Raw genomic sequence first — 100,560 nt, 5'->3', positions numbered from 1 at the left:
CCGCCACCCCCTCCGCCGCCCCCGGCGGCGCCCGCTCCACCCGCGCCGCAGCTGCCGCCGATGGTGATGTACCTGCACCTGCCGTTTGTCACGGTCCCGATCCCGATCAACCCGCCACCGCCGCCTCCACCCCCGCAACCAGGGCCGTAGCAACCCGCGGCCGAAGCCTGCACACTGGTGTCATCAGTGTGAGCTGCCAGGAGGGCCGCGATGGACGACAACGGTCTGTTCGGGTTCGATCCGGAAGATTTCGATCGGGTGATTCGCGATGCGGGCGAGGGTCTGCGCGACGTGTTCGAGCGGATCAGCCGGTTTATCACGGTGCCGGGTGAGCGGGCGGGTTGGACCGCGTTTTTCGATGACCTGGCGCGACGCTCGCGCAGCGAGCCGGAAACTGCGGGCGAAGCCGGTGACGGCGTGTGGACGATTTACACGGTGAGCGAGGACGGCCGCGCCCGCGTCGAAGAGGTGTACGCCACCGAACTCGACGCGCTGCGTGCGAACAAGAACAATACGGACCCGACCCGCAAAGTCCGGTTCCTGCCTTACGGCATCGCCGTCAGCGTCCTCGACGATGACGATTCGGAAGAGGCGCCGGAATAACCTGGCGCTGACTTCGCCAGCTACCGGAAACCCGGGACAGGCTGAGTTGACGGCGCAACAATGTCGCCTATGGCCATGACTGCTAAATCCATCGGGCGCTTCGTTATTGCTGTGCTGATTACCGCGTCGGCGCTGCTGATCGCACCCATTCCGCTCGCCTTAGCCCAGCCGTGTCCTGACGTCGAGGTGGTGTTCGCGCGCGGCACGGGCGAGCCGCCCGGCGTTGGCGGGGTAGGGCAGGAGTTCGTCGACACTCTGCGCTCGCAGGTGGGCAACAGATCGCTCGACGTATATCCCGTCAACTACGCCGCCAGCAGTGACTTCGGCGCAGGCATAGATTTCGCCAGAACGTTCGTCGACGGGATCAGGGACGCGGGTGCTCACATCGAGTCGACGGCGGCGAACTGCCCCAACACCAGGATCGTGCTCGGCGGATACTCCCAAGGCGCGGCGCTGGCAGGCTTCGTCACCTCGGCTCAAATTCCGAAGGAAGTACCTGCCGAGTACATCTCGTACATCCCCAAGCCGATGCCGGCGGAAGTGGCCAACCACGTCGCGGCGGTGACCCTGTTCGGCCGACCGTCGAACCAGTTCCTCACCGAGAACGGGGCGCCGCCGATCACGATCGGCCCGCTGTATGCGCCCAAGACCCTCGACTTGTGCGCTCCCGACGACACCATCTGCAATGGTGCCCCCGCCGGCCCGCCCAGCTTTGCGCACGCTTCGTACTTGGCGAACGGCATGGTCGGCCAAGCCGCGGACTTCACGGTGAGCCACTTGTAGCCGTAGCCGTCGAGGAGCGATTGGCGTTGTCCTGTTCACGCCTTCGCCTGGCGGCTGCGACCACGCCGAGAGTTAAAGCTAGGACGATCGCTGCCAGAACGAATACACCCGCCAGTGGGTGCCACCCTTGCGCGCCTAACCAGTAGACGGGGGCTCCTACCAGGCCCGCGTTATCCTTGCCCGTGCCGATCAGCCATTCGCGTACACAGGGCACGGCCAGGGAAACCACCGCGCAGACGAGTATCAATGACAGTGCCGCCAGCAAGAGCGCAAGCAGCAGCCAACCGAAGTGTTTCCAGCTGAACCACTGCCGGAGCTTGGCGAGGTAGTCCCGAATTGGTTTCCAGGCTCTCCGGATTTGGGTCCGGTACTGCCGGATTCCGCCGTCGAAGAGATAAGCGCCAATCCCCGCAACCAACCAGCTCCCGACCAACACTGGTTTGTCTTGCATGTGCTGCACAACGCATCGAACGAAGCCTGCAACGCCTACGCCGAATAGCACAACGCCCACGCCAAGTAGCGCAACGCCGGAAAGGTTTGACGACGAGCGGCCCGTGCGCCTCCTTCGGCTTGGCTTGGCGGCTGCTACCAGGGTGAGGGCCAGGGCGATCGCTCCTATGACGATCAACGGATGCCACCACTGGGTGCCCAGCCAATAAACGTGCGCGCCTACCAGGCCGGGATCTTTCTCGCTGCCGAAGAGCCAGTCACGTACGACGTGGACCGTCAGGGCGAGCACCGCGCCGACAAGCGTTGTGGACAAGAGTGCGAAAAGCAGCCTTGTCGAGACCTGCCAGGTTCCCAGGACGACGAGATAGGCACCGATTCCTGCCACGGCCAGACCAGTGACTCCGAGCACCGCCACGGATTGAATTGCGAAGGCAATGCCCAGGACGAGGAGGAAGGCGCCGAAGATGATTGATGATCTACGGAGGCCTTTGTTCAAGGACACCACGCGATAGCCACCGAGCGCCACTGTCCGCAATGTAATCACGGGCGGTTTGAGCACGCCCGGCAGCTGTCGGACGGAGCTGGCAGCGGCGGATGCCGTCGCAGCGGCTTTCGTGATGGTATGCGCCATCAGCGGCGAGCCCTTATCGGTGGCCAACGTCTCGCCCGCGACCGGATTCTCGTTCAAGAGGGCGTATTTCGCCTCTTTGGGCTCTTCCTTGGGTACGTTCCGAACCTTCTCGGCCCACGTTCGAGACTTCGTCGGACTCCAGTCCGCCTTTTTCCCGGGCTGCGGGTCGAGCACAGCTGCAGCCAGTCCGTCCAGTTCCTCGTCGAGGACGAGTTGCTGCCATACCTGCGCCAGCCATAGCGCCGTCTTCGGAATGCTGGCCGGTGTAGGAATGCCTGGCGTATCGAGGAATTTGAGCTCCGTGAACAAGTCGTCCGGAAATGCCGGCGCCCCAAGTCCTCTGAGCTTCTCGAGGAACCACGCTGCTCGACGTCCGGGTTCTATGCCATCGCGCTCGGCAATCCATTGAACACGTCGCGGGTCCAATAGTACGTGGACGAGCCATCCTGCACCGTCAAGTCGGCCCCACATCCAGTCATTGGCTCGCCATGACCGTTTGTAGAACGCGCCGAAATGGTGGAACTGCATTCCGGTGAGCTTCTGCTGGGCCGACTGAAAATTTGGCGCCAGCAGGCTGCGCGTATCTGCGCTGACTTGAACCAGTTCCAGGGACTGTTCGATGTCGGCCGTGGCCGGAAGCATCGCCCGCTGCGTGACGGCCAGATCGAACAATTTCAGCGCCACGGTCTCCGCGGTCGGCGCGGTCATCGGCTCGTCCACGCGCTCCAGATAGGTCAAGTACTTATTCAACTGAGTGGCTGGATCGTCGTCCCGCCCAGGCTCGGGATCTGTGTCGGTGGACTCAGAGGCGGGTGAACGCCTGCGGGCAAGTTGCCTCAAAGTCTGGTCATCGCCCACCCGGATCTCGCCGAGCTTAAGCAAGGCCCGGCCAAGGTTGGTCCAAGCATTGCGTCGCACTTTTGACCGCTCGAGATATTCCAACGCGAGCAGCGCGGCGGCCTCCGCTAGTGGCAGCTGCCGCAATACCGGTGACAACTCTCGAACCATGTCGCCGAGATCCAGTGGTGGGGGCGGTTTGTCGGCCTGACGGTTCGAGTCCGGTGGCGGATTGTCAGCCTGACCGTTCGACGCTGCGGGGGGTTTGCAGGCCTCGTGGATGTCATCGGCGAGTCGTCCCACTGCTGCCATGACGTTGTCAGACTCGGCGAGCTGGTATGCCGCCTGGAGGACGGTGAGTGCAGACGCTTTCGCGAGGTCGAGCGCCGGTTGGCGATACAAATCGAGTGTCTCTGAATCTTCGGGAAGCGCCCGACTCGGCCACACTTGCAGTAGTCGATCTTTGATCGTTTGGCGGCATACCTGCTCGGCGTCGCCCCCGATGCGCAGCGAGGGCTCCCAGTCCTTCGGAATCCTTTCGGTTTTCGGGCCCGACGTCAGTGGCCAGGTGCTGATCTGCCGAAGCAAAGCACTGGTGAGGGCCTGGGCCTGCTTGGTTGCCTCACGTGTCGTGTAGTCCGTCAACAATGGCCGGCTCAAAAGCCTACGAGACCCGAGTCGTCCGGCTACTTCGGTGAGGCGCAATCGCATGTCCGTTCGCGCTGCCATGCGGTCCTGATGGGTGCGGATCGCTCGCAGGTCTGCCGCGATCGACTGCGTCGTGACCGCGGACAGGTCTTTGAGGAGTCCATCGACAAGTCCGAGCGGTTCGTTGATGTCATCTGCCGGAGGCTCTTCGGCCAAGTCGGGTGCCGGTCCTGAGGACGGCACAACGAAGAGCAACACCCGGCGAACCGAGCGTCGAGCGGGGCTGTCGAAGATGCGCTTGAGCAATACGTCGATGGGCTGGTTGTCGAGCAGGCCGCCGTCGGCAACCCAGTGTGGGCGGGTGATGTTGGCGTAGGCGCTCATCGCCGGCCGAGTCGGCACCTTCCCTTTCTTGCGAACTTCTTCCGTAAAGGGGACGAACGAGGGCTCGAACGCCAGGGGGAACGAAGCGGAGCTGCGCGCGGCCAGTGCCAGCGCCGCTGCGGTGTCTTTCTCCTTGAGGTGCTTCTCGGTGAAGGTGAAGACACCGCGCCGGTCGACGTCTTGGACGAGCGTGCCGAATGAGTCGGTGAACCGGCTTGTCTCCCCAGCGAGCAGGGTCGTCGTTACGTAGAGGGTCGTTGGAGGCAGATCATCCTCCGCTGGCTCAAACGGGCCTCGCGCGAGCTTGGGAAGCTCCTCTGCCAACACCGCGAACATGCGCTCGTCGCCGTACAAGAGCGACGGCGTGGTTTTGTCTGTCGGGTCCCTCAGGAGGTCGGTCAGCGCCCCGAGATCGAGCCAGAGGTCACGCAGACCGCCGAGATCGGATCCCGTAACACGTGACGACGCAAGCAAAGCCGCGTTGATGCCGCCTGCACTCGTACCCGACAAGATGTCGACATCAACGAACAGATCGAGCAGATCGATGAGGCCTCGGTAACATTCGAGGGAAGCAATCCCTGGTGCGCCAGTGAAGCGGCTGTCAATGGGCAATTGCTCTTTCGACCGGCGCCACTGTGATGCTTGCGCGAGCAAGTTGATTTCCCGCGCAACACCAGCCATCCAGACTGCGAGGCTGACGCCCCCCGTCATGGTCGTGGCCAGTCGGACCTCCTGCGTCGCTACTGATGGTGGCTGTAATTCCATCGCATCCCTCCGATGTCCTCGGCTTAGATTGCCACGACCTCGGCCACGTCCACATTGAAACGACACATTATGGTCAAGGGCTGCGCACGAATTCGGGCGCGCGCGCTCGTAATCAGCGGTCGTCGTTCGCCGTGATCGTTGCGAAGAGCTCGCTCATTTCGTCGGCGGGTCCGCCGGGAACGGTGTATCCGGCTTCGTCGCGGATCTCTTCAAGGTGATCGCGCACATCCTCGATCGACAGTGCCGGGCTACAGAACCCTTTCGTCCTGCCGATGAAGAACCGCGCCACATGTCCGGCGCCTACGGTGTAGATCTCCCCGGAGACCGGACAGTCTCGGTGCGTCAGGAAGGCCGCCACTGGGGCCACCAGCGCCGGCTTCAACATCTGGAGGTATTGGCCCACAAGATCATCCAGCACAGCCGACGCTGCGTCCTGTTCTCCGGCGACGTCGATGGAGTGCGCCAGCATCCGCGTATAGGCGATCGGGGCAATGGCATTGACCTTGATGTCCCGGTCGGCTCCCTCGGCGGCCAACACACGAGTCAACCCAATCAACCCGGCCTTGGCCGCGCCGTAGTTGCTCATGCCTTCGGCGCCCAGGATTCCGGCGGCCGAGCAGGTGTTGAGGATCCGGCCATACCGCTGCTCGCGCATTATCTTCCAGGCCGGCCTTGTCACATAGAACGCGCCTTTCAGGTGAACATCGAGCAGAGGCTGTAGCCGATCGGCGCTCATGTTCTCGAATGCCGCGTCGCGGACGATTCCTGCATTGTTGATCACGATGTCCACTCGTCCCCAAGCACGCATAGCGGTGTCGATGATCGCCGTTCCACCTTCAGGATTCGTCACGCTATGGCTGTCGGCAACGGCCTCACCGCCTTGCTGGCAGATCTCTTGTGCCACAGCGTTAGCGGTTTCGATGTCGGAGCCGTCGCCGGTCACCGACCCACCGGTGTCGTTGACGACGATGCGTGCCCCGCGCGATGCAAGCAGCATCGCGTACTGCTTGCCCAAGCCACCACCGGCGCCGGTGATCACAGCGACTTGCTCGTCGAACCGCATATCGTTGGCCTTCACCAGGTGACGGGCAGCTCTCTCATGCCGTAGATGTCCGATTCGGCTTTGAACTTCAGTTCATCCGGTGGCGCCGCCAGTCTCAACCCCGGTAGGCGCCGTGCCAGCGCTGCGAACGCGACCTGCATTTCGACGCGGGCAAGGTTCTGCCCGATACATTGGTGCACGCCGTAGCCGAAACCCAAGTGTCCGCGGCTATTTCGGTCGATGTCCAAAGTCTCTGGATTTTCGACGAACTCGTTGTCCCAGTTTCCTGCTGGCAGGTTCATCAAGACCTTGTCCCCGGCGCGGATCAGTTGACCGCCGATCGTGAGGTCTTCGGTTGCCACACGATCCACTTGGCTGTGCACGATGGTGAGATAGCGCATGAGCTCTTCGACGGCGTTGGCGACGACCGCATGGTCGTTGGTTTGGCCGAGCCGCTCGAACAGATCGCGATGTTGCAGCAGCGCAACCGTTCCCAACGCGATCATGTTGGCCGTCGTTTCGTGGCCGGCCTGCATCATGATCACCGCAGTCATGGCCGTCGTCTCCCGGTCGAGCTGTCCGGTTGCGACATAGTCGGTTACCAGGCGGCTGATCAAATCGTCGCCGGGCTCGCGCTCTTTGCGGTCTACCAACTTCTGAATGTAGGCATACATTGCTCCGAAGGCCTGCGCCTTCTCTTCCTCGGACGACCTCGTGTCCAGACCGACCGTGGTGTTGTGCTGGAAGAGTCCGAGGTCTTCGGAGGGCACCCCGAGCAGAAGCGCGATCACCATTGACGGCACCGGCAGGGCGAAGGCACGCACCAAGTCGGCCGGCGGCCCTTTGTCGATCATTTCGCCTAGGTAGTGGTCGACCAGTCCCTGAATCTGCGGCCGCATCGCATCGGTGCGCCTGAACGTGAATTGGCCGGTCATCATGCGCCGCAACCGGTGATGCTCAGGATCGTCGGTCCGCGCGAACATCACCGGTTTGTTGGTGCCCGTACCGGACGGCTTGATGGCGTCCGGAATGGTGTCGGCGGACAGGCGCGCATCGACCAGCGCGGCCCTGATGTCCTGGTAGCGGCTCACCACCCAGGTCGGCTGGCCCTGCCAGAGCGCCCGTCGGAGGCCTGGCTCCTGCCGCCATTCCGCGAACTGGGCGGGTGGATGAAGAGGGCAGTGCGCAGCGCGCGCGAGCGGGATCACCGGAAGATCTACATCACGGCGAAAACCGGAAGTTGTTGGCATCAGCGGCGTTTCCCGTTAATTGTCAGATAGCTGCCAATTGCATGAGCGTAGGACCTCACGAACTGGCAGTCAACTGTCAGTTAGGCTGGCAGGATGACCGCGGTTACCGACCGGCCGTTGCGGGCGGATGCCGCGCGCAACGTCGAGCGCATTCTGCGCGCCGCGCGAGATGTCTACAGCGACCTGGGACCAGAGGCGCCCATCGAGGCCATCGCCCGTCGCGCAGGGGTCGGTGAACGAACGCTCTACCGCAGGTTTCCGGCCAAGGCCGAGCTGATCCGGGCGGCCCTGGACCAAAGCATCGCCGAGGATCTCACACCGACCATCGAGGACGCCCGTTGCAGCGACGACCCGCTGCGGGGGCTCGCAGAGCTGATCGACGCGGCGATATCGCTGGGCGCTCGGGAACACAACCTGCTGACCGCGGCACGCAGGGCCGGGTCGCTGACCCCCGACATCTCGAACTCGCTGAATGATGCGCTCATCGAGCTGGCCCGCCGAGGTCAGCGCGCCGGCGTTGTCCGCGCCGACCTGGTCGCCGACGACCTACCGCGTCTGATCGTCATGCTGCACAGCGTGCTTTGGACGATGGATTCGACGAGCGATGGCTGGCGACGCTATGTCGCGCTGATTCTCGACGCGATATCGAGCGGGGACCGACGGCAGTTGCCTCGGGCGGCCGCTCTTCGTTTTGCACCCGTGTCCAGTAGCTGGCCGATGTAGGGGGTACCCGAAGCGAGCTGTCAGGTATATATAGTTACACTTTCGTGACGTTTCCTTGATTTGCTCGTGAGGTGCTCGCGTGGGTCGACATTCATTACCCAGCCGTCGACGAAAATCACCGCTCGTGATCACGGCGGTCGGCGGCCCGGCCGCCGTGCTCTTTGCCCTTGGCGGAAGCGCCCATCCGCTCGCTCCGGGCGGTGGGGATTCACCTGCCACCGAGGCTGCGCCCTGCTGCGTGCAGGTCGTGGCAGCAGCACCGATCGCATCGGCACCGGCTCGGTCTGGTCTGGGCGAAATGCCGTCCGCATCGCGACTTCGAGTCGTCCGCGAAGATGCGCCGCAGGCCCTACCACCCGGAAAAGCTCCTGAGCGAGGCCTACAGGTCAAGACGATCTTGGTGTCTCGCAGTATCAGCGCCATATTCCCCGAGATTCAAAGCATCGGTGGCGTTCGTCCCGATGCACTGCGGTGGCATCCCAACGGGTTGGCGCTCGACGTGATGATCCCGAATCCCAGCAGTGCCGAAGGCATAGCGCTCGGCAACCAGATCGTCGCGTTCGCGCTGAAGAACGCGGATCGCTTCGGGATACAAGACGCAATCTGGCGTGGCACCTACTACACCCCCAACGGCCCCCAGGCGGGTGGATACGGCCACTACGACCACGTCCACATCACCACGACCGGAGGCGGATACCCCAAAGGCGGAGAGGTCTACATCCGCTAGGCACGGCGCCGGTCGAACGTCACCATTTGGAAACGGCGCGGCGCGGCGCGGCGCGCGTTGCACATCGGCTGCTATCAATTAGACGGTCGTCTAACCACGACATCAGTACAGCTATGCGGTTGTGCTGCACCGTTTGATTGTGGGCGCGAATAAAGGAGTTGACGGTGATGACGGGTTTTGATCGATTCAACATCAAAGTCGTTGCCGGCGCTGGGCTGTGCGGGGCCGCAATAGCGTTGAGCCCGGGCGCGACAGCCGCCCCACTGATAACGGGCGGCTACGCGTGCATGCAAGGAATGTCGGGCGAAGCTGGAGCGCCGGCAGCCGCCGGCGGACCGGCGGCCACGGGCGGGCTGACGGCCGCGGGCGGAGCGGCAGGCGCGGGCGGAGCGGCAGGCGCGGGCGTATGCAGCCCAGCGGCCGGCGCTCCGCTTTCTGAGATGGCTGGTGCCGCGGCGGGTGCACCCGTGCCGGTGGGCGCTCCGGTTCCGATTGGTGCGCCAGTGGGCGCCCCCGTCCCGGCTGGTGCCCCCGTCCCCGCTGGTGCGCCGGTGGTTCCGATGCCGGCTGGTGCTCCGTTGATTGCGCTCGGGCCGGCTGGGGCTCCGGCGGCCGGTCCTGTACCGGTTGGCGCTCCGCTCACCGACATGTCGGGAACCTACGAGGGTAAGGGCAAGCCGACCGGTCCGGCGCCGGCTGGCGGCCCGGTTTCCGGTCAGCCTGTGCTGCCCGGCCCTTCGACGCCCCCTCCCTCCTGAGGCGTGAAAAGCCTTCCGATACAGCGGTTCTCGGCGCTGCTACTCCTGCACAATCACGGCGTCGCCGACGTTGACCGTGTTGAAGTACCACTCCGCGTCCGCGGGGCTCAGGCTGATGCAGCCGTGGCTGACGTTCTCCAACCCCAGTGAATTGATCGCCCACGGAGCTGAGTGCACGAAGAGACCGCGGCGGCTGATACGGACGGCGTAATCCACCGGGACGCGGTAGCCCTCGGGATCGGTGAGCGGGATGCCGACGCTGGTCGAGTCCATGATCACCGAGCGGTCCTTGGACAAGACAGTGAAGGAGCCAACAGGCGTCGGAAAGTGCGGCCTGCCCATCGAGGCCAGCATCACCCCCTCCTCTCCCCGGTGGGGCAGGTGGTGCGGTGCCGGTAGCCGAGGCGGTGGTCCCGCGGCTACTCCGTCGATGCTCACGGTGAACGTGTGATCTGAGATATCGGCGACCCCGACGACGGCAGGGCCCGTTTGGAAATGCGTGGACAGGGCGGCCACCGAGAGTGCCACCGTGCTGTGCGCCGGCCAGAATCGGTCGGGAACCCACTGCACAACATCGTTGTCGAGCCATTCGAACCTGCCGGTCATGCCGGGCGCGGATTTGACTTCAATGGCGCGCTCGACCGCGTGCCGGTTGGCGACGGGCCCGCCGAACGTCACGACCACGGGATGCGCGACGCCGACCGTCTCGCCCGGCGCTGGTAGGACCGAGGCGATGGCGAACCTATACGACTGGTTCGTTGCCGCCAGGCTCACGCCCGACGGCCCCGCTACCACGGTCGCAACGATGCCGATTACGGCAAGAACACACCGAACGACCGCGCGCATGGCTCTATTCCTTTTTAATTGACAGGGTTGTAATAGCGATGGTAGGGGTTCACTGGAGAGTGGAAGCGCAAGGGCGCGTTAGCAATTCGATCAAGCCTGGGTCACGTTTTGGCTACGGCGAGCGAATCAGCGAGCTTGGGCGTGGGCGGACCGTCCGGCCCGCATTCGCGTGGCCCGCGCGGCGTAGGGTTCGACCATGAACGTCGGCGGCAAAACGCCGGACATCCACTATGCCCAGAGCGGCGGCCTGAACATCGCGTTCTCGGTTACCGGAGACGGGCCCGATCTCGTCGTCGCACCCGGCTTCATCTCACACCTCGACATCATGTTCGAGGAGCCGTCGATCTTCCACTTCTACTCGCGGCTCGCGTCTTTCCGGCGCGTGGTGATCTTCGACAAGCGGGGCACTGGGCTCTCCGATCCGACGATGCACGCGCCGACGTTGGAAGAGTCCGTCGACGACCTGCGCGCCGTCATGGACGCGGCGGGATGTAAACGCGCTGACATCCTGGGCATTTCGGAGGGCGGCGCGATGGCGATGCTGATGACGGCCAGCCATCCCGACCGGGTGAATGCGCTCGTCCTCTACGGCACGTTCTCCCGCCTGCTCGAAGCGCCTGACTACCCGCTCGGCGTCACCGAGGAGCAGCTGGCGACGTTGGTCGACATGAGCGCCAAGGGATGGGGCGAAGGTGTCGGACTGGGTGCATGGGCTCCCAGCCGCCGAGACGACACCGTCCTGCGGCAGTGGTGGGCGCGGCTGCAGCGCGTCGCCGCCAGCCCGGGGATGGTCCGCAACATCTTTGCGCTCTATCCGCAGCTGGACATCCGCGACGTGCTGCCTGCGATCCAGGCGCCGACGCTCGTGCTCCACCGGCGCGACGACCGGATGGTGAGGGTCGAGATGGGTCGCTATCTCGCCGACCACATCCCCGGGGCCAAGTTCGTCGAGCTCGACGGGCCCGATCACCTGTTCTTCACCGGCGACGCCGACACGTTGCTCGACGAGGTCGAGGAGTTTCTGACCGGCGTGCGGCCGCTGCCTGCGGTCGAGCGCGTCCTGGCCACCGTGCTGTTCACCGACATCGTCGACTCCACCAAGCGAGCGGTGGAGCTCGGTGATCAGCGATGGAAGGAGCTGCTGGGCAGGCACGACGCCCAGGTCCGGCGCCAGCTCGAGCGCTTCCACGGCCGCGAGGTCAACACCACGGGCGACGGCTTCCTCGCGTGGTTCGACGGACCCGCCCGCGCGATCCGGTGTGCCATGGCGATTCGCGACGTGCTGCGGAGTCTTGGCCTCGAGGTGCGGGCGGGCGTCCACACGGGCGAGGTAGAGCTGCGCGACGACGACATCAGCGGCATCGCCGTCCACATCGCCGCGCGGGTGGCAGCAGCGGCCGGCCCCGGCGAGGTCCTCGTCTCGCGCATCGTCGTTGATCTGGTTGCCGGGTCGGGCCTCAGCTTTACCGCTCGCGGCGAGCACACCCTAAAAGGTGTGGCGGGCGAGTGGCAGCTATTCGCGGTCGAGGGTTGACGCGGTCAGAATTTTCGTGGAGCCGATGACGGGAATCGAACCCGCGTTCTCAGCTTGGGAAGCTGATGTTCTGCCATTGAACTACATCGGCGCGGATGCTCGGAAAGGCTAGCATTCCGGCGCCGCGCCGTTCATCAACGCCGGGAGCATAAGTCGAGCGGATACGCTCGTCGCGTGCTGCTCTCCGATCGTGACCTCAGGGCCGAAATCGCCGCGGGCCGGTTGGGCATCGACCCGTTCGACGACACGCTGGTGCAGCCGTCCAGCGTCGACGTTCGCCTCGACAGCTTGTTCCGGGTCTTCAACAACACCCGATACACCCACATCGACCCGGCGCAACAGCAAGACGAGTTGACGAGCCTGGTGGAGCCGCTCAACGGAGAACCGTTCGTCCTGCACCCCGGCGAGTTCGTGCTGGGTTCGACGCTGGAGCTGTGCACGCTGCCGGACGACTTGGCGGGCCGGCTGGAGGGCAAATCGTCGCTGGGCCGGCTGGGCCTGCTCACCCACTCGACCGCCGGCTTCATCGACCCCGGCTTCAGCGGTCACATCACCCTGGAGCTCTCCAACGTCGCCAATCTGCCGATCACGCTCTGGCCGGGAATGAAGATCGGCCAGTTGTGCATCCTCCGGTTGACCAGCGCCGCCGAGCATCCCTACGGCAGCGCGCGGGCCGGGTCGAAGTATCAGGGTCAGCGGGGACCGACGCCGTCGCGCTCATATCAGAACTTCCTAAGATCCAGCTAACTGCCAGGCGGTCGTCAGCAGAGGCCGCGGGCGTCTAAAGGTAATCTTGAATTGCGATGGGCCAGTGGGGGCTGCCCTGATTACCCGCGAATCTGGCAGCTTGAGCGTTACGCCTCTCGGCCCGGGCATGTGGGCTAGCAAACGACATGGAGGACTGGTGGACACCGTACTTGGTGTGTCGATGGCACCCACGTCGGTTCGCATGGTGCTGGTCGAGGGCCAAAACGCCGACGGGGTAACCGTCGATGAGGATAGCTTCGCGGTCTCCAACGGTGACGATGCGGCAACCATCAGCGCATCCGATCAGGTGATTGCGGCGATTCTGGGTACCCGCGAGGGCGCCAACGAGGCCGGATATCAGCTGTTGTCGACCGGTGTGACCTTCATTGACCAGATCGAAGCCGTTGCGTTACGTGATGCGTTGGCGAACCGCAAGGTTGAGAATGTGATGCTCGTCTCGGCCTTTTTGGCCGCGGCGGCTTTGGCTCAGTCGGTGGGCAGCGCGACCGGCTACGCCCATACCGCCCTGCTGTACGTCGAGCCCGATTCCGCGACGTTGGCAGTGGTTGACACCGCAGACGGGTCCATCGCCGACGTGCACCGTGAGCTGCTGCCCGAGGACGACGACGAAGCGGTCGCCAAGCTGGTTGGGCTGGTGTCCGGTGCCGAAAAACTGGAAACCGGCCCGCAGGGCGTATTCGTGGTGGGTTCCGGGGTAGACATCCCGCTGGTCAAGCCGGCATTGGAGGCGGCGACCTCGCTCCCGCTGAGCGTGCCCGAGCAGCCCGACACAGCGCTCGCGCGGGGAGCGGCGCTGGCCTCGGCGAACGCACCGTTGTTCGCCTCGTCGACCGCGGCGCTGGCCTACGCGCTGGATCCTGGCACCGGGGCGGTGAACCCGTATGCGGTCGCCCCGGGATATTTGGCCGCCGTGGACGCTGGTGCTGAGCCAGGTGAGGATGCCTTGGCCTACAGCGCCGTCCCTGACGAAGAAGCCGCGGCCTACACCCAAGAAGGTCCCGACGCATACGCTGACCTCGCCCCGGAAGAAAATTTCACGACGGGCATGTTCCCCGACTTCGGTGCGCTCGAACGGCCGAGTCGCACGCCATTCCTGGCGGCCATGAGCGTGTTGACAATTTTTGTCGTTGGCGTTGTGGCACTGGTGATTTCGCTGGCCTTCAGCATCCGGCCGTCGGCCAGTCAGCGGCCAAGCCTCAGTCAAAATGTGGTGGCCCCGGCCCGACAGCTGCCTGCGCCGGCGCCGAAGGCGCAGATACCGGCCCCGCCCGCTCCCGCACCAGCGCCGGCACCCGCTCCGGCCGCCGCGCCTGCCCCCCGCGCTCCAGCCCCTGCCCCGGCGCCTGCTCCCGTCCGGGCGCCGGGTCCTGCTCCGATACCCGCGCCGGCTCCTGCGCCGCCTCCCGTGGTGATACCGCCGCTTATCCCGCAACTATTGGCGCCCCCGGTACTGGGTCCGCCGGTCAGTCCGCGTGGCGGCGACCACGGCGGCGGTGGCTGGGGTCACGGCCCTGGCATCCCCGGTCTAGGTGGCGGCCACGGCGGCTTCGGCGGCTTCGGTGGCGGTCACGGGCATCGGTGAGCGCGGGTAGGGTCGACATAGCAAGGGACCCGGGGGGAGCCGCCTGGCGTCGTTGCGGCCGGAACTTGATGATGCCCGGCAAGCGCTCTCGGTAAGCGAACGAACGAATTGTGTTGGAGGGGTGAGTGGACACCGTACTCGGCGTATCGATGGCGCCCACGGCCGTCCGCATGGTGCTGGTTGAAGGCGAGAACGCCGACGGCGTCACCGTCGACGAAGACGGCTTTGACGTCAGCGCGTCCGACGCCCCGACGGTCAGTGAGGCCGAGCAGGTGGTGTCGGCGATTTTGGGCACCCGCGAGGGTGCGGCCGACAGTGGCTACCAGCTGCGGTCGACGGGCGTGACCTGGACGGATCCGACCGAAGCCGCCGCGCTGCGCGATGCGCTGGCTGCGCACAAGGTGGAGAACGTCATGCTGGTGTCGGCGTTCTTGGCCGCCGCCGCGCTGGCACAAGTCGTCGGCAACTCCGTGGGTTACGCCAACACCGGCCTGTTGTTCGTCGAACCGGATACCGCGACATTGGCCCTGGTGAATACCGCCGACGGCTCGATCACCGACGTGCGCCGTCAGCCCTTGCGCGGCGGTAGCGGCGACCCGGTTGCCGAATTGACGGCGATGGCATCCCGCGCCGAGAACCTGGCGACCCGCCCCGACGGCCTGTTCCTCGTCGGCTCCGGCGTCGATATCGCTCCGATCAAGGAGCGGTTGGCGGCAACGACATCGTTGGCGGTAAGCGCGCCCGAGGAGCCGGAGACGGCGCTGGCGCGGGGCGCGGCGCTCGCCTCGGCCAACGCTCCGCTGTTCTCCTCGTCGACCGCTGCGCTGGCGTACGCAAAAGACCCCGGCACTGGAGAGATCGACCCGTATGCGGTGGCTCCCGGGTACTTCGACGTGGCCGGCGACGGCGCCCCCGGCGAGCAGCCGCTCGCCTACAGCGCGGTCCCGGACGAGGAGGCCGACGCCTACACCGCGCCGGCGGACGAGCAAGCTTTCTCGACCGGCGGCTATTACGGCATCAGCGCCGCGGACAGCCGGCGCGGCCGCAGGCCGTTCGCGCTGGTGGTCAGCGCGGTGGCAGCGATCTTCGTGGTGGGCGCCGTGGCGCTTTTGGTCTCGCTCGCGATCGGGATGCACCCGACGGCCAACGTGCGACCAAGTCCGGGCCACAGCATGGTCGCGCCGTCGAAACAGGCGCCCGCTCCCGCTTCGCCGCCCGCGGCCCCGGCCCCAGCGCCTGCCCCGGCGCCCGAGGCCCCGGCTCCCGCGCCCGCTCCTGCGGCGGCCCCCGCTCCTGCACCGGCGCCTGCCCCGGCACCCGCAGCTCCGGCTCCACCCGTACCCGCGTCCGCGCCACCCGCTGCGGTGCCCGCTCCCGCTCCGGCCCCCGCCCCTGTTGCTCCAGCTCCAGCCCCTGTTGCTCCGGCGCCGGCACCTGTTGCTCCGGCTCCCGCTCCCGTTCCGGCTCCCGCGCCTGCTGCTCCCGTTCCGGTTCCGGTGCCGATTCCGGTGCCGCGGATCTTCAGTCCACCTGTGCAAGGGCCCCCGCTTCAGCCCCGTGGCGGCGACCACGGCGGAGGCGGCTGGGGCCACGGCGATGACGGGCTTCCCGGAGGCGGCTTCCCGGGCGGTGGCGGCTTCCCGGGCGGTGGTGGCTTTCCAGGCGGTGGGGGTGGCCACGGCGGAGGCCACGGCGGCGGATTTGGCGGCGGTCACGGCGGCGGATTCGGCATCCCTGGCCTGCACTTCTAAGTCCCCGCAGCAAACTGTCACCTGACGTTCGCCTGCCGCTCAGACATGCGATGCAATCAGCTCATTGCGGCGACTTACACACGGGTGTATGAGATGCACCGTCTTCGGCACGGGCTATCTGGGCGCCACCCACGCCGCCGGGATGGCGGAACTGGGTCACGAGGTCATCGGCGTCGACATCGACCCCGGTAAGGTCGCCAAGCTGGCCGCGGGTGACGTTCCGTTCTACGAGCCAGGCCTACGAAAGATGTTGAGCGACAACATCGCAGCGGGCCGGCTGCGCTTCACAACCGACTACGACCTGGCAGCCGAATTCGCCGACGTGCACTTCCTCGGAGTCGGCACCCCGCAAAAGAAGGGCGAATACAGCGCCGACCTATGTCATGTCCATGCCGTCATCGACACACTGGTGCCGCGCCTGACCCGAGCATCGGTGATCGTCGGCAAATCCACTGTGCCCGTTGGCACCGCGGCCGAACTCAGTCGGCGGGCCCGCGCACTGGCGCCAGCCGGCGTCGATGTGGAAGTGGCGTGGAATCCGGAATTTTTGCGGGAGGGTTTCGCTGTCCACGATACCTTGGAGCCAGACCGCATTGTGCTTGGCGTACAAGATGATTCGACGCTTTCTGAACCGGCGATCCGCGAGCTGTATGCTCCACTGCTGGATGCCGGTGTGCCATTCCTGGTGACGGACTTGCAGACCGCGGAGCTGGTCAAGGTTTCCGCGAACGCGTTTCTGGCAACCAAGATCTCGTTCATCAACGCGATCTCGGAGGTATGCGAAGCCGCTGGTGCCGACGTCACGGTCTTGGCCGACGCACTGGGGCACGATCCACGGATCGGGCGCCGATGCCTCAACGCCGGCTTGGGGTTTGGCGGCGGGTGTCTGCCCAAGGACATCCGCGCATTCATGGCCCGCGCCGGCGAACTGGGCGCCGATCAAGCCCTGACCTTCCTGCGGGAAGTCGACAACATCAACATGCGCCGCCGCACGCGAATGGTCGAACTGGCCGGCATGGCCTGCGGCGGCTCGCTGCTCGGCGCCAACATCGCTGTGCTCGGCGCCGCATTCAAACCCGAATCCGATGACGTGCGCGACTCGCCGGCGCTCAACGTGGCCGGTCAGCTACAGCTCAACGGCGCCGCCGTCAACGTCTACGACCCCAAAGCGCTGGAGAATGCGCAGCGACTGTTCCCCACCCTGAACTACGCGGTCTCGGTGAAGGAGGCCTGCGATCGCGCGGACGCGGTGCTGGTGCTCACCGAGTGGCCGGAGTTCGTCGACCTCGACCCAGAGGATCTCGCCGACCAGGTGCGGGCCAAGGTCATCGTCGACGGCCGCAACTGCCTCGATGTGCATCGGTGGCAGCAAGCCGGTTGGCGCGTGCACTGCCTGGGGCGGCGCGTAGCCTGACCGCGTGGACTACGCGGCGGCACTACTCGAGCAAAACCGGGCCTTCGGTGACGTGATCCGCAGCGCCGATCCGTCCACCCCGGTGCCCACCTGCCCTGGCTGGAGTCTCACCCAGTTGTTCCGCCACGTCGGACGCGGCGACCGCTGGGCGGCGCAAATCATCATCGACCGGGCCGACGACTATCTCGATCCCCGCACGGTCGAGGGTGGCAAGCCACCGCCGGATCCCGACGACGCGATCTCCTGGCTGCACGCCGGTGCGCAGCGACTGATCGACGCCGTCGAAGAAACTGGCATGGAAATGCCAGTGTGGACATTCATCGGGCCACGTCCGGCCTACTGGTGGGTCCGACGTCGGCTGCACGAGGCCACCGTGCACCGCGCCGACGCGGAGCTCGCGCTGGGCCGCGACTACACACTGGAACCCGAGTTGGCGGCCGACGGCATCAGCGAATGGCTGGAGCGGGTCGCGGCCCAGGCCGGAAGTGACGGTGCGCCGCTGCCGCTCGAGGACGGCAACACCGTGCACCTCCACGCCACCGACTCAGGTCTCGGCGCGTCCGGTGAATGGACCATCCGCAGCGACGCCGGTCGCATCGCCTGGTCACACGATCACGGTAAGGGGAGCGTGGCGCTGCGGGGCGACGCCGTGGATCTGCTGCTGGCGGTCGTGCGGCGAGTTCCGGTCGCGGACACCGATATCGCGGTGTTCGGCGACACCTCGGTATGGCAGAACTGGCTTGACCACACCCCCTTCTAGGCACCCGGTACGTTGCACATCATGACCACATCGGAGATCGCCACCGTGCTGGCTTGGTACGACGCTTTGACCGCGTCCGACATCGACACCTTGGTGGCCCTGTCGAGTGACGACATCGAGGTCGGCGACGCCCACGGCGCCGGCCAGGGTCACGATGCGTTGCGCAAGTGGGCGAGCAGCCGTCCCCAGACCGCGGAACCGGGCAGGATGTTCGTCCACGACGGCGTCGTCGTCGTCGAACTGAAGACCGCCAACACCACTGCGGCAGCGGCCTTTCGGGTGGTCCACGATCACGTAACGTCGGTATTCAGCCACCAGGACCTCGAGTCCGCGTTGGCGGCGACCGACCTCACCGAAGCTGACCTCGTCGACTGAGGAGTCTTGATGCGCGGAATCATCCTGGCCGGCGGTTCAGGCACCCGGCTCTATCCGATCACCATGGGCGTCAGCAAGCAGCTGCTCCCGGTTTACGACAAACCGATGATCTATTACCCGCTGTCCACGTTGATCACGGTTGGCATCCGCGACATCCAGGTGATCACCACCGCCCACGATGCGCCCGCCTTCCATCGTCTGCTCGAAGACGGCTCGGCATTCGGCATCAACATCAGTTACGCGGTGCAGGACCGGCCCGACGGCCTGGCCCAGGCATTCGTCATCGGCGCCGACCACATCGGCACCGAATCGGTCGCGCTGGCTCTGGGCGACAACATCTTTTACGGCCCCGGCCTGGGCACCAACCTGAGTCGTTTCCAAACCATCAACGGCGGCGCGATTTTCGCCTACTGGGTAGCCAACCCGTCGGCTTACGGAGTGGTCGAATTCGGCGACGACGGCATTGCGCTGTCGCTCGAGGAGAAGCCGGCCACCCCCAAGTCGCACTACGCGGTACCGGGGCTCTATTTCTATGACAACGACGTGATCGAGATCGCTCGGAGCCTAAAGCCGTCGGCGCGCGGCGAGTATGAGATCACCGAGGTCAACCAGAACTATCTGAACCAGGGCCGGCTAACAGTCGAGGTGCTTGCGCGCGGCACGGCCTGGCTGGACACAGGGACGTTCGATTCGCTGCTGGATGCCAGCGATTACGTCCGCACCCTGGAACGTCGGCAGGGCTTGAAGATTGGTGTCCCGGAGGAAGTGGCGTGGCGGATGGGCTTCATCGACGACGAGCAGCTGGCGCGTCGCGCGGAGAGCTTGGTCAAATCCGGGTACGGCAAATACCTGCTGCAACTACTCGAGCTGGGCTGACGTCCGACTACTGGTGGTAGCTGGCAAGGAAATTGCCCAGCCGCTCGATGGCGTGCGATAGGTCGCGCGACCACGGCAGCGTCACGATCCGCAGATGGTCCGGTGCGGGCCAATTGAATCCGGTGCCCTGCGTGACGAGGATCTTCTCTTGCAGCAGCAGATCGAGGACAAGCTGCTCATCGTTCTCGATCTCATACACTTCGGGATCCAGCCGAGGGAACGTGTAGAGCGCGCCTTTGGGTTTGACACACGACACCCCAGGGATTTCATTGAGCTTGGCCCAGGCCACATCGCGCTGTTCGCGCAGCCGCCCGCCGGGCAGCACCAGGTCTTCGATGCTCTGATAGCCGCCCAGCGCGACCTGGATGGCGTGTTGCGCCGGAACATTCGGGCACAGGCGCATATTCGCGAGCAGGTGAATGCCCTCGATGAAGCTACTCGCATGGTCCTTGGGGCCGGTGATCGCCAGCCAGCCGGCCCGATACCCGGCCACCCGGTACGCCTTCGACAATCCGTTGAACGTCAGACACAAGACGTCGGGCGCGACCGAGGCCATGCTGATGTGCTTGGCGTCGTCGTAGAGGACCTTGTCGTATATCTCGTCGGCAAGCAGGAGCAGTTGATGCTTGCGGGCCAAATCGGCGATCTGCGTGAGGACTTCGCGGCTGTAGACCGCGCCGGTGGGGTTGTTCGGGTTGATTACGACGAGCGCCTTGGTGCGCTCGGTGATCTTGGACTCCAGGTCCGCGATATCCGGTTGCCAGTCCTGCGTTTCGTCACACAGGTAATGCACCGGAGTGCCGCCGGCCAACGACGTCGACGCCGTCCACAGTGGATAGTCCGGTGCGGGGATCAATACCTGATCGCCGTTGTCCAGCAGCGCCTGCAGTGTCAGCGTGATCAGCTCGGAGACACCGTTGCCCAGATAGACATCGTCGACGTCGAATCGCGGGAAGTTGTCGACGAGTTCGTAGCGGGTGACCACCGCGCGCCGCGCCGGCAGGATGCCCTTGGAGTCCGAATAGCCCTGTGCGTACGGCAGCGCCTGGATCATGTCGCGCATGATCACGTCGGGCGCCTCGAAGCCGAACGGCGCCGGGTTACCGATGTTGAGCTTGAGGATGCGGTGCCCCTCGGCCTCCAACCGCGCGGCGTGATCGTGTACCGGACCGCGGATTTCGTAGAGGACGTCCTGCAGCTTCGACGACTGCGTGAACGTACGCTGCCGCGGCTGAGCCGTGGTATGCCAGGGCAGCTGATGAGTAGTCACGTCAACCATGGTGCCATGGCTGTCTAATTAATAATCCGCAATGCGCCTGATCAGCGTTTGCCGGGCGGGCGGGCACTACCTGGATGCGGCTAGGAGAAGAGGTATCACATTACGCACGCGATCGGCTCCGGGCCGCCGTATAGTGCCGCCATCAGCGGCGTGAGGCACATGGATGAAGGTCAAACTCGGAGCGGACTCGGGTGGGAACGACCACCGCGGGACGGATGACCACGAGCAGGTGGTCGGAGGGCAACCAGCCGGGCCCGACTTCACTGTTGCCAGCATGCCCAGGTCGCTACGGATCGTGCTTGCGTGCTGGGTCGGCATCGATGCCGCAACCGTCTTCGGATTGGCAGTCTGGAATGCGACGCTTACCAGTTCCGCGTGGGACCTGATCGGGTCGGCTCTGCTGTTGGGGATTGGTGTTACCTGCTCGCTAGCGTTCGGTCAGATCGTCAGGGCTTCACCGAGTGCCTTGATGACCTCCATGGTGAGCCAGATCTTCGTAGCGGGCCTTGCGGTGTACGTATGGCTGGTGGACCTGCGCAGCCCCGTGAGTCAACTGCTGGGGATAACGGGCGTCGCGTTAACGCTGGGGGGCATTGCGCTGCTCTGGGTGCTCTACCTAGGCCGATATGCGCGCAGTGCCGTCACCAAGGGGGCAGCCGTCGCTGTTGCACCGTTCCCGTTGATCGGTCTGGTGCAGTTCTGGATGCAGGCCGAATACTTGCCCCAGGCTTCACGCCCGCTCGTCGACACGAGCACTGAGTTGTCAGCAATGGGCTCGACTGGTCCAGTCATCCACCTCATGGCGAAAGTGACGCTACACAACCGCGGTTCTGTCCAGGTTGACATGCATGCTGCGCTGATGCGCGTCACGTCCTACCTCGTCGGGACGCCGACAGAGCCCGCCACCACCGAGGCTCTGCTCGCCAGCCTGGATCCAATTGCGAGCGCCTTACGTCGTGACTACCGCGAAAAGCCCACGTTGCCAGCCGATTCGCGACTGCTCTATGCCAGAATGATCGCCGCCCCCTACGAAGGCGCCTTTCTCGCTGCAGGAGAAACCTCGGAATACAAACGGGTGATCGACGTCGACTCCCGAACCGTCCGGCTGGTACGCCTGTCGGTTGAAGCAGTGTTAGTCACCCATCGAATGATGAAGGACACGCGCTCATGCTTTTCCCCTCAGGTCTCCTTCTCGACGGATCCGAAAGGCTTCATGTCGGAGGCGAAAAAGCTCCATGACTGGGAGCATGGAGCAGTGCGCGTACTGTGCACGGAGAGTCGGTTCGCTTCTGTAAGTGCCGTTCAGGACCTGGTTTCGGATGATCCAGTGTTGAGGACTTTCGTCGTGGTCGAGAATCCGACACACGTCATAGAAGTGCCGACGTTCTTCCCATTCTTTGGAACTCGCGAAGCGGTCGATGCCCCGTTCACACACGTCGACACGATGAACCAGGTAGAGAACGCGAATCCGTCCGTATATATCAGAGATTCGGCGGAGTATGCGCCGTCGGACGCCGACCTCCGCGGTAGCGCAGGATAGCTTAACGCTTGCCGGGCGGCCGGGCGCCGCGCGCGATGCCCAGGCCCTTAACGGGTGGAGGCACGGCCCCCTTTTCACCGTCGTTTTCCGCAGGCGCGGGCTCGGATTGCGCTTCCTGCTTTACCTCTGGTTCCGGAGTAGCGGGTTGTGGGGCGGTCTTCTTCGCCCCCGGGCGCTTGGCACCGGCGGCAATACCCAGGCCCTTGACGGGCGCGGCCGACGGCTTGGCTGCTGAGGTCTCGCTGGCTTCGGTCTTCGCCTCCGACTCCTGGGTTGGTGCGGATTGGGTTGCAGCAGCGGCCTTTTTGGCCCCAGGCCGTTTGGCTCCGGCGGCGATACCCAGACCCTTGGCGGGTGCGGCGGGTGCCTTAGCCTCTTCGGCAGCGGGCGCAGCCGCGGGTTGCGTTGGCGCGGCGGCTTTCTTGGCACCGGGACGCTTGGCGCCGCCCGCGATACCCAGTCCGGTGACGGCTTTGGCGGCTTTGTCGGGCACTGGCGCGGCAGTTTCCGGCTCAGCGGCCGGCGTGGCCGGCGCGGTCGGGGTGGCCGCAGCCGCTTTAGGAGGAGCCTTTGGCGCAGCCTCAGCGGCTTGTTTGGCCGCCGTGCCCTTCGCGGGCAGTTCAACCGTGCTGCGATCGAGTGACTCGAGCAGCAGCTGCGCCACGTCCCGCACGTCGACGCCGTCGCGCCCGGCGGCCTCGGCGCGGTCGTTGACACCGTCGGTGACCATCACTCGGCAGAACGGGCACGCGGTGGCGACCGTGCTGGCCCCGGTGGCCAACGCCTCGTCGACGCGCTCGTGGTTGATCCGCTTGCCGATGTGCTCTTCCATCCACATCCGGGCGCCACCGGCGCCGCAGCAGAAGCTGCGGTCGGCGTGCCGTGGCATTTCGGTCAGCTTGGCGCCGGCGGCCCCGATCAGCTCGCGCGGCGCCTCGTAGACCTTGTTGTGCCGACCGAGATAACACGGGTCGTGGTACGTGATGTCTTCGGACACAGGCGTAACCGGCACCAGCTTCTTGTCGCGCACGAGCCGGTTGAGCAACTGCGTGTGGTGCAGCACGCTGTAATTCGCGCCCAGTTGCCGGTATTCGCGGCCGAGCGTGTTGAAGCAGTGCGGGCAGGTGACGACGATCTTGCGGTCGACGGTCTCCACGCCCTCGAACAGCCCATCCAGGGTTTCGACGGCCTGCTGGGCCAGCTGCTGGAACAGGAACTCGTTGCCGGAGCGGCGCGCCGAGTCGCCGTTGCAGCTTTCACCGGTACCCAGCACCAGGAACTTCACCCCGGCGATCGCCAGCAGCTCGGCGACCGCCTTGGTGGTCTTCTTCGCCTTGTCGTCGTAGGCCCCCGCGCAGCCCACCCAGAACAGGTACTCGTAGCCGTCGAAGCTCTCGACGTCCTCGCCGTAGACCGGGACGTCGAAGTCGACCTCGTCGATCCAGTTGGTCCTGTCGCCGGCGTTCTGCCCCCAGGGGTTGCCTTTGGTCTCCAGGTTCTTGAACAGCACTGAGAGCTCGGAGGGGAATTCCGACTCCATCATCACCTGGTAGCGGCGCATATCGACGATGTGGTCGACGTGCTCGATGTCCACCGGACACTGCTCGACGCAGGCCCCGCAGGTCACGCAGGACCACAACACGTCGGGGTCGATCACACCGCCCTGCTCGGCGGTCCCGACCAATGGGCGGTTGGCCTGCTCGGGACCCGAACCCGGCACCCGGCCGAACCCGGACTCCGGCACGTGATGGCCTTCGCCGCGACCGGACTCGATGTAGCCACCCTCTTCATCGGCCTTCTTCTCACCGAGGAGGTAGGGCGCCTTGGCCATCCAGTGGTCGCGCAGGTCCATGATGACGAGCTTGGGCGAGAGCGGCTTGCCGGTGTTCCACGCCGGGCACTGCGACTGGCAGCGCCCGCATTCGGTGCAGGTGGCGAAGTCCAGCATGGCCTTCCAGCTGAACTCTTCGATCTTGCCGCGGCCGAATTCGGCGTCGTCGGGCGGGTTTTCGAAGTCGATCGGCTTGCCGTCGGCCTCGATCGGCAGCAGCGGGCCCAGCCCGTCGGGCAGCCGCTTGAAGGTGACGTTGATCGGCGCCAGGAAGATGTGCAGGTGCTTGGAGTGCAACACGATGATCAGGAACGCGAGCATGACGCCGATGTGCAGCAGCAGCGCGACCGTCTCCAGGATCTCGTTGCCCTGGTGCCCGAGCGGCGCCAAGATCTTGCCGAATAGCTGCGAGAGGAACGCCGCCTTGCCGTAGGGCAGCGTGCCGTTGTTGACCGCGGAGCCGCGGACCAGCACGTAGGTCCAGATGACGTTGAAGATCATGAACAGGATCAGCCACGCGCCGCCGGTGTGCGAACCGTAGAACCGCGACGTCCGGCCGATCTCGCGAGGGCTGCGCAGGATCCGGATCACCGCGAAGGTGGCGATGCCGAGGAACACGGCCGTGGCGAAGAAGTCCTGCAGGAAGCCCAGTGCATCCCAGCGGCCGATCACCGGGATGTGGAAGTTCGGCTGGAACAGCAGCCCGTAGGCCTCGATATAGACCGTCAGCAGGATGAAGAAGCCCCACATGGTGAAGAAGTGCGCCAGGCCGGGGATCGACCACTTCAGCAGCCGGCGCTGCCCGAACACCTCGGCGATCTGCGTCCAGACCCGCGTGCCGAGGTTGTCGGTGCGCCCGCTGGCGGGCTCTCCGGACAGCGTGAGTCGGGTCAGCCAACCGACCCGCCGAACGGCGAACAATCCCACGATCGCCGTCATGCCTAGGCCCACCACGAGTCTGATCAGCATCTGCGTGTCCACGGAGCGTTTCTCCAATTCTTAGTTACTGGTCGGTAACATCGGCCATGTTACTCGCTGGTAACTACCGTCACGGCCTGCTCAAGTTTGCTCATAGTGACATCTTCGGGCGACGCGGTGCGACGAAGGCTGCCCTAAGTTCACGGGCGTCGCTACCGGCCGTATGGCGGCTTGACAGGCACCAGCCTCGGCGGCACCAGGACCGTGGTGGTCGGCCACGGTACAGACGGGCTAGTGGTGAGCGGCGGATAGCTGAATGTCGTGGTCGGCTCGGTGGTCGTGGTGGTCGGCGGGGCGGTGCTTGGTTGAGTGGTCGTGGTGCTGGGCAGTGTGGTCGTCGAGGTCGTGGTTGGCGGCGCGCTGCTCGGCGGGGCAGGCGCCTGGGCAGAACCCTCGGTCGTCTCCGTCTGGGTATCCGTCGCCGACGGCGGCTGCGACGGCGGCGGTGGCGGCGGCAGCGGGCCGACGCTGGGTAGCCGGCTTGGTCTCGGGACGCTGCTGGTGGGTCGGGTCGGGGCGTTGGTGTCGGACAGTTTGAACACCACCACGCCGGATCCCAGCAGGGCTATCAGCGCCGCCATCGCGGCCAGGCCGAACACCAGTCCGGGCCGCCCTCGTCGCGACCGCCGAGCCGGCTCGACTGTCTCCGGCGGTGCGGCAGCGTCGGCGTCGTATTCATCGGCGTAGGGCAGTTCCTCGGGGCCCGAAGATGCGTCCTGTGACCATGCCAGCGCACGGTAAGTCCCCGACCGCGCGCCATCTTCGACCGACTCACCTGCGGCTACCGCTCCCACATCGGCGGCCCATGCGGCGTGGTCGATCTCGGTTGGCGGAGCCACGGTGTCGCCGGGAGGGCTGACGGGGGCTGCAATACCCGTCGACGCGGATTGCTGCTCGGCGATCACCGCCGCGCCGATGGCCGCGCTGAGAACCGGGTGTGGCGTGGTGACCACCGGCGCGTGCAATCGCTGCTCCAGTCGCTCGGTGACCAGCGGGATGCACGCGCCGCCACCGACTGTCGCGACCGCAGCCAGCCTGGAGGCCGGAACCCCGTTGTGTCGCAACACCTCTTCCACGGTGCTGATGAATCGGTCCAATGGTTCGGAGATCAAGTCCTCCAACTCGGCGCGCGAGAGTCGAACATCCTCACCGATACCGGGCATTTCGGCCGGGACGACGGTCACCGTGGCCGCCGACAGTTGCTCCTTGGCCCGTCGGCATTCGTCCAGCCGGCGCGACAGCGACCCCACCGGCGTGGTGCCCGCGATGTCGGAATTGCCGCCGACGAAAGCGAATTGCAGCCGCCGCAGAATGGCCTGATCCACCTGGTCACCGGAAAAGTCGGGATAGCGCACGGGGTGGCCGATGCGCCGGAAGTTCGACGCCGCGTCGCTGAGCGTCACACTGGTGCCGCTGGCGCCGAAGTCGCACAGCGCGACCACGCCGTCCGTCGGGAATCCCGGCTTCGCGTAGAGCGCAGCGAGCGCGGCCCTCGCGTCTGAGACCAGCGCCGCCGGCATGGCGCCGGTCGCAAGCGATGGCTTTGGACGCAATGCCTCGCGCAGCGCCGCGACCTGGCTTTCAGCCCAATAAGCGGGGACAGCGACGGCGATCGAAGCGCCGTGATGGCCGACGGTACGGGCCATCGCGTCGAGCACCTCGGCCGTCAACACGTCGCTGCGGTGCGCGGAACCATCCGGCGCGACGAACGGGGAGGGGTCGCCGACTCCTGCGATGAACCCATGCAGCACCAAGCCGGGTTCGGTCAGATTCGGGTTCTCGTCCGGCACACCCACCTCGGGAGGCCGGTCGGCGAAAAGCGTCAACACGGAACGGCGGGTCACCGGAGCGCTCCCGACTCGCGCTGCGACGAGGTTGGCCATCCCGAGCGACAGGCCAAGCGCGTCGCTCATGTATCGCTGCACCCCAGTATCAAGTCAATTGGCAACATTCGGCGGCCGCCGCCCCACGAGCGCGACGGACGGCCCCAGAGTTGATCGGTGATGCGATAACGGTTTCCCCGGATGGGGCGTCGGCTAATCCTGCGGGCTCGGGCGGACTTCTATATGCCCGCTATATGCCCGGCGGCAGATTGATCACGACCGGTGGCAGCGGCGGCGGAGTGGTGGTGCTTGTCGTTGTCGTGGTCGTCGTCGTCGTGGTGGTGGTTGTTGTCGTCGTCGTCGTGGTGGTCGAACTCGGCGTGGTTGTCGTGGTCGTGGTCGGAGCCGTCGTGGTGGTCTCCACGGTCGTGGTGGGCGGAGCGACCGGTGCAGCGGTCGTCGGCGCGATCGTCGTCGTCGTGGTGGTGGTGGTTGACGACGTGGTGGTCTTCGACGGACTGGCGCCGGTGCTGGTCAGCTTGAGGACGCCCCAGATGATCGCCGCGATGACGAGGGCGATGACCGCTCCCCACGCGATCAGTGCCGGAGGCTTTCGATACCACGGTGTCGGCTCAAATTCGGCCGCTGGTTCGCCAGCTTCGTATTCGGTGTCGTTGTAGCCGTAGTCCGCCTCGTTGTAGTTGGCGTATCTGGTCGGCTCGTCGTCGCCGTTCCCCGGCGGTCCGTAGCGCGTCACGGTGGCCGATGGTAGCGGTGTAGACCCCGAAAAACGTTGCCGCCACGCGGCTGCCAGGCAACGAACGTCAGATGCCCGGCGGCAGCGTAATCACGGTATGCGGCAGGGTGATCGTCGGCGGAATCTTGGGCAACTGCGGCAGATGCGGCCGATGGGGCTGCGGCGCGGGCGCAGGTCCGGGCGCGACGGGAGCGCCGCCACTCGGCGGCGGTGGCGCCTCCCCGGTCGAGGACGGGGACGCGGTCGTGGTGCTCGGGGTCGTAGTCGCCGTCGATGTCGCGGTGGAGGTCGTCGTCGAGGTCGTTGACGACGTGCTCGTGGACGGAGCACCCCCGCCACCGGTGGAAAGGGTGATGAGGCCGTAGATGATCAGCGCCACCAGTATTGCGACCAGTGCGCCCCATGCGACCAGCAGCGCGCGTTTGCGATACCACGGCGTGGGCGCGGATTCGGGCTCCGGAGGTTCACCCGATCCCTGATCGTCGTAACCGGATCCGTAACCGGGTGGTGGTGGACCGCTGGGACCGTAATTGGCCATGTGGGTGGGCCGATTGCTCGGGTCGTCTGGCGGACCGTAGCGTGCCACGACCCCGATCCTACTGACTGCTCTCGGTCGGCTGCACCCCGCCGCGGGCGTCAAAGCTGCCGCATCACCTCTGCGGCGAAAAGCTCCAGGTGCTGCAAATCGGAGAGGTCGAGCAGCTGCAGATAGACGCGCTGTACACCGATTTCGGCGAACTGCCCCACATGCTCGACGATTTCGTTTGGTGTGCCCACCAGCGGAGAGTTGGACCGCAGCTCGTCGAGGTCACGCCCGATCGCGTCAGCCCGGCGGTTGAGCTCGGGCCCGTCACGTCCCGCACACACCACGAAGGCCGCAGAGTAGGTCATCGAGTCGACGGCCCGACCGTTGGCCTGAACGGCGGCGCGAACTCGTTCGAACTGGGTCTGGGCCGTGTCCTGCGGTGCGAAGGGCACGTTGAATTCGTCGGCGAACGTCGCGGCCAACATCGGTGTTCTTTTGGCGCCCAGCCCGCCGATGATGATCGGCGGATGGGGGCGCTGCACCGGTTTGGGCAGGGCCGGCGAGTCGTTGATCGCGTAATGAGCTCCGGCGTAGTCGAAGGTTTCACCGACGGGCGCGGTCCACAGCCCGGTGATGATCTCCAGCTGTTCGGTGAGCCGGGCGAATCGTTCGGCCGGCGGCGGAAACGGGATCGCATAGGCCAGGTGATCCGGCTCGAACCATCCGGTGCCGATTCCGAGCTCGACCCGCCCGCCGCTCATGTCGTCGACCTGAGCGACCGAGACGGCCAACGGCCCGGGATGGCGGAATGTCGCCGCCGTGACCAGCGTGCCGAGCCGGATTGACGACGTCTCGCGGGCGATGCCGGCCAGCGTCACCCACGAGTCGGTGGGGCCGGGCAGCCCGTCGCCGCTCATCGCGACGTAGTGGTCGGACCGGAAAAAGGCCGAGAAGCCCAGCGATTCAGCGGTTTGGGCGACGACGAGTTGGTCGGAGTAACTGGCGCCCTGCTGCGGTTCAACGAATACCCGAAAATCCACGAGCGCCAGACTACGGGTGCGCTCAGAACGTATCGACGTGCTCGACGCTCACGAACATGCCGTGCCCCGTGCCGTCGTTGGTGAATCGGGTGCCGCTTTCGCTGGCCGCGATCGTCCAGCCCTCTGCGGTGTAGGTGCGGTAGTCGATCGTGACGGTGGGAATGTCGCCGAGGTTGCCCAGCACCCATTGCACCGACCCGCTCGCGGTGATGTTGACGCCGTTGGCGTGTTCACCGTCCTGGATCGGGGAGTCGGCGAACGGCGCCTCGCAACCGACACTGTCGGAGTCGATCTGGCAGCGCGTCTTGCCGGACTTGGTCTCGATGAAAACGTAACCGTTTTCGTTGGGCGGCAACGGGATGGCGCCCGCGGGCGGCTTCGCGCTCGGCGACGGGGGCTGCGATGGCTTCGTCGAGGGGATGGACGGTTTGGCTTTCGGGAAGGACGGCTCGGACGCTTCCGGGCCCGGCGAAGCCACCGGCTTGCCGTGGATGATCGTGCTGCATCCGCCCAGCACTGCCGCCGCCGCCAGCGACCCGCAGGCCAGCCCGAGCCTTACTCCCCGCATGGACATATCGAGGCCAAGCCTACGCAAAAAGTGACGCAAGTGACTGCAGTGACGCGCCTGTGGCTGCGATCAGCCGGCCATCGCGGCATACCCGTCGGACAGGCCGCGCAGCTGGCCGGCGCAGTCACCGGTGAACGAGGCCCCGTGCATCAAGGCCAACGTCCTGGGCGTCAACTGCGCAAGCTGTTCCAACGTGGGCGCTAGATTCGTCGTCAGGCCGGTGGCGTGAAATAGCCGTTCCGCCTCCAATGCCGGTGCCACGCAATCGGATTCGGTCAGAGCCGGGCATTGACCGGTATGGGTGAGCAGATCCCCGGCCAGCAGCGTGGAGGTGGTCTCGTCGAACCACAGCCCGCTTTCCCAGTTGTGCGGCACGTGCGGGGTGGGGATGAACCGCAGCCGGTGACCGCCGATATCGTGCACATCGGACTCCGAGGCCACCACCGGCGGGCGGTCGCACATATCGGTCAGCGAGAGCATGCAGGCCAGCGGGCCGTGAATGACCTCGGCGTGCGGCGCCGCGGCCAACAGCATGTTCATCGCCCCGCACTCGTCGGCCTCGATGTGGGCGAACGAGATCCAACGCAGCTGCTCCAGCGGAATCACCTTCGCGATCGCTTCCGACACCAGCGGATAGAGCTGGCGCATCCCGCAGTGGAACAGGAAGGGCTGTTCGCCGGTCAGCAGGAACTGGTTGAACGTGAAGCCGTGTTCGGTGATGCCCGGTACCCATGTCGACAGCCGGAAGATCCCGTCGGCGATTTCGTCGACGTTGGTTTGCAGGCCGGTGTTCATGGCGGCAGCGTACGCCGCCGTTCTGACCTACATCTGGGCCCAGACGATTTTCGTCTGCAGGTAGGTCTCCAGACCCGCTTTGCCCGACTCGTAGCCCCAACCGGATTGCTTGTATCCGCCAAAGGGCATCGAGTGATCGAACTGCATCTGACAGTTCAACCCCACGGTTCCGGCCTTGAGCCGCTTGGCAATCCGGTGTGCGCGGCCGAGGTCTTGGGTCCAGGCGGTGGCGGCCAGTCCGTAGGTGGTGTCGTTGGCCAGAGCGACCGCCTCGTCCTCGTCGTCGAACGGCAAGACCGCGACCACCGGCCCGAAGATCTCCTCTTGGAACAGCCTGCTGGTGGAGGCCACGTTGGTGAGCACGGTGGGGCGCACGAAGTAGCCTTTGCGGTCGAGCCGGTGCCCGCCGGTGACCACCTCGACTCCGTCGGACTTGCCCTGTTCGAGGTAGCCCATGACGCGGGTGAGTTGCTTCTCGCTGATCAGCGGGCCGATCAAGCTGCCCTCATCCTTGGGGCCGCCTTGCGGGAGCCCGTTCGCGACGTTGGCCAGCTGCTCCACGAACTGCTCGTAGATGCCGCGCTGGACGAAGATGCGCGACCCGCACACACATGCCTGCCCGGAGTGGATGAAGGTGCCGAACGCAGCCATGGGGACGGCCTTCGACAGGTCGGCGTCATCGAAGACCACGACGGGCGACTTGCCGCCAAGCTCCAGGGTGACCTTCTTCAGGTTGCTATCGCCCGCCGCATGCACGATGGCCCTGCCGACCTCGGTCGAGCCCGTGAAGGCGACTTTCTCGACGTCGGGGTGTGCGGTGATCGCCGCACCGGCGGTGTGTCCGTAGCCCAGGAGCAGGTTGGCCACCCCTTCGGGAACCCCGGCCTCGTGCAGGATGTTGTCCAGTACCAGCGCCGACAGCGGGGTCTCCTCGGCCGGTTTGACGACGCTGCTGCAGCCCGCTGCGAGCGCAGGAGCGAGCTTGCAGCAGAAGTTGAAGACCGGTCCATTCCAGGGAAATATCAGCCCCACTACGCCGTAGGGCTCTTTGAGGGTGTAGGCGTGCTGGTGGGAGTCGATGCCGGTGAGGCCGCCGGTGTGCACGTCGGCCGCGATGCCCTCGATCTTGGTGCACCAGCCGGCGTAGTAGCGGAAAAACTCCGAGCCGACGGTCACGGTTCCCTGCGCCTGCAGTGGTGTCATGCCGGCATTGAGCGATTCGAGCTCGGCCAAAACCTCCGCGTTCTCATCGATGAGCTCGCCGACGCGCCAGAGCACCTTGGCCCGCTCGCTCGGCGGCAAATCCCGCCAGACACCCGACTCGGCGGTCTCCTTCGCACGCGCAACCGCTTCGTTGACGGCTTCCGGACCGCAATCTTTGAACTCGGTGACCTGCTCTTCGGTGGCGGGATCGACAACCGCAATCACCTCACCGGTGCCCGGTCGTTCACGGATCTCGTCGAGCACAGCCTGCACAGTCATCGGTATCCCCTTCTCTGCTGTCGCGCTAAGAAGCATAGTCTCAATTTAGGAGAGTGCCATTATCACCCATAGAAACGGGATTGCGAAGAGTGCGCCAGCACATCAGTCTGACGCCGTCAGGAGAAGTCGCGGAACGCGAGCGTAAAGCCCGCTACCGCGGTTACCGCCGCGATCAGGTAGCCGGGGATCGACCACCAACCGGCGTGGAGATACGCGCTGACGGCGACGATCGCAATTGCGAGGAAAACCATCGCCATCCCGTACAGCGGCGGCGTGGCCGCGTATCGATTCCGACTCACGGGTGGGCCTCGTCGCCAGCGGCGGCCATCACGCGGTGACGAACCAGGTACCACCCACCGACAAGAGCTGGGATGCCCACGGTGAACGTGCCGATGATCCACGGACCGCGCCGATCGTCGATCATCATCAACACCAGCACGCCCGCCAGGAATGCCAGCGTGGCGTAGCCGCTGTACGGGGCCAGCGGCATCCGGAATCGGGGCCGCTGCATGCGCCCGGCTTTCGTCGCGTGGTAGAGCCGGATCTGGCAGAGCACGATCGTCGCCCACGCCGCAATGACACCCATTGCGGCGATGTTCAGCACGATTTCGAAGGCCTGCCCCGGTTTGACTGCGTTGAGCACGACACCGAAGAGCCCGATCATGCTGGTCAACAAGATGCCGCCATATGGCACACCGTTTTTCGACATTCGCGCGGTGAATTTCGGGCCGCTGCCGTTCATCGCCAACGAACGTAGAATCCGGCCCGTGGAATACAACCCGGCGTTCAGGCTGGAGAACGCCGCGGTCAGAACCACCACGTTCATCAGGGTGCCGGCTCCATCGAAACCGATCTTGGAAAAGAATGTCACGAACGGACTTTCGTGTTCTTTGTATGCGGTATACGGCAGCAGCAGTGCGAGCAGCGCGACCGAGCCGACGTAAAAGATCGCGATGCGCGCCACCACCGAGTTGATTGCGCGCGGCATGACCTTCTCCGGATCGGCCGTTTCCCCAGCGGCGGTGCCGACGAGTTCGACTGCGGCATAGGCGAATACCACCCCCGAGGTGACGAGCACCAGCGGCAACAAGCCGGTCGGCAAGAATCCGCCGTGATCGGCCCACAGGCTCAATCCGGTGTTCACGCCTTCGATCTGGTAGCGCCCGGCCAGAAAGATGGTTCCGACGACCAGGAACGTTATCAGCGCCAGCACCTTGATCAGTGCGGCCCAGAACTCCAGCTCGCCGAAGGCCCGCACCGAGATCATGTTCACCGACACCACCGCCACCAGCGCGATCAGCGCGAGAGTCCACTGGGGGATCACGTGAAACGGTGTCCAGTAGTGGAAGTAGTTCGCAATCGCTGTGGAGTCCACGATGCCCGTCATCGACCAATTCAGGAAATACATCCAACCCGCGACGAAAGCTGCCTTCTCTCCGAAGAATTCGCGTGCATAGGACACGAACGACCCCGAGGACGGGCGGTGCAGCACCAGCTCGCCAAGCGCGCGCAGGATCAGAAACACGAATCCGCCGCAGATCCCGTAGACCAAGAACAACCCCGGTCCGGCCGACTCGAGCCGTCCGCCGGCGCCGAGAAACAGTCCGGTGCCGATGGCGCCGCCGATCGCGATCATCTGCAGCTGCCGAGGCCGCAGGTCGTGGTGATAACCGGCGTCTTCGCGGGTGAGCAGGTCAGGGCGGGTCGGCACGGGTACTGCCGGGACAGGCGTGTCGGGCAGCGGTGGCATCGGGTTCCTATCGTGGTCAGGCGCATCGCTGCGACGCGTGCATACCCGAGGAACGGGCTGGTGGAAAGGGTATCCGACGTATCTGCAGTTACGGAGCGAACCCGCTAATCGGTGCGCAGCGCCCGCACCGCCTGGCCGAACATGGTCTGTTTGATCGCGCCCAACGTGCCGGGGTCCTTACCCTCGAGCGGACGCAGGATGTCCACAGCCGCGGCTGTCACCGCGCCCTCGGCGGCAACGGCGTCGACAAGGCCAAGGCTCGCGGCGTCGCCGCCGCCGAAGCGACGTCCGGTGGTCATCGAAGCGATCGCCGCCTGCGGGGTGAGTTTGGCTTGGATCAGCGCGGCCATCCCGGGTGTGAACGGGATGCGGATGTCGGCTTCGGGAAAGCAGAAGTAGCCACGGTCGGCACGCATCACCCGAAAGTCGTGCGCCAGCGCCAACATCGCCCCGGCGCCGAACGCGTGCCCGACGACGGCGGCCGCGGTGGGTACCGGCAGAGTGAGGACGCGGGCCAGCATGCTCTGTACCCGGCCGACGTACCACTGGGCCCGGTCACCATGGGCGCCGAGCCAGTCCAGGTCGAGACCGTTGGAGTAGAACTTGCCTCCGCCGGTCGTGACCAGGCCGTGTGCGCCTGCGCCGACGACCTCGTCGAGCTGTGAATCTATCTCGTCGAGAAAGGTTGGCGAGAAGCGGTTTTCGTCGTCGCCGAGGTCCAGAATCGCGATCTTCTCGTCGTAGGTCAGGCTAATGCCCATGGTTCGCCCCTTTCGCAGTAGGTGCCGGCCCCACGTCGAGAACCGCCCGCACCGCCGCACGCAGCTGGTCGCGGGCCGTCGTGTTGTCCAGCCGGTTGCGGCGCAGCAGCAGCGCGGTCGGCAGATCGACGATGCAGGCGGTGATGGCATCGACGGCGTTCGCGTCTTTGCGGTCCCACAGGTTGGCCGCGAGCCGGATCATCAAGCCGACCAGTGATCGGTCGAGATCGCGCAGCTCCGTGGCGATCTCGTCGGGCAGGTCGGAGTTCAACAGTTCCTCCCGGCGCACCGTCAACAGCAGTTTGGCGCAATCCGGATACTGCTCGGCGAAGACTGCCGGCGCCTCGGCGGCGGCCACGACGGCCTCAGCCGGCGGCCGCGAGCCCGGCGCCGACATCGCATGATCGACCAGGGCGGATTGCAGTGTGAGGAATCGGCGCCCGGCCCGCAGCCACGCCCGCCCGAGCAGACCCGTACGCGATCCGAACGTGTGGTACAGCGCGCCGTTGGAAACTCCGGCGACGGCGCTGATCGCCCGGACCGTCACCGCGGCGGACCCGGACGCCACGGCCAACGACTCGACGGCGTCCAGCACCCGATCCGGGTCATGCACGCGTGGGCGGGGCACGTCGTCACTGTAGCAGAGCGTTTGCTCTGTTACTCGGCGCAGTGGTCGCGGCGCCGTCGAGCGTGCGTCCAGGGCGCGATTTCCCAGGATTTTCCGCCCTGATCGCACAGTGAAAGCCCTGTGCGCACGGTCGACGGGGCAGCGGGAACAAACTTCTGATCGGTGTCGTTGACCACATCGACAACTTGAGTGAATCACGCTCAATGCTGGTTTGACACCGCCCCACCGGTAGGAGCAGTCTTGAGCGGGGTTCACTCAGCGTAATGCAATACGAAGCTCGATTATCAGGGAGGATTCACCATGGCTCGTGCGGTCGGTATCGACCTCGGGACCACCAACTCCGTCGTCTCAGTTCTGGAGGGTGGCGACCCCGTCGTCGTCGCCAACTCCGAGGGCTCCCGGACCACTCCGTCGATCGTCGCGTTCGCGCGCAACGGTGAGGTGCTGGTCGGTCAGCCCGCCAAGAACCAGGCGGTGACCAACGTCGACCGCACCGTGCGCTCGGTCAAGCGGCACATGGGCACCGACTGGTCGATTGAGATCGACGGCAAGAAGTACACCGCGCAGGAGATCAGCGCCCGCGTTCTGATGAAGCTGAAGCGCGACGCCGAGGCCTACCTCGGTGAGGACATCACCGACGCGGTCATCACCACACCCGCGTACTTCAACGACGCCCAGCGGCAGGCCACCAAGGAGGCCGGTCAGATCGCCGGCCTGAACGTGCTGCGGATCGTCAACGAGCCGACCGCGGCCGCGCTGGCCTACGGCTTGGACAAGGGCGAAAAAGAGCAACGGATCCTGGTGTTCGACCTCGGTGGCGGCACCTTCGACGTGTCGCTGCTGGAGATCGGCGAGGGTGTTGTGGAAGTCCGCGCCACCTCGGGTGACAACCACCTCGGCGGTGACGACTGGGACGACCGCATCGTCAACTGGCTGGTCGACAAGTTCAAGGGCACCAGCGGCATCGACCTGACCAAGGACAAGATGGCCATGCAGCGGCTGCGGGAAGCGGCCGAGAAGGCCAAGATCGAGCTGTCGTCGTCCGGCAGCACCTCGATCAACCTGCCCTACATCACCGTCGACGCGGACAAGAACCCGCTGTTCCTCGACGAGCAGCTGACCCGCGCGGAGTTCCAGAAGATCACCCAGGATCTGCTGGACCGCACTCGCCAGCCGTTCCAGCAGGTGATCAAGGACGCCGGAATTTCGGTGTCGCAGATCGACCATGTGGTGCTGGTGGGTGGTTCCACCCGCATGCCTGCCGTCACCGACCTGGTCAAGGAGCTCACCGGCGGCAAGGAGCCCAACAAGGGCGTCAACCCCGACGAGGTGGTTGCCGTGGGTGCCGCGCTGCAGGCCGGTGTGCTGAAGGGCGAGGTGAAAGACGTTCTGCTGCTTGACGTTACGCCGCTATCCCTGGGTATCGAGACCAAGGGTGGCGTGATGACCAAGCTGATCGAGCGCAACACCACGATCCCGACCAAGCGGTCGGAGACCTTCACCACGGCTGACGACAACCAGCCGTCGGTGCAGATCCAGGTGTATCAGGGTGAGCGCGAAATCGCTTCGCACAACAAGCTGCTCGGCTCCTTCGAGCTGACCGGTATCCCGCCGGCGCCGCGCGGTGTCCCGCAGATCGAGGTCACCTTCGACATCGACGCCAACGGCATCGTGCACGTGACGGCCAAGGACAAGGGCACCGGCAAGGAGAACACCATCCGCATCCAGGAGGGCTCGGCCCTGTCCAAGGAAGAGATCGAGCGGATGATCAAGGACGCCGAGGCGCACGCCGAGGAGGACCGCAAGCGGCGCGAGGAGGCCGACGTCCGCAACCAGGCCGAGACGCTGGTCTACCAGACGGAGAAGTTCGTCAAGGAGCAGCGTGAGGCCGAGGGCGGCTCGAACGTGCCCGAGGACACCTTGAACAAGGTCGACGCCGCGGTCGCCGAGGCCAAGACGGCATTGGGCGGCACCGACATCGGGGCGATCAAGTCCGCGATGGAGAAGCTGGGTCAGGAGTCGCAGGCTCTCGGCCAGGCCATCTACGAGGCCACCCAGGCCGCGCAGGCCGGTGCCGGTGCCGGCGGCGGCGATGGCCAGGCCGGTCCCAGCGGTGCCGACGACGTCGTCGACGCGGAGGTGGTCGACGATGAGCGGGAGGCCAAGTGAGCGAAGGCAATCCACGCGAACAGGTAACGGTCACCGACAAACGGCGGATTGATCCGGAAACCGGCGAGGTGCGCCACGTGGCTTCCGGGCCGGCCCCCAGCGGGCCGGCACCGGGAGCGGCGACGGCTTCGGCGGCTGCCGAAACCGACGACAAGGTTTCCGAGCTGACCGCCGATCTGCAGCGGGTGCAAGCCGACTACGCGAACTACCGCAAGCGGGCGTTGCGCGATCAGCAGGCCGCCGCCGAGCGCGCCAAGGCCGGCGTCGTCAGCCAATTGCTGGGTGTGCTCGACGATCTCGAGCGCGCACGCAGTCACGGCGACCTGGAGTCGGGACCGCTGAAATCGGTCGCCGACAAACTGATGAGCGCCTTGACTGGGCTCGGCCTGTCGGCGTTCGGTGCCGAGGGCGACGACTTCGACCCGGCGTTGCACGAGGCCGTCCAGCATGAGGGCGACGGGGCCGAGGGCTCCAAGCCCGTGATCGGCAACGTGATGCGCCAGGGCTACAAACTCGGCGACCAGATCCTGCGGCACGCCTTGGTCGGCGTGGTCGACACCTTCCCGGAAGAGGGCGACGAGCCTGCCGAGACTGTCGATGTCGACGCCGGTGATAACGCAGAATCAGAACCATCGGAGAATTAGCGACGACCAAAACTAGTGAAAGTGAGAGGGGGTGACGCGGAATGGCCCAACGCGAATGGGTCGAAAAAGACTTCTACAAGGAGCTTGGCGTCTCCCCTGACGCCAGCCAGGACGAGATAAAGAGGGCCTACCGCAAGCTGGCTTCCGAGCTGCATCCCGACCGCAATCCCAATAACGCGCGCGCCGCGGACCGCTTCAAGGCGGTGTCCGAGGCCAACAGCGTGTTGTCGGACCCGGACAAGCGCAAGGAGTACGACGAGACCCGTCGGCTGTTCGCCGGTGGCGGGTTCGGTCGCCGGTTCAACGGCGGCAACTTCGGCGGTGGCTTCGGCATGGGCGGCGATGGCGTCGAATTCGATCTCAACGATCTGTTCAATGCCGCCGGCCGCTCCGGCGGCACCAACATCGGCGACCTGTTCGGCGGCTTGTTCGGCCGGGGCGCATCACCACGTCCCAGTCGGCCGCGGCGCGGCAACGACTTGGAGACCGAAGCCGAACTGAGCTTCGTGGAGGCCACCAAGGGCGTGGCAATGCCATTGCGGCTCACCAGCCCGGCGCCATGCACCAACTGTCACGGCAGCGGAGCCCGGCCGGGAACCAGCCCCAAGGTGTGTCCGACCTGTAACGGCTCCGGTGTAATCAGCCGCAACCAAGGGGCTTTCGGCTTTTCCGAGCCGTGCACGGACTGCCGCGGCAGCGGGTCGATCATCGAGCACCCTTGTCAGGAATGCAAGGGAACCGGTGTGGCCACCCGCACCCGCACCATCAACGTGCGAATCCCGCCGGGTGTCGAGGACGGACAACGGATCCGGCTGGCCGGGCAGGGCGAAGCCGGGTTGCGTGGCGCCCCGTCGGGCGACCTGTATGTGACCGTGCACGTGCGCCCGGACAAGGTCTTCGGCCGCGACGGCGATGACCTCACGGTGACCGTGCCGGTCAGCTTCACCGAGTTGGCTTTGGGCACAACACTTTCAGTCCCGACATTGGACGGCAGGGTCGGTGTTCGGGTACCCAAGGGCACCGCCGACGGCCGTATCCTGCGGGTGCGCGGACGCGGGGTGCCCAAGCGCACCGGCGGTCAGGGCGACCTGCTGGTCACCGTGAAAGTCGCGGTCCCGCCGAATCTCGATGGCCCTGCCAAGGACGCGTTGGAAGCCTACGCCGCCGCCGAGCGGTCCAGTGGCTTCGACCCTCGGGCCGAATGGGCAGGTAATCGCTGATGGCAAAGAAAGAAGATTCCCGGACATTCTTGATATCGGTGGCCGCCGAGCTGGCCGGCATGCACGCGCAGACGCTGCGCACCTACGACCGGCTCGGCCTGGTCAGCCCACGGCGCAGTTCCGGTGGCGGACGGCGTTATTCGCAGCACGACGTCGAGCTGCTGCGCGAGGTGCAGCGGCTGTCCCAGGACGAGGGCGTGAACCTGGCCGGCATCAAACGGATCATCGAACTGACCAATCAAGTGGCGGCCTTGCAGGCACGGGTCCAGGAGATGGCCGCCGAAATCGAGGCGTTGCGGGCTAACCAGCGGCGTGATGTCGCGGTGGTGCCCAAGAGCACCGCGGTGGTGGTGTGGAAGCCTCGCCCGATGCGCGACCGCACATAACCCGGCACTACACCCGGATCGCAAACTGAGCGACCGCCGAATCGCCCGGCCGCGCGGCCCGGTACCCGCCGCGGCGTAGCGCGTCGGTGGGCGCTGCCATCGGCTCAAAACACACGACATCTTCAGTTGGCGGCGCGAAGATCTGCGCCGCCGGATACCCCTGCTCGAAGTGCACTTCGATACGGCGACCACCGCCGGACACAGCGAACACGGCGCCTTCGGCAACCTCGTCGTAGCCATCGTCAAAAGCCTTGTCGCCCAACGGTTCAGCGCAACTGCCCTGCCGCGCCGTCTCGCCAATGGGCAGCCCTTGCTCGTCAAGGCGTAGATGACGCAAGGGCGGGGTCTCGATAACCCACTGGTTGCGCGGCACACCCGGCAGCCGCAGATACGGGTGGAAACCGAAACACAGCGGCACCGCCCGATCGCCGGTCGGGGTCACCACGGTGCGCACGGTCAACGTCTTGGCGGAAAGCCGTACCGTCAGCGCCAGCAGATGCGGAAACGGAAAGCTCTCCAGCAGGTCTCGGTCGGCGCCGAAATCCACCTCCGCCGTCAGTTCATTCGCCGACTCGACCGTCACCCGCCAGCGCGGATACGCGGCGAGTACACCGTGAATCGGCAGCCCGTTGGGGTCGGGCCGCACGCCGTTGCTGCCGGGCGTGAGTATGACAGTCACGCCTTCGGCTGTATAAGAGTTGGCGCCCAACCGATTTGCCCAGGGATACAGGATCGGGATGCCCATCGTCTTCGCGTCGGTGATGTAGGCATCCAGCCCGCGGCGCTGACCCAGCAGCTCTACGCCGGAGTCGGTCAGCGACACGCCGATCATGCCGGCGTCGGGCACGAACTGCGCCTGCACCGCCGACGACGGATCGCGCAGCGTGACGATGTGCACGACGCCCAGGTTAGCTGTGCAGCGGGTCGTGTTGGATGCGCTCCGGCGGCGCCCCTTTAGCGATCAGCGCGGCCTTGGTGGCGCGCACCATCTGCGGTCCGCCGCTGATCAGGATCTGCCGGTCGCCCCACCCGCCGTATCGCGTGACGACGTCCATCAGCAGACCGGTCTGACGCAGATGCAGCCCCCGCGGCGGAGTCACATCGGGGTAGTCGGCGGCCCAGGCGGGATCGGTCGAATGCTCGGACACGGGCGACACGGACAGCCATGGATTGTGCGCGGCGATCTGCCACAGGGTTGGCAGGTCGTAGAGCTCGCACGGATAGCGGCCGCCGAAGAACATGTGCACGCGCGGATTCTCGCCCCAGCGGGTCAAGTCCATGACGATCGAGCGCAGCGGCGCCAGCCCGGTGCTGCCGGCCACCATCAGCACGTCGCCGCCGTCGCGGTCGACCTGCAGGGCGCCGTGCGGGCTGGACAGCCGCCACCGGTCGCCGGGCCGGGTCTCGCCGACGATGGCGTTGCTGACCATGCCGCCCGGCACCGCGCGGACGTGGAACTCCATGGCGCCCCCGTCATCCGGCGGAATCGCCGGCGTCAAATATCGCCATCGCCGCGGGCACTGCGGGATCGCGACGTTGACGTACTGGCCGGCGTGATAGGGCATCGGGTGGTCCAGCTGCAGCCGGACCACGGCGAGATCGCGCGATACCCGCAAGTGCTCGACCACCGTGGCGTCCCACCAGGCCGGCCCCTCGTCGGCGTCGGCCGCGCCGCACATCACCCCGGTGATCAGGTTCAGCGACTGCTTGGCGGCCTCATCGACCGCATCGGTCCACGCGTCGCCCAGTTCATCGCGCAGGGTGGTGTGCAGCGCCTGCCGCAACGTCTCGTAATGCTCGGCGATCACCCCGTATTTGCGGTGATCGCGTCCGAGCTGAGCCAAGAACGCCACCGGCGCTTCGGCGCGCTGTGCGACCAATTCGCCGTACACCCAATGCAGCGCATGAGCGAACGCTGCCCGCTGGGCGCCCATGTCCGGCGGGAACAGATCGCGCAGCGATACGTCGAGGGAAAACCAACGGGTGTAGAACCGGCCGATGAGCCCGTTGCCGTCGCTCGGGTCGATGGCGGCATGCAGCACCGCCAGCGAATCCCGGTCGTTGAGGCTCACGGGCGACGATTTTATGCGTGCCCGGGCATCGCCGTTAGAGCGCGTGAACTCCCTTGTACAACACCAGCAATCCGATCACGACGAGAATGGCCGCGATGAGCGCGGCGTGGTGCCGGTCCATCCAGTCCTTGAGCCGGGCCAGTGGGTCGTCGAGGCGCTCGCCGGCGCCGGCGTAGGCCAGTACCGGGACCGCGACCGTCGAAGCGGCAACCGTGACAAAGATGGCCGCCGAAATCCAGGCCCGGGTGACGCCCAGCCCCGCGCTGCCGATCGCCAAACCCGCTGCCGCGCAAACGAACAACACCTCGGGCCGTACCACGCCCAACACCGCCCCCGTCACTGAGGCCCGAGCGGGGGTGAGCTTCTCCAGTGATCGCATCCACACCGGCGTGCGGGTGTGGCGATGACGGCGGAACCATTGGACCGCGCCGAAAACGATGAGCGCCGCACCGACCACGATCCGCAGCCACGCGGCCCATGTCGGGGGCGATTTGTGCAGGCCGCCGAGCAGACCGGAAATCCCGACGAAGATCGCCGTCAGCGCGGCGAGCGTCGCCAGCCAGCCGCCGAAAAACATCAGGCTGGTCGGCCGCGGTCGCGGCGTTTGCAACACGAGTACCGCCGGGATGATCGACAGCGGCGACAAGGCAATGACCAGCGCGAGGGAAATCAGCCCGGTCAGCGCCGAACTCCAGCTGTGCGTCACGCCAGAAATGTAGCCGAGCGCTAGCGTTTTCGGCGCAACGTCCACGCCGGCACCCAGTGTGTGACCGTCCGCTGCTTCGAGCCGTAGACGACCGGATAGGTCACCAGCCCCCACCAGTCGCCTTGCTCGCAGATGCCCCAGCAGGTCAGCCGTCCCTCGACGACTTTGTGCAGCTGCAGACCGTTGGGGTGATACCGGCCGGAGCGGTGCGGCTCTCGCGGGAAGAGCACCGTCAGGTCGACCAGAACCGTGACCGGCGGGCGCACCACCCGGAACGGGGTGCGAAGCGGTTGGCCGTTGTAGCCGATCGACGCGAGCTGGCCCACGGATCGATCATACGTTCGAACACGCGCTCGAAGCGATGCTCAAAAATAACCTAACTTGAGCGGAACAGACTCAACCTTGACGGCGTTGAACATCGCGACAAGCATTTTTGGCAACCTCTTTGAACCCGAACGGAGGTGTCGTGGACTCTTTCAACCCGACAACCAAGACTCAGGCGGCGCTGACCTCGGCGTTGCAGGCGGCATCGGCCGCCGGGCACCCCGAGATCCGGCCCGCGCATCTGCTGATGGCCTTGCTGACGCAGAACGACGGGATCGCCGCGCCGCTGCTGGAGGCCGTCGGCGTCGAGCCCGCCACCATTCGCACCGAAACCCAGCGTCTGCTGGACCGGCTGCCACAGACCACCGGCGCCAGCTCGCAACCCCAGCTCTCCCGCGAGTCGCTGGCCGCGATCACCACCGCCCAGCACCTGGCCACCGAGCTCGACGACGAATACGTCTCCACCGAGCATCTGATGGTCGGGCTGGCCACCGGCGACTCCGATGTCGCCAAGCTGCTCACCGGCCACGGCGCGTCCCCGCAAGCGCTGCGGGAGGCGTTCGTCAAGGTGCGCGGCAGCGCCCGGGTCACCAGCCCCGACCCGGAGGCCACCTACCAGGCGCTGGAGAAGTACTCCACCGACCTGACCGCCAGCGCGCGCGAGGGCAAGCTCGACCCGGTTATCGGGCGGGACAACGAGATTCGCCGTGTGGTGCAGGTGCTCTCCCGTCGCACCAAGAACAACCCGGTGCTGATCGGTGAGCCGGGCGTCGGCAAGACGGCCATCGTCGAAGGGCTGGCGCAACGCATCGTGGCCGGCGACGTGCCGGAAAGCCTGCGCGACAAGACCGTCATCGCGCTGGACCTCGGTTCGATGGTGGCCGGCTCCAAGTACCGCGGCGAATTCGAGGAACGGCTCAAGGCTGTGCTCGACGACATCAAGAACTCTGCCGGGCAGATCATCACGTTCATCGACGAGCTGCACACCATCGTCGGCGCCGGCGCGACCGGCGAGGGCGCGATGGACGCCGGCAACATGATCAAGCCCATGCTGGCGCGCGGCGAGCTGCGGCTGGTGGGCGCCACCACGCTCGACGAGTACCGCAAGCACATCGAGAAGGACGCTGCGCTGGAGCGGCGCTTCCAGCAGGTGTACGTCGGTGAGCCGTCGGTGGAGGACACCGTCGGCATCCTGCGCGGCCTGAAGGACCGCTACGAGGTGCACCACGGTGTGCGGATCACCGACTCGGCGCTGGTCGCAGCGGCCACGCTGTCCGACCGCTACATCACCGCCCGGTTCCTGCCGGACAAGGCCATCGACCTGGTCGACGAGGCCGCGTCACGGTTGCGGATGGAGATCGACTCCCGGCCCGTCGAGATCGACGCCGTCGAGCGGCTGGTGCGCCGACTCGAGATCGAGGAGATGGCGCTGGCCAAGGAGGAGGACGAGGCGTCCAAGGCCCGGCTGGAGAAGCTGCGCTCCGAGCTGGCCGACAAAAAGGAAGAACTGGCGGAACTCACCACCAGATGGCAGAACGAGAAGAACGCCATCGACGTGGTCCGCGAACTCAAGGAGCAACTCGAGACGCTGCGCGGCGAGTCCGAGCGCGCCGAGCGCGACGGTGATCTGGCCAAGGCCGCCGAGCTGCGCTACGGCCGCATCCCGGAGGTGGAGAAGAAACTGGACGCCGCGCTGCCGCAGGCCGAGGCCCGTGAGGACGTCATGCTCAAAGAAGAGGTCGGCCCCGACGACATCGCCGACGTGGTGTCGGCATGGACCGGCATCCCGGCCGGCCGGCTGCTGGAGGGTGAGACCGCCAAGCTGCTGCGGATGGAAGACGAGCTGGGCAAGCGGGTCGTCGGGCAGCGCAAGCCTGTGCAGGCGGTCTCCGACGCGGTGCGCCGCAGCCGGGCCGGAGTGTCCGACCCCAACCGGCCGACCGGGGCGTTCATGTTCCTCGGCCCGACCGGCGTCGGTAAGACCGAGCTGGCCAAGGCGCTGGCCGACTTCCTGTTCGACGACGAGCGCGCGATGGTGCGCATCGACATGAGCGAGTACGGCGAGAAGCACACGGTGGCACGCCTGGTCGGCGCCCCGCCCGGCTACGTCGGCTACGAGCAGGGCGGTCAGCTGACCGAGGCGGTGCGCCGGCGGCCCTACACGGTGGTGCTGTTCGACGAGATCGAGAAGGCTCACCCGGACGTATTCGACGTGCTGTTGCAGGTCCTCGACGAGGGCCGGCTCACCGACGGGCAGGGCCGCACGGTCGACTTCCGCAACACCATCCTGATCCTGACGTCCAACCTCGGGTCGGGCGGCACCGACGAGCAAGTGATGGCGGCGGTGCGTGCGACGTTCAAGCCGGAGTTCATCAACCGGCTCGACGACGTACTGATCTTCGAGGGCCTCAACCCCGAAGAGCTGGTGCAGATCGTCGACATTCAGCTGGCCCAGCTGCAGAAGCGGTTGGCGCAACGGCGATTGCAGCTGGAGGTGTCGCTGCCGGCCAAGCGCTGGCTGGCGCACCGCGGGTTCGACCCGGTCTACGGGGCACGCCCGTTGCGGCGGTTGGTGCAACAGGCCATCGGCGACCAGCTGGCCAAGATGCTATTGGCCGGCGAGGTCCACGACGGCGACACCGTGCCGGTCAACGTCAGTCCCGACGGCGAGTCGCTGGTCCTGGGCTAAGAACCGGCGCAGCGCGTCCGCTATCCGTCCGCGTATCGGCGCACCCGAGATGACGACGTCGACCATCGTCATCGAGTAGTGGGTGTGGCCGCGGGCGCGGACGTGCTCCGTCGGGACGTCGGCCGCCTCGAGCGCGGCGGCGTAGGCCTCGCCGTCGTCGCGCAGCGGATCGAATTCGGCCGTCACCACGATCGCCGGCGGCAGGCCGGACAGATCGGCGGCGCGTAACGGCGCGAAGCGGGGATCGCCTCGGTCCGCCGCGTCGATGTAGTGGTCGTAGAACCATTGCAGCAGCGGTGTCGTGAGGCCATAGCCGTCCGCGTTCTCGGCGAAGGATGGTCGGGTCAGGTCGCCGTCGATTGTCGGCGTCAACAGCGCTTGGCCGATGATGTTCGGCCCGCCCATGTCTCGCGCCAGTTGGCACACCACGGCCGCGATCCCACCGCCTGCGCTCCAGCCGCACACGGCGAGCTGGTTCGGTCTGCCGCCGAGCGCCTCGGCGTTGTCGGCGATCCAGCGCACCGCGGCCATGGCGTCGTCCACCGCCGCGGGGAACCGGTGCTCGGGCGCGTGGCGGTAGTCCGCCGAGACGACGACCGCGTCGGTTCGCACGCACAGGTCCCGGCACAGCGGGTCGTCCGAGATCGCGTCGCCCAGAACGTAGCCGCCGCCGTGGAAGTACACGACGATCGGGTGCGGGCCCGGTGTCGGCGGCCGGTAGAGCCGGTACGCCAGATCGCCTGCGGCGCCGGGCAAGACACCGTCGATGATCTCGCCGACGTCCGGCCCCGGCGGTCGAGTCGATGACATCTCCAGATACATGGCGCGCGCGTCGTTGACGGACATCGATTCCATCGGCGGCAGTCCCAGCGCCGCCATTTCGTTGAGCACCATCTCGACGTCGGGCTGCAGCCGGCGCACCACCCCGTCGTGGCAATGCGAGCCGTTGGGCCCGGACAGCCGGAAGCCGAGGTAGTCGCGGGCGACCACCTCGTCGCAGCTGGCGCGGTAGAAGTCGAGGCCCGCGCAGTAGGGCAGGAAAACCCGTGGCTTGCCCGGCACATTGGCGCCCATGTACCAAGAATTCGCGGCCGGATAGAGGGTGATGTCGGCGCAGTCGTTGACGTGCTGTGTCCATCCCGCTTCGGCCGTTTCGGTGGGCTCGATGACATGGAAACCGGATGCGTTCAGGTGACCGAGGCAGTCGAGCACCCAGTCGGCATGCTGTTCGATCGAAACGACCATGTTCGACAGCACCGAGGGACTCCCGGGACCGGTGATGAAAAACAGGTTCGGGAAGCCGGCAGTGGTCAACCCGAGGTAGGTTTGCGGCCCGTTCGCCCATTTCTCCTTGAGCGCCAAGTCGTTTCGGCCCTTGATGTCGACGGCGGTGATCGCACCCGTCACGGCGTCGAAACCGGTGGCGAAGACGATCGCGTCCACGGTGAACGACTCGTCGGCGGTTTCGATGCCCGTTTCCGTGACCTGTCGGATCGGATGTTTGCGAACGTTGACCAGGCGCACGTGCGGCAGGTTGTAGGTGGCGTAGTAATCCGTGTCCAGGCATGGCCTCTTCGTGGCGATCGGGTGATCGGTCGGGCACAGATCGGCTGCCGTCTGCGGGTCGTCGACGATGGAGCGGATCTTGTTCCGGAAGAACTCGGCGAACGCATCGTTGGCCGCCGGATTGCTCAGCACATCGGCGTAGACGTTTATCGCCTCGAACAGCAGCCCGCTCTCCCAGGCGTTCTCATAGCGTTGTTGGCGTTCGGTCTCCGAGACGCTGAACGTCGGGGTGATGCTGCGTTCCATCGGAATGCCGGCCGGCGAAAGCTTTGCCGCCGCGCGATATTCCGCCTCGTTGGCCAGTTGCGCGAGCTTCTCGGGCGACAACGGGCCATTGCGGGCCGGGATCGAGAAATTCGGCGTGCGCTGAAACACCACCACCTGGCGCGCTTCGGCGGCGATGGCCGGAATCGATTGAACGCCTGAGGAACCCGTGCCGATCACCGCCACCCGCTTGCCCTTGAAGTCAACCGGCCGGTGCGGCCAGCGGCTGGTGAAGTAGACCTCGCCGGCGAATCGGTCGAGTCCGTCGACCTCGGCTTGCTTGGGCATGGACAGACAGCCCGTGGCCATCACGACGAAACGGCAGGTTACCTCGTCCCCGCCGTCGGTGCTGACCTGCCACAGCGATGCATCGTCGACCCAGCGCGCCCGCTGCACTCGCGTCGAGAAGGTGATGTGACGGCGCAGGTCATGCTTGTCGGCGACGTGATTCAAATAGCGGAGGATCTCCGGCTGGGTGGCGTACTTCTCCGACCATTGCCAGTCCCGCTGCCAGTCGGGGTCGAAGCTGTACATGTAGTCGATGCTGGGCACGTCGACCCGGGCACCGGGATAGCGGTTCCAGTACCACGTGCCGCCCAGGTCGTCGGCCGCTTCGAAAACCCGGAATCGGTAGCCGGCGCGGCTGAGGCGGTAGACAAGGTACAGGCCGGCAATACCCGCGCCGACCACGACGACGTCGACGTCCGGCGCCGGCCCGCCGGTCCTGGCTGTATCGGTCATCACCTGATCATCACGCGAAGCCGACCAGCTGTGATGAGTATCGCCATACTTGATTTCCGCCGGCCCGGCGCCGAAGCGGTAGCAAACTTTAATTCGGTTGTGACCTGCTGTCATTCTCGGTCCCGGGCTAACAGCAGCTAGGCTACGAGCGATGGTCCCGCTTTGGTTCACGCTCTCCGCGCTGTGCTTCGTCGGCGCGGTGGTGCTGCTGTACATCGACATCGATCGGCGTCGCGGTCGGGGCCGTCGTCGCAAGTCGTGGGCACGTTCTCACGGGTTCGACTACGAGCCTGAATCCACCGAGATCCTCAAGCGGTGGAAGCGCGGGGTGATCTCGACGGTGGGCGATATTCCGGCCCGCAACGTGGTCCTGGGCCAGATCCGCGGCGAGGCGGTATTCATCTTCGACCTCGAAGAAGTCGCCACCGTGATCGCGCTGCACCGCAAGGTTGGCACCAACGTCGTGGTCGACATGCGGCTCAAAGGCCTGAAAGAGCCTCGCGAGAACGATATTTGGCTGCTGGGCGCGATCGGCCCGAGGATGGTCTATTCCACCAACCTGGACGCCGCCCGGCGGGCCTGCGACCGGCGCATGGTCACGTTCGCGCACACGGCGCCGGACTGCGCCGAGATCATGTGGAACGAGCAAAACTGGACGCTGGTCAGCATGCCGATCTCCAGCACTCGCGCCCAGTGGGACGAGGGCCTGCGCACCGTGCGCCAGTTCAACGACCTACTGCGTGTGCTGCCGCCGGTGTCACAGGCCCCGGCGTCGCAGTTGGCCGCGCGCCGCAATGCCGCGCCGAGCCGCCCGCTGGCGCCTGCCGGGCGGGGCGAGGTGTCGCCGCGGCGCGCCGACGCGGCCGCGCGGCCCGAGCCGTCTCGCCGCACGTCGGCCGAGCCGGTGCGCGGCGAGAACACTCGCGGCGGAGCGGCCCGGCGCCCGCCGCCGGGCCGCAACGGCTACCAGGCCACGCATTACCAGCGCTAGGCCCGATCGCCCGGCTCAGTACACTGGCGCCGTGCCGCGTCCCGTTGCCCTGATTACCGGGCCCACGTCCGGGATCGGCGCGGGCTTCGCCCGCCGGTACGCCGCCGACGGTTACGACCTGGTCTTGGTGTCCCGCGATGCCGGCCGGCTCAACCAGCTGGCCGGCGAATTGCGCGACGAGGCCGGGCGCGCCGTCGAGGTGTTGCCGGCCGACTTGGCCGAATCGGCCGACCGCGGCAAGGTCGCCGACCGGCTGGCCGCCGGCGTCGATGTCTTGGTGAACAACGCCGGCTTCGGTACGTCCGGGGAATTCTGGACCGCCGATCCCGCGTTGCTGCAGGCCCAGCTCGATGTCAACGTGACGACGGTGATGCAGCTGACCCGCGCCGCGTTGCCGGCGATGATCGACGCGGGCGCCGGCACCGTCATCAACGTCTCCAGCGTTGCCGGGCTGCTGTCGGGCCGCGGGTCCACCTACTCGGCGTCCAAGGCGTGGGTGGTGTCGTTCACCGAGGGCCTGGCCGGCGGGCTGAAGGGGAGCGGCGTCGGCGTCCATGCGGTGTGTCCGGGTTACGTGCACACCGAGTTTCACGACCGGGCCGGCATAGACATGGCGAAGCTGCCGTCGTTCATGTGGCTCGAAGTCGACGACGTCGTCCGGGAGAGCCTGTCCGACATCGCCCGAGGCAAGGTGATCAGCGTTCCCGGCGTGCAGTACAAGGTCCTCACCGCCGCGATAAGGATGATCCCTCGGAGCTTGGCGCGCGCCACCACCAACAGACTCGGCAGTGGCCGTGGCCGCACCTGAGCGCGACGAGTTGGCGGACCTGGTGCGTCGGCTGTCGGTGGTGCACGGTCGGGTCACGCTGTCGTCGGGCAAAGAGGCCGACTACTACGTCGACCTGCGCCGCGCCACGCTGCACCACAGGGCTGCGCCGCTGATCGGGCGGCTGCTGCGTGAACTCACCGACGACTGGGACTATGCGGCGGTCGGCGGCCTGACCCTGGGCGCTGATCCGGTCGCCACCGCCGTCATGCACGCGCCGGGCCGCCCGATCGATGCGTTTGTCGTGCGCAAGTCAGTGAAAACCCATGGCATGCAACGTCTTATCGAAGGACCCGATGTCTCGGGTCGACGAGTGCTGGTGGTGGAGGACACCAGCACCACCGGCGACTCCGCCCTGACCGCGGTGCGCGCCGTCCGGGACGCCGGCGGCCAGGTCGTCGGCGTGGCGACGGTGGTCGACCGCGCCACCGGTGCAGCCGAAGCCATCGAGGCCGAGGGCCTGCCCTATCGCAGCGTGCTGGGGCTGGCGGATTTGGGGTTGTGCTAGATCACCGTGCGGGTTCTCATTGCGATGGTGGCGACGCTCCTCTTGGTGGGTGCGTGCTCGAATTCCAGCCACCGAGAAAAGATCTACGGCGCGCAGACCGCCCGACTGGGCGAGTCGTTGGCGGTGCTGGGGTGGAACATGGCGGTGTCCAACCTGCGCTGGCAAGGCGACCATGTGCTGGTCGACGTCGACGGCGCCCCGAGCGATCCGGGCAAAGCCCACGCCGACGCGCGTGACATCCGGTTCGGCCTGTACGGCGCCTTGGCGCACCCGTTGGAGGCCACCGGCATAGGCAGCTGTGAGAGCGTAAAAAATGCTGTCGTGCAGCAACTCTCAGCTCCCGTGAAGGATCGGCTGACCGGCACGGTGTGCCTGGGCCCGTTGCAGGACCGCAGCGCCGTCCGCGGTGTTTACCTCTACTCGCCGCGCGACCGGATCGCCGGCAGCGCTGCTGCCTATCCCGCGACCTTCCCGGTCGGGATGCTGCCGACCAAGGAAAACGACATCGGCATGGTCGTCAAGACCACCAGCGTGTCGGCATGGCGGGCCGACGGCACCCAGCTCAGCCAGCAGTCGCTGGGCGAGCCCGGCGTGTTCACCGGCAGCGGTTACATGCTGCTCGGGTTGGTCGCCGACACCATCGCGGCGCGCTACCGCGACGACTCCACGGCACGCGGCGGCCCGATGATGCTGCTGGCCGCCCCGAGCCAGCCGACGCCCGGGCTGGCCGCCGCCTGCGCGGCGTACGGCTCGTCGGCGCTCATCCTGCCCGAGGCGTCGCTGGACACGGTGCACGTCAGCGCGTCGCTGTGCACCCAGGGCGAGATCAACGAGGCGCTGCTGTACGCGACCGTCGCCGTGGTCGGCACCCACGCCGCCGTGTGGACCGACCATGCGTGATGAACCCGGCCCCACCGAATGGGGCGCTCCCACAGGCGGAGTCGGCCCCTGGGTGGGGCCGGCGCCGGACGACCCACGTTATGACCCGGCCCTGTTGCGCGACGGCGACACCCGCAACGTCGTCGACGCCTACCGCTACTGGACGCGGGAGGCGATCATCGCCGACATCGACACCCGCAGGCACCCGCTGCACATCGCGATCGAGAACTTCGGCCACGACGCCAACATCGGCGCGGTGGTGCGCACCGCCAACGCGTTCGCGGTGCACACCGTGCACATCGTCGGCCGCAGGCGGTGGAATCGCCGCGGTGCCATGGTCACCGACCGATACCAGCGGCTGTGCCATCACGACAACATCGCCGACCTACTGAGCTTCGCGGCGTCCGCCGGCCTCACCGTGGTCGCGGTCGACAATGTGCCCGGCGCAGCGCGCCTGGAACAGGCGGCGTTGCCGCGCAACTGTCTGCTGGTTTTCGGCCAGGAGGGCCCGGGCATCAGCGACAACATCCGCGCGGGCGCCGCGTTGACCGTGTCGATCGCCCAGTTTGGTTCGACGCGCAGCATCAACGTCGCGGTCGCCGCCGGCATCGCCATGCATGCCTGGATCACCCAACACGGAAACATCGCCAACGCCTGGTAGGGGATACTGGCTCGCGCGCAACATTCGAGTGTGCACTGAGGGCATCGAGTGTGCACACGTGGCGGGAATTCGGCGATTTTCCCGCCCTGGGCGCACAGTCGAACCCCAGGACGCGCTAAGGCAGGATCGGTTCTCATGGATCAGGTATGGGCCAATCGGGCGGTCAGCGCGGAAGCCGCCGTCGCGGGCCGGCATCTGAAGCGGCTGTGGGCGTTGCCAGGCACGCAGCTGGGTGTGGTGGCGTGGCCGCCGACCCGGCGCGACCGCTGGTTCGGCGGCTGGCATTACTGGTGGCAGGCGCATCTGCTGGACTGCTTGGTCGACGCGCAGCTGCGCGACCCACAGCCTGAGCGCCGGACCAGGATCCGTCGCCAGATTCGCTCACACCGATTGCGCAACAACGGATCCTGGACCAACAGCTATTACGACGACATGGCTTGGCTGGCGCTGGCAATCGAGCGGGCCTCTCGCGTCGCCGACGTTGACCGCCATCGGGCGCTGAACAAGTTGATGGACGAGTTCGTCAAGGCATGGGTGCCCGAGGACGGCGGCGGCATCCCGTGGCGCAAGCAGGACCAGTTCTTCAACGCCCCCGCGAACGGCCCGGCCGGAATCTTTCTGGCGCGCTACGGCGACCGGCTGCGGCGGGCTCAGCAGATGGCGGACTGGATCGACGCCACGCTGATCGACCCGCAGACGCATCTGGTGTTCGACGGCATCAAGGCGGGCTCGCTGATCCGCGCGCAGTACACCTACTGCCAGGGCGTGGTGCTGGGGCTGGAAACCGAGCTGGCCGCCCGCACCGGTGACGAACGGCACGCGCCGCGCGTGCATCGGCTGGTCGCCGCCGTCGACCAGCACATGGCGCCGTCGGGAGTGCTGCAGGGCGCCGGCGGCGGCGACGGCGGCCTGTTCGCCGGGATCACCGCGCGCTACCTGGCGCTGGTGGCCACCGCGTTGCCGGGGGAGTCCGCCGAGGATGCGGCTGCCCGCGAAACCGCCGGCGACCTGGTGCTGTCCTCCGCGCAGGCCGCGTGGGACAACCGGCAGACCGTCGAAGGGCTGCCGCTGTTCGGGCCGTTCTGGGATCGCCCCGCCGAGCTGCCCACGGCGCTCGGCAAGCAGGCCGAGTTCGTCGAGGGAGCGGTGACGGCCTCGGAGGTTGCCGAACGCGATTTGTCGGTACAGCTGTCCGGCTGGATGCTGATGGAGGCCGCATATGCTGTCAGCGCGGCCGCGGGGGACGACTCTAACGAGAGGACCATTGATGAGTAAAGTCCACCGCGACGCGCAGTCCGCCCTGCAGGGCCTGCTGAAGGACGGCATCACGATCGCCGCCGGTGGGTTCGGCCTCTGCGGCATTCCGGAAAATCTGATCCAGGCCCTGGTGGACAGCGGCGTCAAGGACCTCACCATCGTCGGAAACAACGCCGGTGTAGACGATTTCGGCATGGGCCTGCTGCTCAAGGCGCGACAGGTGAAGAAGGTGATCGCCTCGTATGTGGGCGAGAACAAGGAGTTCGAGCGCCAGGTGCTCTCCGGCGAGCTCGACCTGACGCTCACCCCCCAGGGCACGCTGGCGGAGAAGTTACGCGCCGGCGGCGCAGGCATTCCCGGCTTCTACACTCGCACCGCGTACGGAACTACACTTGCCGAGGGCAAGGACACCCGGGTCTTCGACGGCACGGAATACGTTCTGGAAGAAGGCATTCGCGCCGACATCGCTCTCGTCAAGGCGTGGAGGGGCGACACGGCGGGCAACCTCGTCTACCGCAAGACGGCGCGCAACTTCAACCCGATGATCGCGACCTGTGGCGCGGTGACGGTGGCCGAGGTGGAAGAGCTGGTCGACGTGGGCGACCTGGACCCCGACCTGATCCACACGCCGGGCATTTATGTGGACCGCATCATCGAAGGCACCAACTACGAGAAGCGCATCGAGTTCCGCACCACCAGCGGCGGCGCCGCGCTCAAGCACGACAGCCCCATTCGCGAGCGGATGGCCCAGCGCGCGGCCAAGGAACTGCGCGACGGCTACTACGTCAACCTGGGCATCGGCATTCCAACGCTGGTGGCCAACTTCATTCCCGACGACATCAACGTGACGTTGCAGTCGGAGAACGGTCTGCTCGGCATCGGCTCATACCCCACCGAAGACACCGTCGACCCCGATCTGATCAACGCCGGCAAGCAGACCATCACCAGCCTTCCCGGGTCGAGCTTTTTCAGCAGCGCCGACTCGTTCGCGATGATCCGCGGCGGCCACATCGACCTGTCCATCCTGGGCGGCCTGGAGGTGGCCGAAAACGGCGATCTGGCCAACTGGATGGTGCCGGGCAAGATGGTCAAAGGGCCCGGCGGTGCAATGGATTTGGTGTCCGGCGTCAAGCGGGTGATCGTCGTGATGGATCACACCGCCAAAGACGGCAGCCCGAAGATCCTCAAGCAATGCACGCTGCCGATCACCGGCAAGGGCGTGGTGGACATGATCATCACCGACCTGTGCGTGTTCGACGTCGACCCCGAACACGGGCTCACGCTTACCGAGTTACACCCCGGAGTGAGCGTCGCCGACGTCCGAGCCAAGACCGGCTGCGACTTTCGGGTTGCTGTCTGACCGTTCGCGGCGCCGCTTCAGCCACATCCGTCCCGCGGAGATAAACGCGGGAATCATCGACACGAACAAGATGGCCAGGATGATCTTTTCCAGGTTGTGGTGGACGAAGTCGTTGTTGCCCAAGAAGTAGCCGGCCAGCGTCGCGCCCCCACCCCAGGCAATGCCGCCCACGATGTCGAACCCGAGGAACACCGGGTAGCGCATGTAGGACACCCCGGCGACGACCGGCGTGAACGTCCGGATGAACGGCATGAACCGGGCCATGATGATGGCCATCGGCCCGTATTTCTCGAAGAACGCGTGCGACTCCGTCACATGGTGCTGTTTGAAGAAACGGGAATCTTCCTTCTTGAACAGCGCCGGGCCGATTCGCCGCCCGATGAAATACCCGGTCTGATCTCCGAGCACGGCGACGAGCGCCACGCACGGGGCCAACACCTGGATGCTGACCGGTGGGTGGGCGCTGGCGGCCAGCAAACCGCCGGTGAACAGCAGCGACTCGCCCGGCAGCAACGGAAACAGCAGGCCGGTCTCGACGAAGACGATGATCAGGATGCCCGGCAGCACCGCATGCCCGAACACGCCGTTGGCGCCCAGCCAGTACATCGGGTCGAGCAAGCCGGGTAACGCGACCAGGGTGGTAGTCATTGCCCCACAAGATACCGGGGTCGCGGGGCGGCCCTGACCAGGCGCATGCCTGTTGCGATACTAAGGAGCACGCGATCGCCTCAGGAAGGAACTTCGATGCCCATCGCAACGCCAGAGGTCTACGCCGAGATGCTGCGACGTGCCAAGGAGAATTCATACGCCTTCCCGGCGATCAACTGCACGTCCTCGGAGACCGTCAACGCCGCCATCAAGGGTTTCGCCGACGCCGGTAGCGACGGCATCATCCAGTTCTCCACCGGAGGGGCCGAGTTCGCCTCCGGGCTGGGGGTCAAGGAGATGGTGGCCGGCGCGGTGGCCCTAGCCGAGTTCACCCACATCATCGCGGCCAAATACCCGATCAACGTCGCACTGCACACCGACCACTGCCCGAAGGACAAGCTCGACGGCTACGTGCGGCCGCTGCTGGCCATTTCCGCCGACCGGGTGGCGGCCGGCAAAGACCCGCTGTTCGGTTCGCACATGTGGGACGGCTCGGCGGTGCCGATCGACGAGAACCTCGCCATCGCGCAGGAGCTGCTCAAGCAGGCCGCCACCGCCAAGATCATCCTGGAGATCGAGATCGGCGTCGTCGGCGGCGAAGAGGACGGCGTGGCCAACGAGATCAATGAGAAGCTCTACACCACCCCGGAGGACTTCGAGAAAACGATCGACGCGCTCGGCCACGGCGAGCACGGCAAATACCTGCTGGCCGCGACCTTCGGCAACGTGCACGGCGTCTACAAGCCCGGCAACGTCAAACTCCGCCCGGATATCCTTGCCCAGGGGCAAAAGGTCGCGGCCGCCAAGCTCGGTCTACCCGAGGACTCCAAGCCGTTCGACTTCGTCTTCCACGGCGGCTCGGGATCGGAGAAGTCGGAGATCGAAGAGGCATTGCGCTACGGCGTGGTGAAGATGAACGTCGACACCGACACCCAGTACGCGTTCACCCGCCCGGTCGCCGCTCACATGTTCACCAACTACGACGGCGTGCTCAAGGTCGACGGCGAGGTGGGCAACAAGAAGGTCTACGACCCGCGCAGCTATCTGAAGAAGGCCGAGGCCGCGATGACCGAGCGAGTCATCGAAGCATGCAACGACCTGCACTGCGCGGGGAAGTCGCTTTCCGGCTAGTCGCTCAGCCGGTGCGGGACTGGCAGATCTTCCACTCGTCGTCGCGGTATTGCAGATCGAAACTGCGGGTGGAGCGGATCTGCGGCGCGTAAGCCATGAACGCGGTGACGTTGGCTTCGGCGTGCCCGTCGTTGACGACGACCTGATCGATGCTGGCGACGACCGGATATTGTTTGGCCGCCGTCACCCGCCGGTAAGTGTCGGTCCAGGCACGCTCGTCGTAGTTCACGTAGCCGTCGCGGACGTCGCCGCACGTTATCCGGCGCAGCGTGGCCAGATCGCCTCTCTGCACTGCGATGTCGTAGCTCTGGATGGTGGTGCGGACCTGGTCCTCCGAAGAGGCCTTCGGTTTTTTGCTGCGCGTCAACAGCACCGTGCCCAGCACCGCGACCGCCGCAAGCGCCAGGATGATCAGGATCAATGCCAGCACCCAGCCCCAGCTGTGCTGACTCGACGGCCGCAGCTTGGCGCCCAGGCGAGGTGGAATTAGTTGCGGCACAGCGGTTTTCGGTCGTGTCTCGCTGGACCCGCTCGGGGCCTCGCGTTTCTCGAAAGCCTCGGTGACGGGTTCGGCGGTGGTCTTGATGACCGCCGTCTCCTTGGCGTCGAAACCCGGTGCGGTGAAACGACGTTCACCCCGCGGACGCCGCGGTTTGGCCGCCTCCTGTTCGCGCTCGCTCTGGCTGATCACCTCGGTCTTGGGCTCGGCCTCACGCGGCGCTACCTGATAGCTCTCGGTGGTCTGCTCGTCGGCGGCCTGCTCGCCGACGTGATCGGCGTCGGGTTCCACCTGGCCCCCGGCGCCTCTATCGCTGGCGTCTGGGTCGAACCCAGCGGCATTCGACCTGGCGTCGCGGTCGTGCTCTGATGGGTTGGCCATAGTCTTTGGAGCTTAGCGACCCGGCACCAGGTTTGTTGTGGCCAACCCAGAACTGCCCATGCCGCACGGCACAATAAGCGTCATGCCGGAGATGCGTGATCTTTTGGGGCCGGATCCGATCTTGCTGCCCGCGGACACCGAGGCCGAGGCCGAACTGCTCGCCAACGAAAACCCGGCCATCGTCGCGGCCGCGCACCCCGCGGCGTCGGTGGCCTGGGCGACGCTGGCGGAAGAGGCGTTGGCCGACGACAAGGCCATCACCGCCTATGCCTATGCCCGCACCGGCTATCACCGCGGCCTGGACCGGCTGCGCCGCAACGGGTGGAAGGGATTCGGGCCGGTGCCCTATTCGCACGAGCCCAACCGGGGCTTTTTGCGGTGTGTGGCCGCGCTGGCCCGGGCCGCCGACGCCATCGGCGAGGCCGACGAGCATGCCCGATGCCTGGACCTGCTCGACGACTGTGACCCGGCTGCCCGCGCGGCACTCGGGCTTGCCTAGCAACCGACCGAGCAGCCGGCGATACCGCTGGGCGGTTCCACCTGCAGGGTGACGTGGTCCAATCCGCGCGCGCTCAGGACCGCGCGCGCGTCCCGGAGCACTCGAGCCGAGTCGCCACGGCTGGCCAGGTGCGCGGTCACCATGTCTTTGCCGGGCACCAGCGTCCAGACGTGCAGATCGTGGACGTTGGTCACCGTGTCGACGGCGCCCAGCGCCGAGCGCAGCTCCTCGACATCGATGTGGCTGGGCGACGATTCCGACAGGATGCGCAACGCACCGGCGGCCAGCGACATCGCCCGCGGCAACACCCACAGCGCGACGAGGACGGCGACGACCACGTCGGCGTAGGGCCAGTGGGTGGTGATCGTGACCACACCGGCGATGAGCACACCGATGCTGCCCAGGGTGTCGGCGACGACCTCCAGGTAAGCCCCTTTGACGGCCAGGCTCTGCGTCGAATGCGATCGCAGCAGCAGCGCCACCGCCGCGTTGGTCACCAGCCCGGCCAGCGCCACCACGATCATCGGCATGCCCGGAACCTCTGGCGCGTTGCCCAGCCGCCCGATCGCTTCGCGAAGAATGATCGCCGCCACTGCGATCAGCAGGACGGCGTTGGCCACCGCGGTGAACACCTCGGCGCGGTGCCAGCCATAGGTGCGGCCCCCTGATGTGCTGCCGCGCCGAGCGAGCACCAGGGCGCACACGCCCATGAACGTGGCCGCGACGTCTGTCAGCACATGGGCCGCGTCGGCCAGTAGCGCGATCGAACCGATCACCAACGCGGTGGTCAGCTCCACGGCGAAGAACCCCGTCAGGATCGCCGTCGCCGCGGTCATCTTGGAGACGGTGGTCATACCCTGCAATATATGCGCAATTACGCATATGTCACAAGATCGCTCCGAGATCTACGTCAGTGTCGCTTTTCGGCGATTGTTGGGCACTGGCGTCGATCTCGGCGGCTGGGAATCAGAACCAGGCGCCCCAGAAACGGGTCAACCCGCCGCCCAGCTGCGCCAGCATCGGGGGCACACCGGACAGCTCGAAGAACCAGTAGACGAGACCGAAGAACCATTGGTTCAGCGGTGGCGCGATGAGGACCACAAGCAGAATCAGCCAGCCGAACTGCTTGAACGGTTCCAGGGCTCGCTGCGTTTCCGGGCTCAAATGTGGCTCCAGCGCGCCGTAACCGTCCAGTCCAGGGATCGGCAGCAGGTTCAGGAGCACCGCCGTGATCTGCAGGAAGCCCAGAAAGGCCACGCCGGCCCACAACACCGGGTGGGCCGGGTCGAAGAACAACTCGGTCGACCCCAGCAGCAGTACGGCCAGCAGCAGATTGGCCGCCGGCCCGGCCAGGCTGACCAGGGTGCGCCGCGCCGCGGTCATGAACGAGGTCCGTACGTAGACCGCGGCGCCGGGCAGGCCGATTCCGCCCAGCGCGATGATCAACAGCGGCAGGCCCAGCGACAGCATCGGATGGCTGTAGCGCCGCGGATCCAGGGTCAGGTAGCCCCGCACGGCGACGTCGTGGTCTCCGAATCGCCACGCCGTGAGGGCATGACCGAACTCGTGCAGGCACAGCGACACCACCCAACCGGCGATCACGAAGATGAACACCCCGACCCGGCCGGAAACGTTGACGTCGGCTCCGGCCAGCCAGGCCAGCACGCCGCCGAACGCCGTCACTCCAACAATGGCCAGAAAGATCGGGCTTGGTCGCACCGACTGGTGCACGCCGCGAATGCTCACGGCTCGAAACTACCCGACCGGCAACCGCCGCGATTGTGGGCGCAGCGCCCAGGAGGCGACGGCGAGTCCAGCGAATATCAGTGGACCTACTAACGTCTTGGCAGCATCGCCGACCCAGATGTGGGATGCCGTCGCTCCGGTGTAGATGAAGATCAGCCCGGCGTATGCCCACTCCTTGAGCCGGGGAAGGCGAGGCGCCAGCACCACCGCGCCGGCCGATAGGTAGCAGACACCGAGGATGGTCATGAAGTACAGCGGATATCCCAGATGTGTCGTGACGCCCCTGAACGGCTCCAGTTTCAAAACGCCCATCACGCCACCCACAAAACATTCCGCGACGAGCAGGGCAGTCGTCGTCCAGTAGGCGACGGCGCGGGAAACGGAAGTAGTCATTCGGGTAGGCCTCCAGGTTTGACGTTCACCTCAGAACATCGACACCTCGCGGCGGCAAAGTGTGACCACGTCACCGGACGAACAGCCAACCCTCGGGGTTCCGGTAGAACGTCGAGCGGCGCACGCTCCTGGCCGCAGGCACTCCGTCGCGGACCACGGCCGCACCGGTGGTACCCAGCTGGACCGCCCGCCCGGTTACCCAGCGACCGCGCGTCACCTTTGCTCGCAGACCGGGCAGCGCCGCCGTCGGCTCGATCCGCACCCCGTCGACGTCGCCATTGAAGAGCACGGTGTCATCGACGATGGCCTCGCCGTGCAGCAGCTGCTCGCCCTCGACCGGTAGCCATTCGGCTGCTCCGACGATGGCCGACCCGGTCTCGTCGCGGATCAGTGGCACCCGTCGAGCCGTTCCCCGCCGCGCCCGCCGGGCCGCCAGTCGTCGCGACACAAATGCCACCTCGACATCGAGCCGGTCCGCGCGCAACAACCGGGTCAGCACGGCGGCCAGGTCGGCATCCGAGCCGACCACGATCAGCCGCCGGTACTTGCCGATCGCGGAGTCGGCGTCGACGACCGGCAGCCCCCGCAGGGAACGGGGCAAACGCCGATCGCCGAATAACAGCACGGCCGTGTTCAAGGCACTCCTCGCAAATCGCTGGGATAGTGTGGGTCACCGGCTGGACCACAATAATCAGGAGAACCATGCCGGCAATCGTCCTGATCGGCGCCCAATGGGGCGACGAGGGCAAGGGCAAGGCCACCGACCTGCTCGGCGGCCGTGTGCAATGGGTGGTGCGCTATCAGGGCGGCAACAACGCGGGGCACACCGTCGTCCTGCCCACCGGCGAGAACTTCGCCCTGCATCTCATCCCGTCGGGCGTGCTGACACCCGGGGTCACCAACGTGATCGGCAACGGCGTGGTGGTCGATCCCGGTGTGCTGCTCGACGAGCTGAAAGGGCTCGAGGACCGCGGCGTCGACACCTCTCGGCTGCTCATCTCGGCCGACGCGCATCTGCTGATGCCCTACCACGTGGCCATCGACAAGGTGACCGAACGCTATATGGGCAACAAGAAGATCGGCACCACGGGACGCGGCATCGGGCCGTGCTACCAGGACAAGATCGCCCGCATCGGGATCCGCGTCGCCGACGTGCTCGACCCGGCGCTGCTGACCCAAAAGATCGAGGCCGCACTGGAATTCAAGAACCAGGTACTGGTCAAGATCTACAACCGCAAGGCGCTGGAGCCAACGCAGGTGGTCGATTCGCTGCTGGCCCAGGCCGAAAAGTTCCGGCACCGCATCGCCGATACCCGGCTGCTGCTGGGCGCCGCCCTGGAGGCGGGCGAGACGGTGTTACTGGAAGGCTCGCAGGGCACCCTGCTCGATGTCGACCACGGCACGTATCCCTATGTGACGTCGTCGAATCCGACGGCGGGCGGCGCGGCCGTCGGCTCGGGCATCGGTCCGACCCGGATCACCACCGTGCTGGGAATCCTCAAGGCCTACACCACCCGGGTCGGGTCCGGCCCGTTTCCCACCGAATTGTTCGACGAGAACGGCGAATACCTGTCCAAGACCGGCGGTGAGTTCGGTGTGACGACGGGCCGGCGTCGGCGCTGCGGCTGGTTCGACGCCGTCATCGCTCGCTACGCCACCCGGGTCAACGGCATCACCGACTACTTCCTGACCAAACTGGACGTGCTGTCCAGCCTGGAAACCGTGCCGGTATGCGTCGGCTACACCATCGACGGCAAGCAGACCCACGAGATGCCGATGACCCAGAGCGAGCTCGCCCGCGCCGAACCGGTTTACGAGGAGCTGCCGGGCTGGTGGGAGGACATCTCCGGGGCACGGAAATTCGACGACCTGCCTGCCAAGGCGCGCGACTACGTGTTGCGGTTGGAAGAGCTTGCCGGAGCACAGGTTTCGTGCATCGGGGTAGGCCCGGGTCGGGACCAGACCATCGTGCGCCGTGACGTCCTGCAAGGCCGCCCGTGACGGATTCGGCGCAGAGCCCAGAACAACTCGACCCCGAATACGAGCATCACGGCGGCTTTCCGGAATACGGCGCCGCCAGCCCGGGGCCGGGCTTCGGCCGGTTCGTCACGGCCATGCGCCGGCTGCTGGATCTGTCGGTCTCGGCCGACCCCGGCGACGACGTCTGGGATGACGCCGCCGAGCGCGCCGAGGCTCTGGTCGCGCTGCTGGCGCCGTTTCACGCTCCCGAAGGGCAGGCTCCGGCCGGTCGCTCGCCACAGTTGCCCGGGATGGGCAGCCTGCTGTTGCCGCCATGGACGATGACCAAATTCGACCCCGACGGCGTGGAGATGCAGGGCCACTTCTGCCGATTCCACGTCGGCGGTAACTCGGCCGTGCACGGCGGTGTGCTTCCGCTGCTGTTCGACCATGTCTTCGGGATGGTGGTGCACGCCGCCGGTCGGCCGATCAGCCGGACCGGCTTCCTGCACGTCGACTACCGCAAGATCACCCCGATCGAAACGCCGTTGGTGGTCCGCGGACACGTCACCTCGACCGAGGGCCGCAAGGCGTTCGTGCGCGGCGAACTGCTCGACGGCGACACGCTGCTGGCCGAAGCCAACGCACTGATGGTGCGCTTGTTGCCCGGCCAGCCGTAGGAAGGCCCGCCACGTCTGACCGTCCAGCCCTAGGCTTCCGGGGTCCAAATCCATTCGTTGATCCGGCGGACGGCGGCGAAGGAGGACCAGGCCGCTGCGGCGACGATCCGTTCGTCGGCATTGTGCCAGCCGCTGGCAGTCCGGAACTCCTCGACGATCTGGGTGTCGATCTGGTACGGAGCCAGGGCAGCCAACAGCGCGAATCGCGCGGCCGGGCGCAGCGGCTCACCGATCTCCGCGACGGCGTCATCAACCCATTGTCGAGATAGCGGTGGATGCTCGCCGTGCCACTGCGCGAGGTGCCCGGTCACCAGTTCACGGACCGGAGCAGGCAGCGCCTGCGCACCCAGCATGTCGAAAATCGCCGCTGCTCGGGTGAACGCGCCATGGATAATGGAACCGGTTGTTGCCCAAGAGAACTCGTCGAGATTGACGCCTTCGACATTGGGAAGATGTTGCAATGCAGCGCCGGGGCGCGGCGACGAGAGCAGTCGCCGCCGGATGGCCGGGCCGATTAGACGCTTGAGACCACGCGCAAGCGCGCCATTCGGCAGCAGCGACGACGGCAGGAAGATGCTGACCATGCGGTTGATGTAGTGGTAGCCCAACGCGGTGCCGACGAGTTCGGCGGCGGCCAGTGCCGGAAACGGTGGGTCCGACAGCGTGGGCGATCCCGGGGATCGAGTGGCCTTGGCCCAGGCCAGGATCCGGCGCAGGTGTGGATCAGTCACCTCGCCATCGCGGCCCGTCGCGACCTTTGTCCCGGTATCGGAGTCCGTGAGCGCATACAGCGTGGTTGTGTGCACGTCCACGCAGTACGGGCACTCGTTGATCGTTGAGATGGTCGCGGCGACAGCCTCTTTGGTCGCGCGGGACATTGTCGTCCCCGCCGCCGGTTCGCGCATGATGGCCCAGCATCCGGCCAGCGCTTCGGGGGCAGGCAAGTGGACTGCAAACGGCGGTAACAGCGCACCTGTCTCGCGCCTGACCTGATGTGCGACTGCGTCAGCGAGATCGCTGCGACCGGTCGGCAGGCGGATATATCGCACCTGCCGTCGCAAGAGCCGATCCAGCATCGGCATGGGTCCTACACCTGGGTCGAAGCACTGATCAGGGCCGGCATTCGAACCACAGCCTCGGCGGCGGCGACTTCCTCCCGTAGTCGCTGTGGGAGCGTGTCCAGGTCACCGAGGTCATCGGGGACCAGGCCCAGTCCTTCGGCGGCGGGAAGCATCGACCGCCAGGTCTCGACGATGAAGTCGACGGGGTCGCTGTCGCCGGCACTGCCGACCGGCGCGCCGAGTGTCAACCGCGGGGAACCCAGCCCCGCCCGTCGAAACAGCTTCGGCAGTGTCGCGCCGAACGCCGGGTCGAGGCCCAGGCCCGTGAAGGTGCCGGTGATGCCGTCCCTCGCCGCCCGCCACACCGGCAGGTCAGGCACGCTGCCCGCCGCGGTCATGTCGAACTCGGAAAACGCGATGAATCCGCCCGGCCGGACCAGGCCGGCGAGCTGGCGCAGTGTTGCGACCGGGTCGGGCACATGCATGAGGATCAACCGCCCGATCACCGCGTCGACGGGCTCGTCCAGGTCGATGTCGGCGATCACGGCCTGCTCGAAGCGGACCGAAGAGACAGCGCGTTCAGCGGCGCGGGCGCGCGCGAGCTCGATGATCTCGGCGGCGGCGTCCACGCCGAGCACCGTGCCCGCAGGCCCCACCAGCCGCGCGGCCAGAAACGACACATCACCGGGTCCGCAGCCCACATCCAGCACCCGCATTCCGGGTCGCAGCCCCGCCCGGCGCAGTGCATGTTCCGTGTAGTCGTCGTACAACCGTGCTTGCAATAGCAACCGCCGAACTTCGGCGTCGGCATGACCCAGTAGGTATGTGCTGCTGGACGGCATTTGATCGGTGGTCACGGCCTACCTCCAAGTCGATTGCATGATGCAACTTACAATTGCATAGTCACTTGCGTGATGCAATAGACCATCGAGATGCGTTACCCGGCTCGGGAGGCGCCGGGTCCGGGCGTCAGTTCGACATCCGCAGGCCCCAGGCCGGCGCCGCAGTCAGCGCAGGTGAAACGGGGAGTGAGACGACCTCCGCAATTGCGGTGCAGCGGCAGCAGAGGTGGACCGTCTGGGGCGAGGTAGCGATCACCCCACAGCAGCAAGGACATCAACACCGGCCACAGGTCTCGGCCCTGCTGCGTGAGGTGGTATTCGTAGCGATCCGGCCGTTCCTGATAGAGGCGGCGCTCGAGCACGCCCGCCTCCGTCAGCCGCGACAGCCGATCGCTGAGCACGTTGTGCGCCACCTTTAGCCGAGCGCGGAAATCATCGAACCGGCGCACCCCGCGCAGGGCATCCCGAACGATCAGCAGCGTCCACCGGTCGCCGATCAGTTCCAGGCTGCGGGCGATCGAGCACACCTGATGCTGGTAAGTGCGCGGAAGCATAACTGCCATGTTACTTGCATCACGAAAGCAGCCCGTCGTGTCAGCGGACCTATTCTTGAGCACGACTATGACTGAGGGAGAAGGTGAGCCCGTGGCCGAGGGCGTGACGCGAGACGAGCCGACCCACGGGAAGCACGAACCATCTGACGCTGACCGTGACTCGCACCGCACCCGGGTAATGCTGCTGGGCTCGGGGGAATTCGGCCGCGAGCTCGCGATCGCCTTTCAGCGGCTTGGCGCTGAGGTGATCGCCGTCGAGCGGTATGCCGACGCGCCTGCGCATCGAGTCGCCGATCAGTCACTGGTGGTCAAGCTGACCGACAGCGACGAGTTGACCGCGGTGATCGGGCGGCTACAGCCGAATTTCGTGGTGGCGGTAACCGACGTGGTCGCCCCCGATGCGTTGACCGCCGCGGCCGAAGGCGGTTTCGCGGAGGTTTTCCCCACCGCGCGCAGCGTCCGGCTCACCGCCGATCGGGAAGGCTTGCGGCGGCTGGCCGCCGACGAGCTGGGGCTGCCCACCGCCCCGTTCTGGTTCGCCGGATCGCTCGATGAATTACGCGCGGTGGCCGACCATGCCGGTTACCCGCTGCGCGTGCAGCCGGCGGCGCGGGTGGCCGGCCAAGGGCAGTCGGTGATCTCCCAACCACAAGACGTCGAAGCGGCCTGGCAGCACGCGCTGTCCGCAGGCGGCCCGCTGACCCATAACCGGGTCATGGCCGAGACCATCGTCGAGGTCGACGTGCATGTCACACTGCTGACCGTGCGCAGGGACGGGCCGACGGGTCCGGTGCTCGAATTCTGCGCGCCGATCGGGCACGACGAGCCCGCCGGTGAGGTGCTGGAATCCTGGCAGCCGCAGGAGATGAGCCCGGTCGCGCTGGACGCCGCCAAGTCGATCGCCGCGCGCATCGTCAAGGCGCTCGGGGGGCGTGGCCTCTTCGGTGTGGAACTGATGGTCCGCGGCGACGAGGTGTACTTCAACGACGTCAGCGCCCTGCCGTATGAGTGGGGCCTGGTGACGCTGCGTACCCAGCGGCTATCGGAGTTCGAGCTGCAGGCCCGGGCGATCCTCGGTCTGGCCGCCGACACCATCATGATTTCGCCGGGCGCGGCGCAGCTGATCTACTCCGGCCACGACGCCGTCGACACCGTGACCGAGGACACCGGTCCGATCGGCGGCGCGCTGGCCCAAGCGCTGGAAGTGCCGGAAAGCGACATCCTGGTGTTCGACCGGCATCAGCCCGACGGCGGGCGCCGGCGCGGGCTGGCCGTGGTCACCGCGGCGGATGTGGCGACCGCACGCGACCGGTCCCGGCAGATGTCGGTCGCTCTGCGAAAGGTCTGGCACTCCTGAGCGACAGGCCGGTCGGCACCTGGTAGCTCAGCTGTTGTAGATTGGATCTGCTTCATGAGATGCCATCGCCAAGCTCCGACTTGATGGCACGCCAACCCCACGCTCGTGGGTGGCTCGGATGACGAAGCGGCCGGCACCAACCGGTGACGACAAGAGCGCCTCCTGCGGTGGAGGCCCGACCTTTCGGGAGTACTGCAATGCCTCTCGCGAGTCCACGGACCAGGTAAAACACGCATGTGCACAGAGCAAACACGCGCCTACGCAGGAGATATCACGCCGGAGCAGGCCTGGAAGCTGCTCAGCGAGAACCCCGAGGCGGTGCTGGTCGATGTGCGCACCGACGCGGAATGGCGATTCGTGGGCGTGCCTGACCTGTCCAGCCTGGGGCGTGACGTCGTCTACATCGAGTGGAACCGCACCGACGGGACGCGCAACGACGACTTCGTCGCGGAACTGATCGACCACGTCCCGCCCCGCGACGACCGGCCGGTGGTTTTCCTGTGTCGATCCGGCAACCGCTCTATCGGCGCGGCCGAGGCCGCCACCGAGGCCGGTATCGCGCCGTCCTACAACGTGCTGGACGGTTTCGAAGGACATCTCGATGACGAGGGCCACCGCGGCGGGGTCGGCTGGCGGGCTATCGGATTGCCCTGGAAGCAGTCATGACCGACAAGCCTTCGATCCGCACACCGGCACCGCTGCCCGACGGCGTCGGTCAGGCCACCATCGGTGTGCGCGGCGGCATCATGCGGTCGCAGTTCGACGAGACCGCCGAAGCCATGTATTTGGCGTCCGGCTATGTCTACGACTCCGCGGCGGCCGCGGAGCAGGCGTTCGCAGGCGAGACGGACCGCTATGTGTACTCCCGCTACGGCAACCCGACCATCACGATGTTCGAGGAACGATTGCGCTTGATCGAGGGCGCCCCCGCGGCGTTCGCCACCGCGAGCGGGATGGCGGCGGTGTTCACCTCGCTGGGCGCCCTGTTGGGCGCCGGTGATCGGCTGGTTGCTGCGCGCAGTCTGTTCGGGTCGTGTTTCGTTGTGTGCGACGAGATCTTGCCGCGCTGGGGGATTGAGACAGTCTTCGTCGACGGCGACGACCTCTCCCAGTGGGAAAAGGCGCTCTCGGTGCCGACGCAGGCGGTGTTCTTCGAGACGCCGTCGAACCCGATGCAATCGCTGGTCGACATCGCCGCGGTCACCGAGCTCGCCCACGCTGCCGGTGCAAAAGTGGTGTTGGACAACGTCTTTGCCACTCCACTGCTGCAGCAGGGCTTTCCGCTCGGCGTCGACGTGGTGGTCTACTCCGGTACCAAGCACCTGGACGGCCAGGGCCGGGTGCTTGGCGGGGCGATCCTCGGTGACAAGGAGTACATCGACGGCCCGGTGCAGAAACTGATGCGGCACACCGGACCTGCGATCAGCGCGTTCAACGCATGGGTACTGCTCAAGGGCCTCGAAACGCTGGCGATTCGCGTTGAGCACGCCAATGCTTCGGCACACCGGATAGCCGAGTTCCTCGAGGACCATCCGGCGGTGCGGTGGGTGCGTTACCCGCTCCTGCCGTCGCACCCCCAGTACGACCTCGCCAAGCGACAGATGTCCGGCGGCGGTACCGTCGTCACCTTCGAACTCGACGTCCCCGAGAGCGCGGCCAAGAAGCGCGCGTTCGAGGTGCTGGACAACCTGCGGCTGATCGACATCTCCAACAATCTCGGCGACGCGAAATCCCTTGTCACCCACCCGGCGACCACCACCCACCGGGCAATGGGACCAGATGGACGGGCCGCGATCGGCCTGGGCGACGGCGTGGTTCGGGTGTCGGTCGGGCTGGAAAGCACCGACGATCTGATCGCCGATCTCGACCAGGCGCTGCGTTAGCAGAGGCTCTTCCAAAGCATGACGGTTCGGCTGCTGAGCGCGGTGGCGGTCGCCGTATCTGTGGCGACGCTAGCGGGCTGCACAGAGACTACGGGCGGACTGGCGGTGAGGGCGCCGACGAACCCCAACGATGCGATCGTCGCGCTGATGGACACCGGTAGTTATCCCACCACGGCGGGTCCGCCGCCCGGCAATGCCGGTCGTGATCCAACCGCGGCCGCCGTTGTGGAAGCGCGGCGCATGGCTCAATATGTGTTAGGTCCCTGGCAGGTTGACGCGACATTGGTGCAGCAGGACCATTTCGCCACCTCACCGCTCGCGACACCCGGTAACCTGGGCGCAGCGTTGGCCTATCCGCTTTCAATGTGGCCTGGCGTACAACAGTTCGTCGATATCGGCGTGACCCATCATTTCGTCGCAGGGCTTACCACTGGCCGGGTGGGCACTGGCATAGTTCGGAGATTGCAAAACGCCGTCATGCGGTTCCCCGACCCGGATTCGGCCGCGGCAGCGGCTCGTGACATGGCGGGGGTTAGCCCATCCACCCAACTAGAGCCGGTGTCGTGGTTTCCTCGGCCAACCGCCCTTCGTCAACCACTCGATGCCGAGTGGCGGCCCGAAGCGTGCGCCGAGGTCTCCTCGAACCCTGTCCACCCTGAGTTCGCAGCATCCGCTTCCACCGATGGTCGTGGGGTACTGCGCACCTTCACCGCCCACGGGTCATATGTCCTTTATCAATTTGTCATCGCGGGGACCACTGACGTCGCGTGTACCACCGTCGTCGATGCGCTGATCAAGCAAGAAGCCATGATCGACCAGTTTGTGCCCACGGAGCCAGCGAAAATGGCTGAGCTACCACGAGATCCGTCGGGCCAACTGGCGGCCCGCACCCTCTGGGCAGCGGACGACCGTGGGCCCTGGAGCGAAGGGGTGTGGCAGCCGGATGCTTGGCTGCATTTCGAGTACGACCCCGTTAAAGCGGCCGCCCTGTTCACCGCCGCGGGCATCGACTGGGTGTCTCAGCGGCTGACCACGGTCTACCAAGCCCGTGATGCCGCGGCAGCAACCCGCGTGGTTGACCAATTCACGGCCGAGACAAACGCCTTGTTGGACGTCAAATCAACCGCGACCGGAGTACCTGGCTTCCCGGGAGCCGAATGTTTCAACCGCGCGGGGTGGACGCCGGGACCCGCGACCGACCTAACGACCGTCACCCAATCTTGGTGGCGCTTCAAGTGCATCGCGCAGGCGGGCCGGTATGCCTTCGTTGCCGTCTCCGACCAGGAAAAGGACGTCAAGCAGCAGATCTCTGCGCAGTACCGCATCTTGGCCGGCGAATAGCCGCACCGAGACGCGGGTGAAAGCAGGGAACCAGCTGCGGCACAGAACGTTTCGCGAGCGCGCCTGTTCGGCCGGCGCCCCGGATAACAGCGAGATAACGGGTCGCTGCGTAACAACTCAGCGCGACGCGCCCAGCAAATACCGGGGACATGACCTTGCGCAAATTATGGTCAGTTGGTGTATCGCCGAACGGTGTTGAAGCTCCCGTTGCTGCTGGCAGCAGGCTCGGCTTTGGCACAATCGCCTCGTGGCGCCGCGGAACCACCGCGTGCCTCAGGCGAGCCCAGTCGGTGGTCACCGGACCGCGCCAATAGCTGGTATCAAGCGCAAGGTTGGCGAGTCGGCGCCAACTACATCACCTCGAATGCCATCAACCAGCTCGAGATGTTCCAGCCCGGCAGCTATGACCCCCGGCGCATCGATACGGAACTGGGTTGGGCGCGGTTTCACGGCCTCAACACGGTGCGGGTCTTTTTGCACGATCAGCTGTGGGCCCAGGATTCTCGGGGCTTCCAAGCCCGGCTTGCGCAATTCGTCGGCATCGCGGCGCGCCACCGCATCAAGCCACTGTTCGTCTTGTTCGACTCGTGTTGGGACCCGCTGCCAAGAGCGGGGCGGCAGCGCGCGCCGAGGCCCGGAATCCACAACTCCGGTTGGGTGCAAAGCCCCGGCGCCGAACGCATCGACGACCGTCGCTACACCCGCACTCTGCACGACTATGTCACCGGCGTCATGGGCCAGTTCCGCAATGACGATCGCGTATTGGGTTGGGATCTATGGAATGAACCGGACAATCCGGCGCGCCAGTACAGCGACGTCGAAAGACCGGACAAGCTGGAACGTGTCACGGAGCTGCTGCCCCAGGTGTTCGCGTGGGCGCGTTCGGTTGATGCCCGTCAACCGCTGACGAGCGGCGTGTGGGACGGCGAGTGGGCAGATCCGGCACGCCGCAACGCAATCAGCGCCATTCAGCTGGACAACTCCGACGTGATCACCTTCCACTGCTACGACGCGCCCGCGAACTTCGAGTCGCGCATCGCCGAGCTTGCCCCACAGGGTCGGCCGATCCTGTGCACCGAATACATGGCCCGGTCCATGGGCAGCACGGTTGACGGAATCCTGCCAATTGCCAGACGGCACAACGTCAGTGCGGTCAACTGGGGTTTGGTCGCGGGCAAGACGCAGACCTACTTCCCGTGGGACTCATGGGATCACCCTTACACGACGATTCCGAAGCCGTGGTTTCACGACCTGTTGCGACCCGACGGACGGCCCTATCAGGGCAGCGAGATTCAAACAATCCGGACGCTGAGCGGCTCGACGGCCGGCTAGCGTCCTACCCGGTTGCCTGCTGTTCGGCGTGTTCGGCTTGTTCGGCCGCCGCCAGCGCTTCCTGCGTCTGCGCTTGCAGCTGGCTCATCGCGAGCCGCGCGTAGATCATCTGGCTGGTGATCGCCATCTGGCCGCGGCGGTGGCCCAAAAACGTGATGAACCAAGCGATCACCGTGGTGAAGCGGTTCTTGAAGCCGACGAGGTAGTACAGGTGTAGCACCAGCCAGGCCAGCCAGGCGATAAAGCCGCCGAACTCGAGCTTGCCGATCTGCGCGACGGCGCTGAATCGCGAGATCGTCGACATGCTGCCCTTGTTGAAGTACTTGAACGGGTCACGGTCGGCGGGCTCGTCGCGGCCCTTCAGTGAGCGCTTGATAAGCTTGGTTGCATAGTGCGCACCCTGGATCGCGCCCTGCGCCATCCCGGGCACTCCGGGTACCGCCATCAGATCGCCGATGACGAACACGTATGGGTAGCCCTTGACGGTGAGGTCTGGCTCCACCAAAACCCTTCCCGCTCGGTCGGTTTCGGTGCCATCGGACTGTTCGGCGATGAGCTTGCCCAGCGGGCTGGCCTGCACACCGGCGGCCCACACCTTGCAGGCGCATTCAATACGTCGTTCGGCGCCGTGTTTGTCCTTGACGGTGATGCCCTTGTAGTCGACGTTGGTCACCATCGCGTTGAGTTGGATCTCGACGTCCATCTTCTCCAGCCGGCGCTGTGCTTTCAGACCCAGCTTCTCGCCCATCGGCGGTAACACAGCGGGCGCGGCGTCGAGCAGGATCACCCGGCAGTCGCTGGGCTTGATCGTCCGAAACGCCCCGGCCAGGGTGCGCTCGGCCAGCTCGACGATCTGGCCGGCCACCTCGACACCTGTCGGCCCAGCACCGACGACCACAAACGTCAGCCGGCGTTCCCGCTCCGCGGGGTCGGTGGTGACCTCCGCCGCCTCGAATGCGCCCAAGATCCGGCCGCGCAGCTCCAGCGCGTCGTCGATGGTCTTCATTCCCGGTGCCCAGGTGGCGAACTCGTCGTTGCCGAAATACGACTGCTGCGCCCCCGCGGCGACGATGAGGCTGTCATACGGGGTCACCGTGTGCATGTCCATCAGCTTCGATGTCACCGTCTTCGCGTTGAGGTCGATCCCTTCGACCTCGCCGAGCAGCACCCGAGTGTTTCTCTGTTTGCGCAGAATCAGCCTTGTGGTCGGAGCGATTTCGCCTTCGGACAGGATGCCTGTGGCCACCTGATACAACAGCGGCTGGAACAGATGGTTGGTGGTCTTCGAGATCAGGGTGACGTCGACGTCAGCTCGCTTCAACGCCTTGGCCGCGTAGAGCCCGCCGAATCCGGATCCGATGATGACGACGCGATGACGTTGCTCGACAGCCGGCATGCTCATCCTCTCAAGCGATTTCAGCGGCGGACGCGCTGACCTTGCCCAGCCGGCTCCACGGCCGCACACTCGCCTCGGCCATTTCCATCGCCTTCGCGGTGAATACCCGGAACCCGAGATGTGGCTTGTATCCGTGGATTTCGCTGGTATCCAGCGCCTGGATGAACGCCAGGATCTGCCGGCTGAAGACTTGCCCGGGCACCAGAATCGGGAACCCCGGCGGATACGGGGTGACGAAGGTGGCCGAGACCACCTGCTGCCCGGACTCCATCCGCTCTTCCACCTCGTCGGCCGCCAGGTATTCGCAGAACGTGTCGTCATAGCCCAGGTAAAATGCCCGTCGCACATCGCCATCCGGCGTGGAGGTCCCGTTGCCTCCGTCGTGTTCGAGGAAGCACGAATGGAATCCGCTGAAGTCCGGCAGCGGCGCCGACGGGCTGGTCAGCCGCAGCACGGCCCGCTCATGATGGGCGCGATCGGTCAGGCTCATGTCGGCGATCTTGTCATCGAGTTCCTGGGCGAGGTTGACCAAGACTTCGACCAGGTAGGCGACCGAACTGCGGGTGGTGCCGATGTTGGTCATGAACAGCACGGTATTCCGCGAGGTCTTGTTGATCTGGACACCGTAGCGGTCCATCAACTGAGCGCGTTTGAAGGTGTCGCCATCGATGCCGGTGCCGCCGATATAGAGCGTGATGCGGCTGGGATCGAGGACGAACTCGTCTTGCTCCCACGCCGTGGCCATGTTGCGCAGTCCAGTACGCAGCGGCTGGTCGAGGTGGGAGGGCCGGAACTGATCCGGAATCATCTCCGCTGTCGACAGGCAGTGCATGTACTTGCTCAGCAGCGGGTGCTTGTCGATCGCGTCGCGCAGCTGCATGGCGTTTTCGACCTGCTTTTGCACCAGCTCGACGCCTTCCAGGTCGGCCTGCCGGCGTCCGATGTCCAGCGAGGCGAGCACCTGATAGTTCGGCGAGGTGGAGGTGTGCGCCATGTACGCCTCGTGGAAGGGCTCTTCCACCTTCTGATCGAAATCCTGGTCGTAGACATGGATCATCGATCCCTGCCGCAGCGAAGTGAGCGTCTTATGGGTGGACTGCGTCGCATAGACCCGCACCCGGGCACCGGCCGGGTCGGGCAGCAGGCGCGCGTTCAGCAAGGTCTCGTCGTCGGCGCCGGCCATCTGTTTGGCGTAGTCCAGATAGGCCTGGCGATACTCCGGTGAGCGCAGCCGCTCGCGGATCGCCCGCGCCGCGTGCATCGCGGTGCGCTTGCGATACACGTGATGGAACCGGGCGAACGCGAACCATGCTTCGTCCCAAAGGAATACCAGATCGGGCTTGATCGCCAGACATTCTTCCATTACGCGTTCGACGTCGTAGACGATGCCGTCGAAGGTGCAGTTGGTCAGCGTCAACAGCTTGACCCGGTCCAGCTTTCCGGCGGCCCGCAAGGCCAGTAGCCGCGACTTGATCTCGCGCAGCGGAACCGCGCCGTACATCGAATACTGGTTGAGCGGGTAGGCGTCCAGGTAGGTGACCTGGGCGCCGGCCATCATCAGCCCATAGTGGTGGGATTGGTGGCAGTTGCGGTCGACCAGCACGATGTCGCCGGGCGCCACCAGCGCCTGTTCGACGATCTTGTTGGCGGTCGAGGTGCCGTTGGTGACGAAGAAGGTGTGCCGCGACCCGAATGTCTTGGCCGCCAACGCCTGCGCCTCCCGCAGCGGGCCGGTGGGCTCCAGCAGCGAGTCCAGTCCGCCGCAGGTGGCCGAGGTCTCCGCCAGGAACACCTCGAGACCGTAGAAGTCGATCATGTCGGAGATCCAGTGGGAGCCGACGATCGACTTGCCCTGAGAGATCGGCAATGCGTGGAAGACGCCAGTCGGGCGGTGACTGTATTCGCGCAGCGCAGAGAAGAACGGGGTCCGGTAGCGCGCGGCGATGCCTTCCAGCAGCGACAGGTGCTGATCGAGCCCGGCCTCGCCGCCGTGGAAGACCCGCCGGAAGTGGTGCCCGAGCCGGGCGGCGACATCTTCTACCTCGAGTTCGGTGATCAGATACATGTCGATCTCGGGGCGGCTGTCCTTGATGGCGCAGGCCAGGATCGCTGCCCGCTCCTCCGGTGAATGCTCGGCGAGGTCCTCAGCGATCTGCGCGTCGACGAAGTGCGACAAGGCCGACAGGTCCCGACGCGAGCGATGAGCGAATCGCCGCGTTATCGCGCACGCCTGCACGCTTGCGTTGAGCCGTGCTGCGATCACCGCCTCGTCGCCGCTTCCGACGACGACGATTTCGTAGACGAAGGCATCATCCGGGCGGCGACGGCTGTGAATCTCCTTGCGCAGTGCGCGTTCCTGCGCCTCGGTCATCGTCGCGACGATCAGCAGCTCGAAGTACGGACGGGCCGACCGGTGCAGACCGAGCACCTCCAGGGCGCCCTCTTCCGCGCCGAGCGCCCCGGTATCACTCTCCAATGGAGAGACCATCACCCCACTGCGGTAAGACTCGGTGACCAGCGCCCGGTTGATCTTCGACACTGCCCTGCCGAAAATCTCGTACGCGCCAGTGGCGAAAAGGCGGTGCGTCTGATTGAAGACGTAAATGCCCGGGAACGCCCAGTAGCGCTCGAATGGTCGCAACTGCGATAGCAGCCCGTCGACCAACTCGACGAGCTGCGAAAGATCAGTTCCGCGGGCCGCGGCGGTCGAGAGCCGCCTGCTCGCTTCTTCCAGCCGACACCAGGCATCGGCGCGGAACTGCCATGCGGTGTTGTACGCGTGCGGATTTACGTCAGCCATCCAGCCTCCAACCCCTATGGGTTCAGGCTAGGCCGACAGCGCAGTTCAGGCGACGTTTTGGAAGATCAGTCCCGGTGCTCGACGACGCCGGTCGCGTGTTGGGCTCGGTCCTCATAGGCGGCGCGAGCCGTGGCATCGACGTTGAGAAACACTGTGTCGGTGCCGGTCTTCTTGCCGAGCCAGCGTCGGCTGCGGGCCGACAGCATCATCGTCATGATGCCGACCCAGCGCGACCAACCGGGCACGGATGCTTGGACTTTGGGTTTGTCGAGCACCTTGACGATGGCAGCGGCGACAACCTCGGGCTGCACCGGCTTTGTGGCGGCGTTGGTAGCGGTGCCGGAGATCAATTCGGTGTTGGTGAACGCCGGCAGCACCGCGGTGACGTTGACGCCATGCGGAGCGAACTCGTCGGCCATCGCGCTGGACAGCCCGACGACCGCGAACTTGGTGCCGGCGTAGACAACCTGGCCGGGCACCGCCACCATGCCCGCCATCGACGCGATGTTGACGATGTGGCCGCTGCGGCGTTTCACCATCTCCGGCAGCACCAGCTGGCAGCCGGTGAGCACGCCGTAGAAGTTGACCTCGATCGAGGAGCGGATCGCCTCCTGCGACTGCTGCAGGAACGGGCCGACCGGCATCACGCCCGCGTTGTTGATCAGCACGTCGATGTGACCGCCACCGTTGGCGCGGGCCTTGTCGAGGAAGGCCGCAAACGACTCGCGATCGGTGACGTCGAGCGGATGGCCGCTGACCGAGCCCAGGCTGCTCATGGCCTTGACGGCCTGCTCCAGTACGTCGACGTCGCGGTCGCCGATGACCACTCGCGCACCACGGGCCAGCAGCGCTTTGGCGGTCGCATGCCCAATGCCGCGGGCAGCGCCGGTGATGACGATGGTTTTACCCCTGATGTTGTCTGTCACGACCACGGACTTTACAGGTGTCAATCTTGGTCGTCGGCTTCGTAGGCGATGTCGAGCCGTTGTTCGGGGCGGCGCGTTTCCGTGCGCAGCACTCTGTCGTAGTAGGCCTTGTCGGCCTCGATCAGCGGTGGCTGCACGATGCTGCGCGGCCACAACCGGTTGACCCGAACGACGTCGATCTCGATTGCGTAGACGATCACCGTCGCCTGCAGCGCCAGCCACGCCAGCAGCCCCAGCACCACACCGAAGAATCCGGCCACCGCTTGGGCGTGCCGGAGCTGATGCGCGACGATGACTCCGGCCGCGGTGAGCAGCAGTTGCCAGCCGACGGCGCTGATCGCGGCACCGGGCAGCATCGCGCGGGTGGCTACTTCTCCGGCGGCCGAGATGCGAAAGAGCGCGAGGAAAAAGCCGGTTCCGAGCACGATGCCGACGACGAAACTGACTGTCCGCGCGGGCAACCCCCCAAACCCCCACGACTCCGCCGCTCCGGCGGCGGCGCCCGATGCGCCGGTGACAGCGACGATGAGCCCAAGCACCAGCAGTGTCGCCAACATCCGCAAATACCTGTTCGGGAAGCCGGGCCAGTCGACCTTCGGGACGGCCCACAGCGTATTGAGCGTGTTCTGCAGGGCGTTGGCGAATCCGCGGGCGCCGTATAGCGAGCCCAGGATGCCGACGACAAGGGAGAAGGTGTTGCCGAAGTTGGCCACGCCCAGCTGCTGATGGAGTTGCCCGCCGACGATCGGGAACTCCGCGAACGCCGAATTCACCAGGTGCTGTTGCAGTTTCGGGTGCGACCGCAAGACCACACCGGCGACGGCCGTCAACGCCAGCAGCAGAGGAAAAGTAGCGACAAACGCGTAGTAGGCCAACAGCGACACCAGATAGCCCGCTTGGTCGTCACCGAACTTCCGCACGACCGCGATCGGAAACCCGACCACCGGGTGCCGTTGCTGCCACGCGTCGAAGCCCCGAGCGGCGCGTTCCACCGGGTTCATTGACTCGGCATACCCAGAAAGTGTCGCGGCTAGGCGCGCTTGACGGCGTGCGCTCGGCGGCGGGATTTGGGCGACATCATCAGCGCGCCGTCGGGTCCGCCGGTGAAGGTCAATTCGCGCCGTAATCGTTGGCCGGGAACCAGGTCGAGTTCGAAGCGCTGGGCCAAGGTGGCGACTATCAGGATTGCCTCGAGGGTGGCGAAGCCGGAGGCGACGCACATCCGTTTGCCCGAGCCGAACGGGATGTGGGCGCGACGCTGGCGGGGGTCGAAGTTCTCCTTGAGGAACCGCGACGGGTCGAAGGTTTTTGCATCTGCCCAGAAGCGCTCGTTGTGGTGGACACCGTGGATGAGGATGGCGACGGTGGTGCCGGCCTTGATGGGGTAGTCGCCTAGGACGTCAGCGGATTTCGCCACCCGGGCCAGTCCCATGATCGGCGGGTAGCGGCGCATCGCCTCGGCGACCACGGCCTGCGTCCAGGGCAGGTTGTCGACATCGTCCGCGGTGGGTTCGCGGCCCGCGAGCACCTGGTCGAGTTCGCGTTCGAGTTCGGTTCTGGCTTGCGGGTTTTCGCTGAGCAGATACCACGTCCAGGCCAAGGCGGCAGCGGTGGTCTCGAAGCCCGCGCCGAGGAAGGTCATGAGCTCGTCGCGGATCTCCAAATCGGTGTAACGATAGCCCGTTTCGGGGTCTTCGGCCGCCATCAGCAGGGCCAGTAGGTTGTCGGTCCGTGGCATTTTCCCATTGCGGCCGTCGGCGATCAGCTGGTCGAGGAAACGCTCGATACGCCGCAGGCCCCGCACCGTGCGCGGCGCGAACAGCGTTGCTTCCCAGCGCAGTAAGTTGATGGCCAGCCGGGGTGACCGTAGACGATCCGCGAGCCAGCGCAGCGGACGCGACCCGCCGCCGATGAACCCGTAGCCGAAAATGGTCAGCAGCCGAGCGAAGTCGATGCGCATCTGTTCGGCCAGTTCGCCGGTCAGGTCGATGCCGAACATGGTGCGGGCGATGACATCCATCGTGATGTAGTTCATCTCGGCCGCGATATCGAGGGGGCCGGCGGTGTTTTGCCAGCGTTCGGCGGCGGCGACAGCGGCCGCCGTCATCTGCGGCGCAAGTGCGTCGACGTTACGCTTGGCGAAAATCGGCTGCACCAGGCGGCGGTTGCGTTGCCAGAGTTCGTCGTTCAGGTCGGTGACCAGGCCGCGTCCGAAAGCGACTGCCAGAAGGTCGTATTCGGCGCTCTTGGCATAGTTGTCCTGGTTGGACACCAGAACGTGGCGGGCAATGTCGGGGTTACGGACAACGACGAACTTGGCCAGCGGTGCACGGGCCACCATGATGTCGTCCTGGCCGGGCAGCCGGGCCGCGTAGTCGAAGATGGTGTGCCGGTACCCCGCCCAGATTCCCGCCAGCGCCAGTCGCCACGCCCCGAGCCAGCCGACCTTCGTGTGCTGCCACCTGACGAACGTCGGCGCCCAGCGCGGCGGGTGAAGCTGTGGGCGTGGTGCGCGCATGGACCGTCTTCTTCCTGGGACCTGCGGTATACGGTACCGCCGGTTCCGTAGAGCGTCTATCCCCATTGTTTCGGCGAGCCATTTTGTGTCGGAGGATTGCGCTAGGATCGAAAGTATGTTCGATATTGGCCGACTGCCGACGCCCAAGACTCCGAGGCGCCCCCCGCCCCCGGGGGAGAAGCGGGAGAGCACGCGGGCTGCTGAGCGCGCCACCCGTATCGCGCACGAGCGCGCTGTCAACGAGGCCCGCATCGCCGCCGATGCGGCCCGCACCGCCGCGCGGATCGCAGCCTGTAACGACCCTCCGCCCTTCTAGGCTTCGGCTGCACGCTTGATTCGCTTGAGGGTTTCTTCGATGCCTCGGTTCATTTGGTGACCGCGTGGCATGAGCATTTCGACCGCTCGGTTTGCGAGTGAGCACCAAAGGAATTCAAACGACTCGGTCAGTACGGTGCCGTTGGGGGAGCGCGCAAATGTGTATTGCCAACGGGTTTCGGCTCGCCCGGCCCGGTCATTGATCGTGGTGAAGGCAAACTCGCGACCGGGATCGGCGACGTCGACGATTGCCGTGCGTTGCCAGCGCAGACCGCCCCGTCGGTTGTAGCCCCGGAATCGGGCTCCGGGCGCTGCCGCCGTTGCGCCGTCCAGCCATTCGCATCGATAGCATTCCGGGCTCCATTCGCCCATGCGGGTGACGTCGGCGATGAGGTCGTACACGGTCTGCGGCGCGGCGGCGATTTCGATAGTCGCCTGCCCGCGTTGCGCTGTCGGCATCGGATCGGCCCCTCTACAGGCCCAGGTCCTTGGCGATGATGGTCTTCATGATCTCAGTGGTTCCGCCGTAGATCGTCTGGATGCGGGCGTCGACGAACGCCCGCGACACCGGGTACTCGCGTATATAGCCGTACCCGCCGTGCAACTGCAGGCAGCGGTCGGCGGTACGTACCTGCAGTTCGGTCGTCCACCATTTCAGCCGGGCCGCCCGGGCCGCGGTGAGCCCACCGGCGAGGTGCTCGGCGAGGCAGTCGTCGAGATAGCTGCGCGCGACATCGAGTTCGGTGGCCAGCTCGGCAAGCGCGAACTGGGTGTTCTGCAGGCCGGAGATCGGGGTGCCGAACGCGCTTCGCTGCTTGACGTAGTCGAGGGTTTCGGCCAGTACCCCCTCGGCCGCGGCCACTGCGCCGACAGCCAGCGAAAGCCGCTCCTGCGGCAGGTTGTTCATCAGCTGATAGAAGCCGCGACCTTCCTCCTCGAGCAGGTTCTCGACGGGCACACGCATGTCGGTGAAGCTCAACTCGCTGGTGTCCTGGGCGTGCAGCCCGATTTTCTCCAGGTTCCGGCCCCGGCTGAAACCCGGCGTGTCCGGCTCGACGACCAGCAGCGACAGACCCTTGTGCCGGTCGGGCGAGGTACGGACCGCGACGACAAACAAGTCGCCGTTCTGCCCATTGGAGATAAAGGTTTTCGCGCCGTTGACGACGTAGTGGTCGCTGTCGCGTACCGCGGTGGTGCGGATGCCGGCCAAGTCACTGCCCGCACCGGGTTCGGTCATCGCGATGGCGAGCACCGTCTCACCGGTCACCACGCCGGGCAGCCAGCGTTGTTTCTGTTCCGCGGTTGTCAGGTCGGTGAGATACGGCAGCACGATATCGTTTTGCAGCGAGATGGCGACGGCCTCGGACGCCGCGCCTACCCGCTGCAGTTCCTCGACGACGATCGCGTTGTAACGAAAGTCGTTGACGCCCGGGCCGCCGAAGTCCTCGGGTACGGGAAACCCGAGGAGCCCCAGCTTTCCGGCCTCGGTGAACAGTGACCGGTCCCAGCACCCGGCCTTCTCCCACTGTTCGTGAGCCGGGACGACGGTCTGCTGCACGAAATCCCGCACCAGTTCGCGGAACTGGTGATGCTCGGATGTGTAGGTCAACGCGCTCATCGGAAGGCGTCCATGCCGGTGAAGGCCTGACCGAGAATCAGCTGATGCATTTCCGGGGTGCCCTCGTAGGTGAGCACCGATTCTAGGTTCACCATGTGCCGGATCACCGGGTACTCCAGCGATATTCCGTTGCCGCCCAGGATGGTCCGCGCGGTCCGGCAGATTTCGATCGCCTCACGGGTGTTGTTGAGCTTGCCGAAGCTGACCTGCTCGGGCCGCAACCCGACGCTGTCCTTCAGCCGGCCGAGGTGTAGCGCTAGCAGCTGGCCTTTGTGCAGCTCGACGGCCATGTCGACGAGTTTGGCCTGCGTCAGCTGGAATCCGGCTATCGGGCGCCCGAATTGGGTGCGTTGGCTGGCGTAATCGAGTGCGGACTGCCACGCCGAACGTGCCGCACCCATCGCCCCCCAGATGATGCCGTAGCGTGCCTCGGACAAACACGCCAGGGGACCCTTCAGGCCGGTCGCCCCCGGCAGCATCGCGTCCTCGGGCAGCCGGACGTCGTCGAGCACCAGCTCGCTGGTGATCGACGCCCGCAACGAAAGCTTGTGGTGAATGGTGTTGGCGGTGAACCCCGGTGTATCGGTGGGAACGATGAATCCACGGATCCCGTCGTCGGTGGCCGCCCACACGATCGCCAGGTCGGCAACCGAACCGTTGGTGATCCACATCTTGCGGCCGTTGAGGATCCAGTCCGAACCGTCGCGGCGGGCCCGGGTTTTCATCGCGGCGGGGTCGGATCCGACGTCGGGCTCGGTCAGCCCGAAGCACCCGACCAGTTCGCCCGCGGCCATGCCGGGCAGCCACTGCTGCTTCTGCTCCTCGGATCCGTTGTTCCAGATCGCGAACATCGCCAGCGAGCCCTGCACCGACACCAGCGAGCGGATGCCAGAGTCGGCGGCCTCCAACTCCAGACAGGCCAGGCCGTAATGCACGGCGGAGGCCCCGCCGCAGCCGTACCCCTTCAGGTGCATGCCCAGCAACCCGAGCGCGCCGAACTGCTTGGCCAGCTCGCGGGCCACTGGCAGGTCGCCGGCCTCGAACCAGTCCGCGACGTATGGCGTGACGTGCTCGGCGCAGAACTGGCGGACCGTGTCACGCACTGCGATCTCGTCGCTGGACAGCGATGTGTCCAGGCTGAGCGGATCGGTGGGATCGAAGCTAGTCATCCGGCCATGGTAAGACCGCCGCTGACGCTGATCACCTGCCCGGTGATGAACGACGCGGCATCGGAGGCGAAGAACAGCACCGGCGCGGCGACCTCCTCCGGACGGGCCAGCCGCCGGAATGGAATCGCTTTCACCAGCGCCTCTCTCAACTTCTCCGGTTGCGCGGCGAAGAGTGGAGTGTCGGTGGGGCCGGGGCACACGCAGTTGACCGTGATCGCATGGCGGGCCATCTCCCGGGCCAGCGACTTGGTCAGCGCGATGACACCGCCCTTGGCGCCGGCGTAGATGGTTTCCCCTGCGCTGCCGACCCGGCCGGCGTCGCTGGCCAGGTTGATGACGCGTCCACCGCCGCCGGCCTCGATCATGCCCGGCAGGAACGCGCTGCACACGTGCACCGGACCGAGGTAGTTGATCGCCACGACTTTCTCAGCGAATTCTGTTGTGGCATTGAGGAATTGGTCGGTACGGTCCCAGCCGGCGGCGTTGACGACGACGTTGGGCACCCCGACTTCGCTGTGCGCCCGGTCGCGTAGCGTGTCCACCTGGGCCCGGTCGGCCACGTCGACGGGCAGCGCGGTGATCAGTTCGGGGTGTGCCTGGGCGGTGACCTTCGCCGCGGCGTCGTCGAGGTCAGCGGCGATCACCCGGTCGCCCTGCGCGGCGAATCCCAGCGCGATCGCCTTGCCGATCCCCGATCCGGCACCCGTGACGAGTGCAAGCTTCATGTGCGAATCCTAGGTCGCCGGCACGGGCCGGTACTGTCGCGGCATGCAACGTCTGGCATGGCTGGGTATCGATATCGCCTGCGTGCTGCTGTTTAGCGCCGTCGGGCGGCGCAGCCACGACGAAGGCATCGACGTCGCGGGCATCGCAACGACAGCATGGCCGTTTCTCAGCGGGACCGCGCTGGGGTGGCTGCTGTCTCGAGGCTGGCGACGCCCCACCGCCGTCGCCCCCACCGGCGTGGCGGTGTGGTTGTGCACGATCATCGTCGGGATGTTGCTGCGTAAGGCCACCTCCGCGGGTGTGGCCGTTAGCTTCGTGGCGGTGGCGTCGGCGGTCACCGCGCTGCTGTTGCTCGGCTGGCGGGCGGCGACAGTCCTGGTAGGGCACCATGGCGCGAACCGAGCTTGATTCCTGGGACCCGACCACCAGCGCGGGGGCGAGCGCGACGCTGGTCGCCGCGGCCAGGGCGGTAGCCACCAGACGAGGGCTGATCAACGACCCGTTCGCCGAGCCGCTGGTGCGGGCGGTGGGTGTGGACTTTTTCACTCAAGTGGCCGCCGGCGAGCTGGATGTGAGCGACCTCGGCGACGACGCCGCATTCGACCGGATGACCGAACTGTTCGCGGTGCGCACCCGATTTTTCGATGATTTTTTCGCCGACGCCGGCCGAGCAGGGATCCGTCAGGCCGTGATCGTCGCGTCCGGGCTCGATGCCCGGCCATACCGGCTGTGGTGGCCGCCTGGAACCACGGTGTACGAGATCGACCAGCCCGACGTTGTCGAGTTCAAGACCCAGACGCTCAGAGCGCTTGGCGCCGCTCCTGCCACCCACCGCCGCGCGCTCGGCATTGACCTTCGCCAGGACTGGCCGACGGCCCTGCGGCGCATCGGGTTTGACGCCGCTCAACCCACCGCGTGGATCGCCGAAGGACTGTTCATCGGCTTCTTGCCGCCCGCCGCTCAGGACCGGCTGCTCGACGGCATCACCGAGCTGAGCGCTCACGGCAGCCGGTTCGCCGCTGATCACGTCCCCGGCGGCAGCCCGCCGCAGGCGCACCAAGAGCACCTCATCGCCGATCGCTGGCGAGAACACGGCTTGGACGTAAACCTGTCTGGCCTGACCTATCCGGACGAATGCGAGGACGCCGCCGAGTACCTGGCAGCGCAGGGTTGGGAGACGGTTGGCAGCACCCTCGCCGACGTGTGCGCGGCCGCCGGCTTCCCCGGGCTGCGCCACAACGACTTTGCCGACGCGCCGATGTTGACCTGGTATGTCACCGCGACTCGGAATGCGGGCGTGCGATTCGCGTTGGACAGTTAGATGATGGTGACCCAGCTCAGGTTCGTGCCGACAACTCAGGACGACCCACTGGCGCGGCCCCTGCTGATCGAGCTGGCCGCGGAGTACGCGCAGCGCTACGGCGGCACCCCGCAGACCCATCTGACCTGGCTGCCCGTTCCGACTGTCGAATTGGCGCCCCCGGACGGCGGCTTGGTGATCGGCGTGCTTGACGACAAACCTGTTACCGGCGGGGCCTTTCGGCGTTATGACGCCCACACCGTCGAGTTCAAACGGATCTGGACCGACCACGCGCACCGCCGCCGCGGCTACGCGAAAGCGCTGATGGCTGTCCTCGAGGCGGAAAGCGCTGCCCGCGGATACCGGCGGGTCTACCTGATCACCGGCAACCGTCAGCCCGAGGCCGAGGCCATGTATGACAACCTCGGCTACTCCCGGCTGGACGAGCCGCTGCCCTCGTGGGGGCCGTTTCGTCCGATCGCGTTCGAGAAGTGGTTGTCATGACCGATCAACTGCACCTCGCCGTCGCGCTGGACGGCTACGGCTGGCATCCGCAGGCGTGGCGCACCACGCTGGCAGCCGACGGCGCAGCCGAATCGGTGCTCAGCGGACGGTACTGGGCAGCACTGGCGGCCACCGCCGAGCGGGGATTGCTCGACTTCCTCACCATCGACGACACGCTGATGCCACAACCCGGACGCCGCGAACCCATCGATCCGCGGCGACTCGCCGGACGTGCCGACGCGGTGTTGGTCGCTGCCCGCGCCGCCCCGGCCACCCGCCGCATCGGCCTGATCCCCGTCGCCACCGTCACCCACACCGAGCCGTTTCACATCTCCAAAGCCATCGCCACCCTGGACTACGTGTCGCACGGCCGGGCTGGCTGGCAGGTCCGGGTGAGCGCAACGGCGCACGAGGCCGCACTGTTCGGTCGGCGCAACGGATCACAGCCTGCCGACGCACTGTTCGACGAGGCCGCCGACGCGGTCGAGGTGGCGCGCCGGCTGTGGGACAGCTGGGAGGACGACGCGGTGATCCGCGACGCGGCCACCGGGCGTTACATCGATCGGGACAAACTGCACTACATCGACTTCACCGGTGAGCACTTCTCGGTCAAAGGGCCGTCGATCACCCCCCGACCGCCCCAGGGCCAGCCAGTGGTGGCCGCGCTGGCGCATGCGCCCCAGATTTACGAATTCGCCGCCACCAGTGCTGATCTCGTGTTCATCACGCCGACCGATGATGCCGGGCTGCGGGCTATTCTCGAGGAGGTGCCCGGGACGCACCTGAAAATCTATGCCGACGTGGTGGTGTCGTTCAGCGGGGATACCGACTTCCGATCGGATGCATTGATATTCGGCGGCAGCGCAACGGAATTGGTCGATATCTTGCTGAGCTGGCAGCAGTTGGGCATCGACGGCGCCCGGTTGCGGCCAGCCGTCAACGCCACCGACCTTCCGGTGATCGTCGCCGAGGTGGTGCCACTGCTGCAGCGGGCCAAGCGATTTCGCGACGGCTATCGTGACGGCGAAACGCTGCGCGAGCGGCTGGGCTTGCCGGTGGCGCCGAACAGGTATGCGAGCCGATGAACGCCATACCATTGTCAGTTCTCGACCTGGCGCCGATCAGCGCCGGAAGCGACGCAGCGACCGCGCTGCACAACACCATCGACCTCGCCCAGCACGCCGAACAGTGGGGATACCGGAGGTTTTGGATCGCGGAACACCACTTCGTCGCCGTCGCCAGCTCTGCGCCCGCCGTCCTGATCGGCCAGATCGCCGCTGCCACCAACACGATTCGGGTGGGCTCGGCAGCGGTGCAGCTCAGCCACACCACTGCCGCCGCGGTGGTGGAAAGCTTCGGCATGCTCGACGCTTTCTACCCGGGCCGCATCGACCTGGGCATCGGCCGCTCCGGGCAGCGCCGCCGTAAACCCAAGTCCCGCACGCCGCGACCGCCCGAGCCGCCTAAGCCTGTTCCGCAATGGCGGGAGATCGACGGCGTGGTGGTGCCCCCGCCGTTCGACCTGCGCACGGTGCTCAACAAGGAGCTGGTGGGGGCCACCCAGGCGATCCTGCAGCAGCCCGAGGCCGTCGCGCCCGACTTCGCCGAGCAGCTGGACGACATCATGGCCATGCTGAACGGCAGCTACCGGACTGGCGGGTTCGACGTACATGCGGTACCGGGGGAGCGAAGCGCGTTGACGCCGTGGATCTTCGGCAGCAGCAAGGGCAGAAGCGCCCGAACGGCCGGCGCGCTCGGGCTGCCGTTCGTCGCCAGCTATCACCTCACCCCGGGTACTGCGCTGGAAGCGGTCGACGCCTACCGCGATTCGTTCGTCCCGTCGGCGACACTGTCGCAGCCGTATGTGGTGATCTCGGCCGACGTCGTCGTCGCCGACGACACCGCCACCGCTCGGCATCTGGCCTCCAGTTACGGCCACTGGGTGTACTCCATCCGGGCCGGCGACGGCGCCATACCCTACCCCGACCCCGCCACCTGCCCGCCGCTGACCGACGAGCAGTTGGAGGTGGTAAACGACCGGGTGGCAACGCAATTCGTCGGCGAACCGGATGAGGTAGCCGAGCGATTGACGGCCCTGCGGCGGGTCAGCGGCGCCGACGAACTCGTGGTCACCTCGGTCACCTACCGCCACGAAGACCGGCTGCGCTCCCATGAGCTGCTGGCCAAACGCTGGGGGCTGTGCGCATGAAGCAAATCCATTTGGCCGCGCACTTCCCGGGCGTCAACAACACCACCGTATGGGCCGATCCGGACGCCGGCAGCCAGATCGAGTTCGACTCGTTCGTTCATCTGGCCCGCACCGCCGAGCGCGGGCTGTTCGACTTCTTCTTCCTTGCCGAGGGTCTGCGGCTGCGTGAGCATCGCGGCCGCATCTACGACCTCGACGTCGTGGGCCGGCCGGACACGTTCACCGTGCTCGCCGCGCTGGCCGGGGTGACCGAGCGGATCGGCCTGACCGGGACCATCAACACGACATTCAACGAGCCCTTCGAAGTGGCAAGGCAATTCGCCAGTCTGGATCACCTGTCCGACGGCCGGGCAGGCTGGAACATCGTCACCTCATCGGACGCGTTCACCGGCGCCAATTTCCGCCGCGGCGGCTTTCTCGACCACGCCGACCGATACAGCCGCGCAGAAGAATTCGTCACCGTGGCGCGCAAGTTCTGGGACAGCTGGGCACCCGACGCGGTGCTTGCCGACGTGGACAACGGAATCTACGTCGACCCGGCGCGCATTCGCACCGTCGAACATTCCGGACCTCAGTTCAACGTGCGCGGGATGGCGACGCTACCGGCGGGGCCGCAGGGCCGTCCGGTGCTGTTGCAGGCCGGCGACTCCGATGAGGGCCGGGCGTTCGGCGCGCGGCACGCCGACGCCATGTTCACGCTGCACGGCTCCTTGGCGGCCGGTCAGCGCTACACCGCCGACATCAAGGGGCGCGCAGCAGCCGCAGGGCGTAACCCGAACGAGATCAAGGTGTTTCCCGCTGCCACGTTCGTGCTCGGAGACACTGTCGAGGCGGCCGCCGAAAAGGCGGAGCACATCCGTCGTCAGCAGGTCAGCGGCCCGACCGCGATCGCGATGCTCGAACAAGTGTGGGGCCGTGACCTTTCGGCCTACGACCCCGACGGCCCGCTGCCCGACATCGAGCCCAGTGGTGACACCAGCATCACCCAGGGCCGCGTCCGCCACGGTGATCCGGTTGCGGTGGCCCGGCGCTACCGCGAACGGGCTGCGGCCGAGAACCTTTCGATTCGCGAGCTGGTCATCGCCGTCACCAGCCGCCAGCAATTCGTCGGCACTGCAGCGCAGATCGCTGACGAGATGAACCGTTACGTGCAGGCCGACGCCTGCGACGGGTTCATCCTGGTGCCGCACCTGACGCCGCACGGCTTGGACGACTTCGTCGACCAGGTGGTACCGCTACTACAGGAACGCGGGCTGTACCGCACCGAATACACCGGCCGGACGCTGCGCGATCACTTGTGGTAGGCGTCATCTTGGATGACCTTGACGCCGCGCCAGCCCCAGTAGACGCAATGGCGCTGGATGAGGCCGTCGACGATTTCCATGACCTCGACGAAATCCATCTGCTCGCCATCGGGTGCATGACGCGGGTACTCAAAGATCATGGTCCGTTCGCCGTCGGTGAGATAGCCCGTCCGGTAGTAGGTCCGCAACGGCGGCTTACGGGCGGCGACTCGCTCGAGCACGGGCCGTAACTCATCGCGTCCGTGGCATACCCCGGACTCGGTACCCATGGTCAGCGGCACAGCGGGACTTTCGAATACGACGTCGGGCGCATATAGCGCGAGCAGTGTCTCAACGTCGTCGTCGCTGAGCGCCTTGTCCCAACTGTGGTAAATGCGTTCAGCGGCCTGCTGGAATGTCTCTTTCGTGGCCATAACCCTCCTTCTGTCCGCCGGAAGGAGTACCCGATTCCAGCATCGTTACTGCCGCGCGTTTCAACCCGCGATGATCTTGCGGGTCATCTCGGTACGAACCGCCGACATGCCCGCAAGTCATCGCACGGCGAGGCTACCCGGCCATGAACTCGTCGTAGGCCGACTGGAGCTCGGGCGAGAGCGCCGTCGTGTTGCACTGACGCTCGGTGTCGCCGATGGGCGCCAGAATGCCGCGTAAGTCGTAGTACTCCTGCGGGTGGGCGGTGAAGTAGCTACGCAGGTTGGCCGCAGCCTGCGGGCGCGGCTGGCTGAATGCTGACGTCACGGCGGCGTTGGCGCCCGGGTGAGCGTCGAGATACTGCCGAGCCGAACCCTCCGTCGAGTTGACGGTGTTCTGCACCCCCGCAGGGCTGCAGTCGGGTGCTGCAGACGCCGTCGGCGCCGCGAGCGCAGTCAAACCCCCAAGTAGGCAACAGCCGGCGACGATGCCGGCAGCGTGCCGGCGCACGGTGATACCACTGAATTTCATCTTGATTGCTTCCTTTAGTCGCGAAATGACCAAGGGTTGCCGATACCCGAAGCCCAAGGTAGCGCGAAGCTGATCGCCGGCAAACTGTGCTCAAAAAGGCGAAAGTCTGTGCGGCACAAGCAGTTTGGACGCGCTTCTTAGAGAACGAGCCCGATCCTTAACAAATTGTGACATCTACCGTAATCCAATTGTTATGTGGCCAGCGCGGTCGCCCGGTCGGTGGCGGCGCGGATCGGGCCACGCCACAGTTCGCCGTGACCGGGCGCCAGGATCTCGGTCTCCAGCAACGCCAGCGCCGCCAGGCTCCGGATGCAGTCGTGCTGGTTGTGACTGAACACCGCCGGCAGCAACTGCGGCCCGCTGCGGCGCAGCAGCGGATGACCGGTGACCAACGCGTCGCCGCTGGCCAGCACGCCGTCGACCAGATACGAGCAGTGACCGCCGGTGTGGCCGGGGGTGGGGATGGCCATCGGATGGCCGGGCAGCCGCGCGGCCACCTCGGCCGTCAACGGCTGCGCGGTGGGAATGCCCTCGCGGGTCAGGCCGCCGTTGCGCACCACATGGGCGGCCCACACCGCCCAGCGGGGCCGCCAGACGCGCAGCGCGACGTCGAGCGGTGAGGCCTGCTCCAGATACTCCCGCTTGGTGTGGCCGACCTCGTCGGGGTGGCAGTACACCGGGGTGCGATGGGTTTTGGCGAACCAGATCGCCGAACCCAGATGGTCGATGTGGGCGTGCGTCAGCAGGATGGCACGCACATCGCCGGCGTCGTATCCCAGTTCGCGCAGCGAGGCCAGCACGTCGTCGCGGTCACCCGGATACCCGGCGTCGATGAGCATGACTCCGGTGTCGTCGGCCACCACCAGCCAGTTGACCGCCTCGCCCCGGGCGAGGTGCACCCTCTCGTTGATGGCTGTGAGCACCGGTGCCATGTCCGCGAGTGTAGGAGTGCGGCCAAGGGAGTAGAAACGACAGCGTGGCTGAACTCAAACTGGGATACAAGGCGTCGGCCGAGCAATTCGCGCCGCGCGAGCTCGTCGAACTGGCGGTCGCCGCCGAGGCGCATGGGATGGACAGCGCCACCGTCAGCGACCATTTCCAGCCGTGGCGGCACAAGGGCGGGCACGCACCGTTCTCGCTGTCCTGGATGACCGCCGTCGGCGAGCGCACCGAGCGGATCGTGCTGGGCACCTCGGTGCTCACCCCGACATTCCGGTACAACCCCGCCGTCGTCGCCCAGGCGTTCGCCACGATGAGCTGCCTGTATCCGGGCCGCATCTTCCTGGGCGTCGGAACCGGGGAGGCTCTGAACGAGATCGCCACCGGCTACGAGGGTGCCTGGCCGGAGTTCAAAGAGCGGTTCGCCCGGCTGCGCGAATCGGTGCGGCTGATGCGCGAGCTGTGGCGTGGCGACCGCGTCGACTTCGACGGCGAGTACTACCGGCTCAAGGGCGCCTCGATCTACGACGTGCCCGAGGGCGGCGTGCCGGTCTACATCGCCGCGGGGGGCCCGGCGGTGGCCAAATACGCGGGGCGGGCCGGTGACGGCTTCATCTGCACGTCCGGCAAGGGCGAAGAGCTGTACACCGAAAAGCTGATGCCCGCGGTGCTGGAAGGAGCCAAGGCCGCCGAGCGCAATGCCGACGACATCGACAAGATGATCGAGATCAAGATCTCCTACGACCCCGACCCGGAGCTGGCCCGGGAAAACACTCGGTTCTGGGCGCCGCTGTCGCTGACCGCCGAGCAGAAGCACAGCATCGACGACCCGATCGAGATGGAAAAGGCCGCCGACGCGCTGCCCATCGAACAGATCGCCAAGCGCTGGATTGTCGCGTCGGACCCCGACGAGACCGTCGAAAAAGTCGGCCAGTACGTCACGTGGGGCCTCAACCATCTGGTCTTTCACGCGCCCGGTCACGACCAGCGCCGATTCCTGGATCTTTTCCAGAAGGACCTCGCTCCACGGCTGCGGCGGCTGGGCTAGATCGGGCTCGGCGTGCCCACTTCCAGCATCTACATCGCGGCGCCGGAAGGGGACACCGGCAAGTCGACGATCGCGCTGGGAATTTTGCACCGGCTGACCGCCACCGTCGCGAAAGTCGGTGTGTTCCGGCCGATTACCCGCCTGGGCGAAGAGCGCGACTACATCTTGGACCTGCTGCTGGCGCATGCCACCGCCGACCTGTCCTACGAGCGCTGCGTCGGGGTGACCTACCAACAGCTGCATGCCGACCGGGATGCCGCCATCGACGACATCGTCGAGCGCTATCACGCGATGGCCGGCCAGTGCGACGCGGTAGTGATCGTCGGCAGCGACTACACCGACGTCACCAGCCCCGCTGAGCTGTCCGTCAACGCCCGCATCGCGGTCAACCTCGGGGCGCCGGTACTGCTGGCGGTGCGTGCCAAGGGCCGCACCGCCGAGCAGGTCGCCCACCTCGTCGAGGTCTGTTTGGCGGAGCTGGACGCCCAGCGCGCGCACACCGCGGCGGTGGTGGCCAACCGCTGCGAGCCGTCGCAGCTCGAGGCGGTGGCCAAGGCTTTGAGCGTGTTCGGCCTGCGGACCTATGCGTTGCCCGACGACCCGCTGCTGGTGGCGCCGACGGTGGCCGACCTGCAGACCGCGGTGAACGGGACACTGCTGTCCGGCGATGTTGAGCTGATGGGCCGCGAAGCGATGGGTGTGGTGGTCGCCGGGATGACCGCTGACCATGTGCTGGAGCGGCTGAGCGAGGGCGTCGCGGTGGTCACTCCCGGTGACCGCTCGGACGTCGTACTGGCCGTCACCAGCGCCCATGCCGCCGAAGGGTTTCCGTCGCTGTCGTGCATCATCCTCAACGGCGGGTTCGAATTGCATCCGTCGATCGGGGCGCTGGTGGCCGGGCTGCGGCTGAGGCTGCCGATCATCGCCACCACACTGGGAACCTTCGACACCGCCAGCGCGGTGGCGTCGGCACGGGGCCGGGTCACCACGTCGTCGCAACGCAAGATCGACACCGCGCTGCAGTTGATGGAACGTCATGTCGACATCGGAGATCTGTTGGCCCAGTTGGCGATCCCGATTCCGAAGGTGACCACACCGCAGATGTTCACCTACCAGTTGCGCGAGCGTGCCCGTTCGGACCGCAAGCGCATCGTGCTGCCCGAGGGCGACGACGACCGCATCCTGCGTTCCGCCGGACGGCTGCTGCAGCGCGGCATCGCCGAGTTGACCATCTTGGGCGACGAGAACCAGATACGTTCGCGCGCCGCCGAACTCGGCGTCAACCTTGACGACGCCATGGTATGCGACCCGCGCACCAGCGAATTGTGCGACCAATTCGCCGAACAGTACGCGCGGCTGCGTGAGCACAAGGGCGTCACCGTCGAGCACGCCCGCGAGATCATCGGCGACGTGTCGTATTTCGGGACGATGCTGGTGTACAACTCCCATGTTGACGGCATGGTGTCGGGCGCCGCGCACACCACCGCGCATACGGTTCGGCCGGCGTTGGAGATCATCGGAACCGAGCGTGGCATCACTGGTGTTTCTACGGTATCCAGCATCTTCCTGATGTGCCTGCCCGACCGGGTACTGGCATACGGTGACTGCGCGATAGTCCGCGACCCGACGGTCGACCAGCTCGCCGACATCGCGATCAGCTCGGCGCGCACCGCGGCCCAGTTCGGCATCGAGCCGAGGGTTGCCATGCTGTCGTACTCCACCGGCGAATCCGGAACCGGCGCGGATGTCGACAAGGTCAGGGCGGCAACGGAGTTGGTGCGCAATCGGGCGCCCCAGCTGCTGGTTGACGGGCCGATCCAGTACGACGCCGCGGTGGAGCCGTCGGTGGCGGCCACCAAGATGCGCGACTCGCCGGTCGCCGGACACGCGACGGTGCTGATCTTTCCCGACCTCAACACCGGCAACAACACCTACAAGGCGGTGCAGCGCAGCGCGGGCGCGATCGCTATCGGCCCTGTGCTGCAGGGTTTGGCCAAGCCGGTGAACGACCTGTCCCGCGGTGCGCTGGTCGAAGACATCGTCAATACGGTTGCGATCACCGCGATCCAGGCGCAAGGGCAGCCGTGACCACGGTGCTGGTGATCAATTCCGGCTCGTCGTCGCTGAAATACGCGCTGGTCCAACCTGATTCGGGCCAGTCGCTGGCGGATGGGCTGGTCGAGCAGATCGGCGAGCGGGATTCGCCGGTTCCCGACCACCATGCGGCGTTGCGTGTGGCGTTCGAGCAGCTGGCATCCGACGGTATCGACCTGAAGTCCTGCGGGTTGGCGGCTGTCGGTCACCGCGTGGTGCACGGCGGCCAGACCTTTTATCGTCCCACTGTCATCGACGACGCGATGATCACCGAGCTCCAGGAATTGTCGCAGCTGGCCCCCTTGCACAATCCGCCGGCGGTGCAGGGTATTCAGGTGGCGCGCAAGATGCTGCCCGACACTCCGCATGTCGCGGTCTTCGACACAGCGTTCTTCCACAACCTGCCGCCCGCCGCGGCGACCTACGCGATCGAGCGTGAGGTGGCCGAGAAGTGGCGGGTCCGCCGCTACGGATTTCACGGAACGTCACACCAGTACGTCAGCGAGCAGGCCGCTGCGTTTTTGGGACGATCGGTTGGCGAGCTGAATCAGATTGTGCTGCATCTGGGTAACGGCGCGTCGGCATCGGCCATCGCGAAAGGCCGGCCCGTCGAGACGTCGATGGGGCTGACGCCGCTGGAGGGCCTGGTGATGGGCACCCGCAGCGGCGACATCGACCCGAGCATCATCGGCTACCTCTGCCGCGAGGCGAACATGAGTGTCGGCGACGTCGAGTCGATGCTGAACGCACGCTCCGGGGTACTTGGCCTGGCGGGCGAGCGTGACTTTCGCCGGTTGCGGGAGATGATCGAATCCGGCGACAGCGCAGCCCAATTAGCCTACGACGTATTTGTTCATCGGCTGCGCAAGTACATCGGCGCTTACCTGGCGGTGCTCGGCCGCACCGATGCCGTCAGCTTCACCGCCGGGATCGGTGAGAACGCGGCCGCGGTGCGTCGCGACGCGGTGAGCGGGCTTGCGGCGCTGGGCATCGAGCTCGACGAGCAGCGCAACCTCGAGCCCGCTCGGGATGCCCGCCGGATCTCCACCGACACCTCACCGATTGCGGTGCTGGTGATCCCGACCAATGAAGAGCTGGCCATCGCTCGCGACTGCCTGAGCGTGCTTGCCTGAGTAGCGGGTTACAGTCGAATTATGGGTGAGCAGCCCGATACCGCCCGGGTCGGGACACAATTCGGCCCCTACGAGATACGAGCGCTGAACTGCCACACCGGCGTTGGTCCGCTCTACGAGGCCTTCTTCACGACCGAAGACACGGCCAAGGACCGAATGGTCGGGCTCACCCTGCTGCCGCAGACGATCGATCGCCAGCGGTTCTTCCACGAGTTGCCGATCGTGGCGAAGCTGCCGGAACGCCATGCCATACCGCTGCACGATTGGGGCGAGAGCGAGGGCACCTGTTACGTCGCGACACGGTGGGTATCCGGGGAGACGTTGCGGTCGCTGGTCAGCACGTTCGGGCCGATCGACCCCGAGCGCGCGGTGGCCATCATCGAGCAGGTCGCTGCGGCGCTTGATGCCGCGCATGCGCAACGGCTGATCCATCGGGATGTCAAGCCGGAGAACATCTTTGTGACCGGCGACGGCGTCGCGTACCTATACGGCTTCGGTATCGCCGACCCGGCACTGAACGCACCGGGTCCGACGGCGGGTTCCTATGCGTATATGGCGCCGGAGCGTTTCGACAACGAACCGCTGACCAATCGCTGCGACGTGTACTCGCTTGCCTGTGTGCTGAGCGAAATCCTCACCGGCGACAGCCCCTTTCCGGGTGCGAAGACGGTCGGCCAGGTGATCAAGGCCCACTTGACCGCGGCGCCGCCCAAGCCCAGCCTGCTGCGCCCGCACGTTGTCTCACCCGCGCTCGACGCCGTCGTCGCGCGCGGGATGGCGAAGGATCCGCGGCAGCGGTTCGCCACCGCCGGCGATCTTGCTCGCGCTGCCCGCGGCGCACTGGCGGGACCGGACAGTGACGCCCGCACGATGCTGCGCCGGGCCAACGACCTCAATCAGATCGTCGCGCGACGGCGTATCCCGCAGCCGGTTCCGGACCAGGTCAGCGACCTGGACTTCTACCCGGACGAGTCCACCGCCGCGCCGTCATGGCAGCGCTCGTGGCTGATGCCGTTGGCGGTCGGCTTGCTGGTGCTGTTGGTGGTCATCGCGGCGGGGATCGTCGTGTGGAAGGTCGCCTCGGGCCCGACCACTCAATCGTCGGCCCAGACCGCACCATCGTCGTATCGAGCGACGGTACTGCCGTTCACCGGCCTCACCGGGCCCGAGGGGGTGGCCGTGGACCGGGCCGGCAACGTGTATGTCTCGAATGTCGAAAACGATCGGGTGATGAAGCTCACCGCCGGGTCGACGATGCAGAGCGTGCTGCCGTTCATCGGCCTGAAAGAGCCGTACGGGCTGGCGGTGGACAACGACGGCAACGTCTACGTCGGCGATACCGACAACGACCGGGTGGTGAAGCTCGCGCCGAATTCGACCAATCAAACTGTGCTGCCGTTCACCGGCCTCAAACGTCCCGAGGGTCTGGCGGTGGATGCGTCGGGCAGCGTGTACGTGGTCGACACGGGCAACGATCGGGTGGTGAAGCTGGCGGCCGGGTCGACCAGCCAGACCGTGCTGTCGTTCTCCGACCTCGAACGCCCCAAGGGAGTGGCGGTCGACGCGTCGGGCAGCGTGTACGTCGCCGATACCGGCAACAATCGGGTGGTGAAGCTGGCGCCCGGATCGAGCAGCCAGACCGTGCTGCCGTTCACCGGCCTCAAAGATCCATCCGGTTTGGCAACCGATTCATCGAACAGCCTCTACGTCACCGACGGCGGCCGAGTGGTGAGGTTGAACGCGGGCGCGAACAAACAGGTCGTGCTGCAGGTCCCCGAGCTCAGTTACACCGAGGGTGTGGCGGTGGACGGGTTGGGCAACCTCTACGTCACCGACTACGGCAACGATCAGGTGGTCAAGCTCGTCGCGAGCTGATTTGTGGCCTGTGGATGCTGCGCAGCACGGCACCACGTGGCATGGGAATGTGCACCGAATGGGGGAGTCGGGGGAACCATTCATCGGCAGCGAGGCTTTGGCGCGTGGTGTGCTCAACCGCCATCAGCTGCGTACGCAATACCGGGTGATGTGTCCGAACGTCTATCTCTCCAAGCAGATCCCGCTATCCCTGGAGCACGCATTGCCGCCGCGTGGCTGTGGTCGGGCCGCCAGGGGGTGATCGCCGGAACTGCGGCCGCGGCGCTACACGGCGCGAAGTGGATCGATGATGACATTGCAGTCGAGCTGATCTACCCCAACCCTCGCGCCCCGCGCGGCGTCGTGACTCGCCGCGACGCGCTGCTCGACGACGAGGTGCAGACCGTGAACGGTCGTAGCGTTACCACACCCGAGCGGACCGCGTTCGACATAGGCCGCGCGGGACTGTCCGCTTGGCGGTTGCCCGACTGGATGCGCTTGCCCGGGCAACGGGTTTCAAGGTCGACGATGTTGCGCTACTTGCCGATCGTCATCGCCGTGCTCGCGGACTGCGCCAACTGGAGACCGTGCTGGATCTGGTCGACCCGGGCGCGGAGTCGCCGAGAGAAAGTTATCTGCGGCTACTCCTTATCGATGCAGGCTTCCCTCGTCCTTTGACCCAGATACCGGTGAGGACCGGCGGCAAGACGTATTTCTTGGACCTGGGCTGGCCGGAGAACATGGTCGCGGTCGAGTATGACGGCGATCAGCATCTGGTCGACCGGTGGCGGTATGTCAACGACATCAAGCGGCTGGAGACCCTGGAACGACTGGGTTGGCTGGTGATTCGGGTGGTCGCCGAGGACCGTCCGGCGGATATCGTGCGAAGGGTCAGGCAGGCGTTGCACGGCAGGGATTTGACTGTGCGCTGAGGGCGTCGAGTGTGCGCGTAGGGCGGCCGACGCGCGAATTTTCCGCCCTCGACGCACACTCGACCGGAAAGGGCGGCGGAGCGGCGGCGGTCAGAATGTGCTGGTGGGGCGCACCCGGTTGGCCATGTCGACCAGCGTGTAGCGGTGCGCCTGGGTGGGCGCCACCCGGGCCAGCCCGCGCAGCGACGCCTCGACGCCCAGACGCAGGCCGTGTTCGGTGAACGGGTAGCCCAGGATGTGGTTGGTGCTGGCCTCGTGGTCCTGCAGCCAGTCCATCGCGCTGCCCAGCACGAGGGCGCGGATCTGCAGCACCCGCGGCTCGGTCGGCGGCAATGCCTCGACACGCCTTGCGGCGTCGCGGATCTGCTCTTCGGTGATTTCGCTTGCCGACCGGCCGGACAGCAGCGTCACCGCACTGGTCAGCCGCGCGGTGGTGAAATGCCGTGAGGAGGCTGGTACTTCGTCCAGAGTCCGCACTGCGCCTTCCCGGTCTCCTTCCACCGACTGCGCGCGGGCCAGCCCGAAGGCCGCCGAGATCACCCCATCGTCGGTCTTCCACACCGTCTCGTAGTACTTGTGCTCGTCGGAGCTGCCGGCCAGCTCCGCGGTTGCAGCCAGGGCCATCTTGGGCGCCAACTCGCCGGGGAAGGTGTCCAGCACCTCGTTGAAATGTTTTGTGGCCGAGTCATAGTCGCCGGTGAGCAGCTCCGAGACCGCGCGATACCAGACCAGGCGCCATCGCCAGCCGACCCGATCGGCCAGGTCGTCGAGTTTGCGGGTGGCCTTGGCCACGTCGCCCATGTCCAGTAACGCCCGCACTTCCATCAGCGGCAGCTCGACCGACTCGGACAGGTCGATGTCGTCGGAATCCAGTGCGCCGTGCCGGAATGCGCGCAGCGAATCCAACGTCTGCACCGGCTCGGAGAGCACCGTGGCCTGCAGCAGCGGCGCGGCGACGTCGGCCGGGTCGACCAACGGAACCTGCAGCGCGGTGACGATCTCCTTGGCGGTCAGCTTCTCCGCGTGCACCTGGCCGTCCAGGTAGACGTCGGTGTGCGCGACCAGCATGTCCACCCCGAACGTGGAGCGGGAGCGGGAAAAGATCGTCGACAGTCCCGGCCGCCGGATCCCGGTGTCCTGGGCGACCACTTCGCGCAGCACACCGGAGAGCTGCCCGGACATCTCCTCGGCGCTGGCGAACCGGCGCCGAGGATCCGGGTCGATCGCCCGGCGCAGTAACCGGCCGAACGAGTCGTACGTGCTCAGCACCGGGTCGTCCTCGGGCAGCCCGTCGACGTAGCGGCCGCCGCGGGTGCGCATGTTCAGCGTCAGCGCCGCGAGCGTGCGTCCGACCGTGTAGATGTCGGTGGCCACGGTGGGACCGGTCCGCACGATCTCGGGTGCCTGGTAGCCCGGTGTGCCGTAGAGGTAGCCGAACGAGTTGATCCGCGACACCGCGCCCAGGTCGATCAGCTTGAGCTGCTCCTCGGTGAGCATGATGTTTTCCGGTTTGAGGTCGTTGTAGACCAAGCCGATGGAATGTAAATAGCCCAGTGCGGGAAGGATTTCCAGCACATAGGCGATGGCCTCCGCGACCGGCAGCTTGTCGCCCTTGCCTCGTTTGAGCGATCGCCCACCGACGTACTCCATCACGATGTAGCCGACGGGTTCGCCATGGCGGTCGGTGTGTTCGACGAAGTTGAAGATCTGCACGATCGACGGGTGCACCACCTCGGCGAGGAACTGTCGCTCGGCCATCGCGATCGCCTGCGCCTCGGCGTCGCCGGAATGCACCAAGCCCTTGAGCACCACCGGACGATCGTTGACGTTTCGGTCGAACGCCAGGTAGACCCAGCCCAGGCCGCCGTGTGCGATGCAGCCCTTGATCTCGTACTGGCCAGCGACGACGTCGCCCGGACTCAGTTGCGGCAGAAACGAATACGGGCTGCCGCAATACGGGCACCAGCCCTCCGAGAGCGCCTTGCCGTCCGGGCTGGAGCGGCCCACCGGCCGCCCGCAGTTCCAGCAGAACCGTTTGGACTCCGGCACCACCGGACTCGGCATCAATGCCTCGAGCGGATCGATGTCCGGCACCCGCGGGATCTCGACCAGCCCGCCGCCCAACCGCCGCACCGGTGCCCGCGCCGCGGTCGTCACGCGTTCGCGCGGTTCGGTGTCGGCAGTGCGCGCCGCTATGTCGTCGGAGTCTTCGTCGTCGTCGAAATGCGGGCGGAACACCGCCTGCGTGGTCACCGGGCGTCGCGCCGAGCTCGAGTCGGGCGACTCATCGACCGGCTGGGTGCCCGGGCCGGCTTCGTCGGGTTCGGGTTTGTTGACCGAGTCGCCCATCAGTCCACATACCTCGGGCTCGGCGGTACCGGCGCCGGACCGAGCACCGTTAACCACTTGCGGTACAAGGTGTTCCAGGTGCCGTCCCGGCGGATGCGTTCCAGGGTGCCGTTGACGAACCGGACCAGCCCGGTGTTGTCCAGTTTGATCCCGATGCCGTAGGGCTGGGTGCCCATGTTCGGCCCGACGATGTGCAGGTAGGGGTCTTGGGAAACCAGGCCGGCCAGGATGGAGTCATCGGTGCTGACGGCGTCGACCTGCCGCTGCTGCAGCGTTACCAGGCAGTCTGCCCAGTTCACCACCTCCACCACTATCGGCGGCGGCGCGATCTCGCGGATCCGGTGCAACGAGGTGGTGCCCTTCGCAACGCAGACACGTTTTCCGGACAGGTCGGCCGGTTTGGTGATCGCCGAGTCGCGCGGCGCCAGGATGCGCTGGTAGGCATCGAGGTACACGGTGGAGAAGTTCACCTGCTTGCGCCGCTCGCAGGTGATCGTCATGGTCTTCACGACGACGTCGACCTCCGCCTTCTCCAGCGCGGTGATGCGCTCGGCGGACGACAGGATCCGGTATTCGACCTGCGATGGGGTGCCGAAGATGTCGCGCGCCACCTCGCCGGCAATGTCGACGTCGAACCCGGTGATTTCACCGGTGATCGGGTCGCGGAAGCTGAACAGGTTGCTGCCGATGTCCAGCCCGACGATCAGCCTGCCGCGGGCGCGGATCTTGGCGACCGCGGCGTCGGCGTCGGCCGGGTTGTCAAATGGGCGCAGGCTGGCGGTGGGGTTGCACGTGTTGGCGGAGCGATCCGGGGGGAGCGGCGCCCGCGGTGCGATTTCCTGCATGCCTGCGGGTGTGGGGGGCGGCAGGGTGGGCACCGGGGGCACGGCTGCGGGAGGCGAGTGGCCGCACCCGGCCAGCACCGTAGTGATCGCCACTGCGGCGCACACGATCCGGGACGACGACTTCATCGGTACTCGTTCAGTCGTGGCCACAATCCGAGTGCGACCGCAATGGCCGCGCCCAGGCTGAGCACGACGGCACCGACCGTGGCGCCGGACAGCCCGCGACGCGCGTTGATGATGTCGTCGCGCAGTTGATTGCGGCTCTGTTCCATGGCCTTGCCCAACACACGGTCGAGTTTGTCGAACGCGGGAGTGGAGTCGTCCTCGCCGGTGCCCAGCGCCACCTGGGTGGCGGCCTGGTAGTTACCCACCGAGATGTAGGAGTCGATCCGGTCATTGGCCTTCCGCCAGCGGGTCAGCAGTTCGTTGGCGCCCTGCAGGTCGGTGCGGTCGACCGCGTCTCCGCGGGCCAGGTATTCGTCGAGCTGCTTGTGCATGGTGTCGATGCGTTGGTGGAAGGAATGCTTGCGGACTTCTTCGTCCCCGCGGCGGATCAGCGACAGCGTTTCGTCGGCACGGGCCTGCTGGGCGCTGATGGACATGTTGGTGATGGTCTTGAGCGACTCTGCCGCAGAGTCTTTCGCGCTGTGGCTGGCGTTGGTGGAGATCACCAGAGCGATTACCACCCAAACCACCATAACGAGAATCGCCAGCGCACCCGCGACAAGACCGGGGTTGATCCGTCGTCGGGTGCGCCGGGCCAGCCAGCGATGCGAGAACGCGCCGAAGACCGCGGTGGCGAGGA

The 100,560-nt window shown here is 66.2% G+C and carries 92 protein-coding genes, 1 tRNA gene, 1 pseudogene and 1 riboswitch (1 of these 95 running past the window's edge); of the genes and pseudogenes, 48 read left to right on the top strand and 46 right to left on the bottom strand.

Translation table 11 applies throughout. From position 1 onward, the window contains the following. The first annotated feature begins 210 nt into the window (after positions 1-210). Complete coding sequence (locus tag AWC06_RS13135; RefSeq protein WP_085197988.1) at positions 211-603, top strand: hypothetical protein; 393 nt, start codon at positions 211-213, stop codon at positions 601-603. 75 nt (positions 604-678) lie between these two features. Further along, on the top strand, positions 679-1,386 hold the full coding sequence (locus AWC06_RS13130) for a cutinase family protein (protein WP_085198136.1): 708 nt from the start codon (positions 679-681) through the stop codon (positions 1,384-1,386). Here the strand turns inward: AWC06_RS13130 and AWC06_RS13125 are convergent. The 3 genes from AWC06_RS13125 to AWC06_RS13115 form a co-directional block, all read right to left on the bottom strand. Next, positions 1,367-5,101, bottom strand: coding sequence for a patatin-like protein (locus AWC06_RS13125; protein WP_085197986.1), 3,735 nt, complete (start codon positions 5,099-5,101; stop codon positions 1,367-1,369). The two genes, AWC06_RS13130 and AWC06_RS13125, sit on opposite strands and share 20 nt — an antisense overlap. 112 nt (positions 5,102-5,213) lie before the next feature. Further along, positions 5,214-6,164 (bottom strand): SDR family NAD(P)-dependent oxidoreductase, encoded by a 951-nt coding sequence (locus AWC06_RS13120; protein WP_085198134.1) that lies wholly within the window; start codon positions 6,162-6,164, stop codon positions 5,214-5,216. Between the two features lie 11 nt (positions 6,165-6,175). Continuing rightward, positions 6,176-7,393 (bottom strand): cytochrome P450, encoded by a 1,218-nt coding sequence (locus AWC06_RS13115; protein WP_085197983.1) that lies wholly within the window; start codon positions 7,391-7,393, stop codon positions 6,176-6,178. A gap of 93 nt (positions 7,394-7,486) precedes the next feature. On the opposite strand from AWC06_RS13115, the gene AWC06_RS13110 reads away from it, so the two are divergent. The 3 genes from AWC06_RS13110 (at position 7,487) to AWC06_RS23635 (ending at position 9,601) form a co-directional block, all read left to right on the top strand. Beyond that, positions 7,487-8,116 carry a TetR/AcrR family transcriptional regulator gene (locus tag AWC06_RS13110; protein ID WP_085197980.1) on the top strand — a complete coding sequence of 210 codons (630 nt, stop codon included), beginning with the start codon at positions 7,487-7,489 and terminating at the stop codon, positions 8,114-8,116. Positions 8,117-8,195: 79 nt separating this feature from the next. After that, positions 8,196-8,843: a VldE C-terminal domain-containing protein gene (locus AWC06_RS13105; protein WP_085197977.1), complete on the top strand. Its 648-nt coding sequence runs from the start codon at positions 8,196-8,198 to the stop codon at positions 8,841-8,843. Positions 8,844-9,001: 158 nt separating this feature from the next. Then, complete coding sequence (locus AWC06_RS23635; RefSeq protein ID WP_227371210.1) at positions 9,002-9,601, top strand: hypothetical protein; 600 nt, start codon at positions 9,002-9,004, stop codon at positions 9,599-9,601. Positions 9,602-9,640: 39 nt separating this feature from the next. Here the strand turns inward: AWC06_RS23635 and AWC06_RS13095 are convergent, their stop codons facing one another. After that, a complete protein-coding gene (locus AWC06_RS13095; protein WP_085197972.1) occupies positions 9,641-10,447 on the bottom strand; it encodes a L,D-transpeptidase in 807 nt (268 codons plus the stop codon). A gap of 196 nt (positions 10,448-10,643) precedes the next feature. Between AWC06_RS13095 and AWC06_RS13090 the strand changes: the two genes are divergently transcribed. Continuing rightward, complete coding sequence (locus tag AWC06_RS13090; RefSeq protein ID WP_085197969.1) at positions 10,644-11,981, top strand: adenylate/guanylate cyclase domain-containing protein; 1,338 nt, start codon at positions 10,644-10,646, stop codon at positions 11,979-11,981. A gap of 17 nt (positions 11,982-11,998) precedes the next feature. On the opposite strand, the gene AWC06_RS13085 is transcribed toward AWC06_RS13090, so the two are convergent. Beyond that, positions 11,999-12,072 (bottom strand) — tRNA-Gly (locus AWC06_RS13085). Between the two features lie 83 nt (positions 12,073-12,155). On the opposite strand from AWC06_RS13085, the gene dcd reads away from it, so the two are divergent. From dcd to rfbA, 7 genes are all read left to right on the top strand, one after another. Further along, positions 12,156-12,728: a dCTP deaminase gene (gene dcd / locus AWC06_RS13080; RefSeq protein WP_085197966.1), complete on the top strand. Its 573-nt coding sequence runs from the start codon at positions 12,156-12,158 to the stop codon at positions 12,726-12,728. Positions 12,729-12,885: 157 nt separating this feature from the next. Further along, positions 12,886-14,331: a DUF7159 family protein gene (locus AWC06_RS23430; RefSeq protein WP_211281959.1), complete on the top strand. Its 1,446-nt coding sequence runs from the start codon at positions 12,886-12,888 to the stop codon at positions 14,329-14,331. A gap of 125 nt (positions 14,332-14,456) precedes the next feature. Continuing rightward, positions 14,457-16,082, top strand: coding sequence for a DUF7159 family protein (locus AWC06_RS13070; RefSeq protein ID WP_244899080.1), 1,626 nt, complete (start codon positions 14,457-14,459; stop codon positions 16,080-16,082). A gap of 88 nt (positions 16,083-16,170) precedes the next feature. Next, the gene (locus tag AWC06_RS13065; protein ID WP_085197964.1) at positions 16,171-17,496 is read left to right on the top strand and encodes a UDP-glucose dehydrogenase family protein; all 1,326 of its coding nucleotides are present in this window, start codon (positions 16,171-16,173) and stop codon (positions 17,494-17,496) included. A 4-nt stretch (positions 17,497-17,500) separates the two neighbouring features. Next, positions 17,501-18,256: a maleylpyruvate isomerase family mycothiol-dependent enzyme gene (locus AWC06_RS13060; protein ID WP_085197962.1), complete on the top strand. Its 756-nt coding sequence runs from the start codon at positions 17,501-17,503 to the stop codon at positions 18,254-18,256. A 21-nt stretch (positions 18,257-18,277) separates the two neighbouring features. After that, entirely contained in the window at positions 18,278-18,631 is a 354-nt protein-coding gene (locus AWC06_RS13055) for a nuclear transport factor 2 family protein (protein WP_085197959.1), read from the top strand. A 9-nt stretch (positions 18,632-18,640) separates the two neighbouring features. Then, a complete protein-coding gene (rfbA, locus tag AWC06_RS13050; protein ID WP_085197957.1) occupies positions 18,641-19,507 on the top strand; it encodes a glucose-1-phosphate thymidylyltransferase RfbA in 867 nt (288 codons plus the stop codon). Positions 19,508-19,514: 7 nt separating this feature from the next. Here rfbA and AWC06_RS13045 read toward each other — a convergent pair whose 3' ends face one another. Beyond that, positions 19,515-20,786, bottom strand: a complete 1,272-nt coding sequence (locus AWC06_RS13045; RefSeq protein WP_085197955.1) for a pyridoxal phosphate-dependent aminotransferase — start codon at positions 20,784-20,786, stop codon at positions 19,515-19,517. Between the two features lie 163 nt (positions 20,787-20,949). Between AWC06_RS13045 and AWC06_RS13040 the strand changes: the two genes are divergently transcribed. Beyond that, on the top strand, positions 20,950-22,326 hold the full coding sequence (locus AWC06_RS13040; protein WP_085197952.1) for a hypothetical protein: 1,377 nt from the start codon (positions 20,950-20,952) through the stop codon (positions 22,324-22,326). 1 nt (position 22,327) lies between these two features. Here AWC06_RS13040 and AWC06_RS13035 read toward each other — a convergent pair whose 3' ends face one another. After that, positions 22,328-25,138: a (Fe-S)-binding protein gene (locus tag AWC06_RS13035; RefSeq protein WP_085197950.1), complete on the bottom strand. Its 2,811-nt coding sequence runs from the start codon at positions 25,136-25,138 to the stop codon at positions 22,328-22,330. 149 nt (positions 25,139-25,287) lie between these two features. Further along, positions 25,288-27,048 carry an Hsp70 family protein gene (locus AWC06_RS13030; protein WP_085197947.1) on the bottom strand — a complete coding sequence of 587 codons (1,761 nt, stop codon included), beginning with the start codon at positions 27,046-27,048 and terminating at the stop codon, positions 25,288-25,290. A 164-nt stretch (positions 27,049-27,212) separates the two neighbouring features. Here AWC06_RS13030 and AWC06_RS23425 point away from each other — a divergent pair, with 164 nt between their 5' ends. Then, positions 27,213-27,638: a hypothetical protein gene (locus tag AWC06_RS23425; protein ID WP_211281958.1), complete on the top strand. Its 426-nt coding sequence runs from the start codon at positions 27,213-27,215 to the stop codon at positions 27,636-27,638. A 144-nt stretch (positions 27,639-27,782) separates the two neighbouring features. Here AWC06_RS23425 and AWC06_RS13020 read toward each other — a convergent pair whose 3' ends face one another. The 9 genes from AWC06_RS13020 to AWC06_RS12980 form a co-directional block, all read right to left on the bottom strand. After that, on the bottom strand, positions 27,783-28,301 hold the full coding sequence (locus tag AWC06_RS13020) for a hypothetical protein (protein ID WP_085197944.1): 519 nt from the start codon (positions 28,299-28,301) through the stop codon (positions 27,783-27,785). Positions 28,302-28,351: 50 nt separating this feature from the next. Next, the gene (locus AWC06_RS13015) at positions 28,352-29,281 is read right to left on the bottom strand and encodes an LLM class F420-dependent oxidoreductase (RefSeq protein ID WP_085197941.1); all 930 of its coding nucleotides are present in this window, start codon (positions 29,279-29,281) and stop codon (positions 28,352-28,354) included. A gap of 22 nt (positions 29,282-29,303) precedes the next feature. Then, positions 29,304-29,855, bottom strand: coding sequence for a hypothetical protein (locus tag AWC06_RS13010; protein ID WP_139820035.1), 552 nt, complete (start codon positions 29,853-29,855; stop codon positions 29,304-29,306). Between the two features lie 63 nt (positions 29,856-29,918). Beyond that, positions 29,919-30,632: an oxygen-binding di-iron domain-containing protein gene (locus tag AWC06_RS13005; RefSeq protein ID WP_085198125.1), complete on the bottom strand. Its 714-nt coding sequence runs from the start codon at positions 30,630-30,632 to the stop codon at positions 29,919-29,921. A gap of 39 nt (positions 30,633-30,671) precedes the next feature. Next, positions 30,672-32,126 carry an aldehyde dehydrogenase family protein gene (locus AWC06_RS13000; protein ID WP_085197938.1) on the bottom strand — a complete coding sequence of 485 codons (1,455 nt, stop codon included), beginning with the start codon at positions 32,124-32,126 and terminating at the stop codon, positions 30,672-30,674. 116 nt (positions 32,127-32,242) lie between these two features. Next, complete coding sequence (locus AWC06_RS12995) at positions 32,243-32,425, bottom strand: hypothetical protein (RefSeq protein WP_085197935.1); 183 nt, start codon at positions 32,423-32,425, stop codon at positions 32,243-32,245. Next, positions 32,422-33,876 carry an amino acid permease gene (locus AWC06_RS12990; protein ID WP_085197932.1) on the bottom strand — a complete coding sequence of 485 codons (1,455 nt, stop codon included), beginning with the start codon at positions 33,874-33,876 and terminating at the stop codon, positions 32,422-32,424. Before AWC06_RS12990 ends, AWC06_RS12995 begins: the two co-directional genes overlap by 4 nt. Before the next feature lie 104 nt (positions 33,877-33,980). Next, a complete protein-coding gene (locus tag AWC06_RS12985) occupies positions 33,981-34,637 on the bottom strand; it encodes an enoyl-CoA hydratase-related protein (RefSeq protein ID WP_085197930.1) in 657 nt (218 codons plus the stop codon). Beyond that, the gene (locus tag AWC06_RS12980; protein ID WP_085197928.1) at positions 34,627-35,265 is read right to left on the bottom strand and encodes a TetR family transcriptional regulator; all 639 of its coding nucleotides are present in this window, start codon (positions 35,263-35,265) and stop codon (positions 34,627-34,629) included. Before AWC06_RS12980 ends, AWC06_RS12985 begins: the two co-directional genes overlap by 11 nt. A gap of 300 nt (positions 35,266-35,565) precedes the next feature. Between AWC06_RS12980 and dnaK the strand changes: the two genes are divergently transcribed. From dnaK to AWC06_RS12960, 4 genes are read left to right on the top strand one after another with little or no spacing between them, the layout of a single operon-like run. After that, complete coding sequence (gene dnaK / locus AWC06_RS12975; RefSeq protein ID WP_085197926.1) at positions 35,566-37,434, top strand: molecular chaperone DnaK; 1,869 nt, start codon at positions 35,566-35,568, stop codon at positions 37,432-37,434. Continuing rightward, entirely contained in the window at positions 37,431-38,078 is a 648-nt protein-coding gene (gene grpE / locus AWC06_RS12970; protein WP_085197924.1) for a nucleotide exchange factor GrpE, read from the top strand. Before dnaK ends, grpE begins: the two co-directional genes overlap by 4 nt. Positions 38,079-38,119: 41 nt before the next feature. Next, entirely contained in the window at positions 38,120-39,298 is a 1,179-nt protein-coding gene (gene dnaJ / locus AWC06_RS12965; protein ID WP_085197922.1) for a molecular chaperone DnaJ, read from the top strand. Then, the gene (locus tag AWC06_RS12960; protein ID WP_085197919.1) at positions 39,298-39,684 is read left to right on the top strand and encodes a heat shock protein transcriptional repressor HspR; all 387 of its coding nucleotides are present in this window, start codon (positions 39,298-39,300) and stop codon (positions 39,682-39,684) included. The genes dnaJ and AWC06_RS12960 overlap by 1 nt, the downstream gene beginning before the upstream one ends. A gap of 7 nt (positions 39,685-39,691) precedes the next feature. On the opposite strand, the gene AWC06_RS12955 is transcribed toward AWC06_RS12960, so the two are convergent. From AWC06_RS12955 to AWC06_RS12940, 4 genes are read right to left on the bottom strand one after another with little or no spacing between them, the layout of a single operon-like run. Further along, on the bottom strand, positions 39,692-40,582 hold the full coding sequence (locus AWC06_RS12955; protein WP_085197916.1) for an aldose 1-epimerase: 891 nt from the start codon (positions 40,580-40,582) through the stop codon (positions 39,692-39,694). Between the two features lie 10 nt (positions 40,583-40,592). Next, positions 40,593-41,756, bottom strand: coding sequence for an FAD-binding oxidoreductase (locus tag AWC06_RS12950; protein WP_085197914.1), 1,164 nt, complete (start codon positions 41,754-41,756; stop codon positions 40,593-40,595). Positions 41,757-41,790: 34 nt separating this feature from the next. Next, on the bottom strand, positions 41,791-42,462 hold the full coding sequence (locus AWC06_RS12945; protein WP_085197911.1) for a GAP family protein: 672 nt from the start codon (positions 42,460-42,462) through the stop codon (positions 41,791-41,793). Positions 42,463-42,482: 20 nt separating this feature from the next. Beyond that, positions 42,483-42,788 carry a hypothetical protein gene (locus AWC06_RS12940; RefSeq protein ID WP_085197908.1) on the bottom strand — a complete coding sequence of 102 codons (306 nt, stop codon included), beginning with the start codon at positions 42,786-42,788 and terminating at the stop codon, positions 42,483-42,485. Between the two features lie 140 nt (positions 42,789-42,928). Between AWC06_RS12940 and clpB the strand changes: the two genes are divergently transcribed. Next, positions 42,929-45,475 carry an ATP-dependent chaperone ClpB gene (gene clpB, locus AWC06_RS12935; protein WP_085197905.1) on the top strand — a complete coding sequence of 849 codons (2,547 nt, stop codon included), beginning with the start codon at positions 42,929-42,931 and terminating at the stop codon, positions 45,473-45,475. On the opposite strand, the gene AWC06_RS12930 is transcribed toward clpB, so the two are convergent. After that, entirely contained in the window at positions 45,395-48,046 is a 2,652-nt protein-coding gene (locus AWC06_RS12930) for a flavin-containing monooxygenase (protein WP_085198122.1), read from the bottom strand. The two genes, clpB and AWC06_RS12930, sit on opposite strands and share 81 nt — an antisense overlap. 151 nt (positions 48,047-48,197) lie before the next feature. On the opposite strand from AWC06_RS12930, the gene ttfA reads away from it, so the two are divergent. The 7 genes from ttfA (at position 48,198) to AWC06_RS23810 (ending at position 54,528) form a co-directional block, all read left to right on the top strand. Next, positions 48,198-49,037, top strand: a complete 840-nt coding sequence (gene ttfA / locus AWC06_RS12925) for a trehalose monomycolate transport factor TtfA (RefSeq protein ID WP_085197902.1) — start codon at positions 48,198-48,200, stop codon at positions 49,035-49,037. A 31-nt stretch (positions 49,038-49,068) separates the two neighbouring features. Next, entirely contained in the window at positions 49,069-49,845 is a 777-nt protein-coding gene (locus AWC06_RS12920; protein WP_085197899.1) for an SDR family NAD(P)-dependent oxidoreductase, read from the top strand. Next, positions 49,832-50,371 (top strand): orotate phosphoribosyltransferase, encoded by a 540-nt coding sequence (gene pyrE, locus AWC06_RS12915; protein ID WP_085198119.1) that lies wholly within the window; start codon positions 49,832-49,834, stop codon positions 50,369-50,371. Before AWC06_RS12920 ends, pyrE begins: the two co-directional genes overlap by 14 nt. Positions 50,372-50,377: 6 nt before the next feature. Then, the gene (locus AWC06_RS12910) at positions 50,378-51,271 is read left to right on the top strand and encodes a hypothetical protein (RefSeq protein WP_085197896.1); all 894 of its coding nucleotides are present in this window, start codon (positions 50,378-50,380) and stop codon (positions 51,269-51,271) included. Continuing rightward, the gene (locus AWC06_RS12905) at positions 51,264-51,911 is read left to right on the top strand and encodes a TrmH family RNA methyltransferase (RefSeq protein WP_085197894.1); all 648 of its coding nucleotides are present in this window, start codon (positions 51,264-51,266) and stop codon (positions 51,909-51,911) included. Before AWC06_RS12910 ends, AWC06_RS12905 begins: the two co-directional genes overlap by 8 nt. A gap of 135 nt (positions 51,912-52,046) precedes the next feature. Next, a complete protein-coding gene (locus tag AWC06_RS12900) occupies positions 52,047-53,186 on the top strand; it encodes a glycoside hydrolase family 76 protein (protein WP_085197892.1) in 1,140 nt (379 codons plus the stop codon). Then, a complete protein-coding gene (locus AWC06_RS23810) occupies positions 53,179-54,528 on the top strand; it encodes a 3-oxoacid CoA-transferase (protein WP_085197889.1) in 1,350 nt (449 codons plus the stop codon). The genes AWC06_RS12900 and AWC06_RS23810 overlap by 8 nt, the downstream gene beginning before the upstream one ends. Here AWC06_RS23810 and AWC06_RS12890 read toward each other — a convergent pair. Then, entirely contained in the window at positions 54,460-55,176 is a 717-nt protein-coding gene (locus tag AWC06_RS12890; RefSeq protein WP_085197887.1) for a DedA family protein, read from the bottom strand. The genes AWC06_RS23810 and AWC06_RS12890 overlap by 69 nt on opposite strands. 96 nt (positions 55,177-55,272) lie before the next feature. Between AWC06_RS12890 and fbaA the strand changes: the two genes are divergently transcribed. Beyond that, positions 55,273-56,307 carry a class II fructose-bisphosphate aldolase gene (fbaA, locus tag AWC06_RS12885; protein ID WP_085197884.1) on the top strand — a complete coding sequence of 345 codons (1,035 nt, stop codon included), beginning with the start codon at positions 55,273-55,275 and terminating at the stop codon, positions 56,305-56,307. A 4-nt stretch (positions 56,308-56,311) separates the two neighbouring features. On the opposite strand, the gene AWC06_RS12880 is transcribed toward fbaA, so the two are convergent. Next, the gene (locus AWC06_RS12880; RefSeq protein ID WP_085197882.1) at positions 56,312-57,187 is read right to left on the bottom strand and encodes an Rv0361 family membrane protein; all 876 of its coding nucleotides are present in this window, start codon (positions 57,185-57,187) and stop codon (positions 56,312-56,314) included. Between the two features lie 82 nt (positions 57,188-57,269). Here AWC06_RS12880 and AWC06_RS12875 point away from each other — a divergent pair, with 82 nt between their 5' ends. After that, on the top strand, positions 57,270-57,686 hold the full coding sequence (locus AWC06_RS12875) for a DUF3151 domain-containing protein (protein WP_085197879.1): 417 nt from the start codon (positions 57,270-57,272) through the stop codon (positions 57,684-57,686). Here AWC06_RS12875 and AWC06_RS12870 read toward each other — a convergent pair. The 4 genes from AWC06_RS12870 to AWC06_RS12855 form a co-directional block, all read right to left on the bottom strand. Continuing rightward, positions 57,683-58,540: a cation diffusion facilitator family transporter gene (locus AWC06_RS12870; RefSeq protein WP_085197878.1), complete on the bottom strand. Its 858-nt coding sequence runs from the start codon at positions 58,538-58,540 to the stop codon at positions 57,683-57,685. The genes AWC06_RS12875 and AWC06_RS12870 overlap by 4 nt on opposite strands. A 112-nt stretch (positions 58,541-58,652) precedes the next feature. Then, positions 58,653-59,432 (bottom strand): site-2 protease family protein, encoded by a 780-nt coding sequence (locus tag AWC06_RS12865; protein ID WP_085197876.1) that lies wholly within the window; start codon positions 59,430-59,432, stop codon positions 58,653-58,655. Positions 59,433-59,441: 9 nt separating this feature from the next. Next, on the bottom strand, positions 59,442-59,825 hold the full coding sequence (locus AWC06_RS12860) for a DoxX family protein (RefSeq protein WP_085197874.1): 384 nt from the start codon (positions 59,823-59,825) through the stop codon (positions 59,442-59,444). A gap of 70 nt (positions 59,826-59,895) precedes the next feature. After that, positions 59,896-60,462 carry a peptidase M50 gene (locus tag AWC06_RS12855; protein WP_085197872.1) on the bottom strand — a complete coding sequence of 189 codons (567 nt, stop codon included), beginning with the start codon at positions 60,460-60,462 and terminating at the stop codon, positions 59,896-59,898. A gap of 65 nt (positions 60,463-60,527) precedes the next feature. On the opposite strand from AWC06_RS12855, the gene AWC06_RS12850 reads away from it, so the two are divergent. Beyond that, on the top strand, positions 60,528-61,826 hold the full coding sequence (locus AWC06_RS12850; protein WP_085197870.1) for an adenylosuccinate synthase: 1,299 nt from the start codon (positions 60,528-60,530) through the stop codon (positions 61,824-61,826). Next, positions 61,823-62,464 (top strand): PaaI family thioesterase, encoded by a 642-nt coding sequence (locus AWC06_RS12845; RefSeq protein ID WP_085197868.1) that lies wholly within the window; start codon positions 61,823-61,825, stop codon positions 62,462-62,464. The genes AWC06_RS12850 and AWC06_RS12845 overlap by 4 nt, the downstream gene beginning before the upstream one ends. A 29-nt stretch (positions 62,465-62,493) precedes the next feature. Here the strand turns inward: AWC06_RS12845 and AWC06_RS12840 are convergent, their stop codons facing one another. From AWC06_RS12840 to AWC06_RS12830, 3 genes are all read right to left on the bottom strand, one after another. Then, positions 62,494-63,546, bottom strand: a complete 1,053-nt coding sequence (locus tag AWC06_RS12840) for a carboxymuconolactone decarboxylase family protein (RefSeq protein ID WP_085197866.1) — start codon at positions 63,544-63,546, stop codon at positions 62,494-62,496. Between the two features lie 5 nt (positions 63,547-63,551). Continuing rightward, a complete protein-coding gene (locus tag AWC06_RS12835) occupies positions 63,552-64,382 on the bottom strand; it encodes a class I SAM-dependent methyltransferase (protein WP_227371106.1) in 831 nt (276 codons plus the stop codon). A gap of 80 nt (positions 64,383-64,462) precedes the next feature. Then, positions 64,463-64,921, bottom strand: coding sequence for a winged helix-turn-helix transcriptional regulator (locus AWC06_RS12830; RefSeq protein ID WP_308066237.1), 459 nt, complete (start codon positions 64,919-64,921; stop codon positions 64,463-64,465). A gap of 67 nt (positions 64,922-64,988) precedes the next feature. Between AWC06_RS12830 and purT the strand changes: the two genes are divergently transcribed. The 5 genes from purT to AWC06_RS12805 all read left to right on the top strand — a co-directional run bounded on the left by purT (position 64,989) and on the right by AWC06_RS12805 (position 70,834). Beyond that, positions 64,989-66,278, top strand: coding sequence for a formate-dependent phosphoribosylglycinamide formyltransferase (purT, locus tag AWC06_RS12825; protein ID WP_085197862.1), 1,290 nt, complete (start codon positions 64,989-64,991; stop codon positions 66,276-66,278). 50 nt (positions 66,279-66,328) lie between these two features. Continuing rightward, a riboswitch (SAM riboswitch) is annotated at positions 66,329-66,440 on the top strand. Between the two features lie 72 nt (positions 66,441-66,512). Then, entirely contained in the window at positions 66,513-66,944 is a 432-nt protein-coding gene (locus tag AWC06_RS12820; protein ID WP_085197860.1) for a rhodanese-like domain-containing protein, read from the top strand. After that, positions 66,941-68,161 (top strand): O-succinylhomoserine sulfhydrylase, encoded by a 1,221-nt coding sequence (locus AWC06_RS12815; RefSeq protein ID WP_085197858.1) that lies wholly within the window; start codon positions 66,941-66,943, stop codon positions 68,159-68,161. Before AWC06_RS12820 ends, AWC06_RS12815 begins: the two co-directional genes overlap by 4 nt. 105 nt (positions 68,162-68,266) lie before the next feature. Continuing rightward, the gene (locus AWC06_RS12810) at positions 68,267-69,502 is read left to right on the top strand and encodes a DUF7373 family lipoprotein (protein WP_139820034.1); all 1,236 of its coding nucleotides are present in this window, start codon (positions 68,267-68,269) and stop codon (positions 69,500-69,502) included. A 177-nt stretch (positions 69,503-69,679) separates the two neighbouring features. Next, positions 69,680-70,834 (top strand): glycoside hydrolase 5 family protein, encoded by a 1,155-nt coding sequence (locus AWC06_RS12805; protein ID WP_085197854.1) that lies wholly within the window; start codon positions 69,680-69,682, stop codon positions 70,832-70,834. Between the two features lie 4 nt (positions 70,835-70,838). Here the strand turns inward: AWC06_RS12805 and AWC06_RS12800 are convergent, their stop codons facing one another. From AWC06_RS12800 to AWC06_RS12780, 5 genes are all read right to left on the bottom strand, one after another. Beyond that, complete coding sequence (locus AWC06_RS12800) at positions 70,839-72,236, bottom strand: NAD(P)/FAD-dependent oxidoreductase (protein WP_085197852.1); 1,398 nt, start codon at positions 72,234-72,236, stop codon at positions 70,839-70,841. Between the two features lie 4 nt (positions 72,237-72,240). Then, positions 72,241-75,030, bottom strand: coding sequence for an aminotransferase class I/II-fold pyridoxal phosphate-dependent enzyme (locus AWC06_RS12795; protein WP_085197850.1), 2,790 nt, complete (start codon positions 75,028-75,030; stop codon positions 72,241-72,243). A 65-nt stretch (positions 75,031-75,095) separates the two neighbouring features. After that, the gene (locus AWC06_RS12790; protein ID WP_085198116.1) at positions 75,096-75,956 is read right to left on the bottom strand and encodes an SDR family oxidoreductase; all 861 of its coding nucleotides are present in this window, start codon (positions 75,954-75,956) and stop codon (positions 75,096-75,098) included. Positions 75,957-75,976: 20 nt separating this feature from the next. Further along, positions 75,977-76,957, bottom strand: a complete 981-nt coding sequence (locus AWC06_RS12785; RefSeq protein WP_085197848.1) for a YihY/virulence factor BrkB family protein — start codon at positions 76,955-76,957, stop codon at positions 75,977-75,979. A 29-nt stretch (positions 76,958-76,986) separates the two neighbouring features. Further along, entirely contained in the window at positions 76,987-78,474 is a 1,488-nt protein-coding gene (locus tag AWC06_RS12780) for a cytochrome P450 (protein WP_085197846.1), read from the bottom strand. 115 nt (positions 78,475-78,589) lie between these two features. On the opposite strand from AWC06_RS12780, the gene AWC06_RS12775 reads away from it, so the two are divergent. Continuing rightward, complete coding sequence (locus AWC06_RS12775; RefSeq protein WP_085197844.1) at positions 78,590-78,790, top strand: hypothetical protein; 201 nt, start codon at positions 78,590-78,592, stop codon at positions 78,788-78,790. Here AWC06_RS12775 and AWC06_RS12770 read toward each other — a convergent pair. From AWC06_RS12770 to AWC06_RS12755, 4 genes are read right to left on the bottom strand one after another with little or no spacing between them, the layout of a single operon-like run. Next, a complete protein-coding gene (locus tag AWC06_RS12770; RefSeq protein WP_085197842.1) occupies positions 78,787-79,248 on the bottom strand; it encodes an SRPBCC family protein in 462 nt (153 codons plus the stop codon). The genes AWC06_RS12775 and AWC06_RS12770 overlap by 4 nt on opposite strands. Positions 79,249-79,261: 13 nt before the next feature. After that, positions 79,262-80,407 (bottom strand): acyl-CoA dehydrogenase family protein, encoded by a 1,146-nt coding sequence (locus AWC06_RS12765; protein ID WP_085197840.1) that lies wholly within the window; start codon positions 80,405-80,407, stop codon positions 79,262-79,264. Then, positions 80,404-81,576, bottom strand: coding sequence for an acyl-CoA dehydrogenase (locus tag AWC06_RS12760; protein WP_085197838.1), 1,173 nt, complete (start codon positions 81,574-81,576; stop codon positions 80,404-80,406). The genes AWC06_RS12765 and AWC06_RS12760 overlap by 4 nt, the downstream gene beginning before the upstream one ends. Beyond that, on the bottom strand, positions 81,573-82,301 hold the full coding sequence (locus AWC06_RS12755) for an SDR family NAD(P)-dependent oxidoreductase (protein ID WP_085197836.1): 729 nt from the start codon (positions 82,299-82,301) through the stop codon (positions 81,573-81,575). Before AWC06_RS12755 ends, AWC06_RS12760 begins: the two co-directional genes overlap by 4 nt. A gap of 43 nt (positions 82,302-82,344) precedes the next feature. Here AWC06_RS12755 and AWC06_RS12750 point away from each other — a divergent pair, with 43 nt between their 5' ends. From AWC06_RS12750 to AWC06_RS12725, 6 genes are read left to right on the top strand one after another with little or no spacing between them, the layout of a single operon-like run. Further along, positions 82,345-82,710 carry a DUF3054 domain-containing protein gene (locus tag AWC06_RS12750; protein WP_085197834.1) on the top strand — a complete coding sequence of 122 codons (366 nt, stop codon included), beginning with the start codon at positions 82,345-82,347 and terminating at the stop codon, positions 82,708-82,710. Then, complete coding sequence (locus tag AWC06_RS12745; RefSeq protein WP_085197832.1) at positions 82,691-83,623, top strand: SAM-dependent methyltransferase; 933 nt, start codon at positions 82,691-82,693, stop codon at positions 83,621-83,623. The genes AWC06_RS12750 and AWC06_RS12745 overlap by 20 nt, the downstream gene beginning before the upstream one ends. 3 nt (positions 83,624-83,626) lie before the next feature. After that, on the top strand, positions 83,627-84,106 hold the full coding sequence (locus AWC06_RS12740) for a GNAT family N-acetyltransferase (protein ID WP_227371107.1): 480 nt from the start codon (positions 83,627-83,629) through the stop codon (positions 84,104-84,106). Then, positions 84,103-85,191, top strand: coding sequence for an LLM class flavin-dependent oxidoreductase (locus AWC06_RS12735; RefSeq protein ID WP_085197828.1), 1,089 nt, complete (start codon positions 84,103-84,105; stop codon positions 85,189-85,191). The genes AWC06_RS12740 and AWC06_RS12735 overlap by 4 nt, the downstream gene beginning before the upstream one ends. Continuing rightward, positions 85,188-86,315: an LLM class flavin-dependent oxidoreductase gene (locus tag AWC06_RS12730; RefSeq protein WP_085197827.1), complete on the top strand. Its 1,128-nt coding sequence runs from the start codon at positions 85,188-85,190 to the stop codon at positions 86,313-86,315. The genes AWC06_RS12735 and AWC06_RS12730 overlap by 4 nt, the downstream gene beginning before the upstream one ends. Beyond that, on the top strand, positions 86,312-87,619 hold the full coding sequence (locus tag AWC06_RS12725) for an NtaA/DmoA family FMN-dependent monooxygenase (protein WP_085197825.1): 1,308 nt from the start codon (positions 86,312-86,314) through the stop codon (positions 87,617-87,619). Before AWC06_RS12730 ends, AWC06_RS12725 begins: the two co-directional genes overlap by 4 nt. Here AWC06_RS12725 and AWC06_RS12720 read toward each other — a convergent pair. From AWC06_RS12720 to AWC06_RS12710, 3 genes are all read right to left on the bottom strand, one after another. Beyond that, positions 87,607-88,032: a nuclear transport factor 2 family protein gene (locus tag AWC06_RS12720; RefSeq protein ID WP_085197823.1), complete on the bottom strand. Its 426-nt coding sequence runs from the start codon at positions 88,030-88,032 to the stop codon at positions 87,607-87,609. The genes AWC06_RS12725 and AWC06_RS12720 overlap by 13 nt on opposite strands. A gap of 133 nt (positions 88,033-88,165) precedes the next feature. Beyond that, on the bottom strand, positions 88,166-88,561 hold the full coding sequence (locus AWC06_RS12715) for a heme-binding protein (RefSeq protein WP_085198113.1): 396 nt from the start codon (positions 88,559-88,561) through the stop codon (positions 88,166-88,168). Between the two features lie 191 nt (positions 88,562-88,752). Continuing rightward, positions 88,753-89,493, bottom strand: coding sequence for an MBL fold metallo-hydrolase (locus AWC06_RS12710; RefSeq protein WP_085197821.1), 741 nt, complete (start codon positions 89,491-89,493; stop codon positions 88,753-88,755). A gap of 44 nt (positions 89,494-89,537) precedes the next feature. Between AWC06_RS12710 and fgd the strand changes: the two genes are divergently transcribed. The 5 genes and pseudogenes from fgd to AWC06_RS12685 all read left to right on the top strand — a co-directional run bounded on the left by fgd (position 89,538) and on the right by AWC06_RS12685 (position 96,561). Beyond that, entirely contained in the window at positions 89,538-90,548 is a 1,011-nt protein-coding gene (gene fgd, locus AWC06_RS12705; RefSeq protein WP_085197819.1) for a glucose-6-phosphate dehydrogenase (coenzyme-F420), read from the top strand. Positions 90,549-90,560: 12 nt separating this feature from the next. After that, positions 90,561-92,636, top strand: a complete 2,076-nt coding sequence (gene pta / locus AWC06_RS12700) for a phosphate acetyltransferase (protein WP_085197817.1) — start codon at positions 90,561-90,563, stop codon at positions 92,634-92,636. After that, positions 92,633-93,775: an acetate kinase gene (locus AWC06_RS12695; protein ID WP_227371212.1), complete on the top strand. Its 1,143-nt coding sequence runs from the start codon at positions 92,633-92,635 to the stop codon at positions 93,773-93,775. The genes pta and AWC06_RS12695 overlap by 4 nt, the downstream gene beginning before the upstream one ends. A 21-nt stretch (positions 93,776-93,796) precedes the next feature. Further along, a complete protein-coding gene (locus AWC06_RS12690) occupies positions 93,797-95,650 on the top strand; it encodes a serine/threonine-protein kinase PknD (protein ID WP_085197815.1) in 1,854 nt (617 codons plus the stop codon). Between the two features lie 58 nt (positions 95,651-95,708). Beyond that, a pseudogene (locus tag AWC06_RS12685) lies at positions 95,709-96,561 on the top strand (DUF559 domain-containing protein). A 90-nt stretch (positions 96,562-96,651) separates the two neighbouring features. Here the strand turns inward: AWC06_RS12685 and AWC06_RS12680 are convergent. The 3 genes in view from AWC06_RS12680 to glnX are tightly spaced (each overlapping or abutting the next) and all read right to left on the bottom strand, a layout consistent with a single transcriptional unit that may run on beyond the window. Next, positions 96,652-98,910 (bottom strand): serine/threonine-protein kinase PknG, encoded by a 2,259-nt coding sequence (locus AWC06_RS12680; RefSeq protein WP_085197813.1) that lies wholly within the window; start codon positions 98,908-98,910, stop codon positions 96,652-96,654. Then, positions 98,910-99,881, bottom strand: a complete 972-nt coding sequence (locus AWC06_RS12675; RefSeq protein WP_085197811.1) for a glutamate ABC transporter substrate-binding protein — start codon at positions 99,879-99,881, stop codon at positions 98,910-98,912. Before AWC06_RS12675 ends, AWC06_RS12680 begins: the two co-directional genes overlap by 1 nt. After that, on the bottom strand, positions 99,878-100,560 hold the 3' portion of the coding sequence (gene glnX, locus AWC06_RS12670; protein ID WP_085197809.1) for a protein kinase G-activating protein GlnX. Its footprint extends 664 nt past the window's final position; 683 of the gene's 1,347 nt are visible here — the last part of the coding sequence; its start codon lies off the right edge, out of view; the stop codon is at positions 99,878-99,880. Before glnX ends, AWC06_RS12675 begins: the two co-directional genes overlap by 4 nt.

Source organism: Mycobacterium fragae (genome assembly GCF_002102185.1).
Classification (GTDB): domain Bacteria; phylum Actinomycetota; class Actinomycetes; order Mycobacteriales; family Mycobacteriaceae; genus Mycobacterium; species Mycobacterium fragae.
This window is presented reverse-complemented; position numbering and strand designations above follow the sequence as displayed.

Excerpts from the sequence above, each read along its gene's own strand:
- AWC06_RS13110 (WP_085197980.1), top strand. The coding sequence starts at position 7,487 with ATGACCGCGGTTACCGACCGGCCGTTGCGGGCGGATGCCGCGCGCAAC.
- AWC06_RS13065 (WP_085197964.1), top strand. The coding sequence starts at position 16,171 with ATGAGATGCACCGTCTTCGGCACGGGCTATCTGGGCGCCACCCACGCC.
- AWC06_RS13045 (WP_085197955.1), bottom strand. The coding sequence starts at position 20,786 with ATGGTTGACGTGACTACTCATCAGCTGCCCTGGCATACCACGGCTCAG.
- AWC06_RS12785 (WP_085197848.1), bottom strand. The coding sequence starts at position 76,957 with ATGAACCCGGTGGAACGCGCCGCTCGGGGCTTCGACGCGTGGCAGCAA.
- AWC06_RS13135 (WP_085197988.1), top strand. The coding sequence starts at position 211 with ATGGACGACAACGGTCTGTTCGGGTTCGATCCGGAAGATTTCGATCGG.
- AWC06_RS13115 (WP_085197983.1), bottom strand. The coding sequence starts at position 7,393 with ATGCCAACAACTTCCGGTTTTCGCCGTGATGTAGATCTTCCGGTGATC.
- AWC06_RS12900 (WP_085197892.1), top strand. The coding sequence starts at position 52,047 with ATGGATCAGGTATGGGCCAATCGGGCGGTCAGCGCGGAAGCCGCCGTC.
- AWC06_RS13010 (WP_139820035.1), bottom strand. The coding sequence starts at position 29,855 with ATGTCCATGCGGGGAGTAAGGCTCGGGCTGGCCTGCGGGTCGCTGGCG.
- AWC06_RS12870 (WP_085197878.1), bottom strand. The coding sequence starts at position 58,540 with ATGACCACCGTCTCCAAGATGACCGCGGCGACGGCGATCCTGACGGGG.
- AWC06_RS12690 (WP_085197815.1), top strand. The coding sequence starts at position 93,797 with ATGGGTGAGCAGCCCGATACCGCCCGGGTCGGGACACAATTCGGCCCC.
- AWC06_RS13000 (WP_085197938.1), bottom strand. The coding sequence starts at position 32,126 with ATGACTGTGCAGGCTGTGCTCGACGAGATCCGTGAACGACCGGGCACC.
- AWC06_RS13120 (WP_085198134.1), bottom strand. The coding sequence starts at position 6,164 with ATGCGGTTCGACGAGCAAGTCGCTGTGATCACCGGCGCCGGTGGTGGC.
- AWC06_RS13090 (WP_085197969.1), top strand. The coding sequence starts at position 10,644 with ATGAACGTCGGCGGCAAAACGCCGGACATCCACTATGCCCAGAGCGGC.
- AWC06_RS12780 (WP_085197846.1), bottom strand. The coding sequence starts at position 78,474 with ATGCGCGCACCACGCCCACAGCTTCACCCGCCGCGCTGGGCGCCGACG.
- AWC06_RS12750 (WP_085197834.1), top strand. The coding sequence starts at position 82,345 with ATGCAACGTCTGGCATGGCTGGGTATCGATATCGCCTGCGTGCTGCTG.
- AWC06_RS12740 (WP_227371107.1), top strand. The coding sequence starts at position 83,627 with ATGGTGACCCAGCTCAGGTTCGTGCCGACAACTCAGGACGACCCACTG.
- AWC06_RS23425 (WP_211281958.1), top strand. The coding sequence starts at position 27,213 with ATGCCCGGCGGCAGATTGATCACGACCGGTGGCAGCGGCGGCGGAGTG.
- AWC06_RS12725 (WP_085197825.1), top strand. The coding sequence starts at position 86,312 with ATGAAGCAAATCCATTTGGCCGCGCACTTCCCGGGCGTCAACAACACC.
- AWC06_RS13040 (WP_085197952.1), top strand. The coding sequence starts at position 20,950 with ATGAAGGTCAAACTCGGAGCGGACTCGGGTGGGAACGACCACCGCGGG.
- AWC06_RS12875 (WP_085197879.1), top strand. The coding sequence starts at position 57,270 with ATGCCGGAGATGCGTGATCTTTTGGGGCCGGATCCGATCTTGCTGCCC.
- AWC06_RS13055 (WP_085197959.1), top strand. The coding sequence starts at position 18,278 with ATGACCACATCGGAGATCGCCACCGTGCTGGCTTGGTACGACGCTTTG.
- AWC06_RS12800 (WP_085197852.1), bottom strand. The coding sequence starts at position 72,236 with ATGAGCATGCCGGCTGTCGAGCAACGTCATCGCGTCGTCATCATCGGA.
- AWC06_RS12815 (WP_085197858.1), top strand. The coding sequence starts at position 66,941 with ATGACCGACAAGCCTTCGATCCGCACACCGGCACCGCTGCCCGACGGC.
- AWC06_RS13130 (WP_085198136.1), top strand. The coding sequence starts at position 679 with ATGACTGCTAAATCCATCGGGCGCTTCGTTATTGCTGTGCTGATTACC.
- AWC06_RS12715 (WP_085198113.1), bottom strand. The coding sequence starts at position 88,561 with ATGAAATTCAGTGGTATCACCGTGCGCCGGCACGCTGCCGGCATCGTC.
- AWC06_RS12930 (WP_085198122.1), bottom strand. The coding sequence starts at position 48,046 with ATGACCGATACAGCCAGGACCGGCGGGCCGGCGCCGGACGTCGACGTC.
- AWC06_RS12765 (WP_085197840.1), bottom strand. The coding sequence starts at position 80,407 with ATGAGCGCGTTGACCTACACATCCGAGCATCACCAGTTCCGCGAACTG.
- AWC06_RS12745 (WP_085197832.1), top strand. The coding sequence starts at position 82,691 with ATGGCGCGAACCGAGCTTGATTCCTGGGACCCGACCACCAGCGCGGGG.
- AWC06_RS12735 (WP_085197828.1), top strand. The coding sequence starts at position 84,103 with ATGACCGATCAACTGCACCTCGCCGTCGCGCTGGACGGCTACGGCTGG.
- AWC06_RS12680 (WP_085197813.1), bottom strand. The coding sequence starts at position 98,910 with ATGGGCGACTCGGTCAACAAACCCGAACCCGACGAAGCCGGCCCGGGC.
- AWC06_RS12675 (WP_085197811.1), bottom strand. The coding sequence starts at position 99,881 with ATGAAGTCGTCGTCCCGGATCGTGTGCGCCGCAGTGGCGATCACTACG.
- AWC06_RS12775 (WP_085197844.1), top strand. The coding sequence starts at position 78,590 with ATGTTCGATATTGGCCGACTGCCGACGCCCAAGACTCCGAGGCGCCCC.
- AWC06_RS12985 (WP_085197930.1), bottom strand. The coding sequence starts at position 34,637 with ATGGGCATTAGCCTGACCTACGACGAGAAGATCGCGATTCTGGACCTC.
- AWC06_RS13030 (WP_085197947.1), bottom strand. The coding sequence starts at position 27,048 with ATGAGCGACGCGCTTGGCCTGTCGCTCGGGATGGCCAACCTCGTCGCA.
- AWC06_RS12890 (WP_085197887.1), bottom strand. The coding sequence starts at position 55,176 with ATGACTACCACCCTGGTCGCGTTACCCGGCTTGCTCGACCCGATGTAC.
- ttfA (WP_085197902.1), top strand. The coding sequence starts at position 48,198 with ATGGTCCCGCTTTGGTTCACGCTCTCCGCGCTGTGCTTCGTCGGCGCG.
- AWC06_RS12960 (WP_085197919.1), top strand. The coding sequence starts at position 39,298 with ATGGCAAAGAAAGAAGATTCCCGGACATTCTTGATATCGGTGGCCGCC.
- purT (WP_085197862.1), top strand. The coding sequence starts at position 64,989 with ATGACTGAGGGAGAAGGTGAGCCCGTGGCCGAGGGCGTGACGCGAGAC.
- AWC06_RS12760 (WP_085197838.1), bottom strand. The coding sequence starts at position 81,576 with ATGACTAGCTTCGATCCCACCGATCCGCTCAGCCTGGACACATCGCTG.
- rfbA (WP_085197957.1), top strand. The coding sequence starts at position 18,641 with ATGCGCGGAATCATCCTGGCCGGCGGTTCAGGCACCCGGCTCTATCCG.
- AWC06_RS12840 (WP_085197866.1), bottom strand. The coding sequence starts at position 63,546 with ATGCCGATGCTGGATCGGCTCTTGCGACGGCAGGTGCGATATATCCGC.
- AWC06_RS12905 (WP_085197894.1), top strand. The coding sequence starts at position 51,264 with ATGCGTGATGAACCCGGCCCCACCGAATGGGGCGCTCCCACAGGCGGA.
- AWC06_RS13095 (WP_085197972.1), bottom strand. The coding sequence starts at position 10,447 with ATGCGCGCGGTCGTTCGGTGTGTTCTTGCCGTAATCGGCATCGTTGCG.
- dnaK (WP_085197926.1), top strand. The coding sequence starts at position 35,566 with ATGGCTCGTGCGGTCGGTATCGACCTCGGGACCACCAACTCCGTCGTC.
- AWC06_RS12860 (WP_085197874.1), bottom strand. The coding sequence starts at position 59,825 with ATGACTACTTCCGTTTCCCGCGCCGTCGCCTACTGGACGACGACTGCC.
- AWC06_RS12820 (WP_085197860.1), top strand. The coding sequence starts at position 66,513 with ATGTGCACAGAGCAAACACGCGCCTACGCAGGAGATATCACGCCGGAG.
- AWC06_RS12880 (WP_085197882.1), bottom strand. The coding sequence starts at position 57,187 with ATGGCCAACCCATCAGAGCACGACCGCGACGCCAGGTCGAATGCCGCT.
- AWC06_RS12755 (WP_085197836.1), bottom strand. The coding sequence starts at position 82,301 with ATGAAGCTTGCACTCGTCACGGGTGCCGGATCGGGGATCGGCAAGGCG.
- dnaJ (WP_085197922.1), top strand. The coding sequence starts at position 38,120 with ATGGCCCAACGCGAATGGGTCGAAAAAGACTTCTACAAGGAGCTTGGC.
- AWC06_RS12795 (WP_085197850.1), bottom strand. The coding sequence starts at position 75,030 with ATGGCTGACGTAAATCCGCACGCGTACAACACCGCATGGCAGTTCCGC.
- AWC06_RS12850 (WP_085197870.1), top strand. The coding sequence starts at position 60,528 with ATGCCGGCAATCGTCCTGATCGGCGCCCAATGGGGCGACGAGGGCAAG.
- fbaA (WP_085197884.1), top strand. The coding sequence starts at position 55,273 with ATGCCCATCGCAACGCCAGAGGTCTACGCCGAGATGCTGCGACGTGCC.
- AWC06_RS23810 (WP_085197889.1), top strand. The coding sequence starts at position 53,179 with ATGAGTAAAGTCCACCGCGACGCGCAGTCCGCCCTGCAGGGCCTGCTG.
- AWC06_RS12710 (WP_085197821.1), bottom strand. The coding sequence starts at position 89,493 with ATGGCACCGGTGCTCACAGCCATCAACGAGAGGGTGCACCTCGCCCGG.
- AWC06_RS12990 (WP_085197932.1), bottom strand. The coding sequence starts at position 33,876 with ATGCCACCGCTGCCCGACACGCCTGTCCCGGCAGTACCCGTGCCGACC.
- AWC06_RS12770 (WP_085197842.1), bottom strand. The coding sequence starts at position 79,248 with ATGCCGACAGCGCAACGCGGGCAGGCGACTATCGAAATCGCCGCCGCG.
- AWC06_RS13125 (WP_085197986.1), bottom strand. The coding sequence starts at position 5,101 with ATGGAATTACAGCCACCATCAGTAGCGACGCAGGAGGTCCGACTGGCC.
- AWC06_RS12720 (WP_085197823.1), bottom strand. The coding sequence starts at position 88,032 with ATGGCCACGAAAGAGACATTCCAGCAGGCCGCTGAACGCATTTACCAC.
- AWC06_RS12830 (WP_308066237.1), bottom strand. The coding sequence starts at position 64,921 with ATGCTTCCGCGCACTTACCAGCATCAGGTGTGCTCGATCGCCCGCAGC.
- AWC06_RS12730 (WP_085197827.1), top strand. The coding sequence starts at position 85,188 with ATGAACGCCATACCATTGTCAGTTCTCGACCTGGCGCCGATCAGCGCC.